The 113,606-nt window shown below is 58.6% G+C and carries 106 protein-coding genes, 3 tRNA genes, 1 pseudogene and 2 riboswitches (2 of these 112 only partly in view); of the genes and pseudogenes, 52 read left to right on the top strand and 58 right to left on the bottom strand.

Annotation, left to right across the window (positions count from 1 at the left end; all coding sequences use genetic code 11):
• The 3 genes from ACA070_RS17950 to nfuA all read left to right on the top strand — a co-directional run.
• Window positions 1-679 carry the end of a fatty acid cis/trans isomerase gene (locus ACA070_RS17950; RefSeq protein ID WP_497447709.1) on the top strand. 1,619 nt of this gene lie to the left of the window's left edge, so 679 of the gene's 2,298 nt are visible here — the last part of the coding sequence; its start codon lies beyond the left edge, outside the window; it ends in the stop codon at window positions 677-679.
• 186 nt (window positions 680-865) lie between these two features.
• Window positions 866-1,867, top strand: a complete 1,002-nt coding sequence (locus ACA070_RS17945) for an acyltransferase family protein (protein ID WP_497447708.1) — start codon at window positions 866-868, stop codon at window positions 1,865-1,867.
• Window positions 1,868-1,957: 90 nt separating this feature from the next.
• Window positions 1,958-2,542 carry a Fe-S biogenesis protein NfuA gene (gene nfuA / locus ACA070_RS17940; RefSeq protein ID WP_007898222.1) on the top strand — a complete coding sequence of 195 codons (585 nt, stop codon included), beginning with the start codon at window positions 1,958-1,960 and terminating at the stop codon, window positions 2,540-2,542.
• 172 nt (window positions 2,543-2,714) lie between these two features.
• Here the strand turns inward: nfuA and cobM are convergent, their stop codons facing one another.
• From cobM to ACA070_RS17920, 4 genes are all read right to left on the bottom strand, one after another.
• Window positions 2,715-3,461 carry a precorrin-4 C(11)-methyltransferase gene (gene cobM, locus ACA070_RS17935; protein WP_497447707.1) on the bottom strand — a complete coding sequence of 249 codons (747 nt, stop codon included), beginning with the start codon at window positions 3,459-3,461 and terminating at the stop codon, window positions 2,715-2,717.
• 98 nt (window positions 3,462-3,559) lie between these two features.
• Window positions 3,560-3,973 (bottom strand): cobalamin biosynthesis protein, encoded by a 414-nt coding sequence (locus tag ACA070_RS17930; protein ID WP_497447706.1) that lies wholly within the window; start codon window positions 3,971-3,973, stop codon window positions 3,560-3,562.
• Window positions 3,970-4,674: a CbtA family protein gene (locus ACA070_RS17925; RefSeq protein WP_497447705.1), complete on the bottom strand. Its 705-nt coding sequence runs from the start codon at window positions 4,672-4,674 to the stop codon at window positions 3,970-3,972. Before ACA070_RS17925 ends, ACA070_RS17930 begins: the two co-directional genes overlap by 4 nt.
• Before the next feature lie 11 nt (window positions 4,675-4,685).
• Window positions 4,686-4,877: a CbtB domain-containing protein gene (locus tag ACA070_RS17920; protein WP_497447704.1), complete on the bottom strand. Its 192-nt coding sequence runs from the start codon at window positions 4,875-4,877 to the stop codon at window positions 4,686-4,688.
• Between the two features lie 120 nt (window positions 4,878-4,997).
• Window positions 4,998-5,225: riboswitch (cobalamin riboswitch) on the bottom strand.
• A gap of 177 nt (window positions 5,226-5,402) precedes the next feature.
• Window positions 5,403-5,616: riboswitch (cobalamin riboswitch) on the top strand.
• 98 nt (window positions 5,617-5,714) lie between these two features.
• On the opposite strand from ACA070_RS17920, the gene cobW reads away from it, so the two are divergent.
• From cobW to ACA070_RS17895, 5 genes are all read left to right on the top strand, one after another.
• Window positions 5,715-6,776 (top strand): cobalamin biosynthesis protein CobW, encoded by a 1,062-nt coding sequence (cobW, locus tag ACA070_RS17915; RefSeq protein ID WP_461981785.1) that lies wholly within the window; start codon window positions 5,715-5,717, stop codon window positions 6,774-6,776.
• Between the two features lie 3 nt (window positions 6,777-6,779).
• The gene (cobN, locus tag ACA070_RS17910; protein ID WP_497447703.1) at window positions 6,780-10,637 is read left to right on the top strand and encodes a cobaltochelatase subunit CobN; all 3,858 of its coding nucleotides are present in this window, start codon (window positions 6,780-6,782) and stop codon (window positions 10,635-10,637) included.
• 152 nt (window positions 10,638-10,789) lie between these two features.
• Window positions 10,790-11,788, top strand: a complete 999-nt coding sequence (locus ACA070_RS17905; protein WP_497447702.1) for a magnesium chelatase ATPase subunit I — start codon at window positions 10,790-10,792, stop codon at window positions 11,786-11,788.
• A gap of 53 nt (window positions 11,789-11,841) precedes the next feature.
• The gene (locus ACA070_RS17900; RefSeq protein WP_497451976.1) at window positions 11,842-12,453 is read left to right on the top strand and encodes a vWA domain-containing protein; all 612 of its coding nucleotides are present in this window, start codon (window positions 11,842-11,844) and stop codon (window positions 12,451-12,453) included.
• 286 nt (window positions 12,454-12,739) lie between these two features.
• Window positions 12,740-14,386 (top strand): phospholipase D-like domain-containing protein, encoded by a 1,647-nt coding sequence (locus ACA070_RS17895; RefSeq protein ID WP_497447701.1) that lies wholly within the window; start codon window positions 12,740-12,742, stop codon window positions 14,384-14,386.
• 117 nt (window positions 14,387-14,503) lie between these two features.
• On the opposite strand, the gene poxB is transcribed toward ACA070_RS17895, so the two are convergent.
• Window positions 14,504-16,228, bottom strand: a complete 1,725-nt coding sequence (poxB, locus tag ACA070_RS17890; protein WP_497447700.1) for a ubiquinone-dependent pyruvate dehydrogenase — start codon at window positions 16,226-16,228, stop codon at window positions 14,504-14,506.
• Window positions 16,229-16,311: 83 nt separating this feature from the next.
• The gene (locus ACA070_RS17885) at window positions 16,312-17,535 is read right to left on the bottom strand and encodes an NADH:flavin oxidoreductase/NADH oxidase family protein (protein WP_497447699.1); all 1,224 of its coding nucleotides are present in this window, start codon (window positions 17,533-17,535) and stop codon (window positions 16,312-16,314) included.
• Window positions 17,536-17,612: 77 nt separating this feature from the next.
• On the opposite strand from ACA070_RS17885, the gene ACA070_RS17880 reads away from it, so the two are divergent.
• Window positions 17,613-18,017, top strand: coding sequence for a MerR family transcriptional regulator (locus tag ACA070_RS17880; RefSeq protein ID WP_462026962.1), 405 nt, complete (start codon window positions 17,613-17,615; stop codon window positions 18,015-18,017).
• Here ACA070_RS17880 and ACA070_RS17875 read toward each other — a convergent pair.
• Window positions 18,014-18,271, bottom strand: coding sequence for a DUF2790 domain-containing protein (locus ACA070_RS17875; RefSeq protein WP_497447698.1), 258 nt, complete (start codon window positions 18,269-18,271; stop codon window positions 18,014-18,016). The genes ACA070_RS17880 and ACA070_RS17875 overlap by 4 nt on opposite strands.
• Window positions 18,272-18,334: 63 nt before the next feature.
• The gene (locus ACA070_RS17870) at window positions 18,335-19,873 is read right to left on the bottom strand and encodes an MFS transporter (protein WP_497447697.1); all 1,539 of its coding nucleotides are present in this window, start codon (window positions 19,871-19,873) and stop codon (window positions 18,335-18,337) included.
• 164 nt (window positions 19,874-20,037) lie between these two features.
• Here ACA070_RS17870 and ACA070_RS17865 point away from each other — a divergent pair, with 164 nt between their 5' ends.
• Window positions 20,038-20,904: a LysR family transcriptional regulator gene (locus ACA070_RS17865; RefSeq protein WP_497447696.1), complete on the top strand. Its 867-nt coding sequence runs from the start codon at window positions 20,038-20,040 to the stop codon at window positions 20,902-20,904.
• A gap of 267 nt (window positions 20,905-21,171) precedes the next feature.
• A complete protein-coding gene (locus ACA070_RS17860) occupies window positions 21,172-22,728 on the top strand; it encodes a TerC family protein (protein WP_497447695.1) in 1,557 nt (518 codons plus the stop codon).
• A gap of 30 nt (window positions 22,729-22,758) precedes the next feature.
• On the opposite strand, the gene ACA070_RS17855 is transcribed toward ACA070_RS17860, so the two are convergent.
• The 5 genes from ACA070_RS17855 to tnpA all read right to left on the bottom strand — a co-directional run bounded on the left by ACA070_RS17855 (window position 22,759) and on the right by tnpA (window position 26,052).
• On the bottom strand, window positions 22,759-23,190 hold the full coding sequence (locus tag ACA070_RS17855) for a thioredoxin family protein (protein ID WP_497447694.1): 432 nt from the start codon (window positions 23,188-23,190) through the stop codon (window positions 22,759-22,761).
• 153 nt (window positions 23,191-23,343) lie between these two features.
• Window positions 23,344-23,721, bottom strand: coding sequence for a DUF6678 family protein (locus ACA070_RS17850; protein ID WP_497447693.1), 378 nt, complete (start codon window positions 23,719-23,721; stop codon window positions 23,344-23,346).
• Window positions 23,722-23,777: 56 nt separating this feature from the next.
• The gene (gene tnpC / locus ACA070_RS17845; protein WP_497447692.1) at window positions 23,778-25,304 is read right to left on the bottom strand and encodes an IS66 family transposase; all 1,527 of its coding nucleotides are present in this window, start codon (window positions 25,302-25,304) and stop codon (window positions 23,778-23,780) included.
• 83 nt (window positions 25,305-25,387) lie between these two features.
• On the bottom strand, window positions 25,388-25,723 hold the full coding sequence (gene tnpB, locus ACA070_RS17840) for an IS66 family insertion sequence element accessory protein TnpB (RefSeq protein ID WP_497447691.1): 336 nt from the start codon (window positions 25,721-25,723) through the stop codon (window positions 25,388-25,390).
• Complete coding sequence (tnpA, locus tag ACA070_RS17835) at window positions 25,720-26,052, bottom strand: IS66-like element accessory protein TnpA (RefSeq protein ID WP_497447690.1); 333 nt, start codon at window positions 26,050-26,052, stop codon at window positions 25,720-25,722. Before tnpA ends, tnpB begins: the two co-directional genes overlap by 4 nt.
• 402 nt (window positions 26,053-26,454) lie before the next feature.
• On the opposite strand from tnpA, the gene ACA070_RS17830 reads away from it, so the two are divergent.
• From ACA070_RS17830 to ACA070_RS17785, 10 genes are all read left to right on the top strand, one after another.
• A complete protein-coding gene (locus ACA070_RS17830) occupies window positions 26,455-26,703 on the top strand; it encodes a type II toxin-antitoxin system Phd/YefM family antitoxin (RefSeq protein WP_497451975.1) in 249 nt (82 codons plus the stop codon).
• On the top strand, window positions 26,693-26,974 hold the full coding sequence (locus ACA070_RS17825) for a type II toxin-antitoxin system RelE family toxin (RefSeq protein ID WP_497447689.1): 282 nt from the start codon (window positions 26,693-26,695) through the stop codon (window positions 26,972-26,974). Before ACA070_RS17830 ends, ACA070_RS17825 begins: the two co-directional genes overlap by 11 nt.
• A 298-nt stretch (window positions 26,975-27,272) precedes the next feature.
• Complete coding sequence (locus tag ACA070_RS17820) at window positions 27,273-28,121, top strand: transporter substrate-binding protein (protein ID WP_497447688.1); 849 nt, start codon at window positions 27,273-27,275, stop codon at window positions 28,119-28,121.
• A 175-nt stretch (window positions 28,122-28,296) separates the two neighbouring features.
• Complete coding sequence (locus ACA070_RS17815; RefSeq protein ID WP_462026969.1) at window positions 28,297-28,959, top strand: amino acid ABC transporter permease; 663 nt, start codon at window positions 28,297-28,299, stop codon at window positions 28,957-28,959.
• A 9-nt stretch (window positions 28,960-28,968) separates the two neighbouring features.
• Window positions 28,969-29,631 (top strand): amino acid ABC transporter permease, encoded by a 663-nt coding sequence (locus ACA070_RS17810; RefSeq protein WP_497447687.1) that lies wholly within the window; start codon window positions 28,969-28,971, stop codon window positions 29,629-29,631.
• On the top strand, window positions 29,628-30,419 hold the full coding sequence (locus ACA070_RS17805) for an amino acid ABC transporter ATP-binding protein (protein WP_403098137.1): 792 nt from the start codon (window positions 29,628-29,630) through the stop codon (window positions 30,417-30,419). Before ACA070_RS17810 ends, ACA070_RS17805 begins: the two co-directional genes overlap by 4 nt.
• 30 nt (window positions 30,420-30,449) lie before the next feature.
• The gene (locus ACA070_RS17800; protein WP_497447686.1) at window positions 30,450-30,839 is read left to right on the top strand and encodes a RidA family protein; all 390 of its coding nucleotides are present in this window, start codon (window positions 30,450-30,452) and stop codon (window positions 30,837-30,839) included.
• 143 nt (window positions 30,840-30,982) lie between these two features.
• Window positions 30,983-31,747, top strand: a complete 765-nt coding sequence (locus tag ACA070_RS17795) for an IclR family transcriptional regulator (RefSeq protein ID WP_497447685.1) — start codon at window positions 30,983-30,985, stop codon at window positions 31,745-31,747.
• Window positions 31,748-31,786: 39 nt separating this feature from the next.
• Entirely contained in the window at window positions 31,787-33,004 is a 1,218-nt protein-coding gene (locus tag ACA070_RS17790; protein WP_497447684.1) for an amino acid deaminase, read from the top strand.
• A gap of 140 nt (window positions 33,005-33,144) precedes the next feature.
• Window positions 33,145-34,080, top strand: coding sequence for a sugar kinase (locus ACA070_RS17785; protein WP_497447683.1), 936 nt, complete (start codon window positions 33,145-33,147; stop codon window positions 34,078-34,080).
• Between the two features lie 118 nt (window positions 34,081-34,198).
• On the opposite strand, the gene ACA070_RS17780 is transcribed toward ACA070_RS17785, so the two are convergent.
• Both ACA070_RS17780 and ACA070_RS17775 read right to left on the bottom strand, forming a co-directional pair.
• Window positions 34,199-34,474, bottom strand: a complete 276-nt coding sequence (locus ACA070_RS17780; protein ID WP_007898282.1) for a peptidylprolyl isomerase — start codon at window positions 34,472-34,474, stop codon at window positions 34,199-34,201.
• Window positions 34,475-34,526: 52 nt separating this feature from the next.
• Window positions 34,527-37,064, bottom strand: coding sequence for a hybrid sensor histidine kinase/response regulator (locus tag ACA070_RS17775; RefSeq protein WP_497447682.1), 2,538 nt, complete (start codon window positions 37,062-37,064; stop codon window positions 34,527-34,529).
• Window positions 37,065-37,184: 120 nt separating this feature from the next.
• Between ACA070_RS17775 and ACA070_RS17770 the strand changes: the two genes are divergently transcribed.
• Together ACA070_RS17770 and ACA070_RS17765 are read left to right on the top strand one after the other, a co-directional pair.
• The gene (locus ACA070_RS17770) at window positions 37,185-38,294 is read left to right on the top strand and encodes a PilT/PilU family type 4a pilus ATPase (protein WP_497451974.1); all 1,110 of its coding nucleotides are present in this window, start codon (window positions 37,185-37,187) and stop codon (window positions 38,292-38,294) included.
• A 131-nt stretch (window positions 38,295-38,425) separates the two neighbouring features.
• A complete protein-coding gene (locus ACA070_RS17765) occupies window positions 38,426-42,280 on the top strand; it encodes a hypothetical protein (protein ID WP_497447681.1) in 3,855 nt (1,284 codons plus the stop codon).
• A gap of 6 nt (window positions 42,281-42,286) precedes the next feature.
• On the opposite strand, the gene ACA070_RS17760 is transcribed toward ACA070_RS17765, so the two are convergent.
• From ACA070_RS17760 to ACA070_RS17710, 11 genes are all read right to left on the bottom strand, one after another.
• Window positions 42,287-44,242 carry an acetoacetate--CoA ligase gene (locus ACA070_RS17760; RefSeq protein ID WP_497447680.1) on the bottom strand — a complete coding sequence of 652 codons (1,956 nt, stop codon included), beginning with the start codon at window positions 44,240-44,242 and terminating at the stop codon, window positions 42,287-42,289.
• A gap of 195 nt (window positions 44,243-44,437) precedes the next feature.
• Window positions 44,438-45,223, bottom strand: a complete 786-nt coding sequence (locus ACA070_RS17755; protein ID WP_497447679.1) for a 3-hydroxybutyrate dehydrogenase — start codon at window positions 45,221-45,223, stop codon at window positions 44,438-44,440.
• Between the two features lie 7 nt (window positions 45,224-45,230).
• On the bottom strand, window positions 45,231-46,622 hold the full coding sequence (locus ACA070_RS17750) for a GntP family permease (protein WP_497447678.1): 1,392 nt from the start codon (window positions 46,620-46,622) through the stop codon (window positions 45,231-45,233).
• A gap of 287 nt (window positions 46,623-46,909) precedes the next feature.
• On the bottom strand, window positions 46,910-48,325 hold the full coding sequence (locus tag ACA070_RS17745) for a sigma-54 interaction domain-containing protein (protein WP_497447677.1): 1,416 nt from the start codon (window positions 48,323-48,325) through the stop codon (window positions 46,910-46,912).
• Window positions 48,326-48,450: 125 nt separating this feature from the next.
• Window positions 48,451-50,025: an ABC transporter ATP-binding protein gene (locus tag ACA070_RS17740; protein ID WP_497447676.1), complete on the bottom strand. Its 1,575-nt coding sequence runs from the start codon at window positions 50,023-50,025 to the stop codon at window positions 48,451-48,453.
• A 27-nt stretch (window positions 50,026-50,052) separates the two neighbouring features.
• Window positions 50,053-51,075, bottom strand: coding sequence for an ABC transporter permease (locus ACA070_RS17735; RefSeq protein ID WP_497447675.1), 1,023 nt, complete (start codon window positions 51,073-51,075; stop codon window positions 50,053-50,055).
• Window positions 51,075-52,136, bottom strand: a complete 1,062-nt coding sequence (locus ACA070_RS17730) for a microcin C ABC transporter permease YejB (protein WP_438657734.1) — start codon at window positions 52,134-52,136, stop codon at window positions 51,075-51,077. The genes ACA070_RS17735 and ACA070_RS17730 overlap by 1 nt, the downstream gene beginning before the upstream one ends.
• The gene (locus ACA070_RS17725; protein WP_497447674.1) at window positions 52,136-54,004 is read right to left on the bottom strand and encodes an extracellular solute-binding protein; all 1,869 of its coding nucleotides are present in this window, start codon (window positions 54,002-54,004) and stop codon (window positions 52,136-52,138) included. Before ACA070_RS17725 ends, ACA070_RS17730 begins: the two co-directional genes overlap by 1 nt.
• Window positions 54,005-54,140: 136 nt before the next feature.
• Window positions 54,141-54,422, bottom strand: a complete 282-nt coding sequence (locus tag ACA070_RS17720; protein WP_056741530.1) for a peptidylprolyl isomerase — start codon at window positions 54,420-54,422, stop codon at window positions 54,141-54,143.
• Window positions 54,423-54,505: 83 nt separating this feature from the next.
• On the bottom strand, window positions 54,506-55,387 hold the full coding sequence (locus ACA070_RS17715; protein ID WP_497447673.1) for an esterase/lipase family protein: 882 nt from the start codon (window positions 55,385-55,387) through the stop codon (window positions 54,506-54,508).
• A 288-nt stretch (window positions 55,388-55,675) separates the two neighbouring features.
• Complete coding sequence (locus ACA070_RS17710; protein WP_497447672.1) at window positions 55,676-56,764, bottom strand: 3-deoxy-7-phosphoheptulonate synthase; 1,089 nt, start codon at window positions 56,762-56,764, stop codon at window positions 55,676-55,678.
• Between the two features lie 626 nt (window positions 56,765-57,390).
• Here ACA070_RS17710 and ACA070_RS17705 point away from each other — a divergent pair.
• From ACA070_RS17705 to ACA070_RS17670, 8 genes are all read left to right on the top strand, one after another.
• Window positions 57,391-58,149 (top strand): carbon-nitrogen hydrolase family protein, encoded by a 759-nt coding sequence (locus tag ACA070_RS17705; RefSeq protein ID WP_497447671.1) that lies wholly within the window; start codon window positions 57,391-57,393, stop codon window positions 58,147-58,149.
• Window positions 58,149-58,592 (top strand): GNAT family N-acetyltransferase, encoded by a 444-nt coding sequence (locus tag ACA070_RS17700; RefSeq protein ID WP_497447670.1) that lies wholly within the window; start codon window positions 58,149-58,151, stop codon window positions 58,590-58,592. The genes ACA070_RS17705 and ACA070_RS17700 overlap by 1 nt, the downstream gene beginning before the upstream one ends.
• A 127-nt stretch (window positions 58,593-58,719) precedes the next feature.
• Window positions 58,720-59,361, top strand: a complete 642-nt coding sequence (gacA, locus tag ACA070_RS17695) for a response regulator transcription factor GacA (RefSeq protein WP_008015884.1) — start codon at window positions 58,720-58,722, stop codon at window positions 59,359-59,361.
• Window positions 59,362-59,363: 2 nt separating this feature from the next.
• Window positions 59,364-61,187 (top strand): excinuclease ABC subunit UvrC, encoded by a 1,824-nt coding sequence (uvrC, locus tag ACA070_RS17690; RefSeq protein ID WP_497447669.1) that lies wholly within the window; start codon window positions 59,364-59,366, stop codon window positions 61,185-61,187.
• 32 nt (window positions 61,188-61,219) lie between these two features.
• Complete coding sequence (gene pgsA / locus ACA070_RS17685; protein WP_109632018.1) at window positions 61,220-61,780, top strand: CDP-diacylglycerol--glycerol-3-phosphate 3-phosphatidyltransferase; 561 nt, start codon at window positions 61,220-61,222, stop codon at window positions 61,778-61,780.
• A gap of 62 nt (window positions 61,781-61,842) precedes the next feature.
• A tRNA-Gly gene (locus tag ACA070_RS17680) sits at window positions 61,843-61,918 on the top strand.
• A 229-nt stretch (window positions 61,919-62,147) separates the two neighbouring features.
• Complete coding sequence (locus tag ACA070_RS17675) at window positions 62,148-62,291, top strand: hypothetical protein (protein WP_497447668.1); 144 nt, start codon at window positions 62,148-62,150, stop codon at window positions 62,289-62,291.
• A 276-nt stretch (window positions 62,292-62,567) separates the two neighbouring features.
• The gene (locus ACA070_RS17670) at window positions 62,568-63,344 is read left to right on the top strand and encodes an SDR family NAD(P)-dependent oxidoreductase (RefSeq protein ID WP_497451973.1); all 777 of its coding nucleotides are present in this window, start codon (window positions 62,568-62,570) and stop codon (window positions 63,342-63,344) included.
• A 100-nt stretch (window positions 63,345-63,444) separates the two neighbouring features.
• Here the strand turns inward: ACA070_RS17670 and ACA070_RS17665 are convergent.
• From ACA070_RS17665 to ACA070_RS17635, 7 genes and pseudogenes are all read right to left on the bottom strand, one after another.
• Window positions 63,445-63,582: pseudogene (locus tag ACA070_RS17665) on the bottom strand (LysR family transcriptional regulator); the annotation flags it as partial.
• A gap of 92 nt (window positions 63,583-63,674) precedes the next feature.
• Window positions 63,675-64,667: a LacI family DNA-binding transcriptional regulator gene (locus tag ACA070_RS17660; RefSeq protein ID WP_497447667.1), complete on the bottom strand. Its 993-nt coding sequence runs from the start codon at window positions 64,665-64,667 to the stop codon at window positions 63,675-63,677.
• A gap of 75 nt (window positions 64,668-64,742) precedes the next feature.
• A complete protein-coding gene (locus tag ACA070_RS17655; RefSeq protein ID WP_497447666.1) occupies window positions 64,743-66,245 on the bottom strand; it encodes a glycoside hydrolase family 32 protein in 1,503 nt (500 codons plus the stop codon).
• A complete protein-coding gene (locus ACA070_RS17650) occupies window positions 66,242-67,387 on the bottom strand; it encodes an ABC transporter ATP-binding protein (protein ID WP_497447665.1) in 1,146 nt (381 codons plus the stop codon). Before ACA070_RS17650 ends, ACA070_RS17655 begins: the two co-directional genes overlap by 4 nt.
• Window positions 67,388-67,414: 27 nt before the next feature.
• Window positions 67,415-68,257 (bottom strand): carbohydrate ABC transporter permease, encoded by an 843-nt coding sequence (locus ACA070_RS17645; RefSeq protein WP_497447664.1) that lies wholly within the window; start codon window positions 68,255-68,257, stop codon window positions 67,415-67,417.
• Window positions 68,254-69,216, bottom strand: a complete 963-nt coding sequence (locus tag ACA070_RS17640) for a carbohydrate ABC transporter permease (RefSeq protein ID WP_497447663.1) — start codon at window positions 69,214-69,216, stop codon at window positions 68,254-68,256. The genes ACA070_RS17645 and ACA070_RS17640 overlap by 4 nt, the downstream gene beginning before the upstream one ends.
• A gap of 21 nt (window positions 69,217-69,237) precedes the next feature.
• Window positions 69,238-70,512, bottom strand: a complete 1,275-nt coding sequence (locus ACA070_RS17635) for an ABC transporter substrate-binding protein (protein ID WP_497447662.1) — start codon at window positions 70,510-70,512, stop codon at window positions 69,238-69,240.
• Window positions 70,513-70,680: 168 nt separating this feature from the next.
• On the opposite strand from ACA070_RS17635, the gene ACA070_RS17630 reads away from it, so the two are divergent.
• From ACA070_RS17630 to ACA070_RS17620, 3 genes are all read left to right on the top strand, one after another.
• A complete protein-coding gene (locus ACA070_RS17630; RefSeq protein ID WP_497447661.1) occupies window positions 70,681-72,246 on the top strand; it encodes a carbohydrate porin in 1,566 nt (521 codons plus the stop codon).
• A 133-nt stretch (window positions 72,247-72,379) separates the two neighbouring features.
• Window positions 72,380-73,288: a carbohydrate kinase family protein gene (locus ACA070_RS17625; protein WP_497451972.1), complete on the top strand. Its 909-nt coding sequence runs from the start codon at window positions 72,380-72,382 to the stop codon at window positions 73,286-73,288.
• Between the two features lie 192 nt (window positions 73,289-73,480).
• On the top strand, window positions 73,481-74,023 hold the full coding sequence (locus tag ACA070_RS17620; protein WP_497447660.1) for a DinB family protein: 543 nt from the start codon (window positions 73,481-73,483) through the stop codon (window positions 74,021-74,023).
• Between the two features lie 221 nt (window positions 74,024-74,244).
• Here the strand turns inward: ACA070_RS17620 and ACA070_RS17615 are convergent, their stop codons facing one another.
• Together ACA070_RS17615 and ACA070_RS17610 are read right to left on the bottom strand one after the other, a co-directional pair.
• On the bottom strand, window positions 74,245-75,270 hold the full coding sequence (locus ACA070_RS17615) for a sensor histidine kinase (protein ID WP_497447659.1): 1,026 nt from the start codon (window positions 75,268-75,270) through the stop codon (window positions 74,245-74,247).
• Window positions 75,271-75,533: 263 nt separating this feature from the next.
• Entirely contained in the window at window positions 75,534-75,809 is a 276-nt protein-coding gene (locus ACA070_RS17610) for a hypothetical protein (RefSeq protein WP_497447658.1), read from the bottom strand.
• A gap of 513 nt (window positions 75,810-76,322) precedes the next feature.
• Here ACA070_RS17610 and ACA070_RS17605 point away from each other — a divergent pair.
• From ACA070_RS17605 to ACA070_RS17595, 3 genes are all read left to right on the top strand, one after another.
• A tRNA-Cys gene (locus ACA070_RS17605) sits at window positions 76,323-76,396 on the top strand.
• Between the two features lie 162 nt (window positions 76,397-76,558).
• Window positions 76,559-76,645 (top strand) — tRNA-Leu (locus ACA070_RS17600).
• 172 nt (window positions 76,646-76,817) lie between these two features.
• On the top strand, window positions 76,818-78,140 hold the full coding sequence (locus ACA070_RS17595) for a tyrosine-type recombinase/integrase (protein WP_497447657.1): 1,323 nt from the start codon (window positions 76,818-76,820) through the stop codon (window positions 78,138-78,140).
• A gap of 687 nt (window positions 78,141-78,827) precedes the next feature.
• On the opposite strand, the gene ACA070_RS17590 is transcribed toward ACA070_RS17595, so the two are convergent.
• From ACA070_RS17590 to ACA070_RS17580, 3 genes are all read right to left on the bottom strand, one after another.
• Window positions 78,828-79,517: a DUF5677 domain-containing protein gene (locus ACA070_RS17590; RefSeq protein WP_497447656.1), complete on the bottom strand. Its 690-nt coding sequence runs from the start codon at window positions 79,515-79,517 to the stop codon at window positions 78,828-78,830.
• Window positions 79,518-79,652: 135 nt separating this feature from the next.
• A complete protein-coding gene (locus ACA070_RS17585; protein ID WP_497451971.1) occupies window positions 79,653-79,910 on the bottom strand; it encodes a hypothetical protein in 258 nt (85 codons plus the stop codon).
• A 326-nt stretch (window positions 79,911-80,236) separates the two neighbouring features.
• On the bottom strand, window positions 80,237-81,145 hold the full coding sequence (locus tag ACA070_RS17580; protein ID WP_497447655.1) for a LysR substrate-binding domain-containing protein: 909 nt from the start codon (window positions 81,143-81,145) through the stop codon (window positions 80,237-80,239).
• 157 nt (window positions 81,146-81,302) lie between these two features.
• On the opposite strand from ACA070_RS17580, the gene ACA070_RS17575 reads away from it, so the two are divergent.
• From ACA070_RS17575 to ACA070_RS17555, 5 genes are all read left to right on the top strand, one after another.
• Window positions 81,303-82,001 carry a fumarylacetoacetate hydrolase family protein gene (locus tag ACA070_RS17575; protein WP_497447654.1) on the top strand — a complete coding sequence of 233 codons (699 nt, stop codon included), beginning with the start codon at window positions 81,303-81,305 and terminating at the stop codon, window positions 81,999-82,001.
• Between the two features lie 89 nt (window positions 82,002-82,090).
• Entirely contained in the window at window positions 82,091-83,458 is a 1,368-nt protein-coding gene (locus ACA070_RS17570) for an MFS transporter (protein ID WP_497447653.1), read from the top strand.
• A 22-nt stretch (window positions 83,459-83,480) separates the two neighbouring features.
• The gene (gene maiA, locus ACA070_RS17565; RefSeq protein WP_497447652.1) at window positions 83,481-84,119 is read left to right on the top strand and encodes a maleylacetoacetate isomerase; all 639 of its coding nucleotides are present in this window, start codon (window positions 83,481-83,483) and stop codon (window positions 84,117-84,119) included.
• Window positions 84,120-84,183: 64 nt separating this feature from the next.
• Window positions 84,184-85,383, top strand: a complete 1,200-nt coding sequence (locus ACA070_RS17560; protein ID WP_497447651.1) for a 3-hydroxybenzoate 6-monooxygenase — start codon at window positions 84,184-84,186, stop codon at window positions 85,381-85,383.
• Between the two features lie 93 nt (window positions 85,384-85,476).
• The gene (locus ACA070_RS17555) at window positions 85,477-86,589 is read left to right on the top strand and encodes a cupin domain-containing protein (protein ID WP_126585708.1); all 1,113 of its coding nucleotides are present in this window, start codon (window positions 85,477-85,479) and stop codon (window positions 86,587-86,589) included.
• A gap of 462 nt (window positions 86,590-87,051) precedes the next feature.
• Here ACA070_RS17555 and mobH read toward each other — a convergent pair whose 3' ends face one another.
• Window positions 87,052-88,776: a MobH family relaxase gene (mobH, locus tag ACA070_RS17550; protein ID WP_497447650.1), complete on the bottom strand. Its 1,725-nt coding sequence runs from the start codon at window positions 88,774-88,776 to the stop codon at window positions 87,052-87,054.
• Between the two features lie 231 nt (window positions 88,777-89,007).
• Here mobH and ACA070_RS17545 point away from each other — a divergent pair, with 231 nt between their 5' ends.
• Window positions 89,008-89,202 carry a DUF7740 domain-containing protein gene (locus ACA070_RS17545; RefSeq protein WP_090454285.1) on the top strand — a complete coding sequence of 65 codons (195 nt, stop codon included), beginning with the start codon at window positions 89,008-89,010 and terminating at the stop codon, window positions 89,200-89,202.
• A gap of 135 nt (window positions 89,203-89,337) precedes the next feature.
• Here ACA070_RS17545 and ACA070_RS17540 read toward each other — a convergent pair whose 3' ends face one another.
• Window positions 89,338-90,297, bottom strand: coding sequence for an ArdC family protein (locus ACA070_RS17540; RefSeq protein ID WP_497447649.1), 960 nt, complete (start codon window positions 90,295-90,297; stop codon window positions 89,338-89,340).
• 131 nt (window positions 90,298-90,428) lie between these two features.
• Window positions 90,429-90,758 carry a hypothetical protein gene (locus ACA070_RS17535; RefSeq protein WP_497447648.1) on the bottom strand — a complete coding sequence of 110 codons (330 nt, stop codon included), beginning with the start codon at window positions 90,756-90,758 and terminating at the stop codon, window positions 90,429-90,431.
• Between the two features lie 456 nt (window positions 90,759-91,214).
• On the opposite strand from ACA070_RS17535, the gene ACA070_RS17530 reads away from it, so the two are divergent.
• Window positions 91,215-91,613, top strand: a complete 399-nt coding sequence (locus tag ACA070_RS17530) for a DUF3742 family protein (protein WP_497447647.1) — start codon at window positions 91,215-91,217, stop codon at window positions 91,611-91,613.
• Here the strand turns inward: ACA070_RS17530 and ACA070_RS17525 are convergent.
• The 5 genes from ACA070_RS17525 to ACA070_RS17505 form a co-directional block, all read right to left on the bottom strand.
• On the bottom strand, window positions 91,602-93,143 hold the full coding sequence (locus tag ACA070_RS17525; protein ID WP_497447646.1) for a conjugal transfer protein TraG N-terminal domain-containing protein: 1,542 nt from the start codon (window positions 93,141-93,143) through the stop codon (window positions 91,602-91,604). The genes ACA070_RS17530 and ACA070_RS17525 overlap by 12 nt on opposite strands.
• A 10-nt stretch (window positions 93,144-93,153) precedes the next feature.
• Window positions 93,154-93,462 (bottom strand): hypothetical protein, encoded by a 309-nt coding sequence (locus ACA070_RS17520; RefSeq protein WP_497447645.1) that lies wholly within the window; start codon window positions 93,460-93,462, stop codon window positions 93,154-93,156.
• Between the two features lie 3 nt (window positions 93,463-93,465).
• Window positions 93,466-94,848 carry an integrating conjugative element protein gene (locus ACA070_RS17515; protein WP_497447644.1) on the bottom strand — a complete coding sequence of 461 codons (1,383 nt, stop codon included), beginning with the start codon at window positions 94,846-94,848 and terminating at the stop codon, window positions 93,466-93,468.
• Window positions 94,845-95,801, bottom strand: a complete 957-nt coding sequence (locus ACA070_RS17510) for a TIGR03756 family integrating conjugative element protein (RefSeq protein ID WP_497447643.1) — start codon at window positions 95,799-95,801, stop codon at window positions 94,845-94,847. Before ACA070_RS17510 ends, ACA070_RS17515 begins: the two co-directional genes overlap by 4 nt.
• 105 nt (window positions 95,802-95,906) lie before the next feature.
• The gene (locus ACA070_RS17505; protein WP_003174132.1) at window positions 95,907-96,161 is read right to left on the bottom strand and encodes a helix-turn-helix domain-containing protein; all 255 of its coding nucleotides are present in this window, start codon (window positions 96,159-96,161) and stop codon (window positions 95,907-95,909) included.
• A 169-nt stretch (window positions 96,162-96,330) separates the two neighbouring features.
• On the opposite strand from ACA070_RS17505, the gene ACA070_RS17500 reads away from it, so the two are divergent.
• A complete protein-coding gene (locus ACA070_RS17500) occupies window positions 96,331-96,588 on the top strand; it encodes a LasR-specific antiactivator QslA (protein WP_497447642.1) in 258 nt (85 codons plus the stop codon).
• A gap of 267 nt (window positions 96,589-96,855) precedes the next feature.
• Here ACA070_RS17500 and ACA070_RS17495 read toward each other — a convergent pair whose 3' ends face one another.
• The 10 genes from ACA070_RS17495 to ACA070_RS17450 form a co-directional block, all read right to left on the bottom strand.
• Window positions 96,856-97,587, bottom strand: a complete 732-nt coding sequence (locus ACA070_RS17495; protein ID WP_497447641.1) for a hypothetical protein — start codon at window positions 97,585-97,587, stop codon at window positions 96,856-96,858.
• A 297-nt stretch (window positions 97,588-97,884) separates the two neighbouring features.
• Window positions 97,885-100,638 (bottom strand): conjugative transfer ATPase, encoded by a 2,754-nt coding sequence (locus ACA070_RS17490; RefSeq protein ID WP_497447640.1) that lies wholly within the window; start codon window positions 100,636-100,638, stop codon window positions 97,885-97,887.
• The gene (locus ACA070_RS17485; RefSeq protein ID WP_497447639.1) at window positions 100,638-101,054 is read right to left on the bottom strand and encodes a TIGR03751 family conjugal transfer lipoprotein; all 417 of its coding nucleotides are present in this window, start codon (window positions 101,052-101,054) and stop codon (window positions 100,638-100,640) included. The genes ACA070_RS17490 and ACA070_RS17485 overlap by 1 nt, the downstream gene beginning before the upstream one ends.
• Complete coding sequence (locus ACA070_RS17480; RefSeq protein ID WP_497447638.1) at window positions 101,017-102,534, bottom strand: TIGR03752 family integrating conjugative element protein; 1,518 nt, start codon at window positions 102,532-102,534, stop codon at window positions 101,017-101,019. The genes ACA070_RS17485 and ACA070_RS17480 overlap by 38 nt, the downstream gene beginning before the upstream one ends.
• Entirely contained in the window at window positions 102,524-103,336 is an 813-nt protein-coding gene (locus ACA070_RS17475) for a TIGR03749 family integrating conjugative element protein (RefSeq protein ID WP_497447637.1), read from the bottom strand. Before ACA070_RS17475 ends, ACA070_RS17480 begins: the two co-directional genes overlap by 11 nt.
• On the bottom strand, window positions 103,333-103,974 hold the full coding sequence (locus ACA070_RS17470; RefSeq protein WP_497447636.1) for a PFL_4703 family integrating conjugative element protein: 642 nt from the start codon (window positions 103,972-103,974) through the stop codon (window positions 103,333-103,335). Before ACA070_RS17470 ends, ACA070_RS17475 begins: the two co-directional genes overlap by 4 nt.
• Window positions 103,971-104,384, bottom strand: a complete 414-nt coding sequence (locus tag ACA070_RS17465; protein ID WP_497447635.1) for a TIGR03750 family conjugal transfer protein — start codon at window positions 104,382-104,384, stop codon at window positions 103,971-103,973. The genes ACA070_RS17470 and ACA070_RS17465 overlap by 4 nt, the downstream gene beginning before the upstream one ends.
• Window positions 104,385-104,391: 7 nt before the next feature.
• Window positions 104,392-104,763 (bottom strand): TIGR03745 family integrating conjugative element membrane protein, encoded by a 372-nt coding sequence (locus ACA070_RS17460; protein WP_065950720.1) that lies wholly within the window; start codon window positions 104,761-104,763, stop codon window positions 104,392-104,394.
• Window positions 104,764-104,780: 17 nt separating this feature from the next.
• Entirely contained in the window at window positions 104,781-105,020 is a 240-nt protein-coding gene (locus ACA070_RS17455) for a TIGR03758 family integrating conjugative element protein (protein WP_497447634.1), read from the bottom strand.
• Window positions 105,017-105,352 carry an integrative conjugative element protein, RAQPRD family gene (locus ACA070_RS17450; protein ID WP_497447633.1) on the bottom strand — a complete coding sequence of 112 codons (336 nt, stop codon included), beginning with the start codon at window positions 105,350-105,352 and terminating at the stop codon, window positions 105,017-105,019. Before ACA070_RS17450 ends, ACA070_RS17455 begins: the two co-directional genes overlap by 4 nt.
• A gap of 406 nt (window positions 105,353-105,758) precedes the next feature.
• Between ACA070_RS17450 and ACA070_RS17445 the strand changes: the two genes are divergently transcribed.
• Together ACA070_RS17445 and ACA070_RS17440 are read left to right on the top strand one after the other, a co-directional pair.
• Window positions 105,759-106,187 (top strand): glyoxalase superfamily protein, encoded by a 429-nt coding sequence (locus ACA070_RS17445; RefSeq protein WP_497447632.1) that lies wholly within the window; start codon window positions 105,759-105,761, stop codon window positions 106,185-106,187.
• Window positions 106,188-106,542: 355 nt separating this feature from the next.
• Window positions 106,543-107,762 (top strand): IS3 family transposase gene (locus ACA070_RS17440; RefSeq protein WP_497447560.1). Its coding sequence is split into 2 segments (ribosomal slippage): window positions 106,543-106,888 and window positions 106,888-107,762, totalling 1,221 coding nucleotides; the frame shifts between segments, so codons are not numbered across the junction.
• Here the strand turns inward: ACA070_RS17440 and ACA070_RS17435 are convergent.
• Window positions 107,734-108,207: a LysE family translocator gene (locus ACA070_RS17435; RefSeq protein WP_497447631.1), complete on the bottom strand. Its 474-nt coding sequence runs from the start codon at window positions 108,205-108,207 to the stop codon at window positions 107,734-107,736. The two genes, ACA070_RS17440 and ACA070_RS17435, sit on opposite strands and share 29 nt — an antisense overlap.
• 67 nt (window positions 108,208-108,274) lie before the next feature.
• Window positions 108,275-109,888, bottom strand: a complete 1,614-nt coding sequence (locus ACA070_RS17430) for an IclR family transcriptional regulator domain-containing protein (protein ID WP_497447630.1) — start codon at window positions 109,886-109,888, stop codon at window positions 108,275-108,277.
• 172 nt (window positions 109,889-110,060) lie between these two features.
• Here ACA070_RS17430 and ACA070_RS17425 point away from each other — a divergent pair, with 172 nt between their 5' ends.
• The 5 genes from ACA070_RS17425 to ACA070_RS17405 form a co-directional block, all read left to right on the top strand.
• Window positions 110,061-110,870: an RraA family protein gene (locus ACA070_RS17425; RefSeq protein WP_497447629.1), complete on the top strand. Its 810-nt coding sequence runs from the start codon at window positions 110,061-110,063 to the stop codon at window positions 110,868-110,870.
• 2 nt (window positions 110,871-110,872) lie between these two features.
• Complete coding sequence (locus ACA070_RS17420) at window positions 110,873-111,319, top strand: nuclear transport factor 2 family protein (protein WP_497447628.1); 447 nt, start codon at window positions 110,873-110,875, stop codon at window positions 111,317-111,319.
• Between the two features lie 12 nt (window positions 111,320-111,331).
• Window positions 111,332-112,738 (top strand): aldehyde dehydrogenase (NADP(+)), encoded by a 1,407-nt coding sequence (locus ACA070_RS17415; RefSeq protein ID WP_497447627.1) that lies wholly within the window; start codon window positions 111,332-111,334, stop codon window positions 112,736-112,738.
• A gap of 15 nt (window positions 112,739-112,753) precedes the next feature.
• Window positions 112,754-113,047, top strand: a complete 294-nt coding sequence (locus tag ACA070_RS17410; RefSeq protein ID WP_461993530.1) for a Dabb family protein — start codon at window positions 112,754-112,756, stop codon at window positions 113,045-113,047.
• 82 nt (window positions 113,048-113,129) lie between these two features.
• Window positions 113,130-113,606 carry the 5' portion of an MFS transporter gene (locus ACA070_RS17405; protein WP_497447626.1) on the top strand. It continues 813 nt past the right edge of the window, so the window shows 477 of its 1,290 coding nt (coding positions 1-477); it begins with the start codon at window positions 113,130-113,132; the stop codon falls past the right edge of the window.

Here is a 113,606-nt window from a genome sequence, read left to right as displayed (position 1 = left end):
TTGGTACCAGGCCGGCGGCCAATTCAAGATGTGGCTGGATTACGAAGCTATCGATAACGACACGCCGACGGCGCTGAAACTGGATGAGAAGGACCCCAAACGCGACTTTGCGATGCAACTGCTGTCCCGTTACGGCGAGCTCAATGCCAGGCCCGATCCGATCAATCGCTGCGACGGCGCTTACTGCTCGCGCCCGAACATCGACCCGGCCTTGCAGAATGCCGAGCAAGCCTTGAGTCGCCTGACTTCACGCCCGGCGGCCGGTTTGCGAGTCATCGATCAGTTGCCGGAAGCGACCATGCTGCGGGTTGAAACGGCAAGTGGTAAACGCGAGGTCTACAGCCTGTTGCGCAACCGGGCCCACAGCAACGTGGCGTTCCTGCTGGGCGAGTCTCTGCGTTATCAACCGGGGCTCGATACGTTGACCATTTTCCCGGGTGTGCTCAGCAGCTACCCGAACTTCATGTTTAATATTCCCGCCGACCAGGTGCCGGCGTTTGTCGATGCGATGGAAAACGCCAAGGACGCCCACCGCTTCGAGAAAATCGTCGAGCGCTGGGGCATTCGCCGCAGCCATCCGCAGTTCTGGTTTTACTTCCATGACCTGAGTCGCTACCTCCACGAAACCGAGCCGGTGGAAGAGGGCGTGCTGGACATGAACCGGTACGAGAATCTTTGATCGACTTTTGAACGCTGCCCGGTGTCCCAATCTGGACATGCCACCGATCCAATGTGGGAGTGAGCCTGCTCGCGATGACGATTTAACATTCAGCTGTTGTATTGGCTGACAGTCCGCTATCGCGAGCAGGCTCGCTCCCACAGGGGATGTGTGGTGGTTTGCGGATTGGGAACGGGAGGGGCGCCGATGTTGATTTCGATACAGGCATTGCGCGCCATCGCAGCCTGGGCGGTGGTCTGCCACCATTTCATGCAGATTTTCTTCGACTTCCAGGCCCGTGGGCCGGTGGGGCAGGCGTTTATCGACAAGGGCGCGGTGGGCGTCGACATCTTCTTCGTCATCAGCGGCCTGGTGATCTTCCTGTCCACCGAGGGCAAAGCGCTGCCGCCGGTGCGGTTTCTGTTGTACCGACTGTTTCGGATCGTCCCGGCGTACTGGCTGTACACGGTGCTGATGGCGCTGGTCGTGGTATTCGCCCGGCCGGTATTGCCAGATCAGACGGTCGACTGGTCGCATTTCCTCCTGTCGTTGTTATTCATTCCTACGGAAAACCCCGGCGGCTACGGGATGTATCCGACCCTCAATGTTGGCTGGACCCTCAACTACGAAATGCTGTTCTACCTGCTGTTCGGCTGGGCACTGCTGTTCCGCTTGCACTTCAGGTTATTGATCGTCGCGGCGTTGCTGTTCGCGGTGTGCCAGGCCTGGACCGGTTATGGCTGGGTCAGCGAGTTCTACCGTTCGGACATCGTTTATGAGTTTTTGCTGGGGATCGCCATTGGCATGCTTTACCGCCGAGGCTGGATCAAGCCCGGGTTGTGGCTGCCGTTGCTGGGGATAGGCGGCGCGTTGCTGGCCATTTATCACTGGCCGCCGGCGCCACGCTTTCTGACCTGGGGCTTGCCGAGCGCGGTGTTGGTGATGGCGTGCATTTCGCTGGAGCGCTATGTCGAGAACAATCGGCTGTTCGAACTGCTCGGCAATTGTTCCTACTCGGTGTACCTGATGCACGTGCTGGTGCTGTCTGCCGGTGGATTTGTCGCACAGCGTTATGGCGTGAATCCCTACCTTATGTTCGCCGTTTGCGCGGCGACTATTGGTCTGGCGTCCTGGGCAAGTTACGAATGGGTAGAAAAACGCAGCTATCAGTGGCTTAAAGCCCGGATTGACGGTGAAACCGCGGCTTAGCCGGCGACGGCTCTTTCCCGACAAAAATACTAGGACTTTGTACGGCGCGATGATTGGCGTAAACTGCGCCCAAGCCTGCGAGGAGTTTCCATGACCGCTATTACCATCACCGACGCCGCCCACGATTATCTGGCTGATCTGCTCTCCAAGCAGAACACCCCGGGTATCGGCATCCGCGTCTTTATCACCCAGCCTGGCACCCAGTACGCCGAGACCTGCATTGCTTACTGCAAGCCGGGCGAAGAGAAACCTGAAGACACCGCGCTGGGGCTCAAAAGCTTCACCGCTTACATCGATTCGTTCAGCGAAGCCTTCCTGGACGATGCGGTAGTCGACTACGCCACCGACCGCATGGGCGGCCAGCTGACCATCAAGGCGCCAAACGCCAAAGTCCCGATGGTCAACGCCGACAGCCCGGTCAACGAGCGCATCAACTACTACCTGCAAACCGAAATCAACCCGGGGCTGGCCAGCCACGGCGGTCAGGTCAGCCTGATCGATGTGGTCGAGGACGGCATCGCCGTACTGAAGTTCGGCGGCGGTTGCCAAGGCTGCGGCCAGGCAGACGTCACCCTGCGCGAAGGCATCGAGCGCACCTTGCTCGAGCGCATTCCCGAGCTCAAGGGTGTTCGCGATGTGACTGACCACACGCAGAAAGAAAATGCCTACTACTGAGTAAGGTGTTCGCTGCGAAATGAAAAAACGGCACTGTGGCGAGGGAGCTTGCTCCCGCTCGATTGCGAAGCAATCGCTAAACAGCTGATGCATTTTCCCGTGATGAATGCGTTGGCTGTTATTGGGACCGCTCCGCGGTCCAGCGGGAGCAAGCTCCCTCGCCACAAGTGCTTTAGGGCCTGTAGAGATGCGCATGCCCCGCGCGATACAGCGATGACTCGCTGAACTGATCACTCCCCAACACCCGACCCACCAGAATCAACGCCGTGCGCCGAAACCCCTTGACCGCAACCTTTTCGGCAATATCCGCAATCGTCCCCACCACCCAATCCTGATCCGGCCAGGTCGCCCGGTGAATCACCGCGATCGGGCAGTCCGCGCCGTAATGTGGCAGCAATTCGGCAAGGATTTTCTCCAGATGATTGACCCCCAAATGAATCGCCATGGTCGCCCCATGCTGCGCCAGGCTCCCGAGCTCTTCACCGGGCGGCATCACGGTTTTGTCGGCATAGCGGGTCAGAATCACGCTCTGGGAAATGTCGGGCAACGTCAGCTCCGCTCTCAACAGCGCCGCACACGCGGCAGTGGCCGTGACCCCGGGAATGATTTCAAACGCAATCCCGAGTTCTCGCAGATAACGAATCTGCTCACCAATCGCCCCGTACAAACTCGGATCACCGGAATGCACCCGCGCCACATCCTGGCCGTTGGCATGGGCGGTTTTGAACAGTTCGATGATCTGCTCCAGGTGCAATTCCGCGCTGTTGACCACCTGTTCGGCGCAATGGCCTTCCAGCACGGCGGCGGGCACCAAAGAGCCGGCGTAGATGATCACCGGGCAACTGCGAATCAGCCGTTGGCCCTTGACGGTGATCAGTTCCGGGTCGCCGGGACCTGCGCCAATGAAGTAGACGGTCATCGTCCGTTCCTTTGAAAAAAGAGTCTGTCAGAAAAATGGCGTGGGCAAGGCTTCAGATGAAGATTGCTCATGATCGAAGGCGGGGATTATCGGGGATCTTACGCAACGCAGGCCAATGCCAGGGTGGCCTGGGCGTATTTTTGTCGCGAAATCAGCAGTTTCGCCGGTGCCTGGGCCAGTTGTTCGGCCAACGCCAGGGCGGCACTTTCCGCCACGCCGTAGCAGCCGGTGCGTTCGAACGCGATGTCCGAATGATGGCTGAGTTGCGGTTTGTAACCTTGCAGTTGCTCGCTGCTGAAATACATCAGCGGCAATGCGAGTTGCGCGGCCAACTCGATCAGGCCAGGTTCATCACGTTTCAGGTCGATGCTGGCCAGGGCCTTGATCTGGTGAAGTCCGATTTTATGCGCCTGTAATGCCTGATCGAGCAGCGCCCGCAGTGTGCTGGCAGGGCAGCCGCGCTGGCAGCCCAGGCCGACGACTAAAGTCGGCGCTGTGCGGGTATCGGTCATGCGTGGTATTGGCCATCGCTTTTGCGGCGGAACAACCAGGCGCTGATCAGGCCCAGGGCCAGCCAGAACGCGACGTTGGTCAGCTGCGAAGCGATTTTGAACTGCGTTTCCAGGGCTTCAGGAGCGAGCATAGAGTGCACTTCCGGTTGCGGCGCGCCGATCACGTGAGGTACAGCGAGAATCGCCACGCCGAGGATCTTCATCAGCCAGTGACGGCTAAACACAATCAACGCAATGCCGACAGCCGTGGAGGCGGCCGTGCCGACCCACCAGAGTTGCCGTTGCGCCAGATCTGCCGCCGCAGTGCCTGGCAGTTCAGGCGGCAAGCCGAGGGTTGGCGCCAACACGAAAGTCGCGTAACCGGCCAGGCCCCAAAGCAAGCCCTGGGAGGTTTTGGTCGGTGCACGCAAGGTGTAGAGACCGGCGAGCATCAGGGCGAAACCGACGGCAACGACCAGATTGCCGCCCGTGGTCGACAACACGCGCTGCCAGCCGTCTTCCGGTTCCCAGGCTTCGGCATCATGAGTGTGAGCGGCGACACCGGCGGCGTGTTCGTGAACTTCAACCGCGGCCGGCTCGGATTTTTCGTAGGTTTCGGCCTGCAAAATCAGCGGAGACACCCAGAAACTTTGCAGCAGGGTCAGCAACAGGGCGGCCAGCAGCCCGGTGAAACCTGCGGTTTGCGCAATACGCTTGATCATGTCAGCAGGTCTCAATGGCACGGGAAGGCGGAGCTGTGACGGGTATCGTGCGCGGCATTGTGGACCGCTTCGATGTGCGAGAAACCGGCGAAATACACAAGGCACGCGCCAAGGATCGATGCGCAAACGGCAGCGCTCAGGCGTTGAGTCAGGGTCGTGGTGGTGCTGGCCGTTGTGTGGCGAGTGCTGCTGATGATCGACATGGCGCTTCCCTCTGGTCTGTCAGCGGGTGAATAGAGCGCATGGAAGACCCCTGCGAGTCGGGCACGCAAAGGTTCAAACAGCGCCCGCCCACCGCGGGTTTGTCATTCAGTGATCGTAATGGTCACTTTGTGTTGCGGGCCGGTCTCCGGGCTCACGAGGGGTGTTGGCTTTCGCCGGAACCTGCAAGCATCACCTTCCCATGCCGAACTGCTGGCACAGTGGATCTGACGCTTCGCTCGCTTACCGTTGCGGGGGCAGCACCGGACTGACATGGCTTTGAGTAAAGCACATGATTCACCGGTTTCCCGTTTCACCCTGTGAAGGGCACCCGTAACAAGGCGTGTAGGAGAGCATGGGCGGGGGTTTGGCGTCAATTGGCATGGGTTCTCATCTCGAGACCGAGGTGAATTCTTCGCGGGCAAGCCTCGCTCCTACAAAAGCACCGCCGTCCTGTAGGAGCGAGGCTTGCCCGCGAAGGGGCCGGTGCGGCGGACACAAGACATTGACCCGCCCCAAGACGATGCGTAGCCTTGCGCTTTCGAGGTTCTTCGGCATTTGCCGAAGCTAAGAAGGGAACGCGGTCGATGCCGCGGCTGCCCCCGCAACTGTGAACGGTGATGTTCGCTGCCACGCCACTGCAAGCCCTGTCCAACGGGTTCGCGGGAAGGCGCAGCGAATGCCAGGCCAAGCGCCCGGCACACCGTCAGCCAGGAGACCTGCCTCGACACAGATTCTCACTACAACCGGGCGGGGTGATCCGGTGGCGAACTCTTCCGCGCGCGCCCGTCGCTGCGATTGTCGTCCCGTATGCCCGCCACCTTGCCAAAGGGCATCCGATGAAAACACTGGCCAAACTCCCCGTCACCATCGTTACCGGCTTTCTCGGCTCGGGCAAAACCACCCTGCTGCGGCACATGCTCGACAACGCTCAGGGCCGCCGCATCGCGGTGATCGTCAACGAGTTTGGCGAGCTGGGCATCGACGGCGAGATCCTCAAGCAGTGCTCCATCGGTTGCACTGAAGAAGAAGCCAACGGTCGTGTCTACGAATTGGCCAACGGCTGCCTGTGCTGCACCGTCCAGGAAGAATTCTTCCCGGTGATGCGCGAACTCGTCGCCCGTCGCGGTGACCTCGACCACATCCTCATCGAAACCTCGGGCCTGGCCCTGCCAAAGCCGCTGGTACAAGCCTTCCAGTGGCCGGAAATCCGCAGCGCCTGCACCGTTGACGCGGTCATCACCGTGGTCGACAGCCCGGCCGTCGCCGCTGGCACCTTCGCTGCGTTCCCGGATCAAGTTGATGCCCAGCGCAAACTCGACCCGAACCTGGACCACGAATCGCCGCTGCACGAACTGTTCGCCGACCAACTGGCCAGCGCCGACCTGGTGATTCTCAACAAGGCCGACCTGATCAGCCCTGAAGACCTGGCCCGCGTGCGCCTGGAAGTCGCCGAAGAGCTGCCGCCCGCCGTCAAAGTCATCGAAGCCAGCAGCGGCCGCGTGCCACTGGACGTGCTGATCGGCCTCGGTGCCGGTTCCGAAGAACACATCGACAGCCGCCACAGCCATCACGATCACCACCACGAAGGTGAAGATGATCACGATCACGACGCCTTCGATTCGATCTCCATCGAGCTGCCGCAGGCTGACGAAAGCTTGCTGCTGGACGCGCTGACCCAATTGGTGGTCCAGCACGGCATCCTGCGGGTCAAAGGTTTCGCGGCGATCCCGAACAAACCGATGCGCCTGCTGATCCAGGGCGTGGGCACGCGTTTCGACAAGCATTTCGACCGTCAGTGGGGCGCCGACGAAGCGCGCACCACGCGCCTGGTGCTGATCGGCCAGGAACTGGACGCCGCGCTGCTCGAAGCGCAATTGCGCGCCGCGCTCAGCGCTTAAGCCATGCACCTGCTCAGGACCCAGCCCGGCGGTTTCGTGTCGGATGACAACATTGCCGACCTTGGACAAACCCCCGCCGAGCTGGTGATCCTGTGCAGCGGTGATTCCAGCCTGGCGCTGCTCGCTGAAGCGGCGCAGCAGTTGCCGGACGATTACCCCAGCGTGCGCCTGGCCAACCCGATGCAAGTGCAGAATCATGCGTCGGTCGACCTGTATGTCGACGAAGTGCTGCGCCACGCCAAGGTGATTCTGATTTCGCTGCACGGCGGCATTGCCTATTGGCGGTACGGGGTCGAGCGTCTGGTGGAGCTGTCCCAACGCGGTGTGCAGCTGATTCTGGTGCCCGGCGATGATCGCCCGGACCCGGAACTCAGCGACCTGAGCACCGTGGCTGCCGACGACCGCGACCGGCTCTGGCAGTTTTTGCGTCAGGGCGGCATGGCCAATGCCCTGGATTTTTTCCGTTGCCTGGCCAATCGCTGGCTGGATCGCGATTACGCCTGGGCCGAGCCGCAAACCCTGCCGCGCACGGCGATTTACCATCCGCACAAAAGCCCCGCTGACCTTCACGATTGGCAAGCCGACTGGCAGGTCGGTCAACCGGTGGCGGCGGTGCTGTTTTATCGCTCGCATTTGCAGGCGGCGAACACCGCTTTCATCGATGTTTTCTGCCAGCGTTTGCAGGCTGCGGGCCTCAACCCTTTGCCGATTGCGCTGGCCAGTTTGAAAGAGCCCGGCTGCCTGACGGTGGTCGAGGACCTGCTGGATGAAGTCGAGGCGGGGGTGATTCTCAACACTACCGGCTTTGCCCAGTCCAGCCCCGAAGCGCCGCATCTACGACCGTTTCGCCGCAACATTCCAGTAATCCAGGCGATCTGCGCCCAGGACAACGAACCGGGCTGGCGTGCCAGTGAACAGGGCCTCGGCCCGCGTGATCTGGCGATGCACATCGCCTTGCCGGAACTGGATGGGCGGATCATCAGCCGGCCGATCAGCTTCAAGGACCTGGCGTGGCGCAGCGAGCGCAGTCAGTCGGACGTGGTGTGCTATCGGGCGCAACCGGAACGCATGGATTTTGTCGCTGAACTGGCGCGACGTTGGATCGATCTGGCCCGGTTGCCAAATCGCGAAAAACGCATCGCGTTGATCCTCGCCAACTACCCGACCCGCGACGGTCGTATCGGCAATGGCGTGGGCCTCGATACCCCGGCCGCCGCGCTGAACATCCTGCGTGCGCTGCACACCGAAGGTTATCAGCTGCCCGCCGAATTGCCGGAGAGCGGCACAGCGTTGATCCAGCAATTGCTCGGCGGCGTCAGCAATGACCTCGACACAATTGACCAGCGTCCCTGCCAGCAAAGCCTGGCGATGGACGCCTATCGGGCGATGTTTAGTGCCTTGCCCGAAGCCAATCAGCAAGCCGTGCTGGGACGCTGGGGCACGCCCGACATCGATCCGATGTGCCGTGACGGACGCATGATGATTGCCGGGTTGCGCTTTGGCCTGACCTTCGTCGGCATTCAACCGGCGCGGGGTTATCAGGTTGATCCGAGCGCGGTGTATCACGACCCGGACCTGGTGCCGCCCCACGGCTATCTGGCGTTCTACTTCTGGCTGCGCAACACCTATGGCGCCCACGGCCTGATCCACGTCGGCAAGCACGGCAACCTCGAATGGTTGCCGGGTAAAGGCGTCGGGCTCTCCGAAAACTGCTGGCCGGACGCGCTGCTCGGGCCGCTGCCTAATATCTATCCGTTCATCGTCAATGACCCGGGCGAGGGCGCCCAGGCCAAGCGCCGCACCCAGGCGGTGATCATCGATCACCTGATGCCGCCGCTGACCCGCGCTGAAACTTACGGCCCGCTGCGCAACCTTGAGTTGCTGGCCGACGAATATTACGAGGCGCAACTGCTCGACCCGCGCCGCGCCCGGGAGTTGCAACGCGACATCCTGCAACTGGTGCGCGACACGCACATCGACCGTGAGCTGCAACTGGATGAAAAGCTCAACAGCGACGCCGATGCGGCGATCTGGCTGCCGCGGCTGGACACGTACTTGTGCGACTTGAAGGAATCGCAGATCCGCGATGGCCTGCACATCTTTGGCGAGTCGCCGACCGGGCGCTTGCGTATCGATACGTTGTTGGCGCTGTTGCGCATTCCCCGTGGCGATGGCCGAGGGGCGCAGTCGAGTGTGTTGCGGGCGTTGGCCAAGGCGTTCGAATTGGGGTTTGATCCGCTGGATTGTGCGTTGGCCGAGCCGTGGACCGGGCCTCGACCCGTGGAATTGCGGACCCTCACCGATGAAGTCTGGCGCACCGCCGGAGATACTCGCGAGCGCTTGGAGTTGTTCGCTGCGCAACTGATCTCGCAGAGGTTGAATGCCAACCCCGAACCCTGTGGGAGCGAGCCTGCTCGCGATGCGGTTGATCATTCAACGTTGATGTCGATTGACCCACCGCTATCGCGAGCAGGCTCACTCCCACAGGAAGCGGGTTGGGATGAGGTTGGCGCCATCCTCGACAACCTGCGCGAAGTCGTCGCCCCGCGCCTGGACGCCTGCGGCCCCGCAGAAATGCGCGGCCTGCTCGACGCCTTGAGCGGACGTTTTGTCCCCGCCGGCCCCAGCGGCGCACCGAGTCGCGGTCGTCTGGACGTGCTGCCGACCGGGCGCAATTTCTACTCGGTGGACGTGCGCAACCTGCCGACCACCACGGCGTGGCGCATCGGTTTCCAGTCGGCGAACCTGATTCTTGAACGGCATCTGCAGGACCACGGCGATCATTTGCGCCAGCTCGGCCTGTCCGTCTGGGGCACCGCGACCATGCGCACCGGCGGCGACGACATCGCCCAGGCCATGGCCTTGATGGGCGTGCGCCCGGTCTGGGCCACCGGCAGTCAACGGGTCGACGACTTTGAAATTCTGCCGCTGAGCTTGCTCGACCGTCCGCGAGTCGACGTGACCTTGCGGGTTTCCGGATTCTTCCGTGATGCCTTCGCCAACCTGATCCGCCTGTTTGACGCCGCGGTGCAAGCCGTCGCCGCGCTCGACGAGCCGGACGACCTCAATCCCTTGGCCGCCAAAGTGCGTGCCGAACGTGAAGCATTGATGCAATCGGGCCTCGATGAGGACGCGGCCAAGCGTCAAGCCGGTTGGCGAGTTTTCGGTGCCAAACCCGGTGCTTATGGCGCAGGCGTGCAGGGCGCCATCGACGGTCGTCTGTGGCAAAGCCGCGAGGATCTGGCCGAGGTTTACCTGAACTGGGGCGGCTACGCTTACGGCGGGTCCGATGAAGGCACCGCTGCCCGCGAACAATTCGCCCAGCGCCTGAGTCAGGTTCAAGCCGTGCTGCAAAACCAGGACAACCGCGAGCATGACTTGCTCGATTCCAACGACTATTACCAATTCCAGGGCGGCATGCTCGCCGCCGTGGAAAGCCTCAGCGGCGAAGCTGCGGCCAGTTACCATGGCGATCACAGTCAGCCGGACTTGCCAAAGATCCGCACCTTGAAGGAAGAGCTGAACCGGGTGATCCGCTCGCGGGCGGCGAATCCGAAGTGGATCGATGGCGTGAAGCGTCACGGCTATAAAGGCGCGTTCGAACTGGCGGCGACGGTGGATAATCTGTTCGCGTTCGACGCCACGACGCAGCTGATCGACGATCATCAATATGCGTTGCTGGCGGATGCGTACTTGCTCGATCCGGCGACCCGGGATTTTGTCCGTGAGCATAATCCCCATGCGCTGCGCGATATGACCGAGCGCATGCTCGAGGCGCAGCAGCGGGGGATGTGGAAGGAGCCGGGCGCGTATCGCGAGGCGCTGGAAAACCTGTTGCTGGATATAGAAGAAGATAGCTAATGCGCCGCAAAACCCTGTAGGAGTGAGCCTGCTCGCGATAGCGGTCGACCAGTCAATATAGATGTCGATTGATCCACCGCTATCGCGAGCAGGCTCGCTCCCACAGGGATGGAGGTGTTTTTGATTTCACCGACCATGACCGAGATATAAAAATGACCGACACCCCGCATTTCCCGCTCTCCGCCGTGGTCGGCGCCGACGATCTGAAGCTCGCCCTCTACCTGACCGCCATCGACCCGAAAATCGGCGGCGTGCTGATCGAAGGCCCACGCGGCATGGCCAAATCGACCCTTGCCCGAGGCCTGGCGGACTTGCTGGCCAGCGGTCAATTCGTCACCTTGCCCCTCGGCGCCACCGAAGAACGACTGGTCGGAACCCTCGATCTCGACGCCGCCCTGAGCGAAGGCCGCGCACAGTTTTCCCCCGGTGTATTGGCCAAGGCCGACGGCGGAGTGCTGTACGTCGATGAAGTCAATCTGCTGCCCGATCACCTCGTCGACCTGTTGCTCGACGTGGCCGCCAGCGGCACCAACCTGATCGAGCGCGACGGCATTTCCCATCGTCATTCGGCGAAGTTCGTATTGATCGGCACCATGAACCCGGAAGAAGGCGAACTGCGCCCGCAACTGCTCGACCGTTTTGGTCTGAACGTCGCGCTCAGCGGCCATACCGCACCGGCCGAGCGTGGCCAGATCATCCGCCGGCGTCTGGATTTCGACAGTGATCCCCAGCGCTTTTGCGCCGAATGGGAAGGCCAGCAGCGGTCGCTGCGTGAACGTTGCCAGAAGGCGCGCAGCCTGTTGGCGAGCATCCCCCTGGATGATGAAGCTCTGGCACAGATTACCGAGCGTTGTTTCGCCGCCGGTGTCGATGGTCTGCGCGCCGATCTGGTCTGGTTGCGCGCGGCCCGTGCTCACGCCGCATGGCGAGGGGCGAGCGTCATCGCCGAGGAAGATATCGACGCCATTGCCGAGTTCGCCCTGCGCCATCGTCGTCGCGAGCCATCGCCACCGGCGCCACAACACAATCAGTCGCCTTCGGCGCAACCTTCCAGCCCGAGCGAAGGCCAGGGCCAGTGGGGCGAAATGCCCGCCCAGGCGTTGCCGGTCGGTGCTCGGCGTGAAGTGCCGAGCTGGCCAAAAAAGCCGTAGGCATTCGCCCTCGATCTGACGCGGGGGCGAATGCCAGACCCCGCGCAGGACGGCTGGATAACGGTAAACAGGGCAAGCGTCACGCCGCGCGCAGCGGCTCGATCAACTGGCCCGGCACCTTGCTCAATGGCCGTCCTCGTCAGCATAAAGATGTGCTGTTCCATCTGCGGACCCGATCCCCTCATGAACTGTGGCTGGTGATCGTCGACGCGTCCGCCTCGACCCGCCGTCACCAGGCGTTGAGCGATGCCAAGGGTTTGCTCGCGCAAGTGTTCGACGACGCGTATCGCCAGCGCGCGCGTCTGGCGTTGTTGACTGCGAGTGGCCATGCGCCGAAGTGGCAGGTGCAAGGCTTGAAAGCGTCGGCAGGGTTGCGTGGCTGGCTCGATAACCTGGGCGCGGGCGGCGGCACGCCGTTGTTGGCGGCGCTGGGCGAAGCGGGGCGCTGGCTGGCGGTACGGCAAAAACGCTTTCCCGCCGAACAGCAAAGGCTGTTGCTGCTGACCGATGGGCGATTGAAGGAATGGCCGGGGTTACCGGTGCTGGATTGCCCTGGGTTATTGATTGATATCGAACGCGGGCCGATTCGGCTAGGTCGGGCTAGACAGATGGCGGCAGCGCTGCAAGCGGATTATCGGCACATTGATGAGTTGATTTCAGGCTAAGGGCTGTGTTGTTTGCAAGGCCCCCATCGCGAGCAGGCTCGCTCCCACATTGAATCTCCAGCATCCACAAAACCCCTGTAGGAGTGAGCCTGCTCGCGATGGCATCACCTCGATTCCAGATATTCATGCTGAATCCGCATCACAACCCTCACTGGATCTCCAGCATCCACAAAACCCCTGTGGGAGCGAGCCTGCTCGCGATGGCATCACCTCGGTTCCGGATAATCATGCCAATTCGAGATCGCTACCCTATGCTCTGAGGTGCATTCGATCACAGGAGTGAATCATGCGCGTACTTGCCGTTAACCCTCAGAACGATTTCCGCGTCAAAGCCTACGCCGGCACCAACGGCGTGCTGTTGGCCATGGATCTGGCCGAACCCCGTCGCAAAGGCCTGCTGGGTTTTGCCATCGAAAAGCAGCAAGGCAATAAACCCTGGCTGTTTTTGTTCAATAGCCTGACGTTCCCGGGCAAGTCCCATACCTTTCCGCAATTCCACGCCACCCCGAGCAATATTGCGCCGTTACAGAAATTCCGTTGGGCCGATTACGCGGTCAATCCGGGGTTGACGATCCATTACCGGGTCTATCTGGCCTACGGAAGCGCCGATGCGCCGCAACTGGGCGAGTCCCTGGAGGTGACGGTCACTTCCGACGATGGCCATCCCGGCAACCAAAGTGTCAATTTCAACCGCGCCGTGGCTGCCAGCCAGGCGTTCCAGCGCAAGTTTCCCGAACTCGACGCGCTCCTCAGCGGCAAAGACAGATTGCCCATCGAAGCCTGGCCCGATGCCCCGCGCCAATGGCTGGAGAATGGTTTGCTCGGGCGTTTGCTGGGGTTTATCGAACGGGCCATCGACGGCCAGTGGGCGCTGGATATCGCCATCTACGAATACCAGTTACCGGTGATTGTCGAGGCCGTGAACGCAGCGCATGAACGCGGCGTGAACGTTCGCGTCCTTTATCACGCGCAACCGGACGAAGACACGACCGCCATGAACGAGGCGAGTCTGGAAAAGATCCCGGCGGCGAACAAGCGCGGACGCGTCACCCACAGCATTTTCCACAACAAGTTCATGGTTCTGAGCCGGCTCGACGGCGCGGGTCTGCGCCAGCCTGAGGCCGTGCTCTGCGGCAGCACCAACTTCACCCCCAACGGCATTTATCGGCAGGCGAACGTGGTGCATGTGCTGGACGATCGTCTGCTTGGCGCGAGTTACCTGCAAACGTTCGAGCAGGTCTGGAACACACCGGCGGATGTCGGCGCCACGCGGCGATGGCTCACGCAACACAACCCGATGGACCCGACCCAACCGTTGTTCGCCGGATTTTCACCGCGCTCGGGTGAGGGGGACTTGCATGAGTTCGCCGACATCATCAACGGGGCAAAAAAAGACCTGCTGTTCGTCACCGCGTTCACCTTGCCCGACGCCATCCTCAACGCCTTGCTCGGCCAGCCCCACGACGACATCCTGCGCTACGGCCTGCAAAACTCCGCAAGCAAAATCACCGGTTTCCACGCCGACCGCACCGCGGAATTCACCACGGTTGCGCTGCTCAATACCGGCCTGGAAGGTTGGCTCCTGGAAAGCAAGGAAGGCCAGAAGGGCAACCTGCTGGTGCACACCAAAGCTATCGTCACCGATTTCACCACCGATACGCCGACGATCATCAGCGGCAGTCATAACCTCAGTGCGGCGGCCAGTCGCAGCAATGACGAGAACTATTTGATCATTCGCGGCGATACCGATTTGGCGGACCGTTATGGGTTGGAATTGCTGCGGTTTTATGAACATTACCGGTTCCGCTATTACGCGAAAAAACTGGCGCTCAAGCAGGTCCAGCCGTTGGCGGCGGGTGACAGTTGGACCGATGATTATTATGTCGAAGGGAATTTGAGGATGCTGTCGAGATTGCGGTTTTCCGGGCAGTAATCATTGACCTCACTGGCCCCATCGCGAGCAGGCTCGCTCCCACAGTGGATCTCGGGCGTTAATGAAATCCTGTGGGAGCGAGCCTGCTCGCGATGGGGGCGACGCGGTTTCAGCGCTTCAGCGAAACCAATTCGTGCGCGCCAACTCAATCACCTCATCCCCACGGCCACTCATCACCGCTTTCAGCATGTACAGACTGAACCCTTTAGCTTGTTCCAGCTTGATCGTCGGTGGCATCGCCAGTTCCTGAGTCGCCGTCACCACGTCCACCAGCACGGGCCCGTCATGCGCCAGTGCCCGGCGCAAGGCCGGTTCCAGCGCCTCGGACTCCTCGACACGAATACCCAGAATCCCCATGGCATTGGCCATCGCCGCGAAGTCCGGATTGTGCAGGTCCGTGCCGGTATCCAGCAGCCCGCTGGATTTCATTTCCATGGCCACGAACCCGAGCGAGGCATTGTCGTAGACGATGATTTTCACCGGCAGCTTCAGTTGCGCCAGAGAGATGAAATCTCCCATCAACATGCTGAAACCTCCATCGCCGGACATCGAAATCACTTGCCGCCCAGGGAACGCCGCTTGCGCGCCAATGGCCTGGGGCATCGCGTTTGCCATGGAGCCGTGATTGAACGAGCCAAGCAGCCGGCGTTGGCCATTCATTTTCAGATAGCGCGCAGCCCAGACCGTCGGCGTGCCCACGTCGGCGGTGAAGATCGCATCGTCATCGGCCAGTTCGCTGAGCAGGCGAGTGATGTATTGCGGATGAATTGGCCGCCCCGGCGCCGAAGGTTGAGCCAGGTCATCAAGCCCCTGACGCGCCTTTTGGTAGTGCTTGAGAGAGGCCTCGAGAAAGCTCCGGTCGCCACGATAAGGCAGGCGCGGCAGCAACGCGGAGAGGGTTTCGCCAACATCGGCGGCGATGCCCAAATCCAGCGTGGTACGCCGTCCGAGGGCTTGCGGGTCGTGGTCGATCTGAATGATGGTGGCATCGGTGGGGTAGAACTGGCGATAGGGAAAGTCTGTCCCGAGCATCACCAGCGTGTCGCAGTTGAGCATCGCATGATAGCCGGAGCTGAAGCCGATCAGCCCGGTCATGCCGACGTCGAACGGATTGTCCCACTCCACGTGCTCCTTGCCGCGCAACGCATGCACCACCGGCGCACCAAGGGCGTCGGCCAACGCCACCACCTGATCGTGGGCGCCCGCGCAACCGGCGCCACACATCAGCGTCACGGCGTTGCTTTGACTCAGCAATTCGACCAGCCGATCCAGGTCGTGAGGCGCGGGCAGGGTGCGGGGTTTTGCAAGCGCAGGCCAGGGCTTGAGGTTGTCTTCGACCTCCTGCAGCGCCACGTCGCCGGGAATCACCACCACCGCGACGCCGCGATTGAGGATGGCACTGTGCATCGCCCGGTGCAGCACCTGGGGCATCTGCGCCGGGTTGCTCACCAGTTCGACGAAGTGGCTGCATTCCTTGAACAGTTCCTGCGGGTGGGTTTCCTGAAAGTAATTCAGGCCCACTTCCGAGGAGGGAATCTGCGCGGCGATGGCCAGCACCGGCACATGGTTTTTGTGGCAATCGAACAGCCCGTTGATCAAATGCAGATTGCCCGGCCCGCAACTGCCGGCGCACACCGCCAGTTCCCCGGTGACCGCCGCTTCGGCGCCAGCGGCAAACGCAGCGACTTCCTCGTGGCGCACGTGCATCCACTCGATGCTGTCCATGGTGCGCAGGGCCTCGGTCAGGCCGTTGAGGCTGTCGCCCGTCAGGCCCCAGATGCGTTTCACGCCGGCCTGTTCAAGGGTGGTTGCCAGTTGCTGGGCAATGGTGATTTTCGCCATGGGGTGCTCCAGTGATTGATGAATTGTCCTCGGGGTTAAAAGAGGACAACGCTGGGGCAACCATGACTCACCTGAATGTTCGATTACTTGCCCATTGCCTGCCGGTACTGACGCGTACGCCGGGCGATGTACAGCTGATCGATTATCAGCGCCCAGATCGCCGAAACCTGTGGCCGGGTATTGCGCCCGCGACTCAGGCGATGCAGCTGGAACTTCACCACGGCCATGCTCGCCAGGGCGGCCAGCGGTTTGCGTTTCCAGCGGATCGGTGGCAGTTGCGGGTGACTGTTCTGGCCTTCGCGCCAGCGTTTGACCAACTGCGGTTCGATGGCCAGCGCCGTGCCGATACCGGCCATGGCGATGCCGCTGTCGAGCACCTGTTCGACGATGGCCATGCGGCGGATCCCGCCCGTCACCATCACCGGCATATTCGCGACGCTAGCCAGTTCGCCGGCCATTTCCAGGAAGTACGCCTCCCGCGCCAAAGTCCTGCCGTCCCGTGCTTCGCCTTGCATGGCCGGTGCTTCGTAGCTGCCACCGGAGAGTTCCAGCAAATCAAGCTGTTGGTCGTTGAGCCACTGAATCACTTGTCGGGCGTCGTCAGCGTCGAAACCGCCGCGCTGGAAGTCTGCGGAGTTGAGTTTTACCGCCACACAGAATTGTGGCGACACGGCTTGGCGAACCGCGCTGACCACCGCCAGCAGCAGGCGGGCGCGATTCTCCAGCGAACCACCCCAACGGTCAGTGCGGCGATTGGTCAAGGGCGAGAGGAACTGGCTGATCAGGTAGCCGTGCGCTGCATGAATCTGCACGCCGGTGAAACCGGCTTTCTCCGCCAGGGCCGCACTGGTGGCGAAGCGTTGGATCACCTCGGCAATATCGCTTTCCGACATCGGTTTGGGTTCAGCGAACATCTTAGAGAACGAACCCAGATCCAGCGCCACCGCCGACGGTGCCCAGGCTTGCTGGCCGAGGTTGGCCATGGTCTGGCGGCCGGGATGATTGAGCTGCATCCAGAAATGCGCGCCCCCGGAGCGGCCGATGGTTGCCCACTGCCGAAACTGCTCAAGATGCCGTTCGTCTTCCAGCACGACGCCCGCGGGGCCGGTCATGGCGCGGCGATCGATCATCACATTGCCGGTCAACAGCAGGCCGGTTTCGCCCTCGGCCCAGGCCTGATACAGCTGAAACAGTGCACTGGACGGCGCTTGTCCGGTATCCGCGAGGTTCTCTTCCATCGCGGCTTTGGCGATACGATTGCCGAGGGTCTGGCCGTTGGGCAAATTCAGCGTTTGGAAGGGCGACATGCTTGACTCCTCATCAGTAAAGCGTAGAGGCTAAGCTTAAAGTTAACTTGAATGTCAAGCAGCCAAGCGAGGCCGTGATGAAGATTGGTGAATTGGCGCAATTGAGCGGGTTGAACCCGTCGCGCATTCGGTTTTACGAGGCTCAGGGCTTGATCCAGCAGGTGGAGCGTCTGGCCAACGGCTACCGGCGTTACCCGCAACAAGTCTTGCAAACCCTGAAGATCATCCAGTGCGCCCAGCAGGCCGGATTCAGTCTTGAAGAGCTGAAGTTGTTGTTGCCGGACACGGTGACAGGCGAGTTCAAGCACGATGAGCTGGTGGCGGGTCTAGGCCGCAAAGTCGAACAGATTGAAGCGATGCAACTGCACCTGGCCCAGAGCAAGGCGCAGTTGCTGGGGTTGATCGAAAACATTCAGGCACGGCCCGAAGGAATGGCCTGCGGTGAAAATGCCGAGCGGGTCCTGGCGTCGCTCAAGCATTAATTCTGACCGAGACAGTCATCGCCAAAAGCCTCGTAACGCAGGACATGGGTGGTGCCCATAGTGTCGATGTAAGTCATCTCCCGCGCGCCGGGTCCGCAGCCTTCGTTGCGGGTCATGTTGAGCACTTTGGCGATATGGAGCGGCGTCGAGTACTTGTAGTCCTCGACTTTCGGCGTGCTGGAATTGTCGACGGAAGCGGCCGCTGCAACACCGCTCAGACTGATGAGAAACAGGGCGGACAGAATGCGTTTCATGATGGGGCTCTCGTAGTGGCTACTGAACGATTTCAGTGGCAGTACGACGAGCCCCGTTGGGGTTTATTCCAGGCTCAGGGAAAAACTTTTCTGCGCGGGGATCGGATTGCGCATCAGCGTGCCGACCACCAGCGCCCCCAGCAAGGCCAGCAAACCGGCGACGATAAGCAGCAGACTGAAGCCGCCGACGAATGCCTGGCGCGCCAGCGGCTCGACCAACGGGCGTGCGGTTTCCGGTAGCAGGTTCATCGCCGCGGTCATGTCACCGGCGACCACCCGCGAGGCAATGCTCTGGGTCTGGTCGAGCCATTGCGTGCCCTGCGTCGACAGGCTGGTGCGCAGCAGCAGTTCGGTATGGCTGGACAACAATGCACCGAAGACGCCGATTGCCAGCACGATGGCGCTGAAACGCATGGTGGTGCTCATGCCCGAAGCCATGCCGGTGCGCTCGCGGGGTACGCAGGCCATGATGTTTTTCTGCGTGTCGCCATTGAGCAAGCCGGCCCCGGCGCCCGTTACGGCAATGGCCAATGCGAACGGCAGGTAACCGCCGCTGCTGACGGCCCAGGCGCTGAGCAGGTTACCGCTGCCGACCAGGGTCAAACCTGCTGCCATCAGCGTTGCAGGGGCATATCGATGGGCGAGCCGAGCGCCGATTCGCGGGCAAATCAACATGGTCACCGCAAACGGCAGCATCCCCAGCCCCGACGCGATGGCCGAGAAGCCCAGGCCGTTTTGCAGGTAGAACGGCAGCAGCGTCATCATGACTTGGGCGCACCCGGCGTAGGCAAACATGCCGAGCAGGGCGCCGATGAAACGCGGATGCTTGAACAATTGCAGGTCGACCATCGGCCGCTGTTGCATCCGCTCGATCAGCACAAACAATCCCAACAGCAGCGCGCCACCGATGAGCCGGGCGTAAGTGAGCGGGTTGCTCCAGCCGATCCGGTTGGCTTCGATCAAGCCCCAGATCAGGCACAGCAAGCTCGCACTGAACGCCAGGCTGCCCCAGGGGTCGAGGCGCGCAGACTGGGTGTTCCTCGATTCCGGCACCGCGCGCCAGACCATGTACATCAAGAACAGCCCGACCGGCAGGTTGAGGTAGAAGATCCAGCGCCAGCCGACATACTCGGTGATCAACCCGCCGACCGTCGGCGCGGCGGTCATCGCCACGCCCATGCACGCGCCCCAGAACGCCCAGGCCTTGGCCCGTTCGACTTCATCATGGAAGGTGTGGCCGATGGCGGCCAGGGCTGATGTCAGCAGCAAGGCCGCGCCGACACCCTTGATCGCCCGTGCGATATCGAGGAACAAAGCCGTGGGCGCCGCGCCGCAACCGATGGACGCAAGGATGAAAATGCCCAGTCCGCAGAGCATGGTTTTCTGCCGGCCAAAGCGGTCGGCGATGCTGCCCGCGGGCAGCAACAAGGCCGCGAACGCCAGCATGTACGCGCTGACCACCCATTCGATGTCGGCAAAGTTCGCGCCCAGGTCCCGCGCGATGGTTGGCAGGGTGACGGCGACGATATTGGTGTCGAGCACGATCAGCGAGCACACGCCGGAGGCCGTCAGCAGTGTCAGGCGTGGACTGACCCGGCTCATGGTGTGATTGCCTTTTGGGCAAGAGTGTTGGCCGCAGCGCTGAAAAGAGGTTTGACGTACATGACATTGGCTCTCTACTGTGAGTGGCAATGAGCTTATCGCGATCGATTACAGGCTTCGTTAGCCTGGTATCGGGATTTCATTACCTTTGAGCTAATGCACCCATGGACATACGGCATTTCCGCTACTTTCTGGCCGTTGCCCGGCAGGGCAACTTCACCCGCGCCGCCGAACAACTCGGTATCGCACCGCCGACCTTGACTCGACAGATCCAGGACATGGAGAACGAACTCGGCACGCGACTGTTCGTGCGCCAGACACGTGAAGTCAGCCTGACCGAGGCCGGTGCCGCGTTAATGATCGAGGCCGAGGCGACGGTGCGGCAATTCGAGTACGCCCAGCACAATGCCAAGCGGGCCGGACGCGGGGATATCGGTCATATCGAACTCGGCTACGTGGCATCGGCGGTGTACTCGGGTTTGCTGCAAAAACAGGTGCAAGCCTTCAGCCGCGAGTGCCCGGACGTCAGCTTCAATGTTCGGGAAAGTCCCATGGCGTCATTGCCGGCCATGGTAGTCGAGGGGCGATTCGATATTGGGTATGTCCGCTCACCCATGACCCTGCCTGATGGCCTGGAGGCCATTCGTCTGGATGCCGAAGGCTTTGTGCTGGCGCTGTCCACCGAGTCCTGGCTGTGTCGTTTGCCGGACATCAGTCCGGAGCATCTGCAAAACGAGACGTTCATCCTGCCGGAGCAAATCAGCGGCACCTTGCAAGTCGCCGCCGAGGGCGGATTTGCGCCGAAGCTGGGTGCGCAACCGGGTGGCCTGGTGGCGGTGATTGCACTGGTGTCGTTAGGGCAGGGCGTGGCGGTGGTGCCGGAGTCGGTGGTCGGGCATGTCGGTTTGCCCGGTGTGTTGTACCGGACGATCAAGGGCTGCGAGGCAACGTCGTGGTTATCGTTGATTCATCGGCGGTTCGAGAAGTCGGCGGCGGTGGTCAGGTACATTGAGCAGGTCAAAAAGCGCTGATTACAGATTTTGTAATGATTTCCGACTGTAGGAAATGTCGTCTTCGCCTGTACGCTCCAAGGCCTTTTTCCTTTCAGGACTTGCATGAACACCCTTTTGGAGCCTCCCGGTTATCCTTCCTCCTCGCGCTACCACGCGGTCTTGATGCACGCGAAGCATCCGGTCTTCCGACTTCCGAATCTCCTTGTCACTTCATCGTCACGGCCTCTGCGCCGCGCCTTGCCGTGCCCGGCTTTCTGAATTTACTGAAGAGATCGAGACGTTTTTATGGAATGGATAGCTGACCCCACCGCATGGCTGGGCCTGTTGACTCTAATTGTGCTGGAGCTGGTGCTGGGCATCGATAATCTGGTGTTTATCGCCATCCTTGCCGACAAGCTGCCGCCCGAACAACGTGACCGTGCGCGACTCATCGGTTTGTCCCTGGCGTTGCTGATGCGTCTGGGTCTGCTGGCGAGTATTTCGTGGCTGGTGACCCTGACTCAGCCGTTGTTCGAGGTGTTCGACAAGAGCTTCTCCGGCCGCGACTTGATCATGCTGTTCGGTGGTGTGTTCCTGTTGTTCAAGGCCACCATGGAATTGCACGAGCGACTCGAAGGCCATGTCGGCCCGCGCGCTTCTAATGCCACTTATGCGATGTTCTGGCCGATCGTGGCGCAGATCGTGGTGCTCGATGCGGTGTTCTCCCTTGATGCGGTGATTACCGCTGTGGGCATGGTCGATGAACTGGCCGTGATGATGATCGCGGTGATTATTTCCATCGGCCTGATGATCGTCGCCAGCAAACCGCTGACCCGTTTCGTCAATGAACACCCGACAGTGATCATGCTCTGTCTGGGCTTTCTGATGATGATCGGCTTCGCGCTGACCGCTGAAGGCCTGGGGTTCCACATTCCGAAGGGCTACCTGTACGCGGCCATCGGTTTCTCGATCCTGATCGAGATCTTCAACCAGATTGCCCGGGCTCGCCGTAAAAAATCGATGCAGGGCCTGCGACCGATGCGTGAGCGTACGGCCCACGCCGTGATGCGCTTGCTCGGTGGCCGCACGCTGGCGGTGGAGGAGGTTGGCGAGGAGATTGCCGACCTGCTGGACAACGGCGAAGCGTCGAGTACAGGTCTGTTCGACCGTCGCGAACGGGTGATGATCAGTGGTGTGTTGCAACTCGCCGAGCGACCGATCCGCACCTTGATGACCGTTCGCGCCGACGTCGATCACATCGACCTGTCTGACGATGCCGAAGCCATTCGTACGCGCCTGATGAATTCGTCCTACTCACGGCTGCCGCTGATTCGCGATGGCGCGGTGGATGAACCGCTGGGCTTCGTGCACAAGAAGGAATTGCTCAAGGAATACCTGGCCGGCAACCAGCCGGGCCTTGAGTGTCTGGCGCGCAAGACCATCAATTTGCTGGACAGTTACTCGATCCTCAATTCCCTGGAACAGATGCGCAAAGCCTCGACCCACATTGCGTTTGTGGTCAATGAGTTCGGCGACTTTGTCGGTGTCTTGACCATGACAGACATTCTCGAATCGATCGCCGGCGAGTTGCCCGATGCCAGCGAAATCGAAGGCCCGGATGTGGTCGAGGAGAACGGTGGGTTCATGGTCAGCGGCGCGTTGAACCTGGCGCGGGTGCGACAGCGGACCGGGTTTGCTGCAGAGCCCACCGACGACTATCAGACCCTGGCCGGGCTGGTGGTCAGCCTGCTGGATCGCCTGCCGATGATCGGTGACAACCATGAGTGGGAAGGCTGGCGGCTGACCGTGGCGGCGGTTGAGGAGCGGCGGGTAACGCGGGTGTTGCTGGAGCGCGCGGTTTAGATCGTTCCTGCGCGGGGGAACGATCATTGCTCAAACTCCGATCAACGTGCGCGCCCGAGGGACAGTGCACAGTCTGCGCAGGGTCTGGCGTAACCACGCCAGATTGCGAACCGGTTTAAGGATCACCATTGCCGGTTTCACTTTGCCAATGTGCCTGGCGAACTCTTCCTGCAGAGATTGCTCAGTGCCGATGCCCTTAAGCTTCTTCACCAATTTCCCGTTCAGATAAAACAGCACGGTTGGGGTGCCGGTGACGCACGGGTGCCGAGGAGATTCGCTGGTGTTCAGCATGTAGATGTGCGCGTGATGCCTATAAGCCTCGGCGATCTGACGAAAGATCGGCCCGGCCATTTCGCAGGCCATGCAATGAGGACTGCCAAAGTAAAAAATCACCGGACGCCAGGTTTTCAGGGCTTTGCGGTAGACCGGGGCCAGCGTCGGTTGAGTGGTTGTCGAGCGCATTGAACCCTCCTTTTCACTGTGCATTGAGAGTCTGTCGACGGTAAAGGAACGGAGGCGGGCGGGTCTACTGTCAGAAATTACAGGTAGATTTTCCGTATGCGTCCGGCAAAGTCATCTAGCATAAGTTTGCCGGCTAGGCGAAACCTCAGGTACTCAGTCCCAAAGAGGCTGCATGCTAGGTCTGGTATAACCCCAAACGCGTGGCACCCCATCCTCTAGAGAGAAGGGAAGGTTGTGCTTTCTTAGCGTGGACAGTAGCCAATCGAGTGAAACCGCTTTGAGTTCGATCCACTCAATTTCTGCTACCGGATGGATGTGGTAATGCCATTCTCGATCCCAATCTGTGCAGTAATCGCTTGGAGCTAAGACACTGTGCAATCTGAACTCAGGCTTCATTTGCGGGGCGTTAATCATTGCTTTGATCAGCTCAGCCCATTTGGTGTTATTCATGACGGGAAAAATCATGCCCGCAGTCAGCAGCCTGCGAATTTTCGCTTTTTTAACCTCGTCGAGTTCAGGCAGCTGATGCATAAGATTCGCGTAATTGTATGAAGTAAGTACAGTCTAACCCAACACACCTTCCGCGATTAAACGGGCGCCCACCTGTGTGGCAGCAACTGAGTAATCTCGCTCGCCCGCTGGGTCGGCAGGCGTGTAAGAACATCCTTCAAGTACGCATACGGATCATGCCCGTTGAGCCGCGCCGACTGGATCAAACTCATGATCGCCGCCGCACGTTTACCGCTACGTAACGAGCCAGCGAACAGCCAGTTCGAGCGCCCAAGAGCCCACGGCCGGATTTGATTCTCGCACCAGTTGTTATCGATGGGCACAGCACCGTCATTGAGATAGCGCGTCAGCGCTATCCAGCGCTTGAGGCTGTAATCCAGCGCCTTGGCGATGGCCGATCCCTCAGGCACAAGCTGCCTCTGGGCGATCATCCAGGTATGAAGTGCGTCGATGATCGGTGCTGCTTTTTCCTGTCGTATTCGCTGCCGGACACCCGGTTTCAGCTCGCGTACCTCTCGTTCAACTTCATACAAAGCCGCGATGTAGTGCAGCGCTTTTTCGGCGATCTGGCTCTTGTTGGTCGCGTGCAAGTCGAAGAACTTTCGGCGTGCATGGGCCATGCAGCCGATTTCTGTAACGCCCGGTTCAAAGCCTGCCTTGTAGCCAGCGAAGTCGTCGCAGACCAGCTTCCCGTTCCAGTGGCCGAGGAAATTTCGAGCATGTTCGCCAGCACGGCTCGGGCTGAAGTCGTAAACGACCGCCGCCAGATCGGAGAACTGACTGGTGGCATAGGCCCAGACGTAGGCGCGATGAGTTTTCTTCGCGCCAGGCATCAGCATTTGTACCGGCGTTTCGTCAGCGTGGACGACGCCGTGCGTCAGCACGACTTCGCGCAGCGCATCAACCAGCGGTTGAAGTTGCACGCCGCAGTTGCCCACCCACTGCGCCAAAGTCGAACGGGCGATGGGCAGCCCGGCGCGGCCAAAGATTTTCTCTTGGCGATACAGCGGCAGATGGTCGGCGAACTTGGCCACCATGATGTGGGCCAGCAGGCCCGCTGTCGGGATGCCTTTGTCGATGACCTGCGCCGGTACCGGCGCCTGGATCAGCGTTTCGCACTGTTCGCAGGCCCACTTTCCACGGATGTGGCGCTCGACGGTGAACACGCCGGGCGTGTAGTCGAGCTTTTCGCTGGCATCTTCGCCGATGCGCTTGAGGGCGCAGCCGCACTGGCAGTGGCTGTTGTCCGGTTCGTGATGGATCAGCGTGCGAGGAAACTGCGGTGGCAGTTGTGCGCGCTTGGGTTGCTGGCGCACTTTGGCTTCAATAGGTGCCGGTTGCAGCGCCTCAAGTTCGGCTTCGATAGAGGCGATATCCGTATCGATCAAGTCGTCGAGCAGGCTGGCTTGATCCGGGCTCAACTGCTCGCTGCGCTTGGCAAACTTGAAGCGTTTGAGCAGCGCGATCTCGTGGGCCAGTTTCTCGTTGACCGACTTTTGATGATTGATCTGCTTGTCCATCGTCTCGACGCGCTGGATCAACTGCGCAGCCAAAGCACGCAGTTCTTCAGGGTTTAATTGATCGAGATTCGGATGCGAAGTCATGCCGCCGATTTTGCCAGAGAGGGCTATGGGCGGCGATGGACTGATGGGCCAATTGCGCTGGCAAGTAGGCCATGGCAGGCGAGTTAGAGCACCGTGATGGCTCCTCCGGAACCGACGCGTTGCCAAGGTAAACCGAGCACTAAGGCTTGAAGTTGCTCGGCATCCAACTCGACTTCAGAGCCGTGCCGCACGCCTGGCCAAAAGAAGCGCCCTTTATTCAAGCGCCGGGCTGCAAGCCAAATCCCTACGCCGTCATGCACCAACACTTTCATACGATTGGCGCGGCGGTTGGCGAACAGATAAGCACAGTGCGGCTTCGCCGCACCGAACACTGCGACAACTCGCGCCAGCGCGGTTTCAGTGCCGGCGCGCATGTCCATGGGCTCGATGGCGAGCCAGATGGAATCGATACGAATCATCGCAGCAGGTCTCGCAGGAAAGCGGAACATGCCGCTGCATTTTCTGCCGGCCAAATCACCACGACTACGCCTTTTGAATGAGGTACTTCGATTCGAATCGTGGCCGGAAGAACTTGAGGGGCCGCTGTCGAAGACAATGCCTTGACCGGAATAAAGGCAGTTTGCAGTGCCAGGTTTTTCTGCGCATGCACCCGAATCCATTTATGGACAAGGTTTGCATTGAGGTTGTGGGTCAAGGCGACATTGGCAATCGAAGTGTCAGCCTGCGCGCACTCGGCGATGACCTGGGCCTTAAAGGACTTGGAATAGGAACGGCGTTCTTGTGGCATGGGCGTCCGCTTAAAAAGGCTGAAAATGGTGTCCACTTAAATTTAGGTGGACACCATCGCCTTAAGCGATGGCATCAGGAAGGTGTGTTGCCCGGACGGTTACGATTTTCCTACGGTTATCAGGAATTGACTTACCGGGTTGTAGGATCAGCCCGACAGCAATCACGGAAAGCCAGAAGTGCGTAACGTGATACTTTTTTCCTTCCGTCAATGAAGGCGGTCATGGACTGGGAAAAGGTGGCTAAAACAATGAGTGAGAACCTGGAACGCAAGATAGATCCACGAATTGACAGGCAACAGACGACATGTGGTGAACGCCATCTTTATGCCAAAAGGATAGAGGCAGAGATGCTTTGGAGTGCTATTTTTAGCACCTCTAAAAGCACCCTAAGGAACAACTTCATGACACATATCGTGCTTTCGCAGGTGGTGGCCAGCATCTCTGAACTGAAAAAAAACCCGATGGGCACAGTCGCTGCCGGCGGTGGTTTGTCTGTTGCAATTCTTAACCGCAATGAACCGGCTTTCTATTGTGTTCCCGCCAAAGAATACGAAGCCCTGATGAATCGCCTGGAGGATCTGGAGTTGCTTGCCCTTTGTAAAGAAAGGGAAGACGACCCAACCGTTAAGGTCTCGATTGATGACCTATGAGCTGGAGTTTTCTGAAAAAGCCTGGAAAGAATGGAAAAAGCTTGGCGTAAATCTGAAGGATCAGTTCAAAAAGAAGCTTCAAGAGCGACTTATAAACCCGCACGTTCCCGCAGACCGTCTCAACGGGCTTGGAAACGCTTACAAAATCAAGCTGCGAAGTGTCGGGTATCGAATGGTTTATCGCGTCAGGGATGAAGTATTGGTGGTGACGGTGATCGCGGTGGGAAAAAGAGAGCGGGGCGAAGTTTACAAGGACGCAGCCACGCGCTGATGTGCTTTGCCGAAGCCCATTTACCTCTGCCTTTTCGATGACAAACCGCACCGAATTAACTCGTCAAATGCCCCAACTGTGAACCACGTACCCGCACGTTGTAGCCAACGGTAGCGGATCTCGCTGTGCGCGTTACGTAACATCGATTTTGTTTTTTTACCCATCCATTTGATTCAAAACACTTTTCAATCTCCCCTACATTCCCCCCACAACCTGTGGCACACTTTCTGCTGTCTATTCCGTTGTTACATACCAACGTCCGGTATAGCGGAATAAACATAACCCTGGAGTGCTTGCCATGCATCGCCGACCTTCCTTTTTTAAAGCGTGTGTTTTTGTTTTCGCGGCTTCGACTGCTGCCATGGGCGTGGCCCAGGCGGCGGACGGCAAGCTCGATAGCGTGCTGGCCCGCGGGAAATTGATTGTGGGCACGGGCAGTACCAATGCGCCGTGGCACTTCCAGGGAGCGGATGGCAAGTTGCAGGGGTTTGATATCGATATCGGGCGCATGATCGCCAAGGGTTTGTTCAACGACCCGACCAAGGTCGAGTACGTGGTGCAGTCGTCCGATGCGCGGATTCCCAACCTGCTGACGGACAAGGTGGACATCAGTTGCCAGTTCATCACCGTGACCGCCAGCCGTGCCCAGCAAGTGGCGTTCACCCTGCCGTACTACCGCGAAGGCGTCGGCCTGCTGTTGCCGACCAACAGCAAGTACAAGGAAATCGAAGACCTCAAGGCCGCCAACGACAGCGTGACCGTGGCGGTGCTGCAGAACGTGTATGCCGAAGAGCTGGTGCATCAAGCCTTGCCCAAAGCCAAGGTCGATCAATACGACAGCGTTGATTTGATGTATCAGGCCGTGAACTCCGGCCGTGCCGACGCCGCCGCCACCGATCAGTCGTCGGTGAAATACCTGATGGTGCAGAACCCTGGACGCTATCGCAGCCCAGCCTACGCCTGGAGCCCGCAGACCTACGCCTGCGCAGTCAAACGCGGCGATCAGGACTGGCTGAACTTCGTCAACACCACCTTGCATGAAGCCATGACTGGCGTTGAGTTCCCGACTTACGCAGCGTCTTTCAAGCAATGGTTCGGCGTTGACCTGCCAACCCCAGCCATCGGTTTCCCTGTCGAATTCAAATGAAAACTGCTGCGCTCGGAAATACTGCGGCGAAAACAGGCTCGAAATGCTCATTGACTAAAGTCAACTCCGCTTTCTCGCCTGTTTTCGCCTTGTCTTTCCTTCGCTCGCGACGTTTCCAATTGTTGAATGATGAGCGGGGCGGTGATGAATCGCCCCGTTCAAGGTACTGCTGACCATGAACTATCAGTTGAACTTTGCCGCCGTGTGGCGCGATTTCGACACCTTGCTGGCGGGGCTCGGTCTGGGCCTTGAGCTGGCGCTGGTGTCGATCGCCATCGGTTGCGTGATCGGCCTGATGATGGCGTTTGCGTTGCTGTCAAAGCACCGCGCATTGCGGGTGATGGCGTCGGTGTATGTGACGGTGATCCGCAATACGCCGATTCTGGTGTTGATTCTGTTGATCTACTTCGCCTTGCCGGGCCTGGGGATCCGTCTGGACAAGATCCCATCGTTCATCATCACCCTGTCGCTGTATGCCGGGGCGTACCTGACCGAAGTGTTCCGTGGCGGCTTGTTGAGCATTCCCAAGGGGCAGCGTGAAGCCGGGTTGGCCATCGGGCTCGGCGAGTGGCAGGTCAAGGCCTACGTCACCGTGCCGGTGATGCTGCGCAATGTGCTGCCGGCCCTGTCGAACAACTTCATTTCGCTGTTCAAGGACACCTCGCTGGCCGCCGCGATTGCGGTGCCGGAGCTGACCTATTACGCGCGCAAGATCAATGTCGAGAGCTACCGGGTGATTGAAACCTGGCTGGTGACCACAGCGCTCTATGTTGCGGCCTGTTACCTCATTGCCATGATGCTGCGTTACCTCGAGCAGCGTCTGGCGATCCGCCGATAGGAGGCCCACATGTACGAATCACCCAGTTGGTTGCATGAATTGTGGGTCGCGCGCGAAGTGCTGTTGCAAGGCTTTCTGACCAGTGTGCAGGTCTCGGCCCTGGCGATTTTGCTGGGCACGATGGTCGGCATTGTCGCCGGTCTGGTGCTGACCTACGGCAAGTTCTGGATGCGCGCGCCGTTTCGGTTTTACGTTGACCTGATTCGCGGCACGCCGGTGTTTGTATTGGTGTTGGCTTGCTTCTACATGGCGCCGGCACTGGGTTGGCAGATCAGTGCTTTCCAGGCCGGCGCCCTGGGACTGACGCTGTTTTGCGGCTCCCACGTGGCGGAGATTGTGCGCGGCGCGCTGCAAGCGTTGCCCAGTGGCCAGATGGAAGCGAGCAAGGCCATCGGCCTGACGTTTTATCAATCCCTCGGCTACGTGTTGTTGCCTCAGGCGTTGCGGCAGATCCTGCCGACCTGGGTCAATTCGTCCACCGAGATCGTCAAGGCCTCGACCTTGCTGTCGGTCATTGGTGTGGCGGAATTGTTGCTCAGCACGCAGCAGATCATCGCCCGCACCTTCATGACGCTGGAGTTTTACCTGTTCGCCGGATTTCTGTTTTTCGTCATCAACTACGCCATCGAATTACTCGGCCGGCACATTGAAAAGCGGGTGGCCTTGCCATGACTCAACCTCAAGTTTCGACGCAGAACCAGGCCCTGCTGGACATTCGCGGCCTGCACAAACAGTACGGCAAGCTCGAAGTGCTCAAGGGCGTCGACCTGACCATGCAGCGCGGCAACGTAGTCACGCTGATCGGTTCCAGCGGCTCGGGCAAGACCACATTGCTGCGTTGCGTGAACATGCTCGAAGAATTCCAGGGCGGGCAGATCGTGCTCGATGGCGAGTCCATCGGTTATGACGAGGTCAACGGCAAGCGCGTGCGTCATGCGGAAAAAGTCATCGCTCGGCATCGGGCGATGACCGGGATGGCGTTCCAGCAGTTCAACCTGTTCCCGCACTTGACCGCGTTACAGAACGTCACCCTCGGTTTGCTCAAGGTCAAGAAGCTGCACAAGGACGAAGCCGTGGCGCTGGCGGAAAAATGGCTGGAGCGGGTCGGCTTGCTGGAGCGTCGCGATCACTATCCCGGTCAGTTGTCCGGCGGTCAGCAACAGCGGGTGGCGATTGCCCGGGCGATTGCGATGAACCCGAGCCTGATGCTGTTCGACGAAGTGACCTCGGCCCTCGACCCGGAACTGGTCGGCGAAGTGCTGAACGTGATCAAGGGCCTGGCCGATGAAGGCATGACCATGTTGCTGGTCACCCACGAGATGCGTTTTGCCTTCGAGGTGTCGGACAAGATCGTATTCATGAATCAGGGGCGCATCGAAGAGCAGGGGCCACCCAAGGAGCTGTTCGAACGCCCGCAATCACCGCGTCTGGCGGAGTTTCTCAAGAACACGCGGTTTTAACTTTTATCTTTTAAATCAGGAGAAACACTCATGAGCATTACTCGTTACGGCACCGGCAGCACCGCCGCTGGCGGCCAGCCTCGTCCTTTTGCCCGCGCCGTTGAAGCCGATGGTTGGCTGCACGTTTCTGGCCAGGTGCCGGCGCTGGATGGCGAGATCATTGTTGGCGGCATCGTCGAGCAGACTCACCAGGCCATGAAGAACCTGATCGCCATTCTCGAAGAGGTCGGTTATGGCCTGGAAGACGTGGTGCGGGCCGGGGTGTGGTTGGAAGATCCACGGGATTTCACCAGTTTCAACAAGGTCTTCTCCGAGTACTTCAAACCCGAACATGCGCCGGCCCGGGCCTGTGTGCAGGCGAACATGATGGTCGATTGCAAGGTCGAGATTGACTGCATCGCGTACAAGAAAAAGGCCTGAACCGAGGTGGCTTTATCGCTAGCAGGCTAGCTCCCACAGGGAAACGCATTCCAAATGTGGGAGCTAGCCTGCTAGCGATGGCGACCTGACGGTCGTCGCTGCACTCCAGGTAAACTCCCGACACTTTAATGGGAACCACAGACATGACCGAAGACACCATCAAGCGCCGGGCTCGCGGTCTGGACCGGGCGTTCGATATCCTCGATTTCCTCAAGGAAGTCGGCAAACCGCTGCGTCCGAATGAAATCGCCAGCGGCATCGACAGCCCGAAATCCACGATCTACGAACTGGTTGCTTCCCTGCTGGAGCGACGCATTCTCGAACCCGTGGGCAAGGACGGTCACGTCTATCTCGGCCGTCAGCTCTATTTCCTCGGGCAGGCGCATTTGCGTCATTTCGACCTGACCCGCGAGGCCGATCACGCCCTGCAGGAGATCGTCAGCCAGACCCATGAAACCGCGCAAATGTGCCTGCTCAACGGGCGCAAATACACCGTGGCGCTGATGAAAGAGGGGGAGCGGCATTTCCGCATTTCCTCGGACATTGGCGAGAACGCGCCGATCCCGTGGACGGCGTCCGGGCGCCTGCTGCTGACGCACTTGAGCGACCAGCAAATCATCGACCTGATCGACCACGACGACTTCATCCTGCCCGACGGCGAGCGTCTGCCGCTGGAGCAGTTTCTCAAGGAAATCCGTCAGGCCGGTATCGATGGCTTTTTCTCCTTCGATAGCGTCGCCGACACCTTTACCCACTGCTTCGCTGCCCCGGTCAAAGACCCAGGCGGCGTGGCGATTGCGACCCTTTGCATCGTCGCCCCACGGGACGACGCCAAGAACAACTACAACGCCTATCGCCGGGTGCTGATCGACAGCGCCAATAGCCTGGCCCGGCGTATCAACGAATAACAGCGGCTGGCTGCAGCCGCGAATGTGAGGAGTTCGACCATGTCTTCTGCCCAAAATACTGCCGCCGTGGAAAAGGGCTTTGCCCAGACCGGCGCCAACCTGGTACGCGACGTCAGCCTGCCTGCGCTGGTGCTGCACCGCGAAGCGCTGGAGCACAACATTCGCTGGATGCAGGCGTTTGTCAGCAACAGTGGCGCCGAACTCGCGCCCCACGGCAAAACCAGCATGACCCCTGCGCTGTTCCGTCGCCAACTGGACGCCGGCGCCTGGGGCATCACCCTGGCCAGCGCCACGCAAACCCGCGCGGCCTACGCCCATGGCGTGCGTCGGGTGCTGATGGCCAACCAATTGGTCGGCACGCCGAACATGGCACTGATCGCCGATTTGCTGGCGGACCCGACCTTCGATTTCCATTGCATGGTCGATCACCCGGACAACGTTGCTGACCTGGGGGCCTATTTCGCGTCGCGCGGTGTGCGCCTGAACGTGATGATCGAGTACGGCGTGGTCGGCGGTCGTTGCGGTTGCCGCAGTGAGGAGGAAGTGGTCGCGCTGGCCAACGTCATCAACGCCCAACCGGCGCTGGCGCTGACCGGGATTGAAGGCTACGAAGGCGTGATCCATGGCGATCATGCGGTCACCGGCATTCGTGAATTCGCCGCGTCCCTGGTGCGTCTGGCCGTGCAGTTGCAGGACAGCGGCGCGTTCGCCATTGCCAAGCCGATCATCACCGCCTCAGGTTCAGCCTGGTATGACCTGATCGCGGAATCCTTTGAAGCGCAGAACGCCGGCGGACGTTTCCTCAGCGTGTTGCGCCCCGGCAGTTACGTGGCTCACGACCATGGCATCTACAAAGAAGCGCAATGCTGCGTGCTCGACCGTCGCAGTGACTTGCACGAAGGCCTGCGCCCGGCGCTGGAAGTCTGGGCGCATGTGCAATCGTTGCCGGAGCCGGGGTTTGCGGTGATCGCCCTGGGTAAACGCGACGTCGCCTACGACGCTGGCTTGCCGGTGCCGCTGCTGCGTTACAAGGCCGGCGTGGTGCCTGCGAAGGGCGACGATGTCAGCGCCTGTAAGGTAACGGCGGTGATGGACCAGCACGCGTTCATGACGGTGGCACCGGGGGTTGAATTGCGGGTGGGCGACATCATTTCGTTCGGCACTTCGCACCCGTGCCTGACATTCGACAAGTGGCGCACGGGGTGTCTGGTGGATGAGCAACTGAACGTCATCGAAACCATGGAAACCTGTTTCTAAGGCTTGAGACCGAGGCGCGGCCATCGCGAGCAGGCTCGCTCCCACAGGGATTGTGTGAACACTGAAAATCCCTGTGGGAGCGAGCTTGCTCGCGATGACGGCCGGCCAGACAACACCGAAACACCAGAGACCCCACAACAATGAACACCATCAGCACCCTCGGCCCCAACACCCCGCGCATCGCCCTGATCGGCGAGTGCATGATCGAGTTGCAACAACGCGCCGACGGCAGTCTGCAGCAAAGCTTCGGCGGCGATACCCTCAACACCGCGGTGTACCTGTCGCGTGAACTGGGCACGAGCGGCGTCGTCGATTACGTCACCGCACTGGGCGACGACAGTTTCAGCGATGCCATGTGCCAGACCTGGGCCAACGAAAACATCGGGCTGGGCATGGTCCAGCGCTTGCCCGGTCGACTGCCGGGTTTGTACTGCATCCAGACCGATGCAGCCGGCGAGCGACGTTTCCTGTATTGGCGCAACGAAGCGGCCGTCCGCGACTGCTTCACCACCCCGGCGGCCGCGCCGATCCTGGCCGCGCTGCCGGATTACGACGTGCTGTATTTCAGCGGCATCACCCTGGCGGTGCTCGGCGCACAAGGTCGGGAGAAGTTGTTGGAAACCCTGATCGAAGCCCGGCAGCGGGATGCGCGGATCGTGTTCGACAACAACTACCGGCCACGTTTGTGGGCGTCAGTCGAAGAGGCGCGGGCGGCTTATCGCAGCGTCTTGCCCTATGTCGATCTGGCGTTGTTGACCGTCGATGACGAGCAGGCGCTGTTTCATTTTTCCGATTGCGAGGCGGTGTTTGACGCTTACGAGCAGATTGGCACCCCCGAAGTGGTGCTCAAACGCGGTGCCGAGGCGTGCCTGATTCGCTGTGATGGCGAGTCGTTCGAGGTGCCGGCGCAGAAGGTCGAACGGGTGGTGGACACGACGGCGGCGGGGGATTCGTTCAGTGCGGCGTACCTGGCCAGTCGGCTCAAGGGCGGGAGTGCGGTCGAGGCGGCTGAAGCGGGGCATCGGCTGGCGAGTCGGGTGATTCAAGTGCCCGGAGCGCTGATTCCCAAAACTTGAAATAAGCTTTTGTGGCGAGGGAGCTTGCTCCCGCTCGGCTGCGCAGCAGTCGTAAATTGGGGCCGCTACGCAGCCCAGCGGGAGCAAGCTCCCTCGCCACAGGACCCTCGCCAGTCGCTTAATCCCGATAAAACACCTGCACCAGGTGATACCCGAATTTGCTCTTGATCGGCCCATGCACCACCCGCAGCGGCTTTTTGAAGATCACCGCATCGATCACCCCGACCATTTGCCCAGGCCGCACCTCACCCAGGTCGCCGCCGCGTTTGCCGGACGGGCAGGTGGAGTACTTCTTGGCCAGCACATCAAAGGCTTCGCCCTTGGCGATGCGTTGTTTGAGCTGCTCGGCTTCTTCCGAGGTTTTCACCAGAATATGGCGGGCTTGAGCTTTCATTGGGCATACCTTGTAACGGTGTTGACGGCGAGGCGCGCGATTATGCCTCAACTCACTCCGGTTGGCCGATCATCGTGCGAATCTTGTTGGCCAATAGATCTATGGAAAACGGTTTGGCGACCATGTCCATGCCTTCTTCCAGGAAGCCCTGGCGTTCGGCGGCTTTCTCCGCGTATCCGGTCATGAACAGCACCTTGAGCTGGGGACGGTGCTGACGAGCGATTTCCGCCAGTTGCCGGCCGTTCATCCCCGGCAGACCGACGTCAGTCACCAGCAAATCGACCCGCAGATCCGATTCCAGCAAGGGCAGGGCGGTCTTCGCGTCTTCGGCTTCATGGGCGTGATAACCCAGCTCGTTGAGCAGGTCGAGCACCAGCATGCGAACCGCCGGGTCGTCTTCCACCAACACCACGGTTTCACCGGCAATCGCCGCCGGCGCTTCGCCCGTCAACGGCAGAAGCACGTTTTCCGGTTCTGTGGCGTGCAACCGTGGCAAGTACAAACGAACGCTGGTGCCCTTGTCCGGCAAACTGAACAGGCTGACGTGCCCGCCCGATTGCTGGGCGAACCCATAAATCATCGACAACCCCAGGCCGGTGCCCTGACCAATGGGTTTGGTGGTGAAGAACGGGTCAAAAGCCTTGGCCAGCACCGAGGGCGTCATGCCGCTGCCGTTATCGCTGACGGCAATCATCACGTAATCCCCGGCCTTGACCGGTTCCAGCGTCGTGATGTCGCTGCCGTCCAGGTAAACGTTGGCGGTTTCGACCAGCAACTCGCCGCCATCGGGCATGGCGTCCCGGGCGTTGATCACCAGATTGAGCAAGGCGTTTTCCAGTTGGCTGACGTCGGTACTCACCGGCCAGACCTCGTCGGCCAGTAACAGTTTGAGCTCGATGTGGTCGCCCTTCGTACGGCTGAACAAATCTTCCAGAGAGTGCACCAGGTCATTGGCGTTGAGCGGCTTGCGATCCAGCGACTGACGCCGGGAGAACGCCAGCAGGCGATGGGTCAGGGCAGCGGCGCGATTGGCCGAGGACACCGCGGCTTCGGTGAAGCGGCCAATCTCGGCGGCGCGCCCGTCGGCGATATAGCGCTGCATCAGGTCGAGGCTGCCGATAATCCCGGTCAGCATATTGTTGAAGTCGTGGGCGATGCCGCCGGTGAGCTGCCCGACCGCTTCCATCTTCTGCGCATGGCGCAAGGCGTCTTCCGCGCGCTCGCGCTCGAACATTTCGTTTTGAAGCCGCTGGTTGGCTTCGGCCAGCTGCTGGGTACGGGCGGCGACCCGTTCCTCAAGGGTTTCGTTGAGGTTGCGCAGGGCTTCTTCGGTCTGTTTACGCTCGGTCTCGTCGATCACGAAGATGTAGAAACCATTCACCGCGCCATCCGCGCCGTGACGTGGCAGGTAATTCATCAGCGCATGCCGCGTGCTGCCGTCCCGATGGGGAGCATCGATGCTGAAACAGCAGGCCTTGCCGGTCAACGCCTCGGCAATGTGCTCGGCACGCAGGGCATAGGCGTCCGCGCCCAACACTTCAAGAATGGTTCGCCCATACAGTTCCTGGGGTGTCAGGCCGTACCAGTCCAGGTACGCAGCGTTGTTCAGGCGAAAACGCTCTTCGCGGTCGACGTAACTGATCAGGATCGGCATGGCGTTGATGATCAGTTGCAGTTCGGTCTGACTCTGGCGCAGGGCCTGCTCGGTGTGTTTGCGTTCGGTGAGGTCCAGTGCGGCGCCGAGGAAGCGGATCGGCCGGCCGTGGTGGTCCTTGTAGCAACGCCCCCGGGCAAATACCCAGCGCAGTTGCCCGTCGGGCTGCAGCAACCGATATTCCTCGGCGTACTCGGTGCCGTGAGTGATGCAGTGTTTGATACTGCGGGCGATCATCGCCCGGTCTTCCGGGTGCACGCCCTGGAGGTAATCGCTGATCGGTAACTGGCTCGCCCTGGCCGGATCGATGCCGTGCATTTGCGCAAAATGCGCATCGGCAATAAAGCGGTCTTCGCCGATGTCCCAATCCCAGGTGCCGACGGCGTCGGTGGCCGCCAGCGCCAGTTGCAGGCGCTGTTCGGTTTCGTGCTGGGCCTTGAGGCTGGCGGCCGAACGCTGTTCGAGTTCCAGCGCGATGCGTCGGCGTTCATTGGTTTCGATGGCGGTGACCAGAACGCCGGCGACCTGAGCGTTTTCATCGCGAATCGGACTGTAGGTCAGGTCCAACCAGAAGTCGGAATCACCGTCGTCACGCTGCAAGGTAAAGCGTTGTTCGCTGTAGGTTCGCACCTGGCCTTGTAGGACGGCGCTGTAAATGGGGTCGGTAAAGTCCCGGAGTTCTGGCCAGATCTGGTGCGTCGGTTGTCCGAAAGCGTGTGGATGCTTGCTGCCAGCGAGCAGGGCGAAACCGTCGTTGTAGATCTGCGTGAGCTGCGGACCCCACAGCAACAGCATCGGCATCGGCGAATGAATCACGATGTCCACGGCGGTACGCAGGCTCTGTGGCCAGGTACCGGCAGCGCCCAGCGGGGTGCGCGTCCAGTCCAGTCTGGCGATCAAGGCCTGGGCATCGCTGCCCGTCGGTGATGCGTTCATCAAATTGTCCTGCGTTTAAGTCGGTGTGGCGGCGTCAACTATCCTTGCAGGGCGGTAGACGCTGGATGACCCGCCATGGGTCATTTTTTTTCATTGAATGCTTCGCGGGTGCTTTTTGCCATGGAAATCGATGCACTGTTGCAGATACTGGCTGACCAGAACGGATCCGATCTCTATCTCTCCACCGGCGCGCCACCCAGCGCACGGTTCGACGGGGTGCTCAAACCACTGAGCGATCAGCCATTCAAACCGGGAGAAGTCGCGGCCATTGCCGGGTCCATCATGGACGCCGAACAACGTCTGGAGTTCGATCGGGAACTGGAGATGAACCTGGCGATCTCCTTGGCGGGTGTCGGGCGCTTTCGAGTCAATATCTTCAAGCAGCGCAACGATGTGTCGATCGTGGCGCGCAACATCAAACTCGATATCCCGCGTTTCGAGGACCTCAAGTTACCAGCGGTGCTGCTCGACACCGTGATGCTCAAACAAGGCCTGATGCTGTTCGTCGGCGCCACCGATTCCGGCAAGTCTACCTCCCTCGCGGCACTGATCGATTACCGCAACCGCCACAGCACGGGCCACATCGTCACCATCGAAGACCCCATCGAGTACATTCATCGGCACAATCAGTCGATCATCAACCAGCGTGAGGTCGGCGTCGATACCCGCAGTTTTCATGCCGCGTTGAAAAACACCCTGCGCCAGGCACCCGACGTGGTGCTGATCGGTGAAATCCGCGATCGCGAAACCATGGAGCACGCGCTGGCGTTTGCCGATACAGGCCATTTGGTGATCTCGACGTTGCACGCGCACAACGCCAATCAGGCGCTGGATCGCATCATCAATTTCTTCCCGGAAGAGCGGCGCACGCAGTTGCTGCATGACTTGAGCAACAATCTGAAAGCGTTCGTTTCCCAACGATTGGTGCGTACCCGTGACGGTCAACGCAGGGCGGCAGTAGAAGTGATGTTGGGGACGCCGACCATTGGCGACCTGATCAGGCGCAATGAGCTGGACGAACTTAAAAACATCATGGAAAAGTCCGCGGAGTTGGGTATGCAGACTTTCGATGGCGCACTGTATGAACTGGTGGTGGAAGGGGTGATCAGTGAGGAAGAGGCGCTGAAACATGCCGACTCGATTAATAATTTGAAGTTGCGCCTGAAACTTTGCGGGAGTGGAACTTCAATAGCTAATGCGGCCAGTGGTGACTGGGGGTTGATAGAGTAGGTTTGTTATTGGTTTTTTTAGTGGGTGATTTTGAAATATTGTCTTATGGATTTTTACTGTTTAGTTGCTCCCGGATGAATAAGGATTAACATCTGTGTAACTACATTAAATCAAATCCATGAGGCTGTTTTATGTGTGCGAAATTAAAATATAAAGACTATCAATTGTCCGGGGCGGCGTCCGAAGTGCAGTATCAGTGGTTAAAGGCTGATGCGGTCGAACGGCAATTGGTATTGGGCTTGTTGCCAACTATCTTCGAGCAGGAGGGTGACGGGGGTTACAGTTGGCAAGGCTATTATTTAGAGTTGGTAAAAGGGTCCTCACTTTATGAAGTGCATATGCCTGGTCGAGTGGCGTGGAATACCCTGGCCAACTACACGGACGTGATGGATGAACTCCGTCGCCACCGCCCCGCGAACATGGCGGCAACCCGTATCAACGAAACCAGCGGGCTTGAGATCTTCCGCGAAGGAAACTCAGCGTGGGAAGTCGTCGACTTTAACCTTATCCAGGAGTCCCACTATTATCAGAAACTGCAGGTGGTAGGGGATATTGCCCGGCAAGCGGGTGGTTTCGTTTATACCGAAGACTTAATTGATGTGGACCAATGGCTGAGGTTTCATGGCCTGGAGGTTCCAAGGAATGCCAGCGAAGTAAAAAACCTGATCGCGCTTTTCGAGTTTGATCCTGATGTTGATGCATTGGGTAACTATTGGGGGCAGCTGGTTACGGATGATCCATCGTTAGTTGTCTTGTCGGCTGAGCAACGTGCCGCTATTCGGCAGGCCACCCCACTGGTCGCCAGGAACACTAAATTGCTGGATAAGTTGTACCGCGAAACGGGGCGCGGCGTAGTGACGCACGATAACGCCGCCGAACGGATTGTTCAGTTGGTCAAGCATGAAGTGGCTCAGGTCAGCGCCAGGAAACTGCTAGAGGCGTTGGACTGGTTCGGTGCCAAATCCGGGCAAGATGTCTCTTCTCAAGATCTTGAGCAACTGCTGATAACCAGCCTGTTGCTGGATTTTTATCCGTCTCTCGGTAGCACTCAAGAGCGCAAGAGTATCGGTGGTTTTGCGTTGTATGCGCCGACCAACGTCGAGCGGTCACCGGCAATGGTGCGCGAAGAGCTGCACGCCTTTCTCCATACCAGAGGCTGGGTTGATCCTGCGGCGGCGCCTCGGGCGGCTCACTTGCTGCTGGCTGAGATCGCGCCGGAATTTCTGGTCAAGGGTGTTCCATCTTCGCTGACGTTGGGCTCGGTTGCGTGGGTGTCCTTTTGCCTCGGCGTTGCGCTGGCGGAAGCGGTCAGGAAGGGTGCCTCGCGTGTGCTGACGTATGCGCAAATCATGGCGTATGTCGAACTGGAGCCTGTTAGCGAACCGCTGTCCCGGCTGCGGGATTTGGCAATGATCGATCCGATCGTTGACTGGGCACTGATAAATGGAGTTATCAGCACAAGCGAGCTCACTCAAGCGGCGAAGGAAACCACGGAGCGGGCAATCACGGCGTTCCAGGAATACGCAGAGAATTTCACCCAGCTGGCCCGCGTCTATTCCGTACCATTACCCAACCGCGAAACCATCGCGCGAGAAGCGTTGCAAGGAGCGATGCCGGCGTGTGATTTCCTCGACGATACAGTGCTCTATCAACACCCCGGCCTCTATGCATCTCCTAACCCCATGTCCATGGTCGGCTTGCACATGTCGGCCGATCTGGCGGGTGGCCAGTGGGATTTTCGTGCGGTCTTTCCCGACGAAGTTATTTCCAGAACACCTGATTTGTTGGCCGGTGCGACCAATTACAAAAGGCCAACCCACTACGATCCCTCAGTCACCAGCCTTTATAGTCGTTTTCCACGGTTGCGTAGCCTGCCGCCCAACAATCTCGAATACCATCGACAATTGCGCGATTACCACGGCAATTTGAATAAAGCTCTGATTACCAATGTGAAGTTGGCCCTTTCACACATGCTTCCGCATGATCTGGAGATCTTTCTGAAAGGCAAGATCAGCTTTTTTACCATCCGCTTTCCGGCGACGAGTACGATATCGGGCTCCACGCCATTTACGCCGGGGTCTTACTCAATTGATTACGAAACCCAACACAGTAACGATGCGGCCAGGGGACGCTTTGGCATTGTCATGTTCGCTACCCTCGGAAACGCTGCCGCGTGTTATGAGTTGTTTACCTTGCGGGGTGAATTGCGGAAAAACAACACGCTCGCCACGCTGATCACCTCAACAGGAAAATTGCGGGCCGCCGCCAGAATGGATTTTAACGGGGATCTCACCGGGCACCTGACACCCCGACTTCCCGAATTGTTGCCGCTCTCTATTGTTGAATACACTGACGGAATTGTTGATGAGAATAACGTCATTGGCTCCATGGCGATTATTGAAAAGCTCGGTGAACTTTCTGCACCAGCCTCTGTGGTGGCGCGCCATCAGAGTACCTACAGGAATTTCGCTAATCCGCAGCTTGTGCGTATTGCCGAGTTCGTCGTGAACAATTACCCGTTTCGCACGTTTGATGAAATTGAATCAATGGCCACCGTGCCAACATCGCTTGAAACCGAGCGCAGAAAGGGGGAAGAGAATGCAGATTACCTAGTGAATCTGGTGGTTCCCTTTAAGAAGTGCATCGAGGATTTATCTTCTGGGGAATACAACCGGATGGTCGACGGGGCCTATGGTTGTGTCATGGACGCTATTGCTTTGGCAGGCGCCTTCGTGGGGGCGGGCTCCGCCGCGCTGAGCATCTCGTCGAAGGCGATCTCCATGACATCCAAAGCCGCCCGCCTGACCAAGCTGGCCTTCGTGACGTCCGTTTCCCTCTTCAACCCCGTGGATGATGTGCCAACGGTGTTTTATGGCGCCGGGAAACTCATCCACAAGGGCGCGTTACGTTTCAGCAGGCAGGCCGAAGAGCTTCTCGGACTGGCGAAATCCCAACTGGGCAGGCTCCATGGCAGCCATAAATCCTATGACCTGGTCCGCGCAGCCAATAATGTCCATACAGGGCAGGGTAGCTGGCGGCCCCGTGGTTCAATCGGTGAGACGCTCACGGTAGTGGCGGCGCGCAACAATTTTCAATGGTATGCCCTCGACCGCTTGGGCAAGCCCTGGGGGCCACGACTGAACAACTTTGCCTTTGTGGCCCCTGTCCGCTTGCCGCGCCCGACCAAGACATTGCCCGTCAGTTATACCCGGCAGTTCATTGAACAGAGTCTGCCGCGGGCCCGGATGAAAATCGAAAACGCGATCAATGCCTTGACCCGTCGTGACGTTGAGGCGCAGTGCAAGCTGGTCGCCCGACTGCTGATGGGAAGCGACGCAAACGAGGCAGTCAGTCGGTTGGTGAACTATCTGAGAGCAATCAGGGCGGACTTTGCAGGCGTGTCCCTCAGTAACTTTCTCCTCGATCCGCTCAAGGAAACCCACCACATAGCCGCTTTCGACACGAGCGCGTACAAACAGTGGAAAAGTGCAAGCGGGCAATCCGACGCGAAGTTCATTGAAATCTATACCCCCAATCTCAACCGGCACTTCATCGGGCTGGGTTTCAACCATGACGTCGTCGCAGACGACTTGATCCATGAGCTGTTTCACGGACCTGCGCAGATCGGTGATGTCGCCTATGCCCGCGACGCCGGCAATGTCAGCAGTGGACAGTCGCTGGACGTGGCGGCGCTGCTGAACCTGGCCTCCGGGCAGCTTGCGGTGACAGATGGAGGCAATGCCCGTCACGCCAGCTCCAAAGCCTTTGAAAACGCCGACTCGTTGGCGGTGGTCACTTCGCTGCTAAGCCAGTTGTCCACGGACGAGGGCGGGTTTGATCGCAACATGTTCCTCCTGCGGAACACACTTGAAGCAAATCCCGGTAGCGCGATCGACGTTCCGGTTCTGATCACACTGAACAACCCTGAGGTGACTGCACAGCGGCCTGCATATGGCACAGGCAGGCCTGGTGCGAGCGTTCAATAAGACAGGCTAAAAATCGAGTTCCGGCCGATCCCGAAATTGCTCCAGCGCCTCGGGATTGGCCAGCGCATCGGTGTTCTTCACCTTCTGCCCATGCACCACATTGCGCACGGCCAGCTCAACCACCTTGCCGCTGATGGTCCGCGGAATGTCGGTCACCGCGACAATCTTCGCCGGCACATGCCGGGGCGTGGTGTTGGCGCGGATGACCTGGCTGATCTGCTGCTGCAATGCTTCATCCAGTTTGACGCCGTCGCGCAACTTCACGAACAGCACCACCCGCACGTCATCCTGCCATTGCTGACCAATGGCCACGCTGTCCAGCACCTGCTGCACTTTCTCCACCTGACGATAGATTTCCGCCGTGCCGATGCGCACGCCGCCGGGGTTGAGCACTGCGTCCGAGCGGCCGTGGATCATCATCGCGCCGTGGAGCAGTTGTTCGGCGTAATCGCCCTGGGCCCAGACGCCGGGGAACTGACTGAAATATGAAGCGTGCAGCTTCTCTTGCTGCGGGTCATTCCAGAAACCGATGGGCATGGCCGGGAAGTGCCGGGTGCAGACCAGTTCACCTTTTTCGCCCACCACAGGTTTACCGTCGTCGTTCCAGACTTCGACCGCCATGCCCAGGCTCTTGCCCTGGATTTCGCCACGACGCACGGGCTCAAACGGGTTGCTGTTCACAAAGCACGAAACGATGTCGGTGCCGCCGGACATCGAGGCCAGGCACAGGTCGCTCTTAAGGTCGCGATACACGTAATCGTAACTCTGCGGCGACAACGCGGAACCGGTACAGAGCAGGGTTTTCAGGCTGCTCAGGTCATGGCTCTCGCGCGGTTTGACGCCATGGGTTTCGAGGGTCGCGAGGAACTTGGGACTGGTGCCGAAGACGCTGATACGTTCATCGTCGATCAGGTCGATCAAGCGCACGGGATCCGGATGGAACGGTGATCCGTCGTACAGCACCACCGCGCTGCCCACGGCGAGGGCCGAGACCAGCCAGTTCCACATCATCCAGCCGCAGGTGGTGTAATAAAACAAACGGTCGCCGGGGCCGAGATCGCAATGCAGTCCGTGTTCCTTGACGTGTTGCAGCAGCACGCCGCCGGTGCTGTGGATGATGCATTTCGGCACCCCGGTGGTACCGCTGGAATAGAGGATGTACAGCGGATGGGCGAAAGGCACGGGGACGAAATCCGGCTCGCCGCCCACGTCGTAGAAATCATCCCACAGCGTCACGTTGGCCCGGGTGTGGAACTGCTCGATGTGTGTCTGTGGCCGGGCGTAAGGCACCACGATCAACTGCTGCAAGGACGGCAGGCGTTCGAGGATTTCGTTGACCTTGGCGGTTTGGTCGATGTCCTTGCCGGCATAGCGATAACCGGCGCAGGTGATGAGCACTTTCGGTTCGATCTGGCCGAAGCGGTCAATGACGCCTTGGGTGCCGAAGTCCGGTGACGAGCAGGACCAGATCGCGCCCAGGCTGGTGGTGCCGAGCATGGCCACCAGGGTTTGCCAGGTGTTGGGCATGCACGCGGCGACGCGGTCACCGAGACCGACACCGACGGCTTTCAGGCTGTTTTGGAAACCGGCGACATGCTCGGCCAACTCGGCCCAGGTCAGGTGTTCACGCTGACCGTTCTCGCCAATGGCGATGACCGCGATGGCATCGTCGCGACGGCGCATCAGGTGTTCGGCGAAGTTCAGGGTGGCGCCAGGGAACCACTGGGCGCTGGGCATTTGCGAGCCTTCCACCAGCACCGCATCCGGTTGATCGTGGAAACGGATGTCGAAGAAGTCGACGATCGCCTGCCAGAATGCTTCGCGTTGATCGATGGACCATTGATGCAGGGCGGGGTAGTCGTCGAGATGGATCTTGTGCCGATCGGTGATGAAGCGCCGAAAGGCCTCCATGCGGGTTTTGCTGATGCGCTCGGCGCTGGGTTGCCAGAGGATGTCGGACATGGCTTGCCTCTTTTTTCTTATGCGTACACACAGGCTACTGTGGAGCAGGCTTCTGTGGCGAGGGAGCTTTTGTGGCGAGGGGGCTTGCCCCCGTTCGGCTGCGAAGCAGTCGTAAATCGGTTGTCGCGACCATTTCAGGGCGGCTTCGCCACCCAACGGGGGCAAGCCCCCTCGCCACAGGGGTTTACTGCCGAACTACTGCGCCAACCACCCACCATCAATATTCCACGCCGCGCCACGCACCTGGCTCCCGGCCTCACTGCACAAGAACAACACCAGCTCACCCAATTGCGGCGGCGTGACGAATTCCAGCGACGGCTGCTTTTCGGCCAGCAAATCGTGCTGCGCCTGTTGCGGCTCGACCCCGGTGGCGATGCGATCATCAATCTGCTTCTGCACCAGCGGCGTCAACACCCAACCCGGACAAATGGCGTTGCAGGTGACATTCGTCGTTGCGGTTTCCAGCCCGACCACCTTGGTCAAGCCGATCACGCCGTGCTTGGCCGCGACGTACGCGGCTTTACCCACCGAACCGACCTGGCCATGCACCGAGGCGATGTTGATGATCCGCCCCCAACCCTTGGCGCGCATGCCCGGCAGGCTCAAACGGGTGCTGTGGAACACCGACGACAGGTTGATCGCAATGATCGAATCCCAGCGCTCGACCGGGAAGTCTTCCACCGGCGCCACATGCTGGATGCCGGCGTTGTTCACCAGAATGTCGACGCCACCGAATTCACGCTCGGCATAGGCAATCATGTCGGCAATCTGTGCCGGGTCGCTGACGTCGGCCGGATGATGGCCAACCTTGCCACCGGTTTTTTTACTGACCTGCTCAACCTCGGCAATCACCTTGGACGCATCGCCGAAACCGTTGAGGATCAGATTGGCGCCGGCCTTGGCCAGGCTGAGGGCTATCCCCAGGCCAATGCCGCTGGTGGAACCGGTGACCAGTGCAGTCTTGCCCGAAAGAGTCGTCATGAATACCTCACACAATGCCAGTGGCGTAGAAAGTACCGATCACCACAAAGACCGCCAGGGTCTTGATCAGCGTAATACAGAAAATGTCTTTGTAGGCTTCGCGGTGGGTCAGGCCGGTGACCGCCAGCAAGGTAATCACCGCGCCGTTGTGCGGCAGGGTGTCCATGCCGCCACTGGCCATCGCGGCCACCCGGTGCAGTACTTCCAGCGGAATGTTGGCGGCGTGGGCGGCTGCGATGAAGTCATTGGCCATGGCCGCCAGCGCAATGCTCATACCGCCAGACGCGGAACCGGTGATACCGGCCAGCAGGGTCACGGTAATCGCTTCGTTGACCAGCGGATCGGGAATGCTCTTGAGCCAGTCGGCCAATACCAGGAAGCCTGGCAGGGAGGCAATCACCGCACCAAAACCGTATTCAGAAGCGGTGTTCATCGCCGCCAGCAACGAACCGCTGACGGCACTTCGACTGCCCTCGGCCAGCTTGCCGCGAATCGCCTGGAAGCCGAACACCAGCACCATGATGATGCCCACCAGCAAGGCTGCCTGAACCGCCCAAATCGCGGTGAGCTTGGCGATTTCGGTGGTCACCGGCGCGGCCATGCCTGGCAGCGCGAGGCTGTGGGTCTTGCCGTACCACTGCGGAATCCACTGGGTAAACAGCAGGTTCATGATGCCCACCGCCAGCAGCGGTGACAGGGCGATCCACGGATTTGGCAATTTGATGTCGGGCGCGGTTTCCGGTTCGTTGCGCAGTTCGGTGCCATACCCTTCACCGGTAACCTGAGCCTTGTTGCGTTGTCGCTGCAGGAACAGCATGCCGGCGCAGACCACGAAGATCGATCCGATCAAACCCAGCCACGGCGCCGCCCACGCGGTGGTGTTGAAGAAGGTGCTGGGGATGATGTTCTGGATCTGCGGGGTGCCGGGCAGGGCGTCCATGGTGAACGAGAATGCACCGAGGGCGATGGTGGCCGGGATCAGCCGTTTTGGGATGTTGCTCTGGCGGAACATTTCAGCGGCAAACGGGTAGACCGCAAACACCACCACAAACAGCGACACGCCGCCGTAAGTGAGCAGGGCGCAGACCAGCACGATCACCAGCATGGCTTGGCGAGTGCCGAGCAGCCGAATCGCTGCCGCGACGATGGAGCGCGAGAAACCCGACAGCTCGATCAGCTTGCCGAACACCGCGCCGAGCAGGAACACCGGGAAATACAATTTGATGAAGCCGACCATTTTCTCCATGAACACCCCGGTGAAGGCAGGGGCGACGGCGGAAGGGTCAGTGAGCAAGACGGCGCCAAGGGCGGCAATCGGGGCGAAGAGAATAACGCTGTAGCCACGGTAAGCAGCCAGCATCAGCAGCGCGAGGGCTGCCAAGGCAATGATCACACTCATGGTGTGTCTCCTGGATTGTTATTTTTTTAGGGTGGATCTTTTGTGGGAGAGGGCTTTAGCGAGATTCGTGCCATGCGCGCAACATATTGAAATATAAGGATATTTATGGATTTGAAGTGTGGGAGTTCAGATGATCGTCTCTCTTGTGAGACTTGCATTGAATGTGTGGTCCTCATCGCGAGCAGGCTCGCTCCCACAGTTGACCGCATTCTCAGGAGCAACACCGTTAACCTGTGGGAGCGAGCCTGCTCGCGATGGTCTATCTACCAATGGAGATTTATATCTCTTTATAGAGACTCGGCAATCCCCAACGCCACCATCTTCTTATACAAAGTCGATCGCCCCAGCCCCAACCGCGCCGCCGCTTCAATCACCTTGCCCCCGCATTGCGCCAGGGCAGATTCAATCAACTGCCGGTCAAACCGCTCCCGCGCTTCACTGAACGTCTCATGCGCAACCCCCTCGATCACCCTCGGCGCCACGCGCTCCACTGGCGTAAACGTACCAATCGCCGCGCGTATATCTGCGGCATTCAACACAAGGTCATCACTGAGCAGCGCCGCGCGTTCCAGTACGTTGCGCAGTTCACGGATATTCCCCGGCCAGGCGTGCTGCCTCAGCAGTTCCAAAGCTTCGGTGTTCAACTCATGCTGACTGCGCAATTCCTCGAGGATCGCTTCACTGAGCGCCGGCAAGTCGTCCAGCCGATCGCGCAGGGGCGGTACGTTGATGGGCAGCACGTTGAGGCGGTAATACAAATCGGCGCGAAATTCGCCGCGCTTGATCGCTGCTTCCAGATCCGTGGAGGTGGCCGCGATCACTCGCACGTCACTCTGGATCACTTCATTGGAACCGACCGGCTCGAACTCCTTTTCCTGCAATACGCGCAGCAACTTGCTTTGCAGTGGCAGCGGCATGTCGCCGATTTCATCGAGAAACAGCGTGCCGCCCTGAGCGATCTGCAACTTGCCGGCCCGGCCCTTGCGATCGGCGCCGGTGAAGGCGCCGGGCGCGGTGCCGAAGAACTCGGCTTCCAGCAACGCCTCGGGAATCGCCGCGCTGTTGATGCTGACGAAGGCTTTGTGCGCACGCGGCGAAGCGCCGTGGATCGCCTGGGCCAGCAACTCCTTGCCGGTGCCGGTTTCGCCGAGCAACAGCACCGGTGACTCGGCACTGGCACTGCGCCGGGCGCGGCGTTTGACTTCCAGGCTGGCGGCGCTGGTCCCGATGAAGTGGGCGAAGTTGTACTTGGTCTGCCGCGCCCGCAGCAAAGAACGGGTGGAGGCCAGTTCTTCCTGCATGCTCAGGTAGCGCTTGAGCATCGGCGACAGACTGTGCAATTCGTCGAACAGCGCAAAACCAATGGCCCCAATCACGGCGCCCGCGTCGTCGTGGATTGGCAGGCGCATCACCACCAGCGGTTCTTTCGGCGTCTCCTGCATGTCCAGCAGGATCGGCCGGCCCGTGCGTACCACCTCACGTAACAAACTGCCCGGGATCACGCTTTCGCAGGCCTTGCCGATGGCCACTTCGGCCGACTCCAGGCCGAAACGCCGGGCATAGCGCTCGTTCATCCAGACGATGTTCGCATCGCGGTCGACAATCACCGTGCCCTCGCTGGACTGCTCGATGATCTCGAACAGCGAACGGATCGCCAGCAGGCGAACGCGCTGGTAATCCTTGAGGTTTTCGGTGGTGTTCATAGAGGTCAGATCCAGATTATGTATTGTCTTGGCGGGCCCTATCGCTAGCAGGCTAGCTCCCACAGTGGACCGCGTTTCAATGTGGGAGCTAGCCTGCTAGCGATTGAGGCGACGCGGTCCTATGCCTACCGCGGATGCGCCGCCGCCAACAGCTCTTTGGTATACGGATGCTGCGGCGAATCGAACACGTCATGGCTGGCACCGCTTTCCACCACTTTACCGTCCTTGATCACGATCATGTCGTGGGCCAGGGCGCGCACCACCGCCAGGTCATGGCTGATGAACAGGTAGGTCAGGCCATGTTTTTCCTGCAGCTGGCGGAGCAGGGCGACCACTTGCTTCTGCACGGTGCGATCCAGTGCCGACGTCGGTTCGTCGAGCAAAATCAGCGCCGGTTTCAGCACCAGGGCCCGGGCGATGGCGATGCGTTGACGTTGGCCGCCGGAGAACTCGTGGGGATAGCGATCGCGGCTTTGCGGGTCGAGGCCGACTTCTTCCAGTGCGCGAATCACTTCGGCCTTGCACTCTTGCGCCGTCAACTGGCTATGCACTTCGAGCCCTTCACTGATGATCTGCGCCACGGACATGCGCGGGCTGAGGCTGCCGAAGGGGTCCTGGAACACCACCTGCATCTTCTTGCGCCATGGCCGCAGCTGCTTTTGCGTCAGACCGTCCAGCGCCTCGCCCTGGAAGCGAATGCTGCCTTCGGACTCGAGCAGGCGCAGGATCGCCTGACCCAGCGTCGACTTGCCCGAGCCGGACTCGCCAACGATGCCCAGGGTTTTGCCGCGCTGAATGTTGAGGCTGATGCCGTCCACCGCTTTCAGGTAAGTCTTGCGCTGGAACAACCCGCCACCGAGGGCAAACTGCACGCTCAAATTGTCCACTTCCAGCACGTTCTCGCGCTCGTCCCGGGGCAGGGCTTCGCCTTCCGGTTCGGCGTTCAGCAGCACGCAGCTGTAGGGGTGCTTCGGCTCGGTGAAGATCGTCTCGCACGTGGCCTCTTCAACGATTTCTCCAGCCTTCATCACGCACACGCGCTGGGCGATGCTGCGCACCAGATTGAGGTCGTGGCTGATCAACAGCAGCGACATGCCGAGCCGCTGTTGCAGGGACTTGAGCAGAATCAGAATTTTGCGCTGCACCGTCACGTCCAGCGCCGTGGTGGGCTCGTCGGCGATCAGCAACTGCGGCTCGCACGCCAGGGCCATGGCGATCATCACCCGTTGCCGCTGGCCACCGGACAGTTGATGGGGATAGGCCTTGAGCCGCTCTTTGGGTTTCTGGATGCCGACCAGATGCAGCAACTCCAGAATCCGCGCTTGGGCCATTTTGCCCGTCAGGCCCTTGTGCACCAGCAGGGTTTCGCCGATCTGCTTTTCGATGCTGTGCAACGGATTGAGCGAGGTCATCGGTTCCTGAAAGATCATCGCGATCCGGTTGCCGCGCAACTCACGCAACACCTGTGGCGGGGCGCCGAGCAGCTCCTTGCCGCGATAGCGAATGCTGCCAGTGGTTTGGGTACCAATCTCGGGCAGCAGTTGCAGGATCGAGTGGGCCGTCACCGATTTGCCGGAGCCCGATTCGCCCACCAACGCCAGGCATTCGCCGGGACGAATGTCCAGGCACAGGTTGCGCACCACCGTCTGGCCATTGAAGGCCACGCTGAGGTCACGGATTTCGATCAGGTTGGTACTCATATCAACATTCCGCGTCAGGATCGGGGGTCAAGACCGAGGGTCAAAGGCATCTCGCAACGCCTCGCCGATAAACACCAATAAGGAAAGAATCAGCGCCAGGGTGAAAAACGCCGTCAGTCCCAGCCACGGCGCTTGCAGGTTCTGCTTGCCTTGCCCGATCAACTCGCCCAGCGATGCGCTGCCGGCTGGCATGCCGAAGCCGAGGAAGTCCAGGGCCGTCAGGGTGGAGATGGCCCCGGTGAGAATGAACGGCAGGTAGCTCAACGTCGCATTCATGGCGTTGGGCAGGATATGCCGGACGATCACTTTTCGATCCGTCAGGCCCAGCGCACGAGCGGCCTTGACGTATTCCAGGTTGCGCCCGCGCAGGAACTCGGCGCGCACCACGTCGACCAGCGCCAGCCAGGAAAACAGCGCCATGATCCCCAGCAACCACCAGAAATTCGGCTCGACGAAACCCGACAGAATAATCAGCAGGTACAGCACCGGCAGCCCGGACCAGACCTCCAGCAAGCGCTGACCGAGCAGGTCGACCCAGCCGCCGTAATAGCCTTGCAGCGCGCCGGCGGCGATGCCGATCAGCGCACTGACAAAGGTCAGCATCAACGCAAACAGGATCGACACCCGCGCACCGAAAATCACCCGGGCCATGACATCCCTGGACTGGTCGTCGGTGCCGAGCCAGTTGACACTCGAGGGTGGGCTCGGCGCCGGTTTGTTGAGTTCGTAGTTGGGCGTGTCATCGCTGAACGGGATCGGCGGGAACAGCATCCAGCCGCCGTCCTTGTTAATCAGCTTCTGCACGTAGTCGCTGCGATAGTCGGCCTGAAACGGCAGTTGCCCGCCGAACTCCTGCTCGGTGTAACGCTTGAACACCGGGAAGTACCACTGGCCCTGGTAACTGACCACCAGCGGTTTGTCGTTGGCAATCAACTCGCCGCCCAACGTCAGCAGAAACAGGCCGATGAACAGCCACAGCGACCACCAGCCCCGGCGGTTTTTCTTAAAGCGCTCGAAGCGGCGACGGCCTAATGGCGAGAGCTTGAACATCAGGCGTTCCTCGCGGCGAAGTCGATACGCGGGTCGACCAGGGTGTAGCAGAGGTCTCCGATCAGTTTGATCAGCAGCCCGAACAGCGTGAAGATAAACAGCGAGCCGAACACCACCGGATAGTCCCGCGACACGGCGGCCTCGTAGCTCATGCGCCCCAGGCCATCAAGGGAGAAAATCACCTCGATCAGCAGCGAGCCGGCGAAGAACACGCTGATGAACGCTTGGGGAATCCCCGACACCACCAGCAGCATCGCGTTGCGAAACACGTGGCCGTAAAGCACGCGTCGTTCGCTCAAGCCTTTGGCCCGTGCAGTGACCACGTACTGTCGTGTGATTTCATTGAGGAACGAGTTCTTGGTGAGGATCGTCAAGGTGGCGAAGCCGCCGATCACCAGCGCCGTCACCGGCAGCACCAGGTGCCAGAAGTAGTCGGCGATCTTGCCCACGGTCGACAGCGATTCGAAGTTGTCCGAGACCAGCCCGCGCACCGGGAACCAGTTCAGTGAGGTGCCACCGGCAAAGACCACGATCAGGAACATCGCGAACAGGAACGCCGGCATCGCGTAACCGATGATGATTGCCGTGCTGCTCCAGATATCGAAATGGCTGCCATGGTGTACGGCCTTGCGGATGCCCAGCGGGATCGACACAAGATAGGTGATCAGCGTCGCCCAGAGCCCGAGAGAAATGGTCACCGGCATTTTTTCCAGAATCAGGTCGGTGACGGTCGCGCCGCGGAAGAAGCTCTTGCCGAAGTCCAGGCGCGCGTAGCTGGTGAGCATCAGCCACAGACGTTCGTGCGCGGGCTTGTCGAAGCCGTATTGCTTTTCGATGTCCTTGATCAATTGCGGGTCGAGGCCGCGACTGGCCCGGGAGGTGCCGGACATGGTCTCGCCGGAGCCGCCGCCGACACTCGCGCCGCCGATGCCTTGCAAATGCGCGATGGCCTGTTCCACCGGACCGCCCGGCGCGGCCTGGACGATGATGAAGTTGACCAGAAGAATGATCACCAGCGTCGGGATGATCAGCAGCAGGCGCCGCAGTATATAAGCCCACATCAATGCGGCCCTCCGGGTGTGCCACGGCGGATTTTCTCGGCCGTCATCTGCTGGTTGGTCAGCGGCGTGGTGCTCACTTCCCACCAGCTCTCTATGGCTTCGTCATTACTGGCCTGCTCGTTGGGCATGCCGAACCGGTTCCACCACACCGTCGAAGTGCCCGGCGGGTAATAGTTGGGAATCCAGTAGTAGTTCCATTGCAGCACCCGATCCAGCGCATGAGCGTAACGCAGCATTTCCGGTTGGGTGTTGGCGCGGACCAACCCGTTGAGCAGCGTGTCGACCGCCGGGTTCTTCAGCACCATGTAGTTGTTGGCACCGGGGTCGTTGGCCGAGACCGAGCCGAAGTAGTTGAACAGCTCGCCACCCGGTGAAGTGGTGACCGGGTAGCCGGTGACGATCATGTCGTAGTCGCGGCTCATCAGGCGATTCACGTACTGGGACGAGTCGATGCGGCGAATATTCAGGTCGACGCCGATCTGTTTCAAGGTGCGCTTATACGGCAGCAGCAATCGGTCCATGCCGTTCTGGCTGACCAGAAAGGTGAAACTCAGCGGCGTGCCCTCGGCGTTGACCAACTGATCGCCATCGGGTTTCCATCCGGCTTGCTCGAGCAGGTCCAGCGCTTGCAATTGTTTGTCGCGAATGAGTCCGCTGCCATCGGTTTTCGGCGCTTCGAAGACTTTGGTGAAGACCTCGTCGGGGATCTGCCCACGCAGCGGTTCAAGGATGGCCAGCTCACCCGCATCCGGCAATTGGCGGGCGGCGAGGTCGGTGTTGGAAAAGAAGCTCTGCTGGCGGATGTACATGTCACGCATCATCTGCCGATTGCTCCACTCGAAATCCCACAGCATGACCAGCGCCTGGCGTACTCGGCGGTCCTGGAATACCGGGTTTTGCAGATTGAAGACAAACCCCTGGGCCGGTTGCGGTGCTTGTGTGGCCAGATGCGCTTTTTGCAGGCGACCGTCGCTCAGGGCCGGGCTTTCGTAGCCGATGGAATAGCCGGTCGCGGAGAATTCGCGGTTGTAATCGTAGGCACCGCCACGCAGGACCTGGCGCGCGACGTCGGTATCGCCGAAGTACTCAATGCTGAAATGATCGAAGTTGTAGAGGCCGCGGCTGACCGGTAGATCCTTGCCCCACCAGGTGGCGTTGCGCTCGAAGGTGATGCTGCGACCGGAATCGACCTTGCCCACCTTGTAAGGGCCACTGCCCAGTGGCGCCTCATAACCACCGCCATTGGCGAAGTCACGGGTCTTCCACCAGTGTTCCGGAAAGACCGGCAGAGTGGCAATGTCGAGGGGCAGGGTGCGGTTTTCGTTGCTTTTGAAGTCGAACCGAACCGTCAGCGGCGCTTCGACTTCGACGCCTTTGACGTCAGCGAACTGGGTGCGATAGCGCAGGCTGCCCTGGGTCATCAGCAAATCAAAGGTGTAACGCACGTCCTGGGCTGTGATCGGTGTGTCGTCGGCGAAGCGCGCCTTGGGGTTCAAATAGAAGCGCAGGGACATGCCGTCGTCCGAGCGTTCCATCTTTTGCGCCACCAGGCCGTACACGGTGTAAGGCTCGTCAAGCGAGCGCTGGGCCAGAGGCGAGTAGAGCAAACCGTCGATTTGCGTGACGCCAATGCCCTTGTCGATGTACGGCAACATATGGTCGAAATGCCCGATTTCGATAGCCGAGCGACGCATCTTGCCACCCTTGGGGGCTTGCGGGTTGGCGTAGGCGAAATGACTGAAGCCGGCGGGATACTTCGCCGGTTCGCCGTACACGGTCAACGCATGTTGCGGTGCTGCATTCACACCAGTGGCACTTAGTATCAGGGCCACGGCAGTGAACAACAAAGTAGGGAAAGCCAGTCGCATTGTCAGCCTTAAAGCCGGGTGGTCGATAACCGCAATTTGTACGCTAGCGGCGCGTCCCTCGCCAGCCGTATCACGTAACCGAAACACAACGGCCCACCAAAAGGCGGGCCGTCATGCACAAAAACCAGGGCGTCGATCAGTCCTGGCGGCTGGTCACTTCCAGCAAGTGATAGCCAAACTGGGTCTTGACCGGGCCTTGCACCACGTTGATCGGAGCGCTGAAGACGACGGCGTCGAACTCCTTGACCATCTGGCCTGGACCGAACGAACCCAGGTCACCGCCTTGGCGGCTGGACGGGCAAGTGGAGTTGGCTTTGGCAACTTCGGCGAAATCAGCGCCGCCTTCGATCTGGGTTTTGAGTTCGTTGCACTTGGCTTCCGAGGCAACCAGGATGTGACGGGCAGTGGCTTTAGCCATGGAAAAATACTCCTTTCAATGTTCAGTAAAGTGCGGAGCCTACCGGATTCAGTGGCCTATTTCTCGTCAAAGTTCCGCACGGTTTACAGGCCGGCATTTCTCAGGCGCTCGGCATGTTGCACATACAAGGCAATCGGGTCGATGCCCTTGCGCAGTGCGCCAGCGGTTTGACTGAGGCTGTCCAAATGATCCAGCGGATAGTCGGAACGGATAACTTTGCCTAAATGGGAGCTGTAGCGGCCAACCATGCCGTCATTCTGATCCGCTTCAGTGGTGAAGTAGCGGGAAAAGGCCTGGAGGAAACCATGCAGCGGATCGACCGCATCCAGGCCTTTGTCGAGGAGGTCGCCCTGCAATGTCCCGCTCCAGGAGTAATAACGAACGCCGTTAACCAGTTCGCGACCCTTGCCGCCCCAGGTCTTCGGCAGCCCTTGCGGGTACTTGTCGTTAAAAGCGCCCACGCCTTCGGTGGTCAATGCGTTGAGCGCTGCGATGGCGTTCTGCGGCATGTGCTGATGGCCACTGAGCAACGACAGAAAGTCGGCAAACAGGGTGGCCACCGTTGCCGCAACGTGTTCCGGCAGGCGTCCGGGTGTCAGTGCCTTGCGCAGAAAGTCGGCGAGCTCCGAGCCGTGGTTCGGGCCGCTGACCGAAGTCACTGACGCGACGATTTCTGGCGCGATGGCTGCCGCGTAACGTGCCGCGAGGGCACCCTGGCTGTGACCGATCAGGTTGACCTGTTGGGCGCCGGTTCCTTCCAGCACCCGTTCGATCTGTGCCAACAGTTGGTCGCCGCGCACTTCGTTGCTTTGGGTAGCCGAGAGGTGGGGGATAAACACTCTTGCGCCGGCACTTCTAAGGGCCTGCTTGACGTCATGGAAGAGTTCGACTTTGCCAATGCGATCAAAGCCGAAGAGCCCGTGGATCAGCAGGATTGGATACTGAGTGGTTGCATTCCGTAGCATGTTCATTCCTTTTTCGCGGTGGTTCAGAGGGGTGAATATGGGCTCACTCTAAAGCACGTCGGCAGCTTGGCGGTGTATGAGAAATCCGCTGTAAGCTGATGAAAAAGGTATAGAAAATGTAGGAAAGTTCGAAAGAGGATGAGGTCCAGTTCGGAATATTTGGACATCTTTTTGTCGTTCGCGGGCCACATCGTTGCAACGGCCTACTGTGCGAACGTCGTTTACCTGCTAACCGATTCGCTTTTCAGACACCCAGCCCTCGATCGAGGGCTGGAAGCTCGGCGGTGGTTATGCCGGTCGTTGAACGCTGTTCTGTGATCGCAGCCGGTCGGCTGCCTGACGCAGCAGTTGTTCGGTTCCGGTCCAGCCAAGGCAGCCATCGGTCACCGATACGCCGTAGCGCAACGATGGGCTCAGGGGCTGGCAACCTTCGAACAAATGGCTCTCGATCATCATGCCGATCAGCGATCGATCACCCTGCAGGCGTTGCTCAAGCACATCGTTGAACACGGCCGGCTGGCGTGCCGGGTCTTTGCCGCTGTTGGCATGGCTGCAGTCGACCATGATCCGGGCCGGGATCTTGAGTCGGGTCAAATCGCTGTTCACCTGGGCGACGCTGTCGCGATCGTAGTTCGGCCCGCGATGACCACCGCGCAAAACCAGATGGGTGTCGGGATTGCCCGGGGTTTGAATGACCGCAGGATGCCCTTGGCTGTCGACACCGAAATGGCGATGCGGGTGGGCGGCCGAACGCATGGCGTCGCTGGCAACGGCAACACCGCCATCGGTGCCGTTTTTGAAACCGACCGGCATGCTCAGGCCGCTGGCCATTTCCCGGTGGATTTGCGACTCGGTGGTGCGGGCGCCGATGGCGACCCAGCTCAACAGATCGTCGAAGTAGCCTGCCGCCATGGGTTGCAGCAGTTCGGTGGCAATCGGCAAGCCGAGGCGCAGCATTTCGCGCATGAGTTCGCGCGACAGCGTCAAACCGCCAGCCATGTCATCGCTGCCGTCAAGCTGCGGGTCGTAGGCCAGGCCTTTCCAGCCGACCGTGGTACGGGGTTTTTCGACGTAGGCGCGCATCACCAGCAGCATTTCATCGCTGACTTCGTTGGCGAGGCGAGCGAGATTGGCCGCGTATTCGAGGGCGGACCGGGGGTCGTGAATCGAGCAAGGGCCGACGATGACCAGCAGACGGGAATCTTCACCGTTGAGGATCGCGCGGACCGCGTCGCGGTGAGCGGCGACTTGCCGGGTCAGGGCGTTGTCGAGGGGCAGTTGCTGCTTGAGTTGCAACGAGCTGGGCAGACGCAGGGTCAGCGCTTCATTGGCGGGGCTCAAGGTGGACAGCGGCAGAGCAGAGACGGACGAGTTCATATTCAGGCTTCCTGGGCTGGTGGCGGGTTTGGTCCCGCGCGCTCGGCCCTACTGGGGTGTTCGACAATTGGCCGGATTGGCTGCGTGTGTGTGCTTGCCACCTGTGGGTGACCGATCGGAGGCGGCAGGCTGTCCCGAGCGGAGGCTGCTAAATCGCCAGGCGGTAAAACTGTCGTAACGGTAATAAGTGGCGTAGTTCATTTTCTAAATCCTCAAGTTGTCTGGTGTGTCGCTAAAAATGGGGGGGCTGAAAAAACAAAACCCCCGGTCGGGAGGCCGACCGGGGGTTGAGAATTCTCTGGTGGCGACCCGTTTAAAGTGGGCGCCGTGTGGGTATCAGGCGCGCCAGTGGCTAAACCAATACCCAAAATAAAAGCTGGCCGGGGCACAAACGTCAGTCGCCCGGGCAGCCGCAACCGAGCGCGAGGCGCTGGCGGTACGTAGCTGTGAGAGGGCGTTGAACATGGTCTGTCTCCGATGAATGCGCCGAGCTTACTAGAGGCCGGTGCGCGGTTTCAATCAGAAAATGCTATCGGTCACTGGCGACGTTTTCTATCGCTTGAGTGCGTCGGGGTTTATGACACACTTCGCGTTCCGCCCAATCTGTCACATCACAAGGACGAAACATGACGACACTGACCATCGCCGCTGCACAATCGATCTCCATCGCGGCTGATCTCGCCGCCAATATCGCCTGGCATCAGCGCTTCATGCAGGTTGCCGCGGAGCAGGGCGTCCAGTTGCTCGTCTTTCCCGAATTGTCGCTGACAGGGTACGAGCGAGGGCTGGCGGCTGAGTTGGCAATCGACCCGAATGCCGAGGTGCTGCAACCGCTGCGAAATTTTGCGCGGGAAGTGGGCGTTACGAGCGTGGTCGGAATGCCGATTCGTCTGTCGGATGATTCGCCGGTACTGATCGGTGCGTTGGTCCTGGGCGCCGATGGTTCGCTCGGGGTGTACAGCAAGCAGCATCTGCATCCGGGCGAGGAGGTGGCGTTTGCGCCGGGCACGGGTGGTTCGACGTTGAAGATCGGCAGCGACACGATCGCGCTGGCGGTGTGCGCCGATTTTTCTCACGCCAGCCACGCGGCAGCGGCGGCGGAACAAGGCGCCGACCTTTATGCCGCGGGCGTACTGATCACCGAAAACGGCTATGCGCCGGATACTGCCCTCTTGCAAGGCTATGCCGGCACCCATTCCATGGCAGTGCTGATGGCTAACCATGGCGGGGTGACGGGAGGTTGGGAATCGGCTGGGCGCAGCGCGATCTGGGCGGCGGATGGATTGTTGATTGCAGCGGCCCCCGGCACGGGTAACCTGCTGGTGATTGCTCGCCGGGACGCTGACGGCTGGAAAGGGCAAGTCCTGAATGTCGCGGAGGCTTGATGGGGTTCGAATTGCGTCCGGCAACTTCATCGGATCTGGGGTTTGCTCGCGATCTCACCTGTCGAACCATGCTTGGCTACTATATTCGGCATGATTTGTTATGGCAGGACGAAGCCTTCGATGTGGCCTGGGCCGGGCGCGAGAACTGGTTGATCGTCTGTGACGATGTCTTGCAGGGTTACGTGAGCCTCAGTCGCGACGCCAGGGCCTTGTACATCCGCGAGTTGCACGTGCTCGAAGCGTTTCAGGGGCGGGGTGCCGGTTCCTGGGCGATCGATCAGGTATTTGCCATGGCGTGCAAGGAGCGGCGTCCGGCGTTACGCCTGACAGTTTTTGAAACGAATCCGGCCAAAGCCCTGTACGAGAGAAAAGGGCTGAAGGTGGTCGGCCAAGACGAGTGTTTCCTGAGAATGCAGCGCGATGTCGATCAGCTTCTTGGCTGAAACACGCTTGCGACAGGCCTTTCAAGATGTATTGAAACTTTTTATATAACGCTTGCCGCTAGGTCTGCCAGTCGCTTTTTGCTAAGGTGTCCGGCAACCCAATAAGACCATATCGCGAGGTGTCTGCTTGATTAGGGTGCTAGTAGTCGATGACCATGATCTCGTTCGTACGGGCATTACACGAATGCTGGCTGACATCGATGGCCTGCAAGTAGTCGGCCAGGCTGAGTCGGGGGAGGAATCCCTGCTGAAAGCGCGTGAGTTGAAACCCGATGTGGTGCTGATGGACGTCAAGATGCCCGGGATCGGCGGTCTTGAAGCCACGCGCAAATTATTGCGCAGTCATCCCGACATCAAAGTTGTCGCGGTCACCGTGTGCGAGGAAGATCCGTTTCCTACGCGGCTGTTGCAGGCCGGAGCCGCGGGTTATCTGACCAAGGGCGCCGGGTTGCCGGAAATGGTCCAGGCGATTCGCCTGGTGTTTGCCGGGCAACGCTACATCAGCCCGCAGATTGCCCAGCAACTGGCGATCAAATCCTTTCAGCCGACCAACGATTCGCCCTTCGACGCTCTGTCGGAACGCGAGATCCAGATCGCATTGATGATTGTCGGCTGTCAGAAAGTCCAGATCATTTCCGACAAGCTTTGCCTGTCGCCAAAAACGGTCAACACTTACCGTTACCGCATTTTCGAGAAGCTCTCGATCAGCAGTGATGTCGAGCTGACGCTGTTGGCGGTGCGTCACGGCATGGTCGATGCCAGCCTCTGAAAATGACTGAAGTCTTCGATGCAGGCGCCTTTCTGTCCACGGTCAGTGGGCGTCCCGGTGTCTATCGCATGTTCGACAGCGATGCACGCCTGCTCTACGTCGGCAAAGCCAAGAATCTGAAAAAGCGCCTGGCCAGCTACTTTCGCAAAACCGGTCTTGCGCCCAAGACCGCGGCGCTGGTGGGGCGTATTGCCCAGGTCGAAACCACCATCACGGCCAACGAAACGGAAGCCTTGCTACTTGAGCAGACGCTGATCAAGGAATGGCGCCCGCCGTATAACATCCTGCTGCGCGACGACAAATCCTACCCTTACGTCTTTCTCTCGGATGGCCAGTTCCCTCGCTTGAGCATCCATCGCGGTGCAAAAAAGGCCAAGGGCAAGTATTTCGGTCCGTATCCGAGCGCGGGCGCCATTCGCGAAAGCCTGAGCCTGCTGCAAAAGACCTTTTTTGTTCGCCAGTGCGAAGACAGCTATTACAAGAACCGCACGCGTCCTTGTCTGCAATACCAGATCAAGCGCTGCAAGGCCCCGTGCGTCGGGCTGGTGGAGCCCGAGGTGTATGCCGAGGACGTTCGCCACTCGGTCATGTTCCTTGAAGGCCGCAGCAATGCGCTGACGGACGAGTTGTCTGCGGGTATGGAAGAGGCGGCGATCAACCTCGAGTTCGAGCGCGCCGCCGAGTTGCGCGACCAGATATCGTTGCTGCGCCGAGTCCAGGATCAGCAAAGCATGGAGGGCGGCACGGGCGATATCGATGTGATCGCCGCGTTCGTCAATCCGGGGGGCGCTTGCGTTCACTTGATCAGCGTGCGCGGTGGGCGGGTGCTGGGCAGCAAGAACTTCTTCCCTCAGGTCGGAATCGACGAAGACGTTTCCGAGGTCATGGCTGCATTTCTCGGTCAGTACTTCATTACCAGTCCCGAGCGAGACTTGCCGAGCGAGTTGATCGTCAACGTGGTTCACGAAGACTTTCCGACCCTGATTGCGGCCATCGAAGAGCTGCGCGGTCGCGAATTGACCATCAGCCATCGGGTCCGCGGTACGCGAGCGCGCTGGCAACAACTGGCGGTCACCAATGCCGAGCAAGCGTTGGGCGCGAGGCTGGCCAACCGTCAACACGTCGCCGCCCGTTTCGAGGCCTTGGCAGAAGTGTTGAACCTGGACGAACCGCCGCAGCGTCTTGAATGCTACGACATCAGCCATTCCAGCGGCGAAGCCACCGTTGCCTCATGCGTGGTGTTCGGTCCGGAAGGCCCGATCAAATCCGACTATCGTCGTTACAACATCGAAGGCGTCACCCCGGGCGACGACTATGCAGCCATGCACCAGGCCCTGACCCGACGCTTCAGCAAGCTGAAGGACGGGGAGGGCAAGCTGCCGGACATTTTGCTGGTGGACGGCGGCAAGGGGCAGCTGTCGATGGCCCGCGACGTGCTCAATGAACTGGCGGTGCCTGATCTGATTCTGCTGGGCGTGGCCAAGGGCGCGACGCGCAAGGCTGGTTTTGAAACCCTGTACCTCAATGACGCAGCCCACGAATTTACGCTGCGCGGCGATTCCCCCGCGCTCCATTTGATTCAACAGATACGCGATGAAGCCCACCGTTTTGCAATTACCGGGCACCGCGCTCGCCGTGGCAAAACCCGACGCACATCAACGCTTGAGGGCGTTGCAGGCGTCGGACCGACACGTCGGCGTGATTTGTTAAAACATTTTGGTGGATTGCAGGAGCTGTCTCGTGCCAGCATCGAAGAGATCGCCAAAGCACCCGGGATCAGTAAAAAGCTCGCAGAGTTGATTTATGCAAATCTGCACAGCGAGTAGAATGCCACCTCACCTCGTAGCCAGTTGTGCCGATGAATATCCCTAATCTGATTACCGTTCTACGCGTCCTGCTCATCCCGATCTTCATTTTACTGTTCTACCTGCCTTACCAATGGAGCTACCTGGCCTCCGCCTCGGTGTTCGCATTTGCCGCCGCCACTGACTGGCTGGACGGTTATCTGGCCCGTCGTCTGGAACAAAGCACACCGTTCGGGGCTTTCCTCGATCCCGTGGCTGACAAGCTGATGGTTGCCGTTGCGCTGGTATTGCTGGTGCAAGAACACGGCAATCTGTGGCTCACACTGCCTGCCGCCGTCATTATCGGTCGCGAGATTGTCGTCTCGGCACTGCGCGAATGGATGGCCGAACTCGGTGCCCGCGCTCACGTCGCCGTGTCGAACCTTGGCAAATGGAAAACCGCCGCGCAAATGCTGGCGCTAGTGATCCTGCTGGCCAATCCATCGGACTTCACCTTCTGGGTCTTGATCGGTTACGCCTTGCTGCTTGTGTCTGCCGGCCTGACATTGTGGTCAATGGTCCAATACCTTCGGGCTGCCTGGCCGCATCTGAAGACCGACGTGGAAAAGAAATAAACTTTTTTGAATCAAAGGGTTGACGGGGCTTCTGGATTCTATAGAATGCGCCACACCAAGACGCGGGAATAGCTCAGTTGGTAGAGCACGACCTTGCCAAGGTCGGGGTCGCGAGTTCGAGTCTCGTTTCCCGCTCCAGATGTTGCGTTGCAGACCTCCATTGAGCGCTGCAAAGCTAGAAAATAGAGGCTTCGGCCTCTTTTTTCGTTCCGGCGAATTCTACCGAAATCTACCCGCAGCCACGAATTTCAAGTACATCAATAAGTACCTCGAAATCCGGGTTTTGCTCGTAGCAGTTTCCAGATAGATGATGCATCGCCGGACCCGTACATCTCTCCTCAATCGAACGAGACGAGGGGATGTACCCATGCCGTTGACCGATACGGCTGTTCGTGACGCCAAGAATGGCTTTGGCGGCTTGGTGAAGAACACAAAGGTCGCAGATTTCAGTATCGGGGTGATTTTCTTCGAGAAGTCCAATAAGTCGGAATGCACGCAAAGGGCTGTTTGAGGGTCATCTTTGTCGGGTGCGATAGGTGACACGGTGTAGGTTTTGCCTACAATATTCGGCAGTAAGCTATCTCAGAGCAGCTGTCGGGCTGGATGGTTCGGCGACTGTTGAGCCTGGCTGACCAAGTGATCTTGGTTTGAGTACAAAAGGGCCCTTCGAGGGCCCTTTTTATTTGCAGTTTATCGAAGTCAGCGACTAAATCCTCAACCGGCGTTTCCGGCTATCTGCTACACCTCCATTCGTGTGCTTCGCAAACCTTCAACAGAGGCCAGGATGATGAATTCAAGCTGGGCAGATCAGGTGGCGCTTGTGAGTGGAGCGGGCAGTGAGCTTGGAATCGGTATGGCTATTGCCCATCGTCTTGGAGCTCAAGGGGCCAAGCTGATCGTCACGGCAAGCAGCGCACGCATCAATGAGCGGGTTGCGGAGTTACGCGCCGCCGGCTTCGAAGCAGAGGGTCGACCGGTAGACTTAACTCAGGAAACTCAGGTTAGTGAGTTCGTCGCTTGGGCTGAGTCCGTCTGGGGCCGCATCGATATTCTTGTAAATAATGCCGGTATGGCGATGCAAGGGAGTCCAGAACCGTTCGCCGAGTTCACGAATACGAGCCTCGAAACCTGGAATCTTTCCATCGCTAGAAATCTGACAACTGCGTTCCTGTTAACTCAACGGGTGTTGCCTGGGATGCGGGCTAGAGGATATGGCCGCATAGTGAACATCAGCTCAACCACAGGCACACGAGCCAGTAATCCAGGAGAGGCTGCTTATAGTGCAGCAAAGGCCGGAATGGTAGGGATGAACATGAGTCTTGCTCTTGAGGTTGCTCATCTAGGTATCACTGTGAATTCAGTTGCCCCTGGTTGGATAGCTACAGGGTCGAGCACTCCTGATGAAGTAAAAGCAGCACGCTCTACACCTCTTGGGAGAGCGGGTCGGCCAGAGGAAGTGGCCGCTGCCGTTGTATTCTTGGCTTCACCTGAAGCGAGTTACATCACAGGTGAGTTGCTCGTGGTGGATGGAGGCAATTGCTTGGTTGAGAACAAAGCTTATTAAGACTTTTTTAATCCCTTCTGCGACCGTCGAGTCCTGGCTGACCAAGTGATTCTGGTTTGAGTACAAAAGGGCCTTCTGAGGGCCTTTTTTTGCCAGGAATTTATTCGGAACCGATCTTTACTTGATCGCTTACAAGCTGGGCAAGTATCCGCACCGGTTCGGTAAAGGTCTGCCGAGATCTATGCACAAGCCCGATATCACGGTGGAAGGTGTGCTGACCAAGGTCGAGCGCTCGTAGCGCTGCCTGCGTCCTGGTGGCGGCGGAACACCTCGCGTGCGTGACAGGCTAATGGCAAATCGAAAGCAAGCGGGTGTGCTTTCAACTAATTCTTATAGTGATGCCCTGACCACCAATGGGCAATCAACTGGCTGGGCTCCCGATTCCTCGAGGGTCTCGATCAGGTGTCGGGCAGCCTTGCGACCGATCTCGTAGTACGGCAGTTGCACCGTGGTCAGCGGCGGGATGAACAGCTCAGCAATACCGATCATGTTGTCGTAGCCGAGAACGGCGACATCGTCGGGAATTTTCAGGCCACGGCCCAATAACAGCTGATAGGCACAAAAGGCAATACGGTCGTTGCCACAAATCAGAATGTCGAATTGGGGACGACCATCAATGATGTGGCGGTCGAGGATGGCTGCGGTTTCACCATAGGCGTCATGATCGGAAAGGTCGTATTGCAGGAGCGCGTCAGGCGCCAGTCCGAATGCCTCACAGGCACGCTGCAGGCCTTTCTGCCGCAGGCCCCAGGCCAGACTCTGTTTTGGCAGATTGATGCACAGAGGGCGCCGATAGCCTTGGCTAAACGCATGATGTACCGCTCGATACTGCCCCGTTTCGTCGTCTGGCACATAACTCACCAGGCGACTGTCATCTGCCAGGCAATTAGCGAGTACCAAGGGTTTGCTCTTCAAGCGCTCGGGAATGTTCACATGGCGAAACCCCATGGCGCTGAAGATCAACCCGTCGGGACGGTGCGATAGCATCAGGTCGATATTCTGGTCGGTGGGCGGGTTGCTTAGCAGGTTGAGGATAAAGACATTCCAGCCGGCTTGCTGCGCGGTCTGTTCGATGGACAGCAGCAACTCGACCGCGAACGGTGTGGTCGCGGTGTCCAGCGCGAACACACCGATGGTTCGGCTCTGGAGGTTATCGCCGCGCATCTTGCGCGCCGACAGGCTCGGTACGAATTGAAGTTCATCAATGGCGCGACGCACCCGCAGAAGGGTTTCGGGACTCAGTTTTTCCGGATTATTGAGCGCTCGAGAAACCGTCATCAGGGACACGCCGGCCAGCTGTGCAACGTCTTTCACTGAAGTCATGCGAGGCAAGGCCGGTCAGGTTGACGCAGAATCATGACACATTGCCCGCGCTTCTCGCGACTCGAATAAGGCTGCTCATAGCCATCCCGAAGCGAGAGGCCATGCCCTGGGAATCGAGACACGCCCGCCAGTCCCGCTTGCAAGAAGCTTCACACCCAGACTATCGGGCTGTGGGTAGATGCGACTGCTGAGACTGAAGCGCCCGTTTTCGTCGAACACCTCAATGGACGAGCGATCAAGGAACACTCGCAATGCCAGTAACACTTGTGTCGGGTCTATCGACACGCTGCGCTGATCTGTGACTTGCGCACCCGAGCGGCTGCGGTCAAGCACCAGACGCTGCAACGCCGCATCGTAGTAGAGCAAAGTTTGTTCATGGCCATCCTCGCTGCAGCGCAAGGCGATTCCCAGGTGTCCATCGGTGCAGCCGAGTAAATCCAGGTGCACATGGATTTCGAGCATATCGCCGTTCACTCCTGGTACCCACTGGGTTCCCGCCGCCTCCCACCACGGCGTGCTCGGTAATAGCGTCTTGCGCAGAGCGGTGAGCTCTCGTGCCGGATATACACAAAGGCGATCAGCGCACAGTTCAAGTTCGCGTGGCAATCCGAGCATGCCGCACCAGTGATGGGCCTGGCTCGGCATCGGGCTTTCCCACATGTCGAGCCATGCCCACACAAGGCGACGACCATCGGCGGCCAATAGCGTTTGCGCTGCATAGAAATCGTGGCCGTTGTCCAGTTCGATAAAAGGCCCGCCAGTGAAGTGCCAGTCGCTGTCGAGTCGGCCCACTCGATAGCCCGTCTGGTACTTGTTGAGCCGTTCATAACCTTGGGGTGGCATGCCTTGAGGGGAGTACAGCAGCACATCGCGTCCGTTCAGTCGAAACAGATCCGGGCACTCCCACATATAGCCATCGCCCTCGCTGCCGCCGGACACATAGTCAAGGAACTCCCAGACGTACAGATCCGTGGAACGGTACAGCGGGAGCACCGGCCTATCGCCAAGCCGTGCGCCGGCAATGAGGTACCAATAGTCATCCTCCTTCCATACCTTTGGGTCACGAAAGTGCATGATTGTGTCTTGCGGCGCGGTCTCGATGACGGCGCCATGCTTGACGAACCGGATACCGTCGACACTGGTGGCCAGGCACTGGACTTGACGGATGAAGCGCTCGTCACCCACCTCGCCCAGCCAGGTGTGCCCCGTGTAGATCAGCGCCAGGGTATCTCCGCACACCACCGCACTACCGGAAAAACAGCCGTCACGGTCGAAGTCATCGCCGGGTGCAAGCGCAATGGGCAGGTGCTGCCAATGAACCAGATCGTCACTCTTGGCATGGCCCCAGTACATCGGGCCCCACTTCGCTTCGAAGGGGTAGTGTTGATAGAAAACGTGATATTCGCCGCGGAAGTACACCACCCCGTTAGGATCGTTCATCCAGCCTGCCGGGGGAGCAATATGATAACCGGGTCGATAATCGTGGATGATGCGAGTCAGGCCGTCACTCAGTGCACGCTGCGCAAGGTCAAGGGAAGAAGACTTGGGGGTGCTCATAGTATTCAAAGACAAGGTCATAGGGCGTGTACTCGGACTGAGCGCAGAGAGGCTTCATTCGGCAGGTTTTCCATGGTTTTTGGACGGCGCTCCAAGGCCGTGCCGTCGTCGTCGAACAGGTGCAGGTTGTCGATGTCCAGCTGCAGTTCGACCCGATCGCCCACCTGCCATCCGGCGCTGACCTCACAACGACAGATCAGTGGCTCGTCCTGACCTGTTTCGAGGTGCACATACGTTTCGCTGCCCAGGTACTCGACCCCGGTCACCACGATCCCGCCGGTTCCCTCAGCCGCTTTGAGCGAAATGTGCTCCGGGCGAACCCCCAGGCTCAGCAGCGTGCCCGCCGCCAGGTTCGAGCTGTCGAAGGGCAGGGTGGTCATACCCAAAACGGGGGTGTCGACCAGGCTGGTTTCGCCCGGGGCATGCAGGCGTGCTGCCAGGAAATTCATTTTGGGCGAGCCGAGAAAACCGGCGACAAAGCGACTCGTTGGGCGCTCATAGAGTTCGCGCGGTGAGCCGACCTGTTCTACGCGACCGCCATTGAGCACCACAATTTTGTCGGCCAGGGTCATCGCCTCCACTTGATCGTGGGTGACGTAGATCATGGTCGAGCCCAGTCGATCATGCAGCCGGGCGATTTCGTTGCGCATCTGCACCCGCAAGGAAGCATCCAGATTGGAGAGCGGCTCATCGAACAACAAAATGTCCGGTTCACGCGCCATGGCTCTGCCCATTGCCACACGCTGACGCTGCCCTCCAGACAGTTCTTTTGGCTTACGTTGCAGCAGTTTGTCCAATTGCAGGATTTGCGCTGTTTTCAGCACGCGCTCGCGCAGGCTGCTCTTTTCCGTCTTGGCCAGTTTGAGACCAAAGCTGATGTTGTCGTAGACGCTCATGTGCGGGTACAGCGCATAAGACTGAAACACCATGCCGACGCCACGCTCGCGCGGTTCCAGGTCGTTGACCCGTCGCCCGTCGATCAGCAGGTCGCCGCCGCAGATCGAATCCAATCCGGCGATCAGTCGCAGCAGGGTCGACTTTCCGCAGCCCGAAGGGCCAACGAACACCACGAATTCACCCGTAGCGATCTCCAGGCTAACGTCGCGAAGAATCCGCACGCCGCCCAGTTGTTTGTTCACGTTGTCCAGTTTCAATTTGATCACGATGCTGTTCCTTGTACGTGTTGGGCATCAACCCTTTAACGCGCCGGTAGTGAGACCGGAAACGATTCGGCGCTGGAAGATCAGCACCAGAATCACCAGTGGAACGGTGACCAGCACCGAGGCGGCCATCAACAGCCCCCAAGGCAGCTCATGGGGACTACCGCCGGAAATCAAGGCGATGGCGACCGGTACCGTGCGTTGCGTGTCTGTGAGGGTGAAGGTCAAGGCAAACAGGAACTCGTTCCACGCTGCGATAAAGGCCAACAGGCCAGTGGTGACCAGGGCGGGCCATAGCAGTGGCAACAGCACCCGGGTAAGCGTGACCCATGGGGACGCGCCATCCATGATTGCCGCTTCTTCCAGTTCATGTGGCAGTTGGCCCATGAACGTGGTCAGCACCCAGACGGTGAAGGGCAGGGTGAAAATCGTGTAGCTCAGGATCAACGCCCAAGACGTGTTGTACAGACCCAGGGCGCGGATCACTTCGAACAGCCCCGACAGTACAGCGACCTGGGGAAACATCGACACGCCGAGAACCATCATCAAGACCGTGCCACGCCCACGGAACTTCACCCTTCCCAAGGCATAGGCGGCGGTCACACTGAGGAACAGCGCTAGCGTCACCACGCTCAGCGCAACCACCAGCGAGTTACCGATAGCCCGCAGGAATGAGGCTTGGTGGAGTACCGCCGCGTAATTGGATAAGTCGGGGTTTTCGATCCAGTAGCTCACTTCGAACAAGGCCCTGGACGGCTTAAGCGAAGTCACGATGGCGTAGTAGAAAGGGAAGACCGCATACAGCAGCAAAACCCCGATCAGACACCAGAACCCGAGGCGCAACAGCGCTTTTTTCAGTAGGCGCTGGCTCATGACCGAACCTCCATTTGACGGCGCCCGAGGTAGAGATAAAGCATGGCGATTACCGCAACGACCAAAAACAGCAGAGTCGAGGCCGCGCTGCCATAGCCAACATCCTGGAACTCCACCAGGTGTTGGCGGGCATAGACCGACATGCTCATGGTGCTCGAAGAATTCGAGGTCAGCACATAGATGACGTCGAATACCCGCAGGGAATCGAGGATGCGGAAGATCGCCGCTACCAACAATGCAGGCATCAACAGTGGAAGCGTGACGCGCCAGAACACTTTCAGCGGATGAATGCCATCGACCCTGGCGGCTTCGTAACAATCGTTCGGCAACATCTGCAAGGCCGCCAGCATCAGTAGCGTGACAAAAGGTACAGTCTTCCAGACGTCGACGATGATGACCGCCCACATCGACAAATCCGCATCTGCCGTCCAGGCCAGGGGGGCATCAATCAGGCCGACGCTAAGCATCATGTGATTGATGATGCCGAACTGGTCGTTGAGCATCCATGACCAGATCTTCGCTGAGACAATGGTAGGAATCGCCCACGGAATCAGAATCAACGCACGCACCAGAGAACGGCCGGTGAACTTGATGTTCAACAGCAACGCCACCAATAGCCCCAGGACGACTTCCAGTCCCACCGACACCACGGTGAAATGCAACGTGTTGCGCACAGCGTTCCACCATTGTGGATCGACAAGGACGCCCGACCAGTTGGAACCGTTGTGGAACAGATAATTGCTCAAGCCTACGAAGGATCCACCACGGGTGTCCGCCAGGGTGGCGTCAGTGAGGCTGAACCAGAATGTCCGCAGTAGCGGCCAGGCGGCCACCAGGGCCAGACACAGCAACATCGGTGTCAGAAACAGCCAGGCGGCGCGGACTCGGCGACGCTGTACAGGCGTTTCCCTGGTGAGCAGGAGCTCGTCGCAGGGGGCATGGGTAATAGAGACAGACATGGTGATTTCCTTCCTTGTGGCTTACCAGTTCCGGCGTTTGATGCGCGTGAGTTCGCTTTCCAGTTCGGCCAGCGCCTGATCGACAGGCAACTCGCCCGCCAGCACGCCATGCACTCGATCGAAGAACGCATTGGAGACCCGTGGATAGCGATCGGCAGTTATTGAGGCGGGGCGCATGACCCCTTCGTTGAGAATGCTGTGGAGCTGACTGTAATAAGGCATGGCCGCGAGCAACTCGGGATCTTGATAAAGCGACTCGACAACCGGGTTATAGCCGCCTACCAGAGCTCGATGTTTTTGCTGCTGGGCACTGGTCAGGTAGGTCACCAGTTCTGCGGCAAGTTTTGGGTGGGCGCTGTAACGCGATACCGCCAGGCCCCAGCCACCGAGGGTGGAGGCATGGGTGCCGGACATGCCGCCTCGGGGCAGGGGAGCGACCCCGACCTTATCTTTTACGGCACTGTCCTGGCTTTGTACCAGGGCCCAGACATAAGGCCAGTTACGCATGAACAACGCATTTCCCGACTGGAATACGCCACGTCCTTCTTCCTCGGTGTAATTGAGTACGCCACGCGGGGAGATGTGTCCTACCCAGCTTTTAGCCAAGGCCAAAGCAGTTCTTGAGGCCTGAGTGTTGACCACGATGTCTCCCCGTGAATTGACCAGCCCGCCCTCCGGTTGGCTGCTGATCCACTCCAGCGCATTACACGTCAGGCCCTCGTAGGCGCGTCCCTGAAAGATGTAACCCCATGCATTGGGGTTCCCGGCAGTGCGCTCGGCCTGTTGAACATCCCTGGCGGTAGCAGTCATTTCCTCCCAGGTCTGGGGAACCTGCTTGTTGTACTTCTCGAGCAAGTCCTTGCGGTAATACAGCAGGCCCGAGTCGGTGAACCACGGCATCGTTACCAGCCGTCCATTCACCGTGGCGTTATCCACCTGTGCCTGGAAGTAGCCTTGGGTCGGGTTGGCGGGAAGCACCTCGCGCAGATCCATCAAATGTCTGGCCAGCATCCCCGGCCACACCATATCGATTTGAATGATGTCGATGTCACTGGACTGAGCACTGAGGATCTGTTGGTAGAACGATAACCTCTCGGTCGCCGAGTTAGGCGTGGAAACCACCTCGACGTTGTTGCCGGTCTGTTTTGACCACGCCTCGACAGCCTCCTTGCACAGTTGTAATTCCGCACCCACTGCACCACACGAAATCGTCAAATCGGCTGCGCTCGAGACGGATGGAAGTCCGGCGCAGAGAGTGATTAGTGCTGCTGGAAAGAGAGATTTCAGATGTTTCATTGAGCACCCTTTATTTTTGTTTTTAGAAAAGTTAACGTTAACATCGCCAAATGTAGCAGCGTATTTGCGATGAGGCATCCTTTTTTTCGTCGATTGCGACAATTCACAACTCACGAAAAAAAGGTCGGTCGCGGGAACTAAACAATAAAAACAAAACAGGGAATCCACATGCAGAAAGCATCAAGCTGGCTACTCGCAGGTGTGCTCGGCACCTCGGCGGCGACCTCTCAGGCCGCGACTCTGGAAGAACGCATGGCCGCGTTTGAAGCCCGTGCCAGCGCAGCGGAAAAGCGCGCAGCCGCAGCCGAACAGCAAACCCAGGCACTCGCCAGGGAATTGCAGCAGATCAAACTCGCCACTCCCGCCTCGCAGCCTGTTGCGTCCACTGCGACAACCATTGCGGCGCCCACTTTGGACACCCGGCTGGCAAAACTCGAAGCCCGTCAGCAAAGCATGGAGAAAGAAAGCAGTACCGCACACCTCACTGACGGGTTCAGCTTCAAGGGCTACGCCCGCTCCGGATTGCTGATCAACGATGGGCTGGGTGGTGGTCGTGGAGGCCCTTATACAACCCCGGCCGGTTCAGTCGGGGGGGCCGTCGGGCGACTCGGTAACGAAGACGACACCTACATGCGCATCGACCTGTCGAAAGAACTCTATGCGCAGAACGGCACCCGTTCCAAATTCACGGTTTCCATCGCCGATGGAGTGGAAAGCTCCAATGACTGGACGGCCGACGAAAGCAATCTGAACGTGCGTCAGGTATTTACAGAGCTCGATCATCTCGCCGCCTTCAAGGGCAACTCAGTGTTCGAGAACTCCACCTTGTGGGCAGGCAAACGATTCGACAGAGATAACTTCGATATCCATTGGCTGGACTCCGACGTCGTCTATCTGGCCGGCACCGGAGGTGGTATCTACGATGTGCAGATGAACAAGAACTGGCGCTCGAATTACTCTTTGATCGGGCGTAACTACGGGGATTTCAGTGAGGGCGGTATCAATGCCGATGTGGAAAGCTACATCCTGACCTCAAACCAGTTCTTCGACAGTGGTCAGTGGCAGTGGATGTTCAACGCCATTGGCTCAAAGAAAAACGACATTGGCACTCGCAGCAATGAAGCAGGGCTGACGCCTGCGGATTCCGGCTTGCACAGCATGTTGGCCAATCACCAGAAAAATTTCTTCGGCCGGGAAGGCTTCATCAAAACGGCGCTGCTCTACGGGCAAGGTCTGGGGGCAGAGGTCAAGAACGTCGGCTCGGATGGTGAGCTGATTGACGATGCCCGCGCTCTGCGTCTGGCACTTTACGGCGAGACACCCATTGCGCCTGGTTGGCGCATCGGCCCCAGCTTGTTGGCCGAACAAAGTAAGGATAGATACGTCAAGGGTGACAATTACCGCTGGATGACCCTGAACATGCGTTTGGCCAATGCAATCAACAGCAATTTCGAGATGGCCTACGAAATGAGCTGGCAAACCATGAACCTCGACCCGAAGGGCTATCTGCAACGTAATGCGGTCGACGGTAACTTCTGGAAATTCACGATCGCCCCTACATTCAAACCTGATGTTGGAGACCTTCTCACACGTCCTGAACTGCGTGTGTTCGCAAGCTTCATGAACTGGTCTTCGGATCTGGACAAATACAGTACCTCAGACTCCTTCGGCAAGACGGACTTCAACGCCGGAGGTGTATGGCAATACGGTATACAAATGGAAACCTGGTTTTAATGTTTGAACGCGTCGGCCAACACGCCTTCAGCTCATCGATCGCTGCTTTTCACCAAGTGCATTGAGTAATCGATTGCCGGTCAACGCTGATCAGCCAGCAGTTATCCCTACGACAAAAATTGAGGAAATGACGATGGTATTGCCGCGCGCAGTAGTATTTGGCGAAGCCCTGACCGACCTTGTCCAAGACAGTCCTGGACAGTGGAAGGGCTATCCAGGCGGTGCTCCTTGGAACGTTGCGCGAGCGCTAAGTCGCTTGGGTGTTAGCAGCGCTTTTGCTGGGGCGGTGAGCATGGATTCAATGGGCGACGAGATAGTCTCGCAGTCGAAAGCCGCAGGGCTGGATATGAATTTTATCCAACGGGTAGATCGAGATCCTTTGGTCGCCATCGTTCCATCGAGCCGTCCTCCAAGATACTTTTTTGCTGGAGATGCTGATCTTTTTTTTGATCCGGATCAGATGCCCGAAGGATGGATCGACCAAGCAGAGCTGTGTCATTTCAGCTGCATCAGTTTGGCTCGACAACCACTCGCAGACAGGCTGGTTAAAATTGCTCAGGAGGCTAAAGGAGTCGGTAAACGGATTAGCTATGATCCGAACTGGCGCAATTTAATGGTTAGCCATTATCGGGAGCAGACCTTCCCTACGATGACTACTCTTGCTGACATGATTAAGCTTTCCGACGAAGATCTTCGGCACATTTATCCAGGGCTGACCGAGCACCAGGCAATGGATGAACTTCGCGCTCTTAATCCTCAGGCACAGATCCTTTTTACCCGAGGGGAACACGGGATGGTTCTCCACACCCCGGACAGCCAACTCGAGCAGCCAGCTATTGCCGTGAAAGTGGAAGACACGGTTGGAGCAGGAGACGCTTGTATGGCTGGTTGGTTGGCTGCAGAGTTGCTGGGTATCGCCGACTTGAGAGAGCGCCTGCGATTTTCAGCAGCTTGCGCATCCATATCGTGCCGCCATGCTGGAGCCCATGCACCTGCGTTAGCTGATGTAGAAGGTTTACTGAAGCTGCTAATACATATCTGACCGTGGTTGCCGGCGCTGCAAGCTGGGAGCCAAATTCAAGATGACAAACGGCGCCGGCTGCTCGACGAAGTGGCGCCAGACAAATTAGCCGGTCACGTGTCGAGATCAGGGGCGATTCAAAAAGCCCTGCTCTAGAATGCCCCCCAGATCAGCGTGGATCGCTTTTCAAGTATTCTCTCAAGGATGAACACGATGGGCCGCACCAACCATATCTGCCTGATGGCGATCTATAACGACTGGATGAACGCAAAGGTTTATGAGGCGGCCAGAAGTCTGACAGATGAAGAGCTGTCAGTGGATAGGAAAGCATTCTTTGGTTCTATTCTCGGGACGTTGAACCACCTGGTGAGCGGGGACACTATCTGGCTAAAGCGATTTGCCAAGCACCCCGCGAATCACTTGGCTCTGGAGCCGATTCGACATTTCCCTGTCCCCCAAAGCCTCGACCAATTACTGCTCTCAAATATCCGAGAACTTTCGGCACATCGCGTTTGGCTCGATCAGGTAATTGTCGAGTGGTCTCACTCCATTACAGAGTCGGATTTAGATTACACCCTCAATTACACAAGCATGAAAGGAGCCACCGCTGACAAGAACTTTTATGGCTTGGTCATGCATTTCTTCAACCACCAGACTCATCACCGAGGCCAGGTGACTACTTTGCTTTCACAATGTGGTGTCGACGTAGGTGACACTGATCTGGTCGTCCTCATTCCTTCCGAGTCCCGAACGTAGTCTAAAAAAACAGCACTAGACGGGGCTGTTCACATCATGCCGGGTCGGTAAACCAGCGTGGCCAATTTAAATGACTACTGTGCCCTGAACGGCCGCTTGTGCGCCATTCTTGGCGTGAGTAACGATGTTGGCTAAACGCTAGGCATTTGGCCCAATGTTGCAGGAGCCGCAGTAAATCGACTGCTCTCTCAAGACTCGGCATACGACCTGTAGATTGTCTATTAATGATTTGCCAGGGGCAGTGTCACCACGAATTCGCTTCCCTTACCTTCCCCGGTACTCGCACCGGTCACTGTGCCGCCATGGGCTTCAACCAACTCTCGCACCACCGTCAGACCAATGCCTAAGCCAGCGCCATTGAAACCCACCGCGTGAACATCCTGAACAAACGGCTCAAAGATGAAAGGCAGCGCTTTGGCGGTGATACCAATGCCGGTATCCCTTATACAAATTCGCACCGAATCGCCTTCAGTGGACACATCAAGCACGACCGAGCCGCCCTTTGGCGTGTACTTGGCCGCATTGCCCAGTAGGTTGCCGAGAATTTGCGTCAGCCGTATAGGATCTCCGTTTACCGCTAAAGGAGATTCTAAGAGTTCTGAGCTGAAATCTAAGCCGTGAGCGTCCATGACCGGAGTACAGATTTCTATTGCCCCCCTAATAATCGCAGCTATATCGACAACCTGGCAGTTGAGGCGAAATTTCCCGGTGGTAGCGCGAGCAATGTCGAGCAAATCTTCCACCAATCGGGACATCTGCTGCACTTGGCCTTCAATCAATAGCTGCATGCGGGGCAATTCTTCGCGAGGGACCCTTACCAGCCGGCCAGCAATCATGCTAATCGGCGTTAGAGGATTTCGCAGTTCATGGGCCACCAAAGAGAGGACGCTGCGTTGCTGTTCCAGTGCCTGTTCAGCTGCAACCTGTAAGTCTTGAGCGCTAAGCGCTGCTATCACCAATTGCTCGTTGGCTTCACGCATCTCCAAGTACAGATGCTGTTCTGCCTGAGCGTTTTTCTGATCCTCAACATCCGATTGCGCCGATAAAATTGCCAACACCAACTGCTGATTGGCCTCAATGAGTTGCTCGACTTGCACGCTATCGACGAGCTGGCTGTTAGCGTCGCTGAGTTCCTTATGCAACGCCGCGAGCACCGCACGTGCCGCGACCGTTTTTCGGCCAAGCAGAAAAAGTTCGTGAGCGGCATTGGCTGTCTCACGCTCGTTTTTGTCATCCGCGTTACTCATGAGTGGCGCTCAAACATTTTCGTCTCCCGAGAATACCGCTCCTGAACGCTGTTTTGTCGGCCGACCACTGAGCAGTCCTGATCGTTCCGAGGAAATTTCGCCAATGTGCAGGCCGTTATCGTAGATAGAGTACTAACGTAACTCATTAGAACGCGCACTGTGTCGGAACTTGACCACCGCCATGATGCGTAGCAACCGGCGTTCGGCTTCACTATTACGCTGGACGATGATCGCATCGGTCAGAAAAGCCGTGCCGTAAGAGCTCAAACGCAGGTCGGTGTATCGGCCCCCAGCTCGGAGGTCATCAATACTCTGACCCCTGAATAGGTTAACGCGGTGACCATGCGCGACAGCGACTCACGGAAGTCTTTGCTAAAGGTCGGGGCCACCGCCAATTCGAAGCCCGACAGCGAGTCAATAATCACGCGGGTGAATTTTAGCCGGATGAGCTCGCCCTCCAGCAGCTGGGCAATCTCGTCAATCGACAAGTCTGGAGCGCGACCGTCCATCAGCCCTGAAGCACTTTGAATTTTTTTCAAATGCTGGCACTCCCTTGCTTGAGAGCTAAAGTCGATGTGGAAATCCACGGGATTGCGCTGAAGCCTGCATAGCAGGATTGCATGCCTTATCCAGTTCTTGGCTACATCGTCGAGGATGCCAATCGAAATTTCTTTAAACGGTTCTTTAGGGCGCGCGCGATCAAGATGTGCGCTGCCGCTTGTTCGTCATTAACAAAAAACGTGGGCGAGATAAATGCGCCGCGGTTGAGTACCAGACATGGGATTTTCCAATCTGGTTAGGCGGAGTGGCGTTGCACGTGGCCCCAGGACGGGAGCTAGGCCCACTAGGCAAAGAAAAACCAGCGGCAGAATTTTTTTTGAAATCAAGGGGTTGCCAGCCTCAAGAAATGAGTACATAATTCACGCCATCGAAAGCACTGACGACTGAAAAAGTTCAATGTTTTCAAGGGGATAGAGCGTGAAACATAGTCTCGTTTCCCGCTCCAAGTTTGTACACATTTGATGTTGCGCTACATGACAGCAAATGTTTGAGGCCGAGTAGCAAAATGGTTATGCAGTGGATTGCAAATCCACCTACGCCGGTTCGATTCCGACCTCGGCCTCCACTATAAACAAGCTCCGTAGATCTATGATTTACGGAGCTTTTTTATTTGCGCAGCCTTGCAAGATTTTGTCTTGAAAAGGGTATCTGCGAACTTGCTTCACCGGGGCGGGATGTATATATTTCGTCCTCTGTTGCACAAGCCAGACAGCTTCACCGCGCTACCGCCCGAATGGCGAAACTGGTAGACGCATGGGACTTAAAATCCCCCGCTCGTAAGGGCGTGCCGGTTCGATTCCGGCTTCGGGCACCATCTTGCATTCCACTGAGCGCTTTTGAGTTCCTTGGAAGCCTTGAAAAACCTGCCTTCTGGCGGATTTTTTCGTTTTAGCATTCCGTCGGATTCTTGTCCATTCTTCTGGTATCCAGTCATTTAGAGGGTAAAGTTAGGGGTAGTCTTTGGTTCGATTAAGGATAGTACCCTTATGTCGCGCACAACTGCTCCGCTTACCGACGCTGCTTGCCGTTTAGCCAAGCCAACAGACCGTCCCTACAAGCTTTTCGACGGCGACGGTCTCTATCTCCTAATCCAACCCAATGGCCGTAAAGGCTGGCGTCTCAGGTACGTAAAGCCTGACGGCCGGGAGGGGTTGACCTCCCTCGGCAGCTATCCTGTGATTGGCCTTGCCGATGCGCGTCAGAAGCGTTTAGATGCGAAGCGGATGCTCGCAGACGGCATTGATCCCGTCGAGAACAAGCGTAAAGCCAAAACGGAAGATGCTGTCCACGGCCGTACCTTAGAAAGCGTTGCGTTGGACTGGCACAAGAACATGTCTGCCAGATGGACACTCGACCATTCCAAGAATGTGTTGAACCGTCTGAATAACTATGTTTTCCCGTTTATCGGTGCTCGCGCGATTGCTGATCTCGATACTTATGATCTGATGCAACCTTTGGAGGCGATTAGAAAACGAGGAACGATTGACGTCGCCTTAAGGGTACAAAGATACCTGCAAAGTATTATGCGTGAGGCAAAACGCCTTCGTCTTATTCCGATAAACCCTGCGTACGATCTTCAGGGCTTGATCAAAGCGCCGCGAGTCTCCCATCGGCCTGCATTGCCCCTGTCACGCCTGCCTGAATTGCTGGCACGAATCAATGCCTACAAGGGCCGAGAGCTGACCCGGCTAACACTCATGCTGTCGCTGCACGTGTTTGTTCGATCGAGTGAATTACGTTTCGCTCGCTGGTGTGAGTTCGACCTCAAGCGTGGCGTATGGGAGATCCCGGACACTCGGCCGGAGCTGGAGGACGTACGCCATTCAACGCGGGGTACGAAAATGGCGGGCGATGTTCATCTTGTACCTTTATCGCCGCAAGTTGTGGCCGTGCTTGAACAGATCCACACCCTCACTGGCACATTCGACCTGGTATTTGCCGGGGATGCTAGAACCTGGAAGCCGATGTCAGAAAACACCGTGAACAAAGCGTTGCGCACCATGGGGTACGACACGAAGACAGAGATTTGTGGTCACGGATTCCGCTCAATGGCCTGTAGCGCACTGGTCGAGTCAGGTCTGTGGTCTGAGACGGCCATCGAAAGGCAAATGAGTCATAGAGAGCGCAACAGCGTTCGAGCTGCCTACATTCACAAGGCAGAGTTCATTGAGGAGCGTCGGTTGATCATGAACTGGTGGAGCCTGTACCTTACGGCGAATCTTCAGGAGCATGTCACGCCTCATGAGTTTGCGAATCTGGCCGGCGAGAATGTCACTCGATTGGCAACAAAAAGATCGTTCGCCATTTGATGCCCTCACTTCGGATAATTTCGACGTGACCAAGCGGATCGTGTGTAGTGTCCTGGGCTCAAACTGAGGCGTTAACTTCGAGCGGTGACGATGGATGTTACCGCTACACTTGAGTGCTTCTGATGGGAGTTCGTTGTTTTTCGAGTTGCCGCTGGAGGGCAGGGTTCTCGCGCCATATGAGGCATCGGAAGACACTCGAAAAATGACGGTCAACATCCGATTTCTACGGGCTAATGATCGCGATACGCTGCCCTTGAGTCGGATTTTTTATTGCGCAGGAGAACACCATTTGGCAAGACATCTCAACTTCGAAGGAAAAATGACGCGCTTGGGTTGAATGCGCCAACATCCAGACCTGCCGCCGGTACTGCCGATTGTCTCTGTAAGTCCAGCTATGGCTCTTGCTCCGCGTACAAAGCGCTGCGAGTCTAGAGTCTGTTATTTACAGTCAAACTCTTGCTCTCCAAAGAACATTGTGACTAGGCTCTAGGACGGTAGTTTTAGGTCAAAAAAAATCAGTTATGCCCCCATTTTTGCCCCCACTCGAACGGGTTTGCGAGCGATCTCGAATGGCGATTCCTGTCAGAATACCAAGATGGTGCGGGGTGGCTTTCAGTGTTATTGCGTTTTGGGATTGGATGGAGAGTATTTGTCCAAGAAAGGGCAGTGTGTCGTCGAGCTTTGTTTCTAAGCCTTTGCATTTAGGCCCAACACTTCACGTAGTGACTCGTTGTCTGGCCAGTGACGATGCATCAGCCACCAAACACCTGCCTGACCGATGGCGCGACTGATGCCACCAATCCCTTGAAGGTGGGTGACGCACAGAGCTACGATTTCTGATTTTTCTTTGGGGCTTTCGTTGTGGCCATGGGTCTCAAGCGATAAAAATCTATAGAAAACGGTATACAGGTCCAAAACGCCTGCCTCTTTGGCTTGCTCCTCAACACTCTTACGTCGCGGACTCCCCTTTGCCTGCTCCCTCTCGAGATATCTGGCTGTTACTTCCTCGCCAGTGCGCCGGTCAAAGACCTTGGCGGTGCCTGCTTTTAAGTTCATCTTTAGTGCTTTCGCCAATTCAGCAGTACCCGCGTCGCTTTGGGACTTCGCATTGTCAATAGATCGAATGCCCCACAAAAGCATTATCAGTTGCTCGAGTAAGCTGCGGCTTAAGACTCCCAAGGAGGCGGAATTTGCCACTGCCCCTAATGCCGCTGCTCCGCTCACCAGCTCCGCTGAGCGCCTCAGCTGTCGACGAGCAAACTCGTCGCGAAGATCATTTGGCCTTATGGCTTCCATTTCTGATGCAGCGATCAGCAATGAAGCTTGCGTCTTCAAGGACTCAACAAGCTCGTCCAGTATTGCTGATGAAGTGCTCATTCGGCTCTAACACCTTCTGATCTGATATGGATGCAAGACTCTATTCAGTGAATGCGGTTTTTTCTACCCTTTGTGGTGGTGATGGAGGTGGCGGCCTGCTCCCGTGATCAATCGCGCTTGGGTATGGCGGGGGTATCAAGTCACGGTATTGCAAATGACAAGAGCACGTGAGTGATCCAGATCATCATGGCTCAGATTCAGATTGGGCGTGCCTGTCAGTTCGGTGAGATACCAAGCGGCTTTGGTATCGTTAACTAAAGGTGCGTATTTACCATCCGAAACGGAGCGGCTGCAGCCCGGTATGCGCCTCACTTGAATGGCCAACCGATGTAGGTCTACCCGCAGCAGTAATCCGTTGCTCACATCATCCGACTGGTCTTCCCTGTACGGAATGATGTGCGCCGTCTCGACCAGCGCGGCGAAGTTGCACCCGTTGATGCAGCACTCTCCGCCATACCTATACGTTAAAGCCCTTATTATTCAGGGCTTTTTCGTTTTTGTGTTTCTGAAAAAAATCCCAGCCTATACTTTGGCCCATACCCTGGATGGCTCAGCGTTTTTCGACCAAAGGCTGATTTTTCGACAGTTTCTAAGCGGTGCAGTCCAACAGTGATCCGTCGATCGATCTGACTCGCATCGTTGAAATCGGGATCATCATCTGACCGACACCCACGAACGCTTGCCACCCACTAAGGCTGTCAGCCTAGTAGTTGGACCTCTTATCCAGAGGCCTTAAGCAAGCATTCGCGAAAATCCAGAACGGCATTGTCGATGTAGGGCTCATCGCGCCAACAGACGCCGATGCAGCCTTCAGCATCCATTTCAAAGTCCAGGGCCTTGACCAGTCCGCGATGGGTGAAGTGTTCTGCGACCCGGCCAGAGGCGATCGACAGCATATCGCTGGTTTGCAGCAACCACAGATTGGCCATCAGCGATGACGACTCGACCCGACTGGGCAAAGGCTTGAGCCCCGCGTTAGTCAAGGCTGAGTCCAGCCGCTGGCGTATGGGCGTCCCTTCCGGCCAGAGAATCCAGTCGAATCCATAGAGATCGTCCCAGCTCAGACGCGATTTCAACGTCAACGGATGGCCGGGGCGGGCGATGACCTGCATGGGCTCGCGAAACAGCATCTGGCTGTTCAGCGTCTGCCGGGGCTGATAGCTGTCGAGGCGTCCGACCACCAGGTCCAGTTGGCCAAGCTCCAGCCGTTCGAGCAATACATTCATGGTGCTCTCTTGCAGAGAAACATGTGCCCGAGGGTGCATGGCCAGGAAAAGAGCGATGGCATCGGGTATCAGGCTGGGTGCCGATGCGGGTGAAGTGCCGACGGCGATGTTCGGCGCGTTGCCTTCCTTGAGCGCATCCATATTGTCCTGCGCTCGTTCCATTTCACTAAGGATGCGGCGCACGTGGTTGATCAGCAGCTCGCCCTGAGCCGTTGGGCGCAACCCCCGGGCGTGGCGCTCGAACAGCGTGGCACCGGCATCTTCCTCCAGGTCCTTGAGCCATTTCGACAGGCCGGGCTGGGTGGTATTGGCGGTCCGGGCGGCGTCGCTGACGCTGCCGGTTTCGGCCAGGCTGATCAGCAGTTGCAGGTGCCGCAGACGCAAACGGGTGGTCCAGGTCATGGTGCTCCTATACGAAAATAAGTATGAGTTCATCGTAAAATATCATTATTCGCGTAAGGCTTGCCGGTTTTTAATGGGCCAACGCCGGTGATAGCTGCATGTCAGCGCAACCTGCTTGTCGTGGTCAGCATGAGCCACCTTTATCTGGAGCCCTCCCATGAGCTACGTATTCGAGCCACAAGCCCCCGTGACCCTGGCGGTCGCGGGCAGTGAGCAAAAATTTCCGGTACGCCGCGTTTATTGCGTGGGCCGCAACTACGCCGCTCACGCCCGTGAAATGGGCTTCGATCCAGACCGTGAACCGCCATTTTTCTTTTGCAAGCCCGCCGATGCCGTGATTTCGGTGGCCTATTACCAGCCCCTGGAACTGCCTTATCCGGCCGAAACCAGCAACTACCACTACGAAATCGAGCTCGTCGTGGCCATTGGCAAGGCTGGCCGCGATATTGCGTTGGAACAGGCCAACGACTACGTCTATGGCTACGCCGTGGGCCTGGACATGACCCGCCGGGACCTGCAGATGAAAATGCGCGAAATGGGCCGCCCCTGGGAAATCGGCAAGGCGTTCGATGCCTCGGCACCGATCGGTCCATTGCACCCTGCCAGCCAGATTGGCCACCCGAGCAAGGCCGGCCTGTGGCTGCAGGTCAATGGCACGGACAAGCAGCGCAGCGATATCGACAAGCTGATCTGGTCTGTCCCGGAAACCGTCAGCTACCTCTCGCGCTTCTTCGAACTGCAGCCTGGCGACTTGATCATGACCGGTACACCTGAAGGTGTAGGTCCGGTGGTGGTCGGCGAGCGCATGACCGGCGGTATAGAAGGCTTGGGCGAGATCCAGGTCGACATCGTTTAATACGTTCCGGGGTCGGCTCCACGCCGTCGGCCCCGACTCGAATTGCCCATACGTGGTCCGCATTACGTGCAGGCCCGGAGGATTTGCTCATGTCTTCCACGGATAAAAATAACAGTGTGGATGTACAAGACTTCATCGACAGCAGACCGGTCAGTCGCTACCAATGGATGATCCTGGGTTTGTGTTTTTTGATCACGGCCATTGATGGCCTGGACACTGCCGCGGTCGGTTTCATAGCCCCCACCTTGCGCGACGAGTGGGGTTTGACGCCTGCGCAACTCAATCCGGTACTTGGCGCTTCATTGCTGGGCCTGATGCTCGGTGCTTTCATCGCCGGCCCGCTGGCTGACCGTTTCGGTCGCAAAACCATCTTGCTGATTTCCGTTTTATTCTTCGGCGGTTGGAGCCTTGCCGCCTGTGCATCACAAGATGTCTTCAGCCTGACCATCTTGCGTTTCCTGACCGGACTTGGCTTGGGTGGCGCCATGCCCCAAGCGATCACCCTGACGTCTGAATACTGCCCCCAACGCCGTCGCTCGTTGATGGTCACCACCATGTTCTGCGGCTTCACGCTGGGATCCGCGCTCGGGGGCGTTATAGCCGCCCAGATGGTGCCGGTTTACGGTTGGCGAAGCGTGCTGTTTTTGGGCGGTGTATTGCCTCTCTTGTTCCTGCCGATTCTCTACGTGTTCTTGCCTGAGTCAGTGCGATTCCTGGTGCAGCGCTCGGTGCCTGCAAAGCAGATCAGCGCCATTTTGCAACGCATCTCGGGGCAATCGCTGCCCAGTCATCTCAGTTACGACATTCACGACGGCATCGGTGAGTCCAACCCCCGTCAATCGCCGATCCGCCAGATTCTCAGCGGTAGCCATCGCGCAGGAACCCTGCTGCTGTGGACTTCATTTTTCATGAGTCTGCTGATCATCTACATGATGACCAGTTGGTTGCCAATCCTGATCAAGGACACCGGCCTGTCACTTAGCCAGGCGGCGCGGGTCAGCGCCATGTTTCAAGTCGGTGGCACCTTAGGGGCAATTCTCTTGGGCGCAGCGATGGACCGATTCAATCCGTTCCGGGTGCTGGTCTGTGCCTACATCGCCGGCGCTTTCTGCCTGATGCTCATTGGTCTGTTCCATGATCAATTCATCCTGTTGACGATCGGGGTGTTCGGCATGGGCTTTTGCATCAGCGGTTCGCAAGTCGGGGCCAACGCCCTGGCAGCGAGTTTCTACCCGACCACCATGCGTTCCACCGGGGTCAGTTGGGCCCATGGTGTCGGCCGCATCGGCTCGGTCCTCGGTACTTTGGGTGGTGGCTGGATGCTGAGCATGGGCATGGGCTTCAACGGCATCTTTACGGTCCTGATGTTGCCGGCCTTGCTGGCCAGCGCCGCGATTTTCGTGATGGGCTTGCGCTACAGCCGTTCTTTAGCGCAGCCGTCAATCGCCGTTCATTGATACACGATAGGAATTTGCCAACATGAAGCTCTACAGTTTCTTCAATAGCTCCACCTCCTACCGAGTGCGTATCGCGCTCGCATTGAAGGGGCTGCCCTACGATTACCAGGGCATCAACTTGCGGGAGGGCCAGCAGTACAGTCCCGCTCACCGCGAGCTCAGCCCGATTGGCGGCGTGCCGGTGCTTGATGCAGATGGCACCCTGTTGACCCAATCCCTGGCCATCATCGACTACCTCGACAGCCAGTACGCAGGCCCGCGCCTGATCCCGGTCGATGCCCTGCAGCGTGCCCGCGTGTTGGAAATCGCCAACCTGATTGGCTGCGATATCCACCCTCTGAACAACGTGCGTGTGCTCAATTACCTGCAAAAGATATTGGTGGTCACTGCCGAGCAAAAAACAGCCTGGTACAAACACTGGGTCGCCGAAGGCCTGAGTGCCGTTGAAGCGCTGCTGCAACGCCATGGCAGCGGCAACTACTGCGTGGGTGAGGAACCTGGCCTGGCCGAATGCTGCCTGATAGCGCAAGTGGCCAATGCCGAGCGCATGGGCTGCGATCTTTCCAGCTACCCGCGGATCATGGCCGTGTATCGCCATTGCCTGGAACTGCCAGCCTTTCAGGCAGCTGCACCTGCGCGGCAACCCGATTTCATTGCATGACTTATCCGCAGGCTTCGCTGCCCATTCAAGAAGCCTGCACTGCAACATATTGGAGACTCGAATCATGACTGCACAAAACAAAAAACAGTCGATTATCGTCGTTGGCGGCGGCATCGGTGGCCTCGCTGCCGCTCAGGCGTTGACCCAGCAAGGTATCGCGGTACTGCTACTTGAGCAGGCTGATCATATTGGCGAGATCGGCGCCGGCATCCAGCTTGGCCCGAATGCCTATGCAGCGCTCGACGCTCTTGGAGCGGGAGCGGCAGCCCGCAGTCGCTCGGTGTTCACCGATCATCTGATCATGATGGATGCAGTCGATGCCCACGAAGTGGCTCGCATCGAGGTCGGCGACGCTTTCCGCGAGCGCTTCGGTAACCCGTATGGCGTGATCCACCGTGCCGACATTCATCTGTCGATCCTTGAGGCGGTACAAAACAATCCGCTGATTCAGTTCAAAACCTCGGTCTGCATTAAAAACCTTGAGCAGGACGCCGATGGCGTAACCCTGACCGACCAAAATGGCAACGCCTACCGCGCCGATGCGGTGATCGGCTGCGACGGCGTTCGTTCCGTGGTGCGCGATGCCTTGCATGGCGAGCCGCCGCGCGTGACCGGGCATGTGGTGTATCGCGCAGTCGTGGATGAAAAAGACATGCCCGAGGACTTGCGTGTCAACGCGCCGATGCTCTGGGCAGGCCCGCGTTGCCACCTGGTGCATTACCCGCTGCGTGGTGGCAAGCAATACAATCTGGTGGTCACCTTCCACAGCAATCAACAGGAAGAGTGGGGCGTTACCGAAGGCAGCAAGGAGGAAGTCCTGCAGTACTTCGAGGGTATCCACCCGCGTCCACGCCAGATGCTTGATCGCCCGACCTCATGGCGTCGATGGGCCACGGCAGACCGCGATCCGGTGGAAAAATGGGGCGAAGGCCGCGTCACCATCCTCGGCGATGCTGCTCACCCAATGACTCAATACCTGGCTCAGGGTGCGTGCAGCGCACTGGAAGACGCCGTGGTACTGGGGCAAGCCATCAAACAGTGCAATTTTGACCTGGCGGCAGCCTTCCTCTTGTACGAAACCATCCGCATCCCGCGCACGGCCAGGATTCTCTGGTCGGCCCGCGAGATGGGGCGCCTCTATCACGCCAAAGGTGTCGAGCGTCAAGTGCGCAATCAACTGTGGGACGGTCGTACGCAAGAGCAGTTCTACGACGCCATGCAGTGGCTGTATGGCTGGAGCCTCGACAACTGCATGAAGCACTGACGCGGTCATTGCTTCCCTTGACGCCAGCGCGGATCACCTGCCTTGAACCCGCACCGCGCATCGCCACTTCATTGAAAAAAAGGATAAGTCGCCATGTCCAACCATAATGGACTTGAACAGGCCCCCGTACACAACGCCATGACGCCGGACGACACACCCGAACTGCGTCAGCTGTATGCCGACTTCGAAGCCGGGCACATGATGCCGCTGTGGACGCAGATTGGTAACCTGATGCCCAAACATCCCATGCCGCGCGCCGTCGCGCATGTCTGGAAATGGTCCGACCTTTACCCATTGGCCCAGCGTTCCGGCGACTTGGTACCGGTCGGTCGTGGTGGCGAACGCCGGGCCATTGGCCTCGGCAACCCGGGCCTCGAAGGTCGCCCCTACATCAGCCCGACCCTATGGTGCGCTATCCAGTACCTGGGCCCACGTGAAACAGCACCCGAACATCGCCACGCACAAAATGCCTTCCGCTTCGTGATCGAAGGTGAGGGCGTCTGGACCGTGGTCAACGGCGACCCCGTGCGCATGAGCCGCGGCGACCTGTTGCTGACCCCAGGCTGGAACTTTCACGGTCACCAGAACGTGACCGACCACCCGATGGCCTGGATCGACGGTCTTGATATCCCGTTCTCCTATCAGAACGATGTTGGATTCTTTGAGTTCGGTTCGGAAAAACTGACCGATCTCACCACGCCGCACTATTCGCGTGGCGAACGCCTGTGGTGCCATCCGGGTCTGCGTCCGCTGTCTGGTCTTGTGAACACCGTCAGCTCGCCCATCGGCGCCTATCGTTGGGAGCACACCGATCGCGCCCTCGGTGAGCAGTTGCGACTCGAAGAGGAAGGCTATCCCGGTGTCCTGGAGAAAGGCCATGCCGCCGTGCGCTTCGTCAACCCGACCACCGGAGGCGACATCATGTCCACCCTCCGTGCCGAGTTTCATCGCTTGCGTGCCGGCGCAGTGTCGGCCGAGCGTCGGGAAGTGGGCTCGCGTGTTTTCCAGGTGTTCGAGGGCCGGGGGCAGGTAGTACTGGACGGCGTCAGCCGTACCCTGGAAAAAGGCGACCTGTTTGTCATTCCATCCTGGATCAGTTGGTCGCTGCATGCTGAAAGCCAATTCGACCTGTTCAGTTTCTCGGACGCACCGATCATGGAGCGGCTGAATTTCGACCGCACCCTGGTCAACGGCCAATTGGTCTGAGGGGGCTCTACGGGACTGCCACCCTACAGGATGCTGCGGCGGCAGCATCCTGCCAAGCACAGTAACAAGGCAGTCAGCCTGATGGATGTGCCGTGTGCACATTGGTCGGTGTCTTGCGTTTTCCCGCCTTGGGTGTTGGCGCCGACGCTGAATTGACCCAGTTACCGAGATGCCACTGACCCAGTCTGATTCCTCGCGAACCATTTCCTGTGCTGGATTTCTGCCGATTGGAGTTGGGTCAGTCTTGCGTCGGAACGTAGGTCAATTCGGCGTCGGCGCCAACACAATGTCCGCTTTTTGCCGATTACGGCCTATTGTGAAGGACTGCATTCGTCACAGGGTTGCCGTTGACTAAAAGAAGGGGAGCGCCTCGGGAGGGATAATAGAGCGGTAAAGCAGGGAGCCCGAACTCAAGAGTCAACTCTGCGTTTCGATCCCTCACCAATGGGTTGCCAGTGAAATTCAATCTTTTTCGATTTTAAGAAACGGATTATCGAGTGGCATCAATTCAAAAAATAGCTTGGGATCCTCAACCAAGTAGCCCTTCAAGGTTGTTTTCTTCCTAGGGCCTTGCACTTGGCATGTCCAGATATTCAGACCATTGTCTCGCTTCCTGTGAACCTTCAGCTTCTCGAACTGCTTTTGCACCCAACGCCATTCTTCAATCTCTTGATCCGCTCCCTGTGAGATACCAGGAAACTCTTGCGCGAAGCGTTGGAAGAGACCAGGCGTGACCAGAAATACGCTGCCACTCAACGTGTGGATTTTGGCCTTGCTGTCATTGATGACCAGCTTGTGGCTCAGGATGCCTTCCTTGACCCAATTCAGAAATACCTGGCCAGGGTTATCCGAAGGGAGGGTTGAAGTTTCGAGAGCGCTTTCTGACGGTACACCAATGGCCTCTGGCTCTTCCAACTCGAACATATCCAGCAGCGTGCCGAGGTAGTCGGCATCCTCCGTCGTCGTGGGATCTGGCTGCGATGGGTTGTGAGTTGACTTTGAATTGACAGCCTTGGGGGCTGGTGGTGATACCGGACCGTTGGGCTGATTGTCATCGAACGCAACGCTCACCGTTCCGCTGAAAGCCTCAGGCCGGTCTTCGTTCCCCCAGATCAACGCCGGTTTAAGGCGCAGAAAGGTAAAGCTCTGCTGCCAGTTTCCCTGCGCGACAAGCGCGGTCCAGATGGCTTTGCCTTCCGGGGTGGACTCGACCAATCCATGCGATTGCAGTTCGTCGAACACCGCAATGTTGGATGAGGGAATGCCCTCAATCGATTGCGACAGCAGATACGCTCGCAGCTTGTCCGTGACGGTCTTGCTGACGAGCCAGAGTGCGTCCTGGGTCAGCCATCCCGCGGCACCTGGCTGGTTGAGTTTCAGTTCGTATTGAACCAGATGACGCAGTCCGCTGATCAAATGATGTTGCAGCGAATGAATCGGCGCTTGCAGCGCCTTGCTCGGGTTGCCACCGATGTTCTGCGCGGTGGAGACGCGGTCGGCTTGAATGACTAACTCTCCCAGCACGCCGGCACGTTCGTACTGACCCGCCAGGACATACAGCAGGCTGGCCCACAGCGACGGAAATCCACTAAGCCAGTCCAGGATAGACCTGTCGAGAATCTGGGTGTAGAGCAGACCTGCAGCGGCACCATGCAAGTGATAATCCCGACCTTTGAGGTAGCGAAAACGGTAAGGCTGATCCAGCGGGCCCTGCCAGGGGTGCCAAAGACGGCCATCCTGGCGTTCGATCAGCAGGTCCGCGGCGATCTTGCCGATGTCATGCAACAGGGCACCGTAGGCAATACCGGCCGACCAGGCGTCGGTTTGAGCAGCTTGGTCTTCGGGCGCCGCGCCGGTGGGCAGCAGATAAGACTGACGTAGTTTCAGACTACAGACGACCAGTTCCAGACCATGGTCGAGCATGCCGCCGAGATACGCATGGTGGTGCATCTCGCTGGCCGGGAGTTGCTGGACCTGTTCGGCGTAGCGATGGATCGGATTTAAATAGAGCTGGCTGAACTGTGCGTGTGAGAGGGCGGTGTACTGCCAAATCCGATCGAGCAACTGACGGCGGTGTTCCGCAGCTAACAAACTGTGGGCCGACTCGATGGGCAGGTAACCTTCGGCGACGCTTACGGTCGGTGGCGGAGGGGGCTTCTGCCTTTTATGGCGAAACAGACTGAGCATCGTGACCTCCGGGAAGTGGCTGGGTCAGTGGCCTTTTAGCCTTTTAGCCTTTTCGGATAGAGCTCTTACCCTTGACTCCCCATTCCCTTCCAACCCTTACCCGTCCTTTTGGCTCGTGTCCCTTTGTACGGCAATCGGGATATTGATTCTGTTAGACATCGTTTTGTTGGGGGGCTGGTACGGAAAAGACAAGAGTCGGTACACTGCGGTGCATATTTTTTGGGTCTTGCCATGAACCTCACTGACGCCACGCTCGTGCTGCTGCTCGCGGCACGTATCCATGGGACCGACGAAGCCGTCAGGGCTTCGGCGAAGAGCGTGGTCAAGAAGTTGCCACGCAGTAAACGCGATCTGATCTACAAGGTGATCGACAGCCGTAGCCCGCTCGAGCTGGTGGATTTTCTGGCGCAGAATTTGGATTCGTGACGGCATGCTGCGGGTGTGTGCGCATCTCTTGTAGATTGCGTCAGAGTCCCGCGGCATGGGGCTTTCTCTGAGCGTAGAAAAAAGGGCTCAACTCGCGTTGGGCCCTGTGAAGCGATTGCAGCGGTGAGGTAACGATTAGGCTCCATCGTTCATGCAAAGCGAGTCATCCAAGACTACTTGCCCCAGTTGCTGCTCCAGGTTGAGCACATACTCCGAGGCGCTTCGGGCGTGACCACTGGCGCGAAAGATTGCGCGCTTGTCAGCCTTCAGCAGACTGAGCCAGGAGTCGATGTAGCCCTCGTGCCTCAGCTCTCCCTGTATACCGGTGTAGGCACATAAAAAAGCCGCGCCCATTTCGGCGATCAACTCCTCAAACGCGTAGCCTGGCGAGCCGAACGGACATGCTGACGTCACGCCTTCGCGTTGCAACCGAGCGTGATGCCCGGTCCAGTGCGTCAGCTCGTGTAGTGCGGTGGCGTAGTACCCGCCTTCATCGTGAAATTGTGCTTTTGTCGGCAGTTGGATGAGATCCCTGATCGGGTGGTAAAAGGCTTCGTCGGCAGGCCGATGAACGATGCGTGCACCTGAACTTAACAGCAGATTTTCCGCGGCGCTGTTGGGCTGGAAGGGATCACTCTGTTCCGTCTCGAGCAAGGTGTCATTGAGCATTTCGAGCCCCTCCGTTTGCTCGATGTTGAACAGAAAATGCGTCCTGAGAATGCCGAAGTGAGCGACCTTGGGTTGACCGCTTTCATCGAGTACGGGTTGGCCTGACTCTGTTTGTTCCTCGCGCTCCATCGGCTTGTAGAGCACCGCCAGAGTGCTGTGCTCACCCTTACGAATGTGCCCGCCAGCTTTTTTGGCTTGATTGAAAGTCAGCCAACGATCTTGAGTGAACCCCTGCAACCTGGCCTCGGCCCAGAGCAGCGGTAAATTGATGCCCGAATAAGGACGTCGCGTGATGGCGTTGACGGGGTAGGGTTGATGACCGATGTGAGCGGAGCCACTTGAGGACCAGGGTTTGATCCAGGGTGCAACGCCTTGGTCTAACGCAGTGACGATCTTGTCAGTTACGTCTTGGTAGATATCGCGCATGGCAATTTCCTCGAGAGAAAAACGGAGGAACGCCGTGCCCGTCGGGGAGGGTTCCCCGGTTGGGTGATGTGCTGGATTGATGCAGGTCTTGCATGCCGTTCGAATGTGGAGTTGAACACCGCCAATTGCGCTTAGCGCTGGTGTTCTCCTGCAAGCGCTATCAGCAAGGCGCTAGGCTGACCCGGTTCTTGGAGTAAGCTCAGACTCAATTGCAGCAACGGGTCGTGGCCTAAGTGATCGGCTGGTTCAATATGGATTACCTCGAACAGCACGTAAGGCTTGTGTGGATAGGCCAGGTGGGCTTCGAAGGCTGCTCGCAATATATGGCTCAACCGATCGACCTGCAGCTTCTCAGCGTGATCGGACTGCTCGAGCATTACTGCGCGCTGCCACGCGCCAGGGGTGAACACGATGGGCAGCCGAAGGGTGTTCAGGGCTTTGGGTGTGAGCGAGTCGGACATGGTGTGCCTCCGTTGAAAGCGCGAAGAAACCTGTCCCGTGCGGGAAAAGATTTCCCCGCAGTGGGTTGAAGAAAATCAAGAGGGTTTTCCTGGCGAGCAAAGCTCGAAAGGCGCTCAGGAGAGCAGTAGGCGTTCATCACCGTAGAAACGGTCACCGTGCGAGCTACCGAACGCTAATCGCACTTGGGGAGAGCCATCATCGAAGTGACGTAGCCTTGGAGGTTCTGGCTACCTGGGAAAGTGCTGTCGATAACAGCGATCCGTACCTTGTATTTAACCGGACGATTTGTATGGGTCAATGACTGTAGAGACGCTGTTTCACGGAGCTTGTCTTCTGTCTTCCAGTGAAGATTTTTCGGCTGGGGCAAACTGATAAACGGTCAGGCACGGGCCGATTTCAGTAGTACGCTATTAGTCTTGTCTCAACCATGAAAACGCTCAGAAGAGGGCGAGACCATGCCGATTCAGCAACCTGTTCAGAGTTCACGTGCCCACCGCTGGGCGTACGTCTGTGGTATGTCGGTGAAGCGTGGTTACCGTAGGTTGAAAACGTTTGAATCCCGCGTGGTTGAGCGTGCGGAGACGGTAGGTATGCCCGCAGGTAACTTTCTTGTTCGCGGGAGTTTTTTGATTGCCAAACTGGCATTGATCGGAGGATTGCTCTTTGTCAGTGTTTGGATGGTTACTTTCGTTGTGATGATGCTGGCTGTCACTACTTTGCTATGGCTCAGGGTTTCTATTGGTGCCGATCAAAAAGAGAAAAATCCAGGGCCAGACTACCTAGGTGCGGACCTCTACATCGGTGACTTCGACGACAATGGGCATTATATAGGCGACAGCAAGTCATCTAATTGAGCGCTTAGCAGCACCCAATATTTGATCCGTACCTTTGCTCGCTGCGTCACTTGCTGCTTTGCTTCCGTTCGCCAACATGCCTTGAATCCCGTTGCCGACTGAATATCCTGCCCAGCTCATGGCCCCTAGAAACAGCATCGGCAGCACGATGAACATCGCCCCCATCACGTACTCGATCACCTGTGCCGTGACTGTCCCGTCCATAAACCCGGACGTAGGTAGCGACAACAGCGCTTGATTGGAAGCCGAAACTTGGTTGTACAAGGTGTCGAGCATGCTGGAGTCGACCCAGCGCGCCAGTTCCCACCAGAAGCTCAGCATGTGTAAGGTGAACAGCGCGAACGTCACGGTCATGACGGTCTTCAGCTGATAGGTACTGACCAGCAGGATCAGCGGCAAGCTGATGATGATGCCCATGATCAGGAAAGCCTGCACCATCGGCAGGGCGGCGCGTAGCGCATTCATCGCCGGGAAGTTACTGAAGGAGCCGAGGGCCAAGCCGGTATTGGTGGCCAGGTTATTAAGCCCCTGATTGATTGAGCCGCCGCGAGCGCTGGAGCCATAGTCCTGGTACACCTGCCCGGGCGACATGGACATTGACTGCTGGCGCGGACTGACCAGCTCACGCAGTGTGGCATCCTCGATCTCGTTGCTCGAACGGCCAGTCAACCAACCTTTCAGCTGAGTCAGCAGAGAGGGATCAACCTGCTGGATCAACCGCTCGCGCAAGCCAACTCGGCTGTCGCTCCACCACTGCTTGCAAGTGGGGTAGCCCGCGCCATTCTCCAGCCGCGGCAAGGAAACATCGCGGCTTTCGTCATACGGCCAACTGATTCGCGGTGTGCGTGAACGATCCGTGTCGTAGTAGCCGGGCGTGTCGAGAAGATAGCTTGAACCGATCCAGGACGCGTCGTGACTTTGTGCCTTGTCCAGTTGCGGGCGATTGGTAAACAACCGAGAACGGGAATAGCCATAACAGTCGCGGGTGAAGTCGGCGACTTCCTGCAGCAGTACCTGGCTGTTGATACGCGAGCTGTCGATCTCCATACGCATCTGCCGAATATCCGGTACGCAGGGAATGGAGGCGGTGGCTGCGGCGGTTACCCCTTTGCTCAAGGCATGCACCAGAAACCACCAGATCGGTACGTTGGCGGAGCGTTCGCCGATAGTATTGAAGGTGGTCCCCCAGGCGGTTTCCGCCGGTTTAGCCACACTGACACCGCAGCGCTGGCTCGCCGCATCATCGAACGCCATTGACGTGAGGCTCAACGGAAAGACCGGCGCGCAGCCGAATAAGACGACGATGTAGGCCAGCCACAGCCGGTTCTCGATCCGCGGCACTGAGAGCAGCCCCTTGTTGCCTTCATCCGCGCCTTGCTGACGGGCCGACAACCACTCTTGCAAAATGATTGCGCCAAAGGGCGCGGCGAACAGTCCGGTGTCGGACAGGACGCTCCAGAGGCCGTTGTTGATGATCCAGGCCAGCAGGGAGAGGTAAAACTCCAGGTAGCTGTTGGTGCTCATGAGCATGGTGGTGACCTCACAGTCGGGTGAGTTCGACACAGGTAAAGAGCACGAGCCCTAATGTCCCGATGCGCTTCACGCGCAGTCGATCCTGTGGTCGATGTCGGTAGTGCCGAAACAGATCCCACCAGAGCGCAAAGAGTGTGCTGTAGAGCAGGGCACGCCACCACCGAAGATTGGGCCGTACGGATTCGAATGCCTGCTGCCAGACCTCGAAACTACCCAGCGCAGTGCGGCCGATCCATGCGACCAGTGTGGCGGTCAGGATCATCACCGCGGCAATCACCAGACCTGAAAGCAGAGTGAATAGCGGTGAGCGTTTCATGGATCACTTGCGCCTAGCGTCAGCATCATTGAGTCGACCGGGCTCGGGGTCGCCTTGCTCGACGGTACGCGAAGCATCGGCACCACCGGCATGCCTATCGAGCACCAGGCTGGCGGTATTGGTGGCGAGCATCTGCCGGACTTGCAGCTCGGTTTGTAGCAGACGTATTTCGCGCTCCAGAGCGTCGATGTTTTTCGTCAAGGCGGTTTGGGCCGGCTCGGCGGAGGCGATGTTCGGTTCGTGACTGCCCGCCAGCAGGGTGCGCAGTAGCAGCAACGCTTTGTCGAGCACACTGGACAAGGCCGTTTCACTGGCCAGGCGCCGTGCCAACAGATCCTGATCGGGATCGTCGCGCAGGGCTTCAACCACACCACGAGTCACCGGCAGCATCGGGCTGGAGGCTTTCGCCAGGTTGTCAGGGGTAGGCGGCAGAGAGCCAGACAACAGCTCTTGCAGGGCCTTGAGGCGCTCGTTATAGGCCTCCTGGATCAGCGGCGTCAGTCCGCTGCCAGCGGTCGCACGCAGAGTTTCGCAGCTGTCGCAGGTCGCGACTTCGCTCTCGCCCAACACCCGAACGGCCCAGTCGGACTCCTCCTGGGGCGAATCCCATGTCTGACAAATAGCCCCTCCCAGGCAATCACTGCTACTGATCGAGGCACTGTCATCCACCGTACGGTTATGCAGCAGGTTATAGCCTGCACGGACCACGTCGGCGGTCACCCGAATGGGCGTCTGCCCGTTACCTCCGGCCTTTGAGCCGCCGACCCAGGACACCCCATTGTTGCCGTTATGGGTCTCGGTATTTTTCACCGCAGCCACCGCATCACCGCCGGTTTGCTCGAGATTGCCCTGCATCTCCTGGTTCTTGGCCAGCGCGCCCCAGCCGGCTTGACCGACCTTGTCCGCCATCTTTTCGGCCATGGCTTGGCAGGTCAGCTTGGAACGATCGAAGTCGATACGCCCCTGCATCACCCCGTTACTCAGCAACTCATAGAGTCCGGGGTTGGCGCGCTGGATGATCAATGCTGGCAGCGACATCACCGCCTGGGTCGCATTCTGCACGATGCTGCCCATGATCTGCTGGAAACCTTCGGTGGCACCGTTCAGCTGGTTTTGCAGGGTATTGGTGAGGCTCATGTTTCCGCACATCATGTTTGCTCGCCAGGACCCGCCGACACCGAGACCACTGGGTCGGTAGAGCGAGCTCGGTGAGCCCACTGCCGAGCCGCCACCGATGGTGTACATCACCCGGTCGTCGAGCACTTCGCCTTGAGTGCCCAGGCGGTAATCGTCCTCGGCGGCGTGGGCATGCGTGGCCATGGCGAGCAGTCCGTAGAGCAACAGACTCATCACGTCCAACCAGGGTCGCGCGAGAAGCCGACTCATGAAGCACCTCCTTCGAAGTCGATGCTGAACAGGAAGGTCTGTCCTTCGCGCTTGCAGCAGCTGTAGGGGCGCCACAGCGACCACGCGTAGCCGCCATCCGTGCTTTGTACCGGATCGCTGGGGAAGATGGCGCACGTGGGCTGAACCTGGGGGTAGAGCAATTGCCATTTGTGGGTCGAAGCGTCGTTTTCAACAATCGGGCCAGGTGGCCAGTAACCGTCGCGTTTGGCGGGCGTGAGCGGTAAGTACACATGCGGCTGCCAGCTGCGGGTCATCACATCGCCGGCCCGTTGCGCCATGACTGCGGCCGCCTTGAAGTCGTCGGGCTGTACCAGAAAGCCTTGGCGGGGATAGACATTGCCCCACATGTTTCCCGAAGCCTGACTACCGATTTCATGGATCCCCGGCATGAGCGACTCGGGGTAAAAATTTTCCGGGATGCCATGGCGCCAGGCCAGTGAGTCCAGGGTACTCAGGTAGTAAGGCATGAATGCAATTGCACCGCTGGCGCAGGCATAGCCGGATTGCGAAGCCAGTTGCGTTGCGATCCAACCTCCGGGGTGGCCGATGCCATCAACGTTCTTGAAGCGGGGCAGATTGTCGCGGTGGGTGTTCGGGGTGATCAGGTTGCCGCCACCTTCCGCACCGCTGATGGGAGAGGAAAGGGTGTCCATCTCGGTCCAGGGGTTATTGCCGGTGGTGGCGTAGCTCGAGACCACCAGCTCAGGAATGAAATGACGAACCTTGGTCGAGGTTTTGACTGTGCAGCCGAAGGGCGTGCAGAGGAGCCAGAAACAAATGCCGACGACCCTGTATGCGAGGCAGTTTGGCGAAAGCACGGAGGAGGTGATGCTGGCGGTGTCCAGCGCCATGCTTGGCCCACACGCCAGCAGGATGCTTAGTGCCAAGGGCCGTAGCTTTGTGGGCGGGATTGACGAGCAGGCAACAGGCATGGTCCAGGCTCTCGGTGTATGGCCTGGGCAGGTTCGGTTACGGACTGAAGACTGTCAGTGGAAATTATGAAGGCGGGTCTATCGGATTTGCGGGACGTGAGACTATTATTTGACGTGAAGGGCGCTGCGCAGGATATCGGGTTCTACAAGTAGCTGATCTGCGGTGATTTCGAAAATATTGGCAAGCTTGCACAGGACCAACAGCGACGGATTGCCCGTGCATCGTTCGATTTGACTGACGTAGGTGCGATCCACCTCGGCCATGAGCGCCAATTGCTCTTGGGTAAGGTTTTTCACGCGTCGCATCAGGCGGATGTTTTCCGCCAGTTGCAGACGAAGCTGTTCGTAGTCTTGAGTCATGCGCGCAAATTGCGCCTTGAGGGACTCTCAATCCACGGGATATAGTCTACATTGGTATTGATCTAGGCCATTTGATGCTCATGCCTGTTATTGAGCGTTCATTTGGTGTCGTTAAGATTTTCGAGGCTGGACTCCGCGTCGAACAATAAATCAGAAATCTAGGGTGGGTATGGACGAAAACTACATTTCAATTCCGGCGGCGGATGGTTGCCCAAGTCTTCTGACACCTTGGGGCAACGAATTCGCCCCGATGATCGAACGTGGCGTGCAATGTGCTCAGGCTTGGCTTGACACGCGCGGTGAAATTCCACTGTGGTGGGAGCTGGCGCAATCACGCAAGACCTTTCCTGTCGGTGACTGCCAGGATGCTTTTGAAGCCGGATTCTTGTTGAGGATTCAGCAGCGGCTTGGAGGCGTATCAAAGTAATCCGTTGCTCACTGGCAATTGCGTCGATGTGATCAGTGTTATTGGCACAGACACGCTGATAGCAGTTTGAGTTGCTAAGGGATTTGTCGCGCAGAGCTTTTGCCCAGCCCTTGTAAGACAGCAATCGAGCCATGTTGTCATTGAAGATAGATCCATGGCGGCCGTTCATTAACTATCCGGGCAGCACACTTTCCTGATGCTGTCGCTGAAAGTGATGGTATTTACTTCAGTTTTGATCTCAGGTACTCATCATCAATGGGAGCTATTTCATATTTCGGAACAGGGCTCTGTTGTGCATTGGAGTTTGCGTTCTTTCAGCACAAACTCGAGAGTTCGGAACTGCGTTGGGCAACATAAGCCGTCATTTTCGGCGTGCATCATGAGTTGCACGATGATCTTCTCACCCTGAATAGACGCGCTACGAATCTCTAGCCTATCCCCCAAGACGTAAGCTTTCCCGTAAGCCCTTGCATTTCCTCTGTCATTGAAAACGGTGGCAAGGTAGTAGTAAATCCCGCTCCCTCCATCCGATTCCTGCAGCACAGCGATTGCGTCACTGTTACCGTCGCCATCAATGTCGCCAAACGCATGGTCTACTAAATAGACTGCTATGTCTTTGTCGGGCAGTTCGCGTCCGGTGTCAGGACCAAACTCACGCTTTCCGTCCTGCAACGTAATGAAATCGTCGTCAATTCTATACGTGAGATTTTTCAATACCTCCATCGAAATCGGAGGGTAGGTGATTGCGGCTAATGGCTGGGCGCCAAAGCTTGCAATTGATACATATACCCAAGCCGCGATGCTTGAGAGCCCTAGGGTCAAAAAAGTGAACGCCGTGAACATGACGATCCAAAAGTTTTGTTTCTTTGTGAGGTTCGGAAAGATGACCTTTGCAATGATGTCACGGCCAACGCAAAGGGCCGCTCCAATAGCTAGTCCAGCCGGTGCTGCAATTGGTGCGACTGATTTGATTAGGTCGAGTGTAATTGTTGAAGACATAGGGGATGGCAGTGCCTAGCTATCGAGTTGATGCGGTGTGCTTGAGACTCCGCGTAGTTTGATGTTCAAGAAATACTCTGCCGCACCACTCCTACTAGGTGTTTTACGGCTAGTAGACAAGGGGCTTCTGTCGATCGCCGGGGCGCCAATGCAAAAAAATGTGGGGTGAGACAGCAGTAAGGCGGCTGATTGTCGCACTGAGGAGGAAGCCAAGGGCCACTCGAGGATGCAAGATGCGCTAACTTGCATTGTCCAGTCAATATGCAAGAAAGGCAGGAGGATGCGTAAACAGATGTTCTATGCGGTTTCTATTCCGCGCGCTCTATCAATCCGTTCAGCTACCCGGTAAGCCGCTTCCAACTCTGAGCAGCCGTTCTCCTGCATCAGTGTCCAGCGCTCGGCTTTTTCCTCGGGCTCCGTCATGGCTAGGGCGAGGTAAAGACTGGGCGGCACGGCTCGAAACAATGTTTCGAGTTTCTTTGACAGCACGACCCCCTCTGTGTATTTACCCGGCTCCTTACTGGTGGAGAGCAGCAAGGCTTTCTGTGCCGGCGTGAGTTTCCTGAACCGTGCGATCTCTTCGATTTCCGCGGGCGGCATGTTCAAACAAATCCACCATTCGATCATGTTGAGCATGGTCTGCGCGGCAGTGGGAAAGTCGGCAAGGTTTTGCGTCGCCAGCCAGAACCAAGCGCCGAGCTTGCGCCACATCTTGGTCCCCTTGACCACGAATGGCGCCAGCAGCGGGTTCTTGGTGATGATATGGCCCTCGTCGGTGACCAAGATGATCGGTCGGCCTAGGTACTGGTCGCGCTCGGCAAGGTTGTTCACGGTGTTCATCAGGCTGATGTAGCTGATGGACATCTGTGCCTCGTAGCCTTCGCGAGCGTAAGTGGCGAGATCGACAATGGTCACATCGCTCTCGGGCCAAGGTGTGCCTTCGCGATCGAACAGTTCACCCTCGAAACCCTGGCAAAACAGGTCGATGGACTCGCCCATTTCCTGGGAACGCTCACGACGCTTCTCCGGCAAGTGCGTGTCGGCGGCGACGCGTAGCAACGCGTCGCGCACGTCGCGGGTCAGCACCTGACGACCCGACGCGACACAGGTCTGCGCCGCATCGAGAATGCACTCGCGGATCAAGCTGCGATCGGCTCGACTGAGGCGTGCCTCTTCCTTGGCTTCGCCGCCGGTGATCATCAGCCGGGCGGTGATTTCCAGTTCGCCGAGAATGTCGCGCTGGTCTTCGCGACTGGTTACCGCCTCATCTTCTAGCTCATCGACCGAAAGGCTCGCCACTTGATCCGGCTGCTCGACCAGGCGCCAAGCATCGGCAAAGGGCGCGAGGCTGACCGAAGCGCCAGGTTTTAATTGGACCTTGTTGACCGACAGGCCCTGTGTCGCGAAGTAGTCGCCCTGCAAGCCGAATGAGTTTCCGGCCTCGACGATAAACAGGCGAGGGCGGTACACGGCCATGACCTGCATCAGTAGGGTGACCAGGGTGGCCGACTTGCCGGCGCCGGTTGGGCCGAATAACAGCAGATGGCCGTTCATGGCCCGGTCCAAGCGTGACAACGGATCAAAGCTCAACGGCGAGCCACCACGATTGAACAGGGTGATACCCGGGTGGCCGGTGCCTGTGCTGCGGCCCCAGATTGGAACGAGGTTCGCCAGGTGCTGGGCGAACATCAGGCGCGTGTACCAGTTGCGTGTGTCGTGGGCCGGGTTGTAAGCCATCGGCAACCAACGCAGGTAACTGTTGCAGGCGGCGACTTCATCGCCTTCACGTACCGGTTGCAGGCCCGCACCCAGCAGTGCATTAGCCAGGATGACCGAGCGCTGGTGCAGTTGCTGTTCATCGTGACCGCGCACGTAAAACGCCAGGGTTCCCCGGTACAGCTTGTGCTGGCGGCCGATGATCGCGCGAGCCTCTTCGACATCCTGACGGGTCTGGGTCGAGGCCAGGTTTTCACCGATGGCTTTGCGCGCCAGGCGGTTCAACTGATCCTCGAGCACGTCCTGCGGCTTGACCACCAGGGTCAGGCTCATCACCGTGCCTTCAGGTAACTGATCGAACAGGGCGTTCACAGCGTCGCCCTTGCGAGTTTCTCCGGTGAGTTGACCAATTAAGGGCGCTCGGCGCAGCTTGTCCACTACCATGACCCGGTGGGGCTGATCGTCAAAAAACCAGAGTCCGTGCTGCACATCCGAACGCGGTTCGCTGAAGAACAGCCGCTCGGCAAAGTCATGATCGAAGGGCAGTTCCAGCGACTCGCCATCGCCAGACTCTGGATAGGCCACGCGGTGGTAGAACTCCTCGGGCGATTCATCGGTGAGCTTGGGGGCTGGATTGAACCAGGGCAATAACCAGGCATACAAACCTCGGCCATCGACTCGCGTCGATTGCACCCCGCACGCCTGCAACGAAGCCGCGATACGTTCGCAAGCCTGTTGCAGGGATTGCACCGGGGTAAGTCCCGTCTCCTCAGCGTCAGATTCAAGCCAGCGATAGACCACCATGCGCACCCGTCGGTTATTGCCGCGCCAGGGCAGGCGCGTAACCACCTTATCCTCAAACAGACCGCCAGGCTTGGCGATGGCCTTCAGATGACGGCGGCTGAGCTTCAAATATGCCTCGGTGAAGACCGTACCTCGCGCGTTGTCGTGAATATAATCGGTGAGCCGGGTCAGGTAGGGGGTGAAGTCGTTGTCGTCCTGGCAGAAAAACTGCGCCACCCAAGGTGCTTGATCCAGTTCGTCAAAGCTATCCTGCAGGGCATCCTCTAGCGCATCACGGGCCGCCATCAGCCAATCGGGTTCACGCCCTTCGGTGCCGATGGGCAGCAACTCGAACACTGCACCCACCGAGCGATTGTCATCGAGCAGAAAACACTGCTCGGTGTCGAGGTATTCGACCCAAGGCAGGTGATCGGTGAAGCTGGGGTTGTGCACATAGAGTGCGGCTTCATCGGCCAAGGTGGCGCGAGGGTGCAATGGGTTGCGCCAAGCTTTCCACGTGGGAGTGCGGTTGCCCGAATCGCCGATACGCACTACAAGTCTTCCTGACGCTCGCCAGGTAATGCGTACTGCACGCGCTGGTAGAACGGAAAGACGGTCGAGTAACCCGGAACCGGTGCTTGCTCGGTACCACTCAAATGCGGATACACGTACAGCACCAGATCGGGATTGGGCAGGCGAGGGAACAGGTTACGGATCTCGTTCGCCGCTGTGCGAGTGTACGGTTCCTGGAGAGAGGCGGAGAAATCTGCCTGGACCAGCGGACGGCGTAACTGCTGCCGAGCATCCAGCAGTTGCTGCTGAGTGCCTTGCGAACCGGCGCCGTTCCAGATGTCCAGCATGGTTTGCTCGCCGTGAGGCAGAAGCGTCTCCTTGTCGGTGGAACACCCCGCCAGGACCCAGCAGAGCAAACTAATCCAGGTCAGGCAGAGAGGCATGGTCTTTTTCATGGCGAACGCTCCGGCCCTTGGGCTCGTAGTCGATGGTGATCTCCTGGTCGAGGTGCAGTGCGACCTGTGCTGCAGGTGGCACGTACACGGCAGCAAAGGCTTCGCCATACAGTTTGTTGACCCACTCGCGGATGTCGCTGACCCCACCACTGAGAATTGAATTCAGTGCGTTATTGCCACTGCTGCTGGTGACCCCGAGCGTACTGCCGCCCGAACTGATCACGCTGCTGTTGTTCCGCTCATCCCCAAGCAAGGCGGCGACACCCGCGCCGGCCGCAGTGATCAGACTCTGGCTGCCGAGGTACTGCTGGGCGTTCGAGCGGCGCTCGCCGGTGATACAAGGAATGCCATACGGATCGGACAGGTAGCCGAGTCCGCCACGAATCTTGTCGGTACTCGAACTCTGGGTGTTGGAGGCATTACGACTGGCTACCGCCTTTGGCTGAGGCACCGTGCGGATGGTGCCGTCTGTGAATACGAAAGTGATCGACTCGACTTGCCCGCGGACGCAGGACAGAGTCCAGTCACCGGACGCTGTGCCGCTCATTACGGCACCCGCGACGTCCGGCAGGTCGATGCCGTTGGCGGTCAGGTTCTCGGGGCCGACCAGCACCTTGAAGGGATAGGGATCATTCACTGTGCCATCCACCGGAACTCGGCCGATCAGCGCGGTCATCGCGACCGAGCCCATCAATGTCGCATTTTCGGGAATGGTGTAGACCGGCTTCGCGCCTTCGGTACGATCAGCGGATCGCTTCAGGTCACGCTCACCCTTGGTGACTGCGCGTAGCTGTTTCTGGCTGCGATCAATAGCGTTATCTTTCAAGCCTTCCAGTGAGTTGAAGGCGGTAGGCAGACTCAATGCGGAGGAGGTCTTGGTTTTGCCTCGGGCGTCGGTGGGGGGAGCATCTGAAGGTTCAATCCACTGCATCGCATCATTGGCAGAATGCTGCCCTTCGAACTGAGCACCGTCGCCCGGCTCAAGCCCCAATCCGATCGGCATTTCCTTGCCTTTGCCGGTCAGCCCCGACAACTGGTCCTGCAATTGCGTCAGCAGACCGCGAGCCTGACGACTGTCTTGTTCCGCTTTGAACCGGGCCTCGTTGGCTTGCCGGCGGCCTTCGTCGACCTGCTGGGTCACGCTGCCAAGCGCCGTCTGGATACGCGAATCGACGCTGTTTTCCCGCTCGCGAAGGCGGTTGTTTTCCGTCTGCAGTGAGTCATTGTGTTTCTTCAAACCGAGCATGTCGCTGCGCATGGCCTTCACCTGGCCGACCAGGGTGGCGACCGTATCGCGTGGGGTATCGCCAGCAATGCCGAGCGACTTGGCTTGCTCGGCGGATAACTGAATGTTGCCCTGATCAACTGGGTTCTCTGGAGAGGGTGTGCTGCCACCCGAGACCCAGGTTTTCAGGATGATCAGCACCACGACCAGCAGCGCAGCCGGTACCAGCCATTTGAGCAATGCGTTAGCCTTCATCGTCAGCACCTCGCGCAACGGGCGGGAGCAGCACGGCGTGTTCGAGGCCAGCACCGCGGGTGACGAGGTAGGCAATCGTGGTGTCTTCAGCGCTGCCGACAGGTCCGAGGAAAGCATGCTGGAAGGCTGCGGCAAATAGCTTGGCCTGAAGTCGACGCGGATCGAGTTGCACCGTCTCTGGACCACGATTGCGCAACTTCACTGCCGTCACCCAATAATCACCGAGTCGCCAGGCGGCGATGGATGTGCTGGACACGTTTTCGGTCGGCAGAAGGGGCGGCAGTTCAGTGCGCAGCTTGAGCGGTACGCGGCGTACGCCGGGCAGGGATTCTACAGTGCGCAGCGGCGCGTACAGGCTCTGTGCGGCGTAGCGCGTCAAAACGACTGGGATCGGCGTACGATCTGGAGCAGGGACGGTGTTAGATTCCGTCTCGGTAGCCTGCACCGGAGCATTCTTGAGAATACGCACGGGCTCCAGCGGTTGATCACCAGGCGTGGCCGCGATATCCAGGAGGATGATCTCGCCCGTTGCGACCGATTGCAGTTGCAGTCGGGTCGGTGCAATGGCTTCCGACGCTCGCATGTACAGCGTGCCGCCGGTTGATTGCACGCGCAGCTTGCCCGTCAGGGTTGAGGGCACACCGACTCGAACATCCTCATCCATAAAGACCACTCGTTCCTGATTGATCACCAGAGGGACCGCGAGGGGGAGGCGTTCCCAGTGCATCAGCTCGATGGCCTGCGCTGCAGCTCCCCATAGCATCAGTGCGACGGTGAGTCCCAGGGTAGAAATCCGCTTCATGGCTCACCTCCAGGCAGGGAGATTTTTTGCGGAGTGCCCTGATAACAATCCAGTGCCAGCCCCCACTTATTGCGTTCGGGGTCCAGATCAAAACGCACGACGCGTAATGGGTACCGCACCACCACCCGTTTCACCGGTTCGGCGGCGTAATATTCATCGGCGTTCAGGTCGAGCTTGACCAACCAGCTGTCACGGTCGAGTTGCTTGACCCTGAGTTCCGGATCCTCGCTGTAGCCTCGGCCCAGAATCTCGTACACCCCACGCACCCGCTGGCGCAGTTCGCCGGCGGCCTTGCGGTACTCGTAGTCGCCATCGAGGAAGACCTTGCAAGAAGGTGTCAGGTAGGACTGCAAGCCATAGATGGCGCGGCGATAGTCCTGCTCGCCATCCGAGGGCCAGCGGTTGAGTTGGCCAAAGATGTACAGGGCAAAGGCATAGACATTTTCTGAGGGGATATCCCACCACTTGCGCGTGCTGCCCGAGCGCAGATCTGGCGGAACATGTACGGTCAGGTCGGTCGGTGCCGAGCGCCAGCCATACCAGAGTCCGGCACAGACCAGGGCGAGGATCATTACCGCTAGGCGCAGGCTGAAGATATGGGCCTGTTGGGCATCGACCTTGTTTCGAAATCGGCTCATGACTGCCACCGAGACAGGGCAGGGCGCAGTCGGCGCGAGCGGCGAACCGTCCAGGCGCCGGAGTGGAGGATCAAACTCCCGCGACCCAGGCGCCAACGGCTGGCGAGTACCCATTCGAGCTTGCGGTACAACCAAGTCTCGGGGCGAGCACGTTTGGCCCGCCGCAGTAGCGTGCCTCCGGCAAATAACACCACCGTCATGCCTGCGATCATGCTGGTTGGCGCCACGGCAATGGAGGCGGTGGCGATCGCCAGAGGAACGCCCAGCACCAGGCCAATGACCCCGCCGGTACCCAATGCAACCCACATCTCATCATTGGTCAAACCGCGTAGTACGGCAGGATCGCGATTGAGTCGCTCAGGCAGAAATGCCAGGGTGCCGTCAGCAAGGCGTTCGATAGTGTCGTTCATATCGACCTCACAGAATTGCAGCAGCCTTGGTCAGGAACCAGATGATGATCACCACCAACAGGGCACCGATACCGACCACCGCGCCGAGATCCTTCCAGGTCTTGCGCTGGTTCTGCACGTCGGCATAGACCGTCAGCGAATGCCAGGCCACGCCGAGAAAAGCGAGTAGGGCGATTAGCAGACCGAGTAAAATGCCGCCGTCGTAGGCATAGTTTTTGATCGTCTCGATCAGCCCGGAACCTTCACCACGGGAAGGAGCCTCCATGGTCGGTAGCTCGGCAAAAGCTAGGCTTGGGCCGAGTACCAACAACAGACCGATCAGGCGCTGACTGGCGCGATCACGCAGGTTGTTTTTCAGGGGGACAAAGCACTTGAGCATGACGGTGATCTCCGGTGTTAGGACAGGGTGAAGAACATCAAAACCAGCAAGGTGAGCAGCACGCGCGCGGCGCTGCCGCCAAATGCGCCGAAGCGCACACTGCCGGTGGCCCAACCCCGGTAGGCCGTCCACATCACCCAGGTGCACCAAAGCAAAGCCAGAACGAGAACCAGGGACAGCCACAGCGTCGAACTGCTCTGTGCCGAGAAGCCGGAGGCGTTTTGGAAGGCAGCGATCTGGGCGTCAGTCATGCTCATGGCGAGGACTCCGCGGACGAGGTGTCGAGGCGGTAATCGCCGACCAATTCAGCGGGATCGCGCGGTTGGGCGCGAGAGGGGGACAGATAGCCCTGCACACCCTGGTGAATACGTTGGATGTCCTGAGACAAGCGGGGATAGTCGAAGCGATAGCGTTCGTGGGTTTCAGACTGGCTGGATGCTTCAGCTCGTGCCGCTAGGCGCTCGAGAGTGTCGAGCTGCTGCTGAACTAGGCTGAGCTGATCCTGCTCATGAGCAGATGCGGCATAACTGATGCCATCGACGACAGCCAGCGAGAGTAGTAACAAGCAGCGAAAGACGGTAGTTGGCATGATGCTGGCCCATATGGATCTGGGAGCAGAATCAAGTCAGAAGTCGAATTATTCCGTAAGAAACCTGAGGTCTGATGAATCGTTTTTTTCGGGGAAGGACTGGGGATGTTTACATTACAGCTAAGGTGGTCCTTCGATCTTTAGTGGAGAGAATGGTTGAGGCTCTAGGGAAACTCCACTCTCGATGAGCTTCGTTAATAACGATATCGTCACAACCCAATTTCATGACATTTACTCTTGAACAAAAAGTCTGTTTGAAATACGCTCCTGGCGGGCCACTTGCTGCCCGCCCCCTCCGCCGATTGGCTTGGTGAAAGCAAGGTTCAAATCCTAATGGTGATTCTCACCGGCAGGTCGCAAAGGAGGGACGACACGCATCGCGATGCCGGTAATTCGAGAATACGTCATGAGCACAATTGAAATCCTCAAGTCGCAAGCCAAGCGCTTGCGCAGCCACTTCGTTATTAACAATATCCATCTCAGTCATTCCCAGGCACTAGAAGCCGTTGCGGCAATCCACGGGCATAAGGATTGGAACACTGCATCAGCGATGGCCCCCAAGACACCACATGGCGCGAGCAACACAGCATCCCCTGACCTATCCGTGCCCCTTCATGCGAAAGCTAGCGTGACGACCATCTGCATCACTGTCGACATGTCCATTGAAGCAGTACGGTCAGAGGTTGAAGAATGCATGAGCAGCGGGCATGACTCCATTCGATTGCGCCTCGATGCGGCTTCCAGTGGCTTCCAGCATCGCGAAGCCTATCAGGTCGCCAGAGAGATCGAAGCGCAAGGCGTTCACGTTGAAGTGGATAGCCCGTTATCGCTGTAAACGTCTATGAATTTCCGTGAACACCGCTAAAACATTGGTGGTAGGCCTCGCTGGAGGCCTACCGCTGACTCTCTCAGGATCGCTATCGATTTCCGTCCAATCCTGACAGAGCCCAACCGTGACAGCACCCATCCGCCGCGCTACATCCCTTCGCCCTGGTCAGTTCAAATACCTAATTCGTGTTGTTTCTGTGACAGGCCGTATGCCTAAGCGTGACGTTTTATTGCTTTGGGTCACACACACACACACACACACCACTGACATTCGCATTATTGAGTTGGTCCATGAACGAGCCCCATGAAAGACAGGACACCGTTTCCCCCTTACGATAAGGGATAGGCAAACGGTTATGTTTATGACTAACAGCAACGATAAGAGTGGGGAGCTTTTGGGCCAGGAGCGGCGGCGCCGCTGGAGTCCAGAGCAAAAACTGGCCATGGTTCGCGAGAGTCTTGAGCCAGGGCAAAGCGTTTCGGTGGTGGCTCGGCGTAACGGCATCAATGCCAACCAGCTGTTCCTGTGGCGCAAGCTGTATCAGGACGGCAGCCTGTCGGCGGTCAGTGCTGGCGAAGCCGTGGTGCCGGCCTCGGAACTGAGCGACGCGCTCAAGCAGATCCGTGAACTGCAACGGATGCTGGGCAAAAAAACGATGGAAGCAGAAATCCTCAAAGAGGCCGTGGAGATCGCCCGGTCGCGAAAATGGATTGCGCACTCACCCTTGTTGCCGGGGGACGACCAGTGAAGCTGGTCAGCGAATGTCTCGGTGTGGCGCGCTCGCAATTAACGGTTCGAATCAAACAATCGGTATCGCCCCAGGCACGGCGAAGCAGACCTGTGGACGATGCTGATCTGGTGGTCGAAATCCAACAGCAGGTCAGCGAGTTGCCCAGCTATGGCTACCGTCGTGTCTGGGGATTACTGCGTCGGGAACGTGAAACCCAGTCGCTGCCCGCGATCAACGTGAAGCGGGTTTACCGGGTCATGCGTGATCACAACTTGCTGCTGGAGCGTCGTATCAAACAACCCGGCGTGCCGCGTCGGCACGAAGGCCGTATTGCGGTGCAAACCAGCGATACACGCTGGTGCTCGGACGGCTTTGAGTTCCGCTGCGAGGACGGCGCCAAACTGAGCGTAACCTTCGCCCTGGACTGCTGTGATCGCGAAGCCATCGGCTGGGTCGCCAGCCCGACCGGGTACAGCGGCGATGACATCCGCGACTTGATGCTGGAGAGTGTGGAAAAGCGCTTCGGTGATCAACTGCCTGCAACGCCAGTGCAGTGGCTAAGCGACAACGGCTCGGCGTACACCGCCGAACAGACGCGTCTGTTTGCTCGACAGATCGGTTTGCAACCGGTGACCACCCCAGTGCGCAGCCCACAGAGTAACGGCATGGCCGAGAGCTTTGTGAAGACGATCAAGCGTGATTACGTGGCGCATATGCCCAAGCCGGATCGAGAAACGGCGTTGCGCAACCTGGCAATTGCCTTCGAACATTACAACGAGCAGCATCCGCACAGCGCCTTGAACTATCGCTCACCGAGGGAGTTCAGACGCTTGGCGGCAGCATCAATTTAACAGGGAGTTGGTGTCCGGTTTTGCAGGGGCAAGCCCACCAACCTAGTAACGCTTTCGGGTTTGTGAGGTGCATGAGCAAGCCGCGCCGGTAGAGGCCAAAGCTCGAAACAGCGGGTGATGCTGCCATTTCGTTTTCAAGCTTCGCATTCGAGGTCGCGGCGGAACGTCCGGCTTTAATAGCGAGGTAAAGCAGGTATATTCCGCCGACTATTTTTAATGCAACGAGCGCCTGAGCATACTGTGCCAGGATGGCTGAGACGCCTGTAGCTGCCATAGATCCCCAGAAAAACGAACCGCTGATCACGCCGGCCGCCAGCAGAAGTGCAGGCTTGCGGCCTTGATGAATTGCCACGCCCATAATCCGCATGTTGCTGGGGCCGGGGCTCGCCGCTCCAACGATGTAGGCTGTGAAGACGAACAGCAAGTGATGAAAATCAAATGACATGAGTAATCCCTTGATAGCGTCGCATACCGGTCAGCATTCCGAGTGTCGATAGTGTGCCGCCATCCTGTTAACTGTCCAGGCGCCAGCAACTCGCCGCCACTGCCTGTCCTGTAACTTCTGCTTCCAACTGCAGTAGGCAGCCTGAGTCAGGTGCCCCTCCAAGCACTTCCAGCTTGAGCTCCTGACGGGAACTGGTGATGTACAGAGTGGTGCCATCTTTGCCTGCGAAGCAAAGGTCGGAAGGACTGGGTACTGGAAGGCCTATCATTCGGTCCAGATTGCCCTCTGCATCGAAGCGCGCGAGACTCCAGCCATCACGCTGGGTTGTCCACACGCCGCCCTGCGCATCCAGGGCCAGGCCGCTGAGACTTCCCCCGCCGCGTGGCAAGGTAGCCAGTCGCCGCACGCTGTTGCTGCCAGGCTGCATCCTGAGGATGTCGCCTGTCCCTGGTGCGATGGCGTATAACGCTGTGCCGGTAGCATCCCACCGAAAGCCGCTGACTTGTTCGCTCAAGCTCCAGCCATGGCGCAGTTCTCCCTCAACACTCACCTCACCAATTACGCAGCCGCTTGACGTTCTGGTACATCCCCACAGCGTGCCTGATGGGTGGGTGCCCAAGGCCAGGAGGCGGGAGCCCAGGAGATCCTGCATGGAATGTTCCGCGCCTTTCCAATCGATCAGTGACCAGCCTCCTGCGTGGGCTACCAACAAGCCATCATGGTGCATCTCCATGGCGCGCACAGGGAAGTCCAATCGGCTCAGAATGCGGCTGCTGCGACCGTCCCAGCAATGTATCGCCGGTGCGAGGGTGTCCGCCCAATAAAGCCGTTTTTGCTCGGCGTGCCAGCGTGGGAAGGCACCATGGAAAGCCCATGGCCCGGGCACCACGTTCGTAGCGCTGGTCGGGTGGGCTGAGGGCTCACCCCGCAGATGTTCGCCGACCCGCCGCGCTGCATCTGCCAGCTCCGGACCGAGCAATGTCAAACGCTCCAGCGTGAGTCGATAGGCCGGCCCCGCGACGCTCAGCGCACCGCGCACGTTGCCATGCTTATCGATGATCGGGGCGGCGACGCAACGCACTCCGAGCCGTATCTCTTCATCATCCAGCGCGTAGCCGCGAGTACGGGTGATCTGTAGTTCGGCCAACAAGCGTCGGCGATCGGTGATCGTCAGCGGTGTCAGTGGTTCCAGCACCAGTCCCTTGAGAATGTCGTCACGGGCGCCTGGCGCCAGCGCCGAAAGGATGGCTTTGCCCTGGCCGGTGCAGTACACCGGCTTGCCCTGGCCCAGGCTGGCCGCAGAGCGCAGGGTGTGGGCACCATCGCAACGCTCCAGCGACAACACCTGGTTACCGTCCAATACGGCCAGGTAAGAGGTTTCTCCTGTGAGGTCACGCAATGCACGAAGCTCGGCGCTGGCGGCGGCCACAAGGTCCGGCTCCAGGTAAGCGTTACGTACCATCTCCAGATAATTGAAGCCCAGCCGGTAGACCTTGCGTGTAGGGTCGCGCCGAATCATGCCGCGCTCCACCAGTGTGGCGAGGATGCGGTACATCGTTGTGCGTGGCAATTGAACCTGAGCGGCCAATTGCGTTTGGCTGATGCCGTTGGGAGTTGCGCCAACGGCTTGCAAGACATCCAAGGCTTTTTCCAGCGCGCCCGTGCCATCCCCGGTCTTCATCGAATATTCCCGCCTTTTGGAACTGATCTGGTTGGTAACCCATTCTGCTGCTTTTTCATTCGGTTTTCCGCCATAGAATCGAACTCAGCGGGGCAGGTTACGGGTTGAGTTCCACATGGTGGGAATACCGGGCTGCTCATCAGATGCCGTATCGTTTGGAGAACCTATAAGAATGTCCACCATCCACACCTACGCTGACGCTCATGAAAGCGCTTCGGGCAAGCGGGTTGAAGTCAGTGATGAAGTCCTGGCCAAGCTCGCCACGTGCAGCAGTGGTTCGTTAACGACCCAATTATTCAAGCGTGGTTTTCGCCAGCCCGCGCTGGTCGGCCTGCGCGCTATGACGCGTGACACCAAGCCGTTCGCCGGGCGCGCCTTCACCATGCGCTTTATCCCGGCGCGTGAGGATATCGATACCTACGCGACGATGACGACCAAACCCAATGACGACAACCTGCAGTGGCAGGGCGTCGAGCAGATTCAGCCGGGTGATGTATTGGTGATCGATAGCCGCAATGACCCGGCCGCCGCCTCTGCTGGCAATATCCTGGTGACCCGGCTGCTGGCGCGCGGCGCCAAGGCCATCGTGACGGACGGCGCCCTGCGCGACGGCACCGAGATCGCTGGCATGAACCTGCCGGCCTACGCCCGTGAGATCACGGCAACTACGCGCATTTCCTATCACCACGTTGCCGATCTGCAAGTGCCGATCGGCTGCGCCGGTGTCGCGGTTTATCCCGGCGACATCATCGTCGGTGATGCCGACGGCTTGACCTTGGTGCCGGCCCATCTGGCCGAAGAATTGGCCGAGGTCTGCAGCGTGCAGGACGACCTGGAGCATTACCTGGCCATGCGCATTGCCGCAGGTGAAGCCTTGTGGGGCGTTTACCCACCCAGCCCGGCTTCGATCGCCGATTACCACACCTGGGTTGCCAATGGCCGCCCGACCATTCCTTCAATCATTGACCGCAAGGAGGGCTGACCGTGGCCGAGCACACTTACGCCCAACTGATTCGTCGCTATTTCGATGCCTGTAACGAGGCTGACTACGACAAATTGGTGTCCTGTTTCACCCCGGACGCGGTGCATTACTTCCCGGCCGGCCTGCCGGATATTCCATGGCGCACCGCCGACGCCATTGCCCGTAAGTGGCAGTGGTGCGTGGAGAGCCTCGGTTCACAGTGGACCATCGAGAAAATTTTGGTCAGTCACGACAGCCATGAAGCGGTGATCGAATGGACGCACTGGAAAAGCAAGCTGACCACGGCCCTGCGCGGGGATGAGTGGTATGTGTTCGACGAGCAGAGCGGTCTGATCAAAGAGATTCGTGCGTATTACGCCTCGCCTGCGGATAAGGCGATCGCGATCAATGAACTGGTGGATTTCGACTACGCAGGTCGTGGTTACAACCTCGGCCCTGCGGCGCACTGAACGGAGATCGACATGAGTAATCAACAAGACCCCGCATTGGTTGGCATCGACGAGGTTGTAGCCAAGGCAGTAGACGCCGCGGTTACCTGGGCCGAATCAACAGCTGTTGTGCGTGCCACTTTACTGCGCGGATTAGCTTCCGCCCTTGAGCACAACCAGGCGCAACTGGTCGCCATCGCGGACCGTGAAAGTGGGCTGGGTGAAGCGCGGCTCAACGGTGAAGTCGCACGTACCGCGTTCCAACTGCGTGGGTTCGCCAGCGAAGTGGAGGCGGGCGTGCCTTATCGCCGCGTTGTCGATGAGGCCATTGCCGGCACCCCACCGGTTGGCAGGCCGAAACTGGTGCGAGTGCAACGTCCGCTGGGGCCTGTAGCGATGTTTTCCGCGAGCAATTTCCCGTTCGCTTTTTCGGTACTCGGCGGCGACACGGCCTCTGCGCTGGCCGCCGGCTGCCCTGTGGTAGTCAAGGCACACTCGGGCCACCCTGCGCTGTCCCGTGCCGTATTCGAGGTAGCCGCAGCAGTCATTCGCGAGCAAGGGTTGCCCGAGGGCGTACTGAGCCTGGTTGAGAGTACCTCACGTGCAGGCGGTACTTACCTGGTGCAGCACCCCGCAATTGCCGCCGTAGCATTCACGGGCTCTTTCCAAGGGGGCAAGGCACTGTGGCAAGCGGCAAATGAACGTGCGCGTCCGGTGCCGTTCTTTGGTGAGTTGGGCTCTATCAACCCGCTGGTGGTGTTGCCGGCAGCACTGGATCACAACAGTGAAACGCTCGCCAAGACACTTGCGGCCTCCATTACGCTCGGCTGCGGTCAATTCTGCACCAGTCCAGGCCTGATCGTGGTTTTGGAATCGCCCCAGTCTCAGCGTTTTGTCGCTCAGTTTGCCGAAGCCATCGCCCCCATCGGCACCCATCGCATGCTCACAGCAGGTATGCAGAAGGGGTTCGAGGCTGCTGTTGCCGCTGTTGCGCAGCACGCGACACCTGTCTTTGACAAAGCTGCGGATTGTGCCGGACCGGCACCTCAGTTGTTGGCCGCCGCTGCAGAAGCATTTATCGCCAACCCGCACCTGCGTGAGGAGATGTTCGGTCCAGCCGCGTTGATCGTCACTGCCCGGTCACTGGCTCAGGTCATTGAGGTGCTGGACGTGGTGGGTGGGACCTTGACCACCACGCTGTGGGGCGCCGAAGAATCCAGTGAATTCAATCGGCAATTGGTGCGCGCCGCTGAGCGTGTATCGGGTCGCGTCTTGTTCGGCGGCGTGCCGACCGGAGTTGCTGTGTGTCACGCGCAGCAGCATGGCGGACCATGGCCATCGTCTACCACTCCACAAGCCACCTCGGTCGGTTATGCCGCGCTCGAGCGTTTCTTGCGCCCGGTGGCGTTGCAAGACGCGCCGGCCTGGGTCCTGGGTTAAACGGAGGGCGTAACGATGATGCGACATATCGTAATGTTCCGGCGCCTGGCGGGTGTCGAACCGCAGCCTGAACTGGAAGCGCGTCTGGTCGCGCAGATGCGCGGCCTGGAGAAGGAGATCGACTTCATCCGCCAGTGGAACGTGGCCGCCAATGAGCTGCACCGGCCGATCTGCTGGGACTACATCCTTGAGTCCACCTTTGATGACGGGGCGGCGGTCGAGCGTTACCTGCCGCACCCTGCGCACCAGGCCCTGGTGGCGGACCTCAAACAGTACTTCGAATGGGTGGCAGTGGATTACAGCGTCTAGACCCCAGCAGCGCCTGACCTGTTGCCCGGGGCAGGCGCTATAACAACAAGATCCGGCATTGCAATGCCGGGCGGAGACGTAAATGAACAAGAAAAAGAACTACCGCTGGACGATCCTGACGATGCTGTTCCTCGCCATGGTCATCAACTATATCGACCGCGCAGCCTTGTCGATCGCAATGCCGTTTATCACCCAGGAATATCACCTCACGCCTTCGGAAAAAGGCATGATCTTCAGCAGCTTCTTCTTCGGCTACGCGCTGTTTTGTTTTATTGGTGGTTACCTCGCCGACCGCTTCGGCCCCAAGCGCGTACTGACCTGGTCCATGAGCTTCTGGTCGGTGCTGTGTGGCTCCACCGCGTTGGCGTTCAACTTCTGGTCGTTGCTGATCGTTCGCGCATTGTTTGGCGTCGGTGAGGGCCCGGTGTCAACCACTGCCAACAAAACCGTCAACAGCTGGTTTCCAATCAAGGAGCGTGCCCGCGCCATCGGCCTCAATCAGGCCGGGGGGCCATTGGGCGGTGCCTTGGCCGGCCCCATTATTGGTTTTCTCGCCCTG

The sequence above is a fragment of the Pseudomonas sp. LBUM1678 genome, from assembly GCF_059695575.1.
Note: the sequence above shows the minus strand (reverse complement) of the source record. Positions and strands in the feature narration are given on the sequence as shown.

Excerpts from the sequence above, each read along its gene's own strand:
- ACA070_RS17945 (WP_497447708.1), top strand. The coding sequence starts at position 866 with ATGTTGATTTCGATACAGGCATTGCGCGCCATCGCAGCCTGGGCGGTG.
- nfuA (WP_007898222.1), top strand. The coding sequence starts at position 1,958 with ATGACCGCTATTACCATCACCGACGCCGCCCACGATTATCTGGCTGAT.
- cobM (WP_497447707.1), bottom strand. The coding sequence starts at position 3,461 with ATGACCGTCTACTTCATTGGCGCAGGTCCCGGCGACCCGGAACTGATC.
- ACA070_RS17930 (WP_497447706.1), bottom strand. The coding sequence starts at position 3,973 with ATGACCGATACCCGCACAGCGCCGACTTTAGTCGTCGGCCTGGGCTGC.
- ACA070_RS17925 (WP_497447705.1), bottom strand. The coding sequence starts at position 4,674 with ATGATCAAGCGTATTGCGCAAACCGCAGGTTTCACCGGGCTGCTGGCC.
- ACA070_RS17920 (WP_497447704.1), bottom strand. The coding sequence starts at position 4,877 with ATGTCGATCATCAGCAGCACTCGCCACACAACGGCCAGCACCACCACG.
- cobW (WP_461981785.1), top strand. The coding sequence starts at position 5,715 with ATGAAAACACTGGCCAAACTCCCCGTCACCATCGTTACCGGCTTTCTC.
- cobN (WP_497447703.1), top strand. The coding sequence starts at position 6,780 with ATGCACCTGCTCAGGACCCAGCCCGGCGGTTTCGTGTCGGATGACAAC.
- ACA070_RS17905 (WP_497447702.1), top strand. The coding sequence starts at position 10,790 with ATGACCGACACCCCGCATTTCCCGCTCTCCGCCGTGGTCGGCGCCGAC.
- ACA070_RS17895 (WP_497447701.1), top strand. The coding sequence starts at position 12,740 with ATGCGCGTACTTGCCGTTAACCCTCAGAACGATTTCCGCGTCAAAGCC.
- poxB (WP_497447700.1), bottom strand. The coding sequence starts at position 16,228 with ATGGCGAAAATCACCATTGCCCAGCAACTGGCAACCACCCTTGAACAG.
- ACA070_RS17885 (WP_497447699.1), bottom strand. The coding sequence starts at position 17,535 with ATGTCGCCCTTCCAAACGCTGAATTTGCCCAACGGCCAGACCCTCGGC.
- ACA070_RS17880 (WP_462026962.1), top strand. The coding sequence starts at position 17,613 with ATGAAGATTGGTGAATTGGCGCAATTGAGCGGGTTGAACCCGTCGCGC.
- ACA070_RS17875 (WP_497447698.1), bottom strand. The coding sequence starts at position 18,271 with ATGAAACGCATTCTGTCCGCCCTGTTTCTCATCAGTCTGAGCGGTGTT.
- ACA070_RS17870 (WP_497447697.1), bottom strand. The coding sequence starts at position 19,873 with ATGAGCCGGGTCAGTCCACGCCTGACACTGCTGACGGCCTCCGGCGTG.
- ACA070_RS17865 (WP_497447696.1), top strand. The coding sequence starts at position 20,038 with ATGGACATACGGCATTTCCGCTACTTTCTGGCCGTTGCCCGGCAGGGC.
- ACA070_RS17860 (WP_497447695.1), top strand. The coding sequence starts at position 21,172 with ATGGAATGGATAGCTGACCCCACCGCATGGCTGGGCCTGTTGACTCTA.
- ACA070_RS17855 (WP_497447694.1), bottom strand. The coding sequence starts at position 23,190 with ATGCGCTCGACAACCACTCAACCGACGCTGGCCCCGGTCTACCGCAAA.
- ACA070_RS17850 (WP_497447693.1), bottom strand. The coding sequence starts at position 23,721 with ATGCATCAGCTGCCTGAACTCGACGAGGTTAAAAAAGCGAAAATTCGC.
- tnpC (WP_497447692.1), bottom strand. The coding sequence starts at position 25,304 with ATGACTTCGCATCCGAATCTCGATCAATTAAACCCTGAAGAACTGCGT.
- tnpB (WP_497447691.1), bottom strand. The coding sequence starts at position 25,723 with ATGATTCGTATCGATTCCATCTGGCTCGCCATCGAGCCCATGGACATG.
- tnpA (WP_497447690.1), bottom strand. The coding sequence starts at position 26,052 with ATGCCACAAGAACGCCGTTCCTATTCCAAGTCCTTTAAGGCCCAGGTC.
- ACA070_RS17830 (WP_497451975.1), top strand. The coding sequence starts at position 26,455 with ATGACACATATCGTGCTTTCGCAGGTGGTGGCCAGCATCTCTGAACTG.
- ACA070_RS17825 (WP_497447689.1), top strand. The coding sequence starts at position 26,693 with ATGACCTATGAGCTGGAGTTTTCTGAAAAAGCCTGGAAAGAATGGAAA.
- ACA070_RS17820 (WP_497447688.1), top strand. The coding sequence starts at position 27,273 with ATGCATCGCCGACCTTCCTTTTTTAAAGCGTGTGTTTTTGTTTTCGCG.
- ACA070_RS17815 (WP_462026969.1), top strand. The coding sequence starts at position 28,297 with ATGAACTATCAGTTGAACTTTGCCGCCGTGTGGCGCGATTTCGACACC.
- ACA070_RS17810 (WP_497447687.1), top strand. The coding sequence starts at position 28,969 with ATGTACGAATCACCCAGTTGGTTGCATGAATTGTGGGTCGCGCGCGAA.
- ACA070_RS17805 (WP_403098137.1), top strand. The coding sequence starts at position 29,628 with ATGACTCAACCTCAAGTTTCGACGCAGAACCAGGCCCTGCTGGACATT.
- ACA070_RS17800 (WP_497447686.1), top strand. The coding sequence starts at position 30,450 with ATGAGCATTACTCGTTACGGCACCGGCAGCACCGCCGCTGGCGGCCAG.
- ACA070_RS17795 (WP_497447685.1), top strand. The coding sequence starts at position 30,983 with ATGACCGAAGACACCATCAAGCGCCGGGCTCGCGGTCTGGACCGGGCG.
- ACA070_RS17790 (WP_497447684.1), top strand. The coding sequence starts at position 31,787 with ATGTCTTCTGCCCAAAATACTGCCGCCGTGGAAAAGGGCTTTGCCCAG.
- ACA070_RS17785 (WP_497447683.1), top strand. The coding sequence starts at position 33,145 with ATGAACACCATCAGCACCCTCGGCCCCAACACCCCGCGCATCGCCCTG.
- ACA070_RS17780 (WP_007898282.1), bottom strand. The coding sequence starts at position 34,474 with ATGAAAGCTCAAGCCCGCCATATTCTGGTGAAAACCTCGGAAGAAGCC.
- ACA070_RS17775 (WP_497447682.1), bottom strand. The coding sequence starts at position 37,064 with ATGAACGCATCACCGACGGGCAGCGATGCCCAGGCCTTGATCGCCAGA.
- ACA070_RS17770 (WP_497451974.1), top strand. The coding sequence starts at position 37,185 with ATGGAAATCGATGCACTGTTGCAGATACTGGCTGACCAGAACGGATCC.
- ACA070_RS17765 (WP_497447681.1), top strand. The coding sequence starts at position 38,426 with ATGTGTGCGAAATTAAAATATAAAGACTATCAATTGTCCGGGGCGGCG.
- ACA070_RS17760 (WP_497447680.1), bottom strand. The coding sequence starts at position 44,242 with ATGTCCGACATCCTCTGGCAACCCAGCGCCGAGCGCATCAGCAAAACC.
- ACA070_RS17755 (WP_497447679.1), bottom strand. The coding sequence starts at position 45,223 with ATGACGACTCTTTCGGGCAAGACTGCACTGGTCACCGGTTCCACCAGC.
- ACA070_RS17750 (WP_497447678.1), bottom strand. The coding sequence starts at position 46,622 with ATGAGTGTGATCATTGCCTTGGCAGCCCTCGCGCTGCTGATGCTGGCT.
- ACA070_RS17745 (WP_497447677.1), bottom strand. The coding sequence starts at position 48,325 with ATGAACACCACCGAAAACCTCAAGGATTACCAGCGCGTTCGCCTGCTG.
- ACA070_RS17740 (WP_497447676.1), bottom strand. The coding sequence starts at position 50,025 with ATGAGTACCAACCTGATCGAAATCCGTGACCTCAGCGTGGCCTTCAAT.
- ACA070_RS17735 (WP_497447675.1), bottom strand. The coding sequence starts at position 51,075 with ATGTTCAAGCTCTCGCCATTAGGCCGTCGCCGCTTCGAGCGCTTTAAG.
- ACA070_RS17730 (WP_438657734.1), bottom strand. The coding sequence starts at position 52,136 with ATGTGGGCTTATATACTGCGGCGCCTGCTGCTGATCATCCCGACGCTG.
- ACA070_RS17725 (WP_497447674.1), bottom strand. The coding sequence starts at position 54,004 with ATGCGACTGGCTTTCCCTACTTTGTTGTTCACTGCCGTGGCCCTGATA.
- ACA070_RS17720 (WP_056741530.1), bottom strand. The coding sequence starts at position 54,422 with ATGGCTAAAGCCACTGCCCGTCACATCCTGGTTGCCTCGGAAGCCAAG.
- ACA070_RS17715 (WP_497447673.1), bottom strand. The coding sequence starts at position 55,387 with ATGCTACGGAATGCAACCACTCAGTATCCAATCCTGCTGATCCACGGG.
- ACA070_RS17710 (WP_497447672.1), bottom strand. The coding sequence starts at position 56,764 with ATGAACTCGTCCGTCTCTGCTCTGCCGCTGTCCACCTTGAGCCCCGCC.
- ACA070_RS17705 (WP_497447671.1), top strand. The coding sequence starts at position 57,391 with ATGACGACACTGACCATCGCCGCTGCACAATCGATCTCCATCGCGGCT.
- ACA070_RS17700 (WP_497447670.1), top strand. The coding sequence starts at position 58,149 with ATGGGGTTCGAATTGCGTCCGGCAACTTCATCGGATCTGGGGTTTGCT.
- uvrC (WP_497447669.1), top strand. The coding sequence starts at position 59,364 with ATGACTGAAGTCTTCGATGCAGGCGCCTTTCTGTCCACGGTCAGTGGG.
- pgsA (WP_109632018.1), top strand. The coding sequence starts at position 61,220 with ATGAATATCCCTAATCTGATTACCGTTCTACGCGTCCTGCTCATCCCG.
- ACA070_RS17675 (WP_497447668.1), top strand. The coding sequence starts at position 62,148 with ATGCCGTTGACCGATACGGCTGTTCGTGACGCCAAGAATGGCTTTGGC.
- ACA070_RS17670 (WP_497451973.1), top strand. The coding sequence starts at position 62,568 with ATGAATTCAAGCTGGGCAGATCAGGTGGCGCTTGTGAGTGGAGCGGGC.
- ACA070_RS17660 (WP_497447667.1), bottom strand. The coding sequence starts at position 64,667 with ATGACTTCAGTGAAAGACGTTGCACAGCTGGCCGGCGTGTCCCTGATG.
- ACA070_RS17655 (WP_497447666.1), bottom strand. The coding sequence starts at position 66,245 with ATGACCTTGTCTTTGAATACTATGAGCACCCCCAAGTCTTCTTCCCTT.
- ACA070_RS17645 (WP_497447664.1), bottom strand. The coding sequence starts at position 68,257 with ATGAGCCAGCGCCTACTGAAAAAAGCGCTGTTGCGCCTCGGGTTCTGG.
- ACA070_RS17640 (WP_497447663.1), bottom strand. The coding sequence starts at position 69,216 with ATGTCTGTCTCTATTACCCATGCCCCCTGCGACGAGCTCCTGCTCACC.
- ACA070_RS17635 (WP_497447662.1), bottom strand. The coding sequence starts at position 70,512 with ATGAAACATCTGAAATCTCTCTTTCCAGCAGCACTAATCACTCTCTGC.
- ACA070_RS17630 (WP_497447661.1), top strand. The coding sequence starts at position 70,681 with ATGCAGAAAGCATCAAGCTGGCTACTCGCAGGTGTGCTCGGCACCTCG.
- ACA070_RS17625 (WP_497451972.1), top strand. The coding sequence starts at position 72,380 with ATGGTATTGCCGCGCGCAGTAGTATTTGGCGAAGCCCTGACCGACCTT.
- ACA070_RS17620 (WP_497447660.1), top strand. The coding sequence starts at position 73,481 with ATGGGCCGCACCAACCATATCTGCCTGATGGCGATCTATAACGACTGG.
- ACA070_RS17615 (WP_497447659.1), bottom strand. The coding sequence starts at position 75,270 with ATGAGTAACGCGGATGACAAAAACGAGCGTGAGACAGCCAATGCCGCT.
- ACA070_RS17595 (WP_497447657.1), top strand. The coding sequence starts at position 76,818 with ATGTCGCGCACAACTGCTCCGCTTACCGACGCTGCTTGCCGTTTAGCC.
- ACA070_RS17590 (WP_497447656.1), bottom strand. The coding sequence starts at position 79,517 with ATGAGCACTTCATCAGCAATACTGGACGAGCTTGTTGAGTCCTTGAAG.
- ACA070_RS17580 (WP_497447655.1), bottom strand. The coding sequence starts at position 81,145 with ATGACCTGGACCACCCGTTTGCGTCTGCGGCACCTGCAACTGCTGATC.
- ACA070_RS17575 (WP_497447654.1), top strand. The coding sequence starts at position 81,303 with ATGAGCTACGTATTCGAGCCACAAGCCCCCGTGACCCTGGCGGTCGCG.
- ACA070_RS17570 (WP_497447653.1), top strand. The coding sequence starts at position 82,091 with ATGTCTTCCACGGATAAAAATAACAGTGTGGATGTACAAGACTTCATC.
- maiA (WP_497447652.1), top strand. The coding sequence starts at position 83,481 with ATGAAGCTCTACAGTTTCTTCAATAGCTCCACCTCCTACCGAGTGCGT.
- ACA070_RS17560 (WP_497447651.1), top strand. The coding sequence starts at position 84,184 with ATGACTGCACAAAACAAAAAACAGTCGATTATCGTCGTTGGCGGCGGC.
- ACA070_RS17555 (WP_126585708.1), top strand. The coding sequence starts at position 85,477 with ATGTCCAACCATAATGGACTTGAACAGGCCCCCGTACACAACGCCATG.
- mobH (WP_497447650.1), bottom strand. The coding sequence starts at position 88,776 with ATGCTCAGTCTGTTTCGCCATAAAAGGCAGAAGCCCCCTCCGCCACCG.
- ACA070_RS17545 (WP_090454285.1), top strand. The coding sequence starts at position 89,008 with ATGAACCTCACTGACGCCACGCTCGTGCTGCTGCTCGCGGCACGTATC.
- ACA070_RS17540 (WP_497447649.1), bottom strand. The coding sequence starts at position 90,297 with ATGCGCGATATCTACCAAGACGTAACTGACAAGATCGTCACTGCGTTA.
- ACA070_RS17535 (WP_497447648.1), bottom strand. The coding sequence starts at position 90,758 with ATGTCCGACTCGCTCACACCCAAAGCCCTGAACACCCTTCGGCTGCCC.
- ACA070_RS17530 (WP_497447647.1), top strand. The coding sequence starts at position 91,215 with ATGCCGATTCAGCAACCTGTTCAGAGTTCACGTGCCCACCGCTGGGCG.
- ACA070_RS17525 (WP_497447646.1), bottom strand. The coding sequence starts at position 93,143 with ATGCTCATGAGCACCAACAGCTACCTGGAGTTTTACCTCTCCCTGCTG.
- ACA070_RS17520 (WP_497447645.1), bottom strand. The coding sequence starts at position 93,462 with ATGAAACGCTCACCGCTATTCACTCTGCTTTCAGGTCTGGTGATTGCC.
- ACA070_RS17515 (WP_497447644.1), bottom strand. The coding sequence starts at position 94,848 with ATGAGTCGGCTTCTCGCGCGACCCTGGTTGGACGTGATGAGTCTGTTG.
- ACA070_RS17510 (WP_497447643.1), bottom strand. The coding sequence starts at position 95,801 with ATGCCTGTTGCCTGCTCGTCAATCCCGCCCACAAAGCTACGGCCCTTG.
- ACA070_RS17505 (WP_003174132.1), bottom strand. The coding sequence starts at position 96,161 with ATGACTCAAGACTACGAACAGCTTCGTCTGCAACTGGCGGAAAACATC.
- ACA070_RS17500 (WP_497447642.1), top strand. The coding sequence starts at position 96,331 with ATGGACGAAAACTACATTTCAATTCCGGCGGCGGATGGTTGCCCAAGT.
- ACA070_RS17495 (WP_497447641.1), bottom strand. The coding sequence starts at position 97,587 with ATGTCTTCAACAATTACACTCGACCTAATCAAATCAGTCGCACCAATT.
- ACA070_RS17485 (WP_497447639.1), bottom strand. The coding sequence starts at position 101,054 with ATGAAAAAGACCATGCCTCTCTGCCTGACCTGGATTAGTTTGCTCTGC.
- ACA070_RS17480 (WP_497447638.1), bottom strand. The coding sequence starts at position 102,534 with ATGAAGGCTAACGCATTGCTCAAATGGCTGGTACCGGCTGCGCTGCTG.
- ACA070_RS17475 (WP_497447637.1), bottom strand. The coding sequence starts at position 103,336 with ATGAAGCGGATTTCTACCCTGGGACTCACCGTCGCACTGATGCTATGG.
- ACA070_RS17470 (WP_497447636.1), bottom strand. The coding sequence starts at position 103,974 with ATGAGCCGATTTCGAAACAAGGTCGATGCCCAACAGGCCCATATCTTC.
- ACA070_RS17465 (WP_497447635.1), bottom strand. The coding sequence starts at position 104,384 with ATGAACGACACTATCGAACGCCTTGCTGACGGCACCCTGGCATTTCTG.
- ACA070_RS17460 (WP_065950720.1), bottom strand. The coding sequence starts at position 104,763 with ATGCTCAAGTGCTTTGTCCCCCTGAAAAACAACCTGCGTGATCGCGCC.
- ACA070_RS17455 (WP_497447634.1), bottom strand. The coding sequence starts at position 105,020 with ATGAGCATGACTGACGCCCAGATCGCTGCCTTCCAAAACGCCTCCGGC.
- ACA070_RS17450 (WP_497447633.1), bottom strand. The coding sequence starts at position 105,352 with ATGCCAACTACCGTCTTTCGCTGCTTGTTACTACTCTCGCTGGCTGTC.
- ACA070_RS17445 (WP_497447632.1), top strand. The coding sequence starts at position 105,759 with ATGAGCACAATTGAAATCCTCAAGTCGCAAGCCAAGCGCTTGCGCAGC.
- ACA070_RS17435 (WP_497447631.1), bottom strand. The coding sequence starts at position 108,207 with ATGTCATTTGATTTTCATCACTTGCTGTTCGTCTTCACAGCCTACATC.
- ACA070_RS17430 (WP_497447630.1), bottom strand. The coding sequence starts at position 109,888 with ATGAAGACCGGGGATGGCACGGGCGCGCTGGAAAAAGCCTTGGATGTC.
- ACA070_RS17425 (WP_497447629.1), top strand. The coding sequence starts at position 110,061 with ATGTCCACCATCCACACCTACGCTGACGCTCATGAAAGCGCTTCGGGC.
- ACA070_RS17415 (WP_497447627.1), top strand. The coding sequence starts at position 111,332 with ATGAGTAATCAACAAGACCCCGCATTGGTTGGCATCGACGAGGTTGTA.
- ACA070_RS17410 (WP_461993530.1), top strand. The coding sequence starts at position 112,754 with ATGATGCGACATATCGTAATGTTCCGGCGCCTGGCGGGTGTCGAACCG.